Raw genomic sequence first — 115,343 nt, 5'->3', positions numbered from 1 at the left:
GTAACAACTTTGGAAGCGCGCGTAATTGGTCTAGAAAAATTAGGGAAACATGACGTTGAACTAGTAGGTGGGAAAAACTCATCTCTCGGTGAAATGATCAGCCATCTATCAAATGCTGGTGTATCTGTCCCGGGTGGTTTTGCGACAACAGCACAAGCTTATCGTGAATTCCTTGAGCAAAGTGGCCTAAACGCTAAAATTAACGCAGAGCTCGCAGCACTCAATGTTGATGACGTGATTGCTCTCGCTGAAACAGGCGCTAAAATTCGCCAATGGATTGTTGACACTCCGCTTACAGCAGAGCTTGAAAAAGAAATCCGCACAGCATTCGAAGCACTTTCAAACGGCAACCCTGACATCGCGGTTGCCGTTCGTTCATCTGCAACTGCAGAAGACTTACCAGATGCGTCATTTGCTGGCCAACAAGAAACTTTCTTAAACATTCGCGGTATCGATAACATTCTGATCGCGATTAAAGAAGTTTTTGCTTCACTTTATAACGACCGCGCAATTTCTTACCGCGTACACCAAAACTTTGCACACGATGTTGTTGCATTGTCTGCTGGTATCCAGCGTATGGTTCGCTCTGAAACTGGTGCTGCTGGTGTAATGTTTACACTAGATACAGAGTCAGGCTTCCGTGATGCAGTATTCATTACAGCATCTTATGGCTTGGGTGAAATGGTTGTACAAGGCGCAGTTAACCCTGACGAATTCTACGTATCAAAACCGCTTCTAAATGCAGGTAAACACGCGATTCTTCGTCGTAACCTTGGCTCTAAACACCAAAAAATGATTTACGGTGAAGAAGGCGCTGCAGGTAAATCTGTTGTTGTTGTTGATGTAGACAAAGCTGAACGTCAACAATTCGCCTTGAACGATCACGAATTACAAGAACTTGCTAAACAAGCCTTGATCATTGAAAACCACTATGGTTCTCCAATGGACATCGAATGGGCTAAAGATGGCGATGACGGTTTAATTTATATCGTTCAAGCACGTCCAGAAACTGTAAAAAGCCGTGAAAATGTCGGTACTATGGAACGTTACCTTTTAAAACAAAAAGGTACTGTAGTATGTGAAGGTCGTTCAATTGGTCAACGTATCGGTTCTGGTAAAGTTCGTATCGTGACTTCAATTAAAGAAATGGACAAAGTTCAAGACGGCGACGTACTTGTATCAGACATGACTGACCCAGATTGGGAACCAGTAATGAAACGTGCTGCTGCAATCGTAACAAACCGTGGTGGCCGTACTTGCCACGCTGCAATCATTGCACGTGAATTAGGTGTTCCAGCAATTGTTGGTTGTGGTAATGCAACTGAAGTACTTGTAGACGGTCAAGAAGTGACTGTTTCATGTGCTGAAGGTGACACTGGCTTCATCTACGAAGGTTCTTTAGATTTTGAAGTTCAGCGTAACTCTATCGAATCTATGCCTGCTCTTCCGTTCAAAGTAATGATGAACGTAGGTAACCCAGACCGCGCATTTGACTTCGCTCAAATTCCAAACGAAGGTATTGGTCTTGCACGTTTAGAGTTCATCATCAACCGTATGATTGGTGTTCACCCTAAAGCATTGCTTAATATTGACAGCCTTCCACGTGAAACGCGTGCTGCAGTTATGGCGCGTACTGCTGGTTATGCATCTCCGATCGAATTCTATGTTGAAAAACTCGTTGAAGGTATTTCTACACTTGCAGCTGCTTTCGCTGACAAACCAGTGATCGTGCGTATGTCTGACTTTAAGTCAAACGAATACGCAAACTTGATCGGTGGTAAGTTATACGAACCTGAAGAAGAAAACCCAATGTTGGGCTTCCGTGGTGCAAGCCGTTATGTATCTGACAACTTCCGTGACTGCTTCGAATTAGAATGCCGTGCATTGAAGAAAGTTCGTGACGAAATGGGCTTAACAAACATTCAAATCATGATTCCATTCGTTCGTACTGTAAACGAAGCGAAACGTGTAATTGAATTACTTGCTCTAAATGGTCTTAAGCGCGGTGAAAACGGCCTTAAAGTGATCATGATGTGTGAATTGCCAACCAACGCATTGTTAGCAGACCAATTCCTTGAACACTTCGATGGTTTCTCTATCGGTTCAAACGACTTAACTCAGCTTACACTTGGTTTAGACCGTGACTCAGGTATTGTTTCTCATTTATTTGACGAACGTGATGCAGCTGTAAAAGTTTTACTTTCTATGGCAATCCAAGCATGTCGTAAAGCTGGCAAATACGTAGGTATTTGTGGTCAAGGTCCTTCGGATCACCCAGACCTTGCTTTATGGTTAATGGAACAAGGTATTGAATCTGTTTCATTGAACCCAGACTCAGTATTAGACACTTGGTTCTTCTTATCAGAAGAAAAAGCTCAACAAGCTTAAAAATCTGTGTTAAAAAAAGACCCACATTTGGGTCTTTTTTTTCACCTATACTTTTTATATACGTTTTGAGATTGTATTTTTATGCAGATTTACTTGGCACGAAATAATCAACAAGCTGGACCATACACTTTAGAGCAACTTAATCAAATGCTCTCAAGCCAACAAGTTTTACTGACAGATTTGGCTTGGCACCAAGGTATGACCGAATGGAAGGCTTTAGGTGAACTCACTCAAGGACAACTTACATACCAACCTGCAGGTTACACCCCCCCAACACCCGCACCTACACCATTCCAACAACCTGTTGCCACGGCACAAAAAAGCACAAATGTTGCATCGCAAACACTTGCCTCTATTCCAAGTCGCGCATTAGCAAAAATTATTGACCTATTGCTTTGGCTACCTGCAACCTACATTTTGACATCTTTCTTTAGCGCTCAAGAAACTGAAGCATTCAACAAACTGAATGAGCAATTTATTACCGCTGTTATGGATGCAAGTACAAATCCAACGGTCATTCAAAATTTGCAAAATCAAATTTTTGATATGTTTTCACAACAAGCATGGATGGCAATGACAGCATATCTTGTCATCATGCTTATGGTTCAAGCTTACTTTATTACCAAGTCAGGGCAAAGCATTGGTAAAAAAATCACCAAAATTCAAATCGTAGATGCCGAATCAGGTGAACAAGTTTCAACCTTACGTGCATTTACCCTGCGCAGCATCGTATTTATTTTAATCAACTTTATGTTCTTAATGGTGGCTATTGTTGATTATTTATTCGCTTTTGGCGCGAAACGTCAAACTTTACATGATAAATTAGCGAAAACTAAGGTGATTAAGCAGCAAAAATAACATAAATTAAGGGATGAGTTTTCATCCCTTTTTTATTCATTCCTTTGAAATTAAAATAAAATTATTAACAGCATTTATGAATTCCGACTGACAAAATAGGTTTTTAATACAGTCATTTAAACCCGCTTTATGTATAGCTTAGTTTCCAGATATGAGGCATAATGCCCAACAACGTAGCGGTGTCTCATGATTGGGAAGGATTTTCTATGTCTAATAAGAATATTCTCAATCATGCTACACTATAATCGCTATCCCATAATTTAATTAGGGAATGGGACTCTTCACCGAGGTTGTAAAATGAGACAAACAATTTTAGCTGTATTGTCTTTATCTGCGATCGTCGCACTGTTAACAGGTTGCGGTGGTGATATGGTACTTCTAAACTCGAAAGGTCCAGTTGCTCAAGGTCAATCTGACTTGATGATGACTGCGATCTATTTAATGCTTTTAGTGGTGATTCCATCAGCACTTATGGCGTTATGGTTTGGTTGGAAATATCGCGCGTCAAATAAAGATGCAGACTATAAACCAACATGGGCACATTCAACTGCAATTGAAGTTGTAGTATGGGGTGTTCCTATCATTATTATTGGTATTCTTGCGTACTTAACATGGTGGGGTTCCCACAAATATGACCCGTACCGTCCGCTAGAATCAGATAAAGCTCCTTTAACTGTTCAAGTTATCGCTGAACAATTTAAATGGATTTTCATCTATCCAGAGCAAAACATTGCGACTGTTAACGAACTACGCTTCCCAGAGAAAACTCCAGTAAGCCTTCGTTTGACTTCTAACTTCACAATGAACTCATTCTTCATTCCTGCATTGTCTGGTCAGATCTATGCAATGGCAGGTATGCAAACTCACCTGAACTTATTGGCAGACGAAACTAGCCCAGCTGAAGGCTTCCGCGGTTTCTCTTCTAACTACTCAGGTTACGGCTTCTCACAAATGCGCTTCCGTGCTCATTCTGTGACAGATGCTCAGTTTGCTGAATGGGTTGCGGCTGTGAAAGCAGGCAATGGTACTTCAGTAAATCCTGAAGCAGTTCAAAAAACTGTTTTAGACCAAGCTGAATTTGCAACCTTACGTGACGGCAACCGTTCTAAGCATCAAATTGAAATGATGGTTGCACACGCTGAAACTGAAAAGCAAAAAGAAGCAGCAGCTCTAGCTGAAGCAGAAGGTCCTTATCCTACTAAGCCACACCCTGTGACTTATTACTCTTCAGTAGAACCTAAATTGTTCGAATCTGTAATTAACAAATACATGAGCAACTACCACGGTGCTGATCACTCAGCTGCTGGTCATGAAGCAGTAGCTTCTGAAGCTCATGCAAATGCAGATCATGCGACTGCTTCTGTAGGGGAATAAGACATGAGCTTATTAGGTAAGTTAGGCCCGGATTCAATCCCACACGATCCAATCGTGTTGGTGACTGTGGCTATGATGATCCTAGGCGGTATCGCAGTTGTTGCGGGTATCACCTACTTCAAAAAATGGAACTACTTGTGGACTGAATGGTTCACATCTGTAGACCATAAAAAAATTGGTATCATGTATATCTTCGTATCGATTATCATGCTTGTGCGTGGTTTTGCCGATGCGATCATGATGCGTCTTCAGTTGTTCCTTGCAAAAGGTGGCGGCGAAGGTTACTTACACCCAGAACACTATGACCAGATCTTCACTGCCCACGGCGTGATCATGATCTTCTTCGTAGCGATGGGTCTTGTTGTTGGCTTAATGAACGTTTCTGTACCACTTCAAATTGGTGCACGTGACGTAGCCTTCCCATTATTAAACTCTTTAAGCTTCTGGTTATTCGCAGGCGCTGCTGGTTTGATGATGGCATCTCTTGCGATTGGTGAATTCGCTGCAACTGGTTGGATGGCTTACCCTCCACTATCAGGCATTGAATACTCTCCAGGCGTAGGTGTGGACTACTACATCTGGGCACTTCAGATTTCAGGTCTTGGTACTCTTTTAACTGGTGTTAACTTCTTTGTTACCATCATTAAAATGCGTGCTCCTGGCATGAAACTTATGGACATGCCTATTTTCACTTGGACTGCGCTTTGTACTGCGGTACTAATTATCGCTGCATTCCCTGTGTTAACAGCTACAATTGCAATGCTTTCCCTTGACCGTTACTTCGGTTTCCATTTCTTCACAAATGACATGGGCGGTAGTCCAATGTTGTACGTGAACTTGATTTGGACTTGGGGTCACCCAGAAGTTTATATTCTTGTATTACCTGCTTTTGGTATTTACTCAGAAGTTACTTCAACGTTCTCTCGCAAAACACTATTTGGCTACAAATCAATGGTTTATGCGACTATTGCCATTACCGTTCTTTCATTCGTTGTGTGGGTTCACCACTTCTTTACAATGGGTGCAGGTGCGAACGTAAACGCGTTCTTCGGTATCATGACAATGATCATTGCGATCCCTACTGGTGTGAAAATCTTCTCTTGGTTATTCACCATGTACAAGGGCCGCATCACGTTTACAACTCCAATGTACTGGACACTTGGCTTCCTTGTGACTTTCGGTATCGGCGGTTTAACTGGCGTATTAATGGCAGTTCCACCAGCTGACTTCCTTGTACATAACTCATTGTTCTTGATTGCTCACTTCCATAACGTAATTATCGGTGGTGTAGTATTCGCAATGTTCGCCGGCATCATTTTCTACTGGCCAAAAATGTTTGGTTGGAAATTAAATGAAGCTTGGGGTAAAGCTGCATTCTGGTTCTGGTTCTTCGGTTTCTACTTTGCATTCATGCCACTTTATATCCTTGGTTTCATGGGTATGACTCGTCGTTTGAATACATATGACAACCCTGAATGGGATCCGTACTTAGCGATTGCTTTCTTCGGTTCTGTACTTGTTGCAATCGGTATCTTCTGTTTTGTTATGCAAATTGTTGTTGGTTTCCTTCAACGCAAAGACAATATGGACGTTACTGGTGACCCATGGGATGGCCGCGTTCTTGAATGGGCAACTTCATCTCCTGCTCCGTTCTATAACTTTGCTCACCTTCCAAAGATCAATGGTATTGATACTTTCTGGACTGACAAAGAAAACGGCATCGCGTACGCTAAACCTACTAAATATGAAGACATCCACATGCCGACTAACCGTGCGGCAGGTTTCGTAATTGCAATGTTTATTACAGTTATGGGCTTTGGTTTGATCTGGCACATTTGGTGGTTAGTTGTTGTTACGTTCATTGCTTCAATCATCAGCTTCATTGTTTCTTCATTCACGAAGAAAGTGGACTACTATGTTCCTGCAGCTGAAGTTGAGCGTATTGAAAACGAACGTTACGCAATTCTTGAAAAACACTTGAAGAAGGACTAAGACAATGGCTGAAGTACTTCATCACGATAACCACGGACACGATGAACATCATCACCACGATGATACAGACATCACAGTCTTTGGTTTCTGGTCTTACTTGATGAGTGACTTGATCCTATTCGGTACACTCTTCATTGCGTTTGCTGTTTTAAGCAGTCACGTTCCTGTGGGCACTCCAAGTGCAAAAGAATTGTTTGGCGATACTTTAGGTTTCGTTCTAACAGAAACTTTTGCTCTCTTAATCTCTTCTGTAACGTTTGGTTTTGCTGTACTTGCTGCATACAAAAAAGACGTTTCAAAAGTTTTAACTTGGTTAGCAATTACTTGGGTATTTGGTGCTGCCTTCATCGGCATGGAACTTTATGAGTTCAATCACCTTGTACACGCTGGTCATGGTCCAAGCACAAGTGCGTTCTTATCTGCGTTCTTTACTCTAGTTGGTACGCACGGTATTCACGTAACTTCTGGTTTGGTATGGATGCTTGTGTTGATGTTCCAAATCAAGAAATATGGTTTGACACTTCCAAACACTCGTCGTCTTGCTTGCCTAAGCTTGTTCTGGCACTTCCTTGACATCGTTTGGATCTGTGTATTCAGCGTAGTTTACTTAATGGGAGTTCTATAATGAGTCACGACCATAACTCAGCTGGTGCTGCACACGGCAATACTAAGCAATATACAATTGGCTTCATCCTGTCTGTTGCTTTAACAATCATTCCTTTTGGTATGGTTATGATGGGCGGTTTTAGCCGTGGTTTAGTTGTTGCGACAATTGCAATCACTGCAGTTGCTCAGATTCTTGTACAGTTAGTTTACTTCCTGCACATGAACTCTTCTTCAGAGCAACGCTGGAATGTTATTGCGTTCATCTATACAATTCTTACAGTTGCAATCTTATTGGTTGGTTCTGTATGGATCATGAACTACTTACACTACAACATGATGATCTAAACTGTTCGTCATGCTGAAAAAGTATTTATTCCTGACTAAGCCAGGAATTCTCTTTGGTAACTTCGTTACCACTCTGGGCGGCTTCTTTTTAGCCGCTCAGGGGTCTGTAGATTTCCTCCTCCTTCTTATCACCCTACTTGGTACAACCCTAGTTGTAGCCTCTGGCTGTGTCGTCAATAACGTCATTGATCAAGATATTGATCAAAAGATGGAACGGACGATGAACCGAGCACTCGTTAAAAAAACCATTAGTCCAGCTGTCGCATTGACTTTCTCTGCTGTACTTGGACTTTTAGGCTTTGCCCTACTTTGGTTTTTTGTGAATGCTTATGCTTTTGGCTTTGCTGTACTTGGTTTTGTGGTTTATGTAGTTTTTTATAGTCTTTGGAGCAAACGTACTTCAATTCACCAAACGGTGATTGGCAGTATTTCTGGCGCAAGCCCTCCAGTCATTGGCTATACCGCTGTTTCAAATGAATTTGATGTTGCAGCATTGCTAATCTTTTTAGCTTATGCAATCTGGCAAATGCCACATTCATGGGGAATTGCAGTTTATCGTTTTGATGACTATAAAAATGCAGGCATTCCTATTTTACCTGTCGCTCGCTCAATTTTTCGTACTAAGGTCGAAAGCCTGATTTACGTAATTTTGTTTGCTTTGGTACTCAATGGTTTGTATTGCTTTGGCTATACCAATATATTCTTTTTAATCACTTTTAATGCACTTTGTGCATACTGGGTGTATTTATCAATTATTGGATTTAAAGCCGAAAATGATCAGGTTTGGGCAAAACGCTATTTCTTATATTCAGTGATTTTAATTACTGCTTTAAGCTTTAGTTTTAGTTTTAGCTATTCCTCACCTGCACCGCATTTACCGCTGTTTTAAAAAAGATAGAGTTTTACTCTATCTTTTTTCTTTATACCCCTAAAAAAATTCTTGAGTCTTATTTTCTAATTGATACCATAGCGAGCACAATAATAACCTACCGCTCAATAATGAAATTAATCCCTACAGCTTTTAAAACTTCACTTTTTATTTCTACATTTCCTTTTGCTCTAATGTACAGCACACATGCTTTTTCTGGTGTAGACATCTATTGCGAGACTTCAGCTCAGATTCAAAATAATGAATATACCGCGTGCAATGCCCTCCCTGCACTAACACCAGCCAATGACAACCAAGTCAACATGCTCTTGTTACTTAGCGACTTAGGCTTAGCCAAATTAAAATTTGCTACCGATACTGAAACCTTATGGTACACATCATCAAGCACTGTTCCATTCGAAACCAAAGCACTCACAGCATCCGCCGTCAATTTGGCCAAAAATGCGCGACAACCCAACAAAGCACTAGATGGTTCAAATTCAGAATACTGCAACACCATTCTGAACAGCCATCAAGATTTTATTCAGCAGGTTAAAGCAGATAAAAAACTGTCCAGTACAGAGCGTGATTTTCTGATCAAAGCGCGTAGCCAGCTCAAAACTTGCGACGACCACATCAGTTTGATTACCGTAGATCCTCATTGGTCTGTGACTGCACGCCAATTTGCTTCATATCTAAATGGCAGTATCGCCTTCTACAATACTAACTTTTCCATAGCTTCTAAGATTTATTCAGCTTTAACTTCCGCAGATCAACCATGGATTAAAGAAACTGCGCAATACATGCTAATTCGTAGCAATCTCAACGCAACCTATCAAACCGGCTTAGGTGAATATGGAGATTTGGATCAGTCCAAAATTAATCAGCAATTACTCAAAAATACTTATGACAGCATTAGCCAGTATTTAAAACTGTATCCATCGGGCAGATATGCAGCCAGCGCGCGTGGTCTACTGCGTCGCTGTTACTGGATTGGTGGGCAACAGCAGTTATTGGTAAATGAAATCACTTGGCAAATTAACAATCCCAAATCGCCATTTTATAATCTAGAAATGAGTAATTTGGCCTATGAAATTGACCGTCACGTTTTCCAATCCCCATTGTTCAAAGCGCAGTATTTAAAAGATCCTTTCTTGTTAGCCATATATGATTTAATGCGAATGCGCAAACCTGAGTCGGCGGAAGACCGCGTAATAAATTGGAATGAATTAAACAGCCAAAAAACTGTATTTAAAACACAACCAGAACTATTCCAATATTTACAAGCTACGCATTTATTTTATGTGCAAAACAAACCCAATGAAGCCTTGAATTATTTGTCTAACCCTCAGGTTGGCAATTCAAACAGTTACCTAGCTCTGAGTCAAATATTGCTCAAAGGTAGGGTTATGGAAAAAGCCGGACAATCTGCAAATACGCAGCAATACTGGGAAAACTTACAAACCAAAGCAAAAACACCAGAGCAACGCGGACTGTTTGAGCTTATGCTGTATTCATATTATGCCAAGCAACAAAATGCCAGCTTTTTTGCCGGCGAAAACTCAAAAATTAAAGCGCGTTTTCTACAACGTAACTTCATTACCGAACAAGCCAACGAAAACAGCTTAATGCATATTGTGCAGGACAAATCTGCCAGCGAAGATCAAAAAAATCTAGCGCTAAATACGGTGCTAGAAAAATCCTTGATTCATCAAAACTACAGCTTGTTTAATCAAGCCTACACACTACTGCCAAAAAATGCTGCGCAATATGTTTTTAGTGACACCGACTACATATCTTATAAAAAACAGCCTCCACTGGGTAATTTTGTCTGGAAAGGTTCAACCATAAACTCCAAGCTTAGCTGCCCAGATCTTTATAGTCTTACGCAAAAACTGCAAGTTGCACCAAAAGATTTGAGCTTAAAGCTCTGTCTAGGTGAATATATTCGTTCAGATAAAGCTTACCGTTTAAGCAGTATCACAGAAGATGAAAAACAGCGCAGTACCTTGCAAGGGCCAATCTTCGCACGCGGTCAAGTCTATAAGGATATAATCAAATCAACGTCCAATGCCGATTTAAAAGCCTACGCACTGTACCGTGCAATCATGTGTTACTCACCAGGTGGGCTTAATGACTGTCAGGATGCTGACGTGGCTAAATCCGTACGCAAACAATGGTTTGACCAAATTAAGCGTGATTATCCAGAGACCAGCTGGGCTAAATCGCTGAAATACTATTGGTAATTAAAAATGAAAACTTGGCTAACAGCAGTTTGCATTATTTTATGCTACATATTTACGCTGACGGCATGTAAGCCAAGTCAATCTGCTCAGGCAAGTGATTATATCAATGCCAACAGCTACGATTCATTCTGGATTTGGGGCAATATCAAATCTGCCCCCTACCTCAGTCAAGCCAAAGAACTCTATATACTGCAGGGCAATATTTATCTCGAGCAACATACCCAGCAGTCAGTACTTAGCGTACAAGGTATTGCTCCAATGAGCATGCCACATCAAAAAATATGGCTGGTCTACCGCAATCACCATTTAAATTGGAACAACAATGAACTCAATAGCATATTAAAGCGTGTAAAACGCTGGGAAAATATGGGAAGCAATATTGAAGGCATTCAAATTGATTTTGATGCTAAAACCAAGAATCTACACGATTATGCTTTATTTCTGACACTGCTTAGATCTCAGTTGCCTCAAAAATACAAGTTAAGTATTACTGGACTGATGGACTGGAGTAATCTTCAAAACACAAAAACGCTCCAGTTACTCCAAAGCAGTATTGATGAAATTGCAATTCAAACTTATCAAGGCTCCACAACTATTCCGCATTATCGCGCATATTTAAGTAAAATTGCAGCGCTAAACTTGCCCTTTAAAATTGGCTTGGTACAGCATGGCCAATGGGATAAAAGCATTGATTTTAAAAACAATCCTAATTTCAAAGGCTATATTGTTTTTTTGTTGCGTGAAGCGCCTCACTAAAAATATCCAGTCAGATCTGCTCATACATGCATGTCGCATTTCAACACATCTGTACAAACAACAACCCCACTTATGCTAAAACCATAAAAAATACAGGCTTTTTAGCTAAACACCTTGTATTCCAATAGCAAACCCTCTAAAATCTGTGCCTCGCAGACACTGCGACATAACTATTTTATAGTAGTTATGCCTCCTTGCTTCTAACAATTACGTTAGGGGCTGTCTAAACCGTAAGGAGCTGACAATGCGTCATTACGAAATCGTACTTTTAGTACACCCAGATCAAAGCGATCAAGTTGTGGGTATGGTTGAACGCTATATCTCACAAATCAAAGAAGCTGAAGGTCAAATCCACCGTCTTGAAGACTGGGGCCGTCGTCAATTGGCTTACCCAATCAACAAGATCCACAAAGCTCACTACATTCTTATGAATGTTGAGTGTGGTCAAGCTACTCTTGATGAGCTTGAAGAATTGTTCCGTTACAACGATGCAATTATTCGTAGCCTTATCATCCGTCGTGAAAACGCTATCACTGAAGAGTCACTATTGGCTAAGAGTGCTGAAGAAAAACGTGCGCGTAAAGCTCAACGTGAAGAAGCACAACAAGCTCAAGACTCTGCTGAAGCATAAGGAGAACACTAAATGGCACGTTTTTACCGTCGTCGCAAGTTCTGCCGCTTTACAGCTGAGAACGTTACGTACATCGACTACAAAGATATCGACACTTTAAAACAGTACATCACTGAAAACGGCAAGATTGTTCCTAGCCGTATTACAGGTACTAAAGCTCGTTACCAACGTCAATTAGCGTTAGCTATTAAACAAGCGCGTTACTTGTCTTTGATCCCTTACACTGACAATCATAAGTGAGGTTGAGCTGTGGATATTATCTTACTACAACGCATTAAAAACCTAGGTAAACTAGGTGACAAAGTTTCAGTTAAAGCTGGTTACGGCCGTAACTTCCTTATCCCACAAGGTAAGGCTGTTGCTGCAACAGAAGCTAACACTGCTGCTTTTGAAGCTCGTCGTGCAGAACTTGAGAAAGAAGAAGCTGAAATTTTAGCTGCTGCTCAAGCTCGTGCTGACCAATTGAACGAAGTTAACATCGTTATCACTGCTAAAGCTGGTGACGAAGGTAAACTATTCGGTTCAATCGGTACTCGTGACATCGCTGACGCGTTAACTAACGCTGGTCTAGTGGTAGATCGTTCAGAAGTACGTTTGCCAAATGGCGCGCTTCGCCACACTGGTGAATTCAACATCGCAATCCAATTGCACCATGATGTTGTTGCAGAAGTTCTTGTTACTATCGTAGCAGAGTAATTTCGCACCAAAAAAAAAGAGCATGCATTTGCATGCTCTTTTTTTATCTGTACATTTTGTTATAGTCTTAACAAAACTATTCACACAAATATTCATATACAGATACACCTCAATATAAGATGAACCCTCAGTATAGATGATCGTATTTCTATGGTAGAAAGCGTATGATCTACTGCTATATACCCTATTTATCTGCTATAAATATTTAAGCCCAAGTATTGACTGTTAAACGGAATATCTATGTCTCAGGCCAATGCCGATACGAAACAAAAATCAGCTCCTACACCTACATCAGAGTCAGGACAACTTAAAGAATTTCGTACGCCTCCACATAATCTTGCCATTGAACAAGCTGTGCTTGCAGCCCTCATGACTGTGGCTGAATCATTTGAACAAGTGGGTGATACGCTCGTTGAAAATGACTTCTATGCAACACGTCATAAATATATTTTTCGCGCCATTGATCAGCTTTCCAAAGACAGTTCACCTTATGATGCCGTTTTAGTGCATGACTGGCTGACTAAGCAAAACCTATTGGATGCAGTGGGTGGCGAGGAATATTTAATGCAATTGATGGCTGACTCACCATCAAGTTTCTACAACTTAGAAACCTATGCATCTAAAATTAAAGAATTTTCAACTTTAAGAAATATGATTAAAGTGAGTTCTGAAATTTTACAAAATGCCTATGACACCAAAGGTCGTACAGTCAGTGAAATTTTAGATCTTGCAGAAACCAATATTTTCTCGATTGCAGAACAGCACAATAACAACGCGAAAGCTCAAGGCCCTAAAGCAATTAATACTGTCGTTGCAGACGTTTTTGACAAATTAAATGAATTGTCACAAATGGAAGGAAACATTACAGGCTTAACAACAGGATTCTTAGAGCTCGACAATAAAACCTCTGGTATGCAAGCCGGCGATCTAATTATTGTCGCGGCCCGCCCTTCTATGGGTAAAACCACTTTTGCCATGAATTTGGTTGAAAGTGTGCTCTTTAATAATGACTTGCCAGCTTTGGTTTATTCAATGGAGATGCCTGCCGACTCTATCGCAATGCGTTTAATTTCGTCTTACGGTAAGGTACATCAAGGGCATTTACGTTCGGGTAAATTAGATGGTGATGAATGGTCTAAAGTGACTGGTACCATCTTACAGTTACAAGAAAAGAAACTGTATATTGATGACTCATCTGCACTTCCTCCAACAGAGGTACGTGCACGTGCGCGTCGTATTGCCAAACAGCATGGTGGTAAGCTCGGCTGTATTATGGTCGATTACTTACAGCTGATGAAAGTTCCAGGCATGGGTGATAACCGTGTGGGTGAGATTTCGGAAATCTCTCGAAGCTTAAAAGCTTTGGCAAAAGAAATGATGTGCCCTGTAATTGCCCTTTCACAGCTCAACCGCTCACTGGAAAACCGCCCAAATAAACGACCTGTGATGTCAGATTTGCGTGAATCTGGTGCGATCGAGCAGGATGCCGACTTAATCATGTTTATTTATCGTGATGAGGTTTATAACAAAGAATCTAAAGAAGCTGGTACGGCGGAAATTATCATCGGTAAACAGCGTAATGGTCCAATTGGTACTGTTCGTCTTGCCTTTGAAGGTCAATATACGCGTTTTAGTAATTTATCGCCTGAGTTCTATGCACAATATGACGATGAAGAATAATCAATAGAAGCAGGCTTAGGCCTGCTTTTTTATATGTATATTTTTTAACTTTTTGTTCAAATAATTACTTTAAAAAAACCAATTTAAATACTTGATCTGCACAGTATTTCCAATCAAATTTACTCGCATCATTTTGCTTAAAATTCACTAAAATAGTGCATCAAGAACGTCTTTGGCCTGCGCTTTAAACTAAATTAGCGTAAACTTACAGGCCAAATATATTTTATGGCTTCACTCGCTTAGCATAATCAATCTATAGCGAGCAAACCAATCCTAAGGAGTTATTAGGGTGCGCCAAGCAACTGTCTATATTGATCAATCTGCACTTCAATATAATTTAAACCGCGTCAAACAACTTGCCCCAACTGCGAAAATTGTCAGCATGGTGAAAGCCAATGCTTACGGACACGGTGTAAAAGACTGCTTAGCAGCCTTAACAGAAACCGATGCCTTCGGTGTTGCCTGCCTAGAAGAAGCTTTAGAAATTCGTGAATTCGGTTATCTACAACCGATTACGTTGATTGAAGGTATTTTCAGCGCGGATGAAATGACTGCCGTGTTAGCGCACAATATCGAAGTTGTTGTGCACCATCAACCACAGTTGGAATGGCTACTGGCAAACAAAGATGCATACATTGCAAAAAACCTAAAAGTTTGGGTCAAACTCAACAGTGGGATGAATCGTTTAGGCTTTAAAGTGCCTGAAATCATTGAGGTCATTAACTCACTCAAAGCTGAAGGTTTTACTTGCGTACTTGCTATGCATTTTGCCAATGCAGATGCAGACAATCATCCATTAAATGAGCAACAGCGTGACCAATTCCTGCACGTAAAACAAGCTTGTGCGCCTATTTTAGGCTCTTGCTGTAACTCAGCTGCTATTTTTAAATGGCCTGAATTAAACTTTGATTTTGTCCGCCCTGGCATCATGCTTTATGGTGCAACACCTTTTGCCGACAAAACAGTTCATGAGCTTGACCTTAAACCGGTCATGACGTTTACAGCGGATATTATCGCTTTAAATACTATTCAAGCCGGTGAATCAGTAGGCTATGGTTCAACTTTTGTGGCTGAACAAACCATGCAGTTAGCTATTGTCTCTATTGGTTATGGTGATGGTTATCCACGCGCCTTCCCAAAACAAAACTACGTCCATGTTAATGGTCAAGCAAGCCGTGTGATTGGCCGTGTTGCAATGGATATGATTGCGATTGATGTGACTGGCTTAAATGCACCAATTGGCACGACCGTAGAGCTTTGGGGCAAAGACCGTCTAGTAGATGATGTCGCAGAAGCCAATGGTACGATTGGCTATGAATTACTTTGCCGTATGAGTGCGCGCCCAATCCGTAAAACGGTTTAAAAAGATAGAAAATCTATTTTTAGATCATTTCCACAAAAAGCCCAAGTCAATCTTGGGCTTTTTGATTTAAGCAGCTTCATCAGGCTGTGCATCATACAAATGCACCAAAAAGGCTTCCACTTGATCAGCATTCAAAGCAAATGGCCTAAATTTTTCCTGCCCTTGTTCATTCAAATACTGTAGCGCATGACTATTCCTACTCACATACTTCATCGACCAGTCTGCAAAATGTGCTTGATCAATGCTCTTAAATCCATAGATCATAATCTCACGATGTCGAGAATCTTTGCTTAGCTTTTCTACCAGCAGTTCAAGTATTAGCTCGTTACCTTCCAAACACTGAAAAAAGTGGCCATCTGCATAATACAGCACACCTGTAATTGCATGACGATGGTTAAAATCTCGCGCTTCACTCAGTATGTTTCTTAAATCTTCCAGCAATGTCACTGGAGAAGATGTTGAACAGCTGGCATAGCAAAGTTGCTTCATCATCGAACTGCCCTCATCTTTTTTAGCCCCTAAAAAATAAAAACTGCATTGGAATCTTATCGTTCCAATACAGTTTTAACATAGCATTCTTCAACGGATCAATTAATTAAAATAATCTTCTGTGGGCTTTGCTAGGCCAACTAAACCATTGCGTAATACATCAGACCAACCTTTACTAATCATTGTAAAATATGGGTCTTCTTCATAAATTCGCTTTCCATTAGGAATGACAAGACTATCTTTTTTATAAATAAGTGCATCCAATGGCAAACCCACAGACACATTAGAACGAATGGTCGAATCAAATGAAATTAGGCTACAACGCATCGCTTCATCTAAAGGCATGTCATAACGTAATGCACGGTCTAAAATAGGCTTACCATACTTACTTTCACCAATTTGGAAATATGGTGTATCCGAAGTTGCACTGATAAAATTTCCCTGCGGATAAATATTATACAATTGCATATCAGCACGACCAATTTGCCCACCGACCAACAAACTACAAAAGTAATTACTTTGCTCAACTGTATCTGAAGTGACATCTGCAATGACTTTTCTTAAGGTATGCCCAACCAATTCAGCAACCTCAAACATCGTATTTAAGCTATACAAATTAGGCTCTATTTTCAGCTCCAACTGATTTTGTAGATGACCAATCACGGCTTGCGTTGTGGCTAAATTGCCTGAGGTTTGTATCACAATGAAGCGCTCATTGCTTACACCAAAGGTATATAATTTGCGAAATACAGAAATATGATCTACGCCCGCATTAGTACGCGTATCACTAATAAACACCATGCCATCCTGTAAGCGCATCGCACAACAATAAGTCATTTTTAATCCTTCTTTTTTTCAACAGCGAAGTACTTGCACAATCGAACTCATTGATTCAATACCGCCTTTTTCCCGTACCCCCCGCACGGGAGCAACATCCCAATAATCACGGCCAATTGCGACATAAATATGCGCATTTGGTTTAAACAATTGATTACTAATATCAAAACAATACCATGCATTGTCTATAAATGCTTCAGCCCATGCATGACTGGCCAGATGTGCTGTTTGTGGTACATATAAATACCCCGATACATAACGTGCTGGGATACCCAAATACTTACACATTGCAATAAACACATGACTATGGTCCTGACAAACGCCTTCACCATGCAAAAAAGCTTCTAATGCTGTGGTATGTACTGAGGTTCTTGCAGGTGTGTACGGAATACACTGTAAAATTGCCTCAGCCAAAGCCACTAAGTTTTGATGTGTCGGAGTTGGAACATACTGATGTGCGAAACACTGCATTTCCGTATTGCACAAGGTACGATCTGTCGGCTGTAAAAACATAGCAGGTGAGATATGTGCCAAATCTACACCCAAACTATTATTTACATTCAACTCCACAATTCCCTGCGCCATAATCGTCAATTGGCTATAAGGTTCGTATTGTGAGCTGGTCAACCAAATATTTTCAAATGCATCGTGTTTCGCAATAGACTGACCAGGCACACTCACCGCCCAATGATGTACCTTTTGATGGACATTACTGGGTGGTGTCATACGAATATATTGAATGCTCCGATTTACATCCGCAGAATAACTATAATGCGTTTGATGATTCACCATGAATTTCATGTATCAGCCTCAAATATCCGTTGAATCGAGTCATAAAAATGAAAAAAATGCGTGTTATTAGGAACTTGCTGCAATTGTGCCCATGTTTGTTCTAAATCAGACCAACCTAAGTGCTCCAATGAGCTCACAATATGACCAACCTTCGCTAAAGTCGTTGTTTCATCTTGTTGTAAACGTAACTGTCGATCGAGTTCCTCTATACCTTGCCCCAAACTAAAAAATAGAAAAATAGTTTCAGATTCAGTTTCTAAAATATCTTGGCATTCAGATGCCACATCACAAATATAGCCTCGATTTTCATTGGCATTTTTTATCAACAAACTTAATTCTGCATAATTCACTGCACTTAGCACTGCGCGTAAATCTTGAATATTGTTTTTTGCACATTCAAACTGATAAGAAAATGAGGCCACCTGTGTTGGATCTAACAATAGCTCATTTAACTCAATTGCATCCTCAGCATTTAAAGCAAATGCATGTGCATACTGCGCTGCTTCTTCGTCTACTTGAAAAGGAAATTGAGCACATAAGTACTGTATACGTGTTAAATATCGCCCCAACCAAAAAATATTTTGTACATTACTTTTTAACAAAATCATCTCATTTTCCTTTTATTGGTATAAGGCATCACACATGTAGGTTATCCACCACCCAAGTATCCTTAATCCCTCCACCCTGAGATGAATTGACCACCAATGAACCCGCTTGCATGGCTACACGCGTCAAACCACCAGGCACAATTTCTGTGCGATAAGGTGAACTCAGCACAAAAGGACGTAAATCAATGTGTCTTTCTGCAGCCCCATGCGCAGTCAGCGTTGGGCACACAGATAAATCCAAAGTAGGCTGTGCAATATATAAATGTGGCGTAAGGCTTATTTTCTTTCTAAATTCATGAATTTGCTGTTCAGACGCTTGGGGCCCAATTAACATGCCGTATCCACCAGAACCTTGTGCTTCTTTTACCACCAATTGTTCTAAATGACTCAACACATAATCTAAATCTGCTGCTTCACGGCATTGGTAAGTGGGCACATTTTTTAAAATGGCTTGCTCACCTAGATAGAACTGAATCATTTTATCTACATACGGATAAATTGATTTATCATCTGCCACACCAGTACCCGGTGCATTGGCAATCACAACATTATGTTGATGATAAGCCGACATTAAACCTGCAACACCCAAGGTACTGTCTGGTCTAAACGTTAATGGATCCAAAAACGCATCATCTAAACGACGATAGATCACATCTACCCGTTGACGACCTTTAATGGTTTTGACATAGACCACGTCATTTTCTACAAATAAATCCGCAGAAGTTACTAACGGTACATCCATTTCACGTGCCAAGAAAGCATGTTCATAATAGGCACTGTTATAGCGACCTGGCGTTAAAATCACGATAAATGGATGATCACAATAAGCATTTTCTTCAAGTATTTGTCTGAGCAAGCTTGGATATTGCTCTATGCCCAAAATATTGCTCTTTGCACATAAATCGGGCATGAGTTTTTGGCTTATTTTGCGTGACTCCAACATATATGACACACCTGATGGTGTACGTAAGTTATCTTCAAGCACATAAAACTCACCATGACGATCACGGATAATATCAACACCACTAATCTGGCTATAGACCTGACCTTTTAAATGGTGCTGTACCATTTGAGGCAAATATGCCTCATGCGACAACACTTGTAACTCAGGAACAATACCCGCCTTTAAAATTTCTTGTTGATGATAGATATCATGTAAAAATAAATTGAGTGCACGAACACGTTGAGCACAACCAGTGGCTACGGTATTCCATTGTTTCTTCGCAATCACACGTGGAATTAAGTCATAAGGGATTGTACGTTCGGTCCCCTCAGCCTCACCATAAACATTAAAGGTAATACCTTCATATAAAAAATGTTCTTTTGCACGTTGGTTTAATGCTTTTAATTCATCTAAATTATGCTGCGATAGCCAATGTTCTATGTTTTGGCATGCTTCACCCGAGATCAATCGATCATCACGCATTTCATTAAAAAAATTTGACTTCAAATGTTCAAACAACGCATAGGACTGTGCTGTCGCTGTATTTCTACTCATGGTAGATACAGATGATGCATACGCCTCTAAGGATGTACTGGAAGCTGTATCGTGTATATTTTCTTTCAACATACCAACCTCTTCTCTTTGTAATCTATTGTAAGCAAATCAAAGCAATAAGCATGCCAGCTGTATAAATTACCACCTTGTCTTACATTTATTGATCATTTCCAACATGTACACAAGACTAAAATTGCGCCATCTTGTTTCAAATTGTGCTGTTTTTTTTAAGTCAAAGACTTGCGAAATAAATCCAGTTTTTTTATTGTGTATTTTGGCGTTGCCCATCTCACTACTAGATTAGTTATTGTCTACATTATGTCCTCACAAGAAAAAGAAACATCCAACAGTCTCTATCGCCAATGGCAAATTTTGTCGCGATTACCCACAGGAAAGTGGATTGGGACACGTGAATTGCAAGAAAGCTTGGTACGCGAAGGTATCGATATTAGTTTGCGCACCATTCAGCGTGATTTAAACCAAATTGCCCAGCGCTTTCCAATTGAAAGTAGCAAAACATCGCCTCAGGGCTGGCGTTGGCGGGCTGATGCACCTATTCAAAGCTTGCCACACATGACCAGTTCTCAGGCTGTAACTTTTATGATGGTTGAGGAACATCTTAAACATTTACTGCCGCCTAGCCTCATAGAGGAAATGAATCCTTGGTTTGATTTGGCTCGCCGAAGTCTTTCCACCCAAAACAGTGTGCGCCAATGGATCAACCGTGTTCGTATTGTGCCGGCCAATCAGCCTCTTATACCGCCAACTGTAGATAAAACATCACAACAAACGATTTATGAAGGCTTACTCCAAGACAAGCAATTAGAATGTGTATATCAAGGCCGTGGTTTACAAAGTGAGGAAAAGACCTACATCTTAAATCCACTGGCATTGGTTCAAAAAGGTGCAATCATTTATTTAGTGTGCACCCGACATGACAAAACCGACATCCAAACATTCGCTTTGCACCGCTTTAAATCTGCGCAAGTGCTTAATTCACGTGCATTGCATCCAGTCAATTTTGATATAGATGCTTATATAGAATCTGGTGCATTGGGCTTTAGGGTTGATTTTAATCAACCTACTGAGAATATCGAGCTTCGCCTCACTGTTACAGAACAAGATGCAGGCTACTTTGAAGAATCTCAGCTCAGTAGAGACCAAACCATACAAAAACTAGATAATGGACAGATTTTAATTACTGCAACTGTACCCTATACCTCGCAATTGGTTTGGTGGTTACGTAGCTTTGGAAAACGTATTCAAAATATTGAACCCGAATATGTTTTACATGCAGTACAACAAATCAATGAACCTTAAAACGCTAAAAAAATCCAAATACTGTATTCAAGCTAAGCTTTGAATGAGGCGGTATGGCCAAGCTTATCTAGCCATTTTACAAGCATAAGGCTGCATAGAAAAAAGTCCCAAAACTGGGACTGATAATTTCTTAAAATGTTATTGTCATTCTTAGCGTTGATTGGCTGATTGAAATACCGTATTCAGTTGCTTTCCCCACTGCATACGGTATTGGTAAGTTAAAGTCAGTTTAGAGATCTTGATTAGCATAAGCATGCTAGATCTGCATTGTTAAAACGGATCGATTTTTTAGTCATCTTTATTGCTCCTTTTGCTGGGGTAAAATCAATTTATCTAAAAAATCTTAGTGGGTGAAATCATAAGAATTGCTTTGTATAGCAGATCAAAACCTAAACAATTTTTCAGAAAAACTTAGTCCACTCTTTGCAAATAACCATGCGTATAGCTCATGAATTTCGCATATTAATTTGCACAGAACTACATTCAATCAACAAACTAAAACTTGAGAATTGCTAACAAAATCGGCACATTAAAAGCTTAATGCAGTCTATGGATAAATTTTTATATGCCAAGCCCAACACAATCTATACGACATAAACTGCTCAATACATTTTTTTCACGCCATTCTATTTGGTTCTTGTGTATTTTTATTTGTTTGCTGGTCACGTCATTCCATATTGGCTATGAGCCTCGCTATATTTATTATTTTGTTCCCAAAACCTTGCTCAATAGTGTTTGGGTTATCACGGCAATCTTAAGTTTGATTGGTTTGTATGACGTGCTTCAAAATAAACACTCCATCTTAAAAAATTACCCAATCATGGGGCATTTTCGTTTTTTATTTGAAGAGTTCCGTCCTGAAATTCGCCAATATTTTATTGAAGCTGATCAAGATGCCCTTCCTTTCTCTCGCATGCAACGTAGCTTGGTTTACCAACGTGCAAAAAATGAAAATGCAGATAAACCCTTTGGTTCTATTTTAGATGTTTATCAGGATAATTATCGCTTCATTACCCATTCACTCAGCCCATGTAAACCTGCAAATCCTGCAGACTTTAGAATCAGCATTGGTGGGCCACAATGTACTCAACCTTATAGTGCATCAATTTTAAACATTTCAGCCATGAGCTTCGGAAGTTTAAGTGCTAATGCCATTCGTGCACTCAACAAAGGTGCACAGATGGGACAGTTTTACCATGACACTGGTGAAGGTAGCATTAGCCCATATCATTTAGAACATGGAGGCGATATTGTTTGGGAACTAGGAAGTGGCTATTTTGGTTGTCGCACACTAGATGGTCAATTTGACCCTGTTCGTTTTGCAGAACAAGCCAAACTTCCTCAAGTCAAAATGATTGAAATTAAGCTGTCTCAGGGCGCTAAACCTGGTCACGGTGGCATTTTGCCTAAAGATAAAATTTCTGCTGAAATTGCTCAAATCCGTGGTGTTAGTCGCGATCATGATTGCGTATCGCCGTCAAGCCATCCTGCTTTTAGTACCCCCCTCGAATTGATGCATTTTATTCAACAATTACGAGAGCTTTCCAATGGTAAACCTGTAGGCTTTAAACTTTGCCTCGGCCAACCTTGGCAATTCATGGGTATTGTTAAAGCCATGCTTCAAACCCAAATTTTGCCAGATTTTATTGTGGTCGATGGCTCTGAAGGTGGCACTGGCGCAGCCCCTGTCGAGCTAATTAACTATATGGGTACACCGCTACGAGAAGGTCTACTCTTTGTACACAACAGCTTAGTGGGTGCTGGTTTACGCGATAAAATTAAAATTGGCGCCAGCGGTAAAATCATTAGCGCTTTTGATATTTCCAGCACAATGGCGATTGGCGCTGATTGGGTCAATTCTGCTCGTGGCTTTATGTTTGCCGTTGGTTGTATACAAGCGCAAAGTTGCCACACCAACCAATGCCCTGTAGGCGTTGCCACGCAAGACCCAGACCGCCAAAAAGCGATTCATGTACCCACCAAAGCAGAACGGGTCTATAACTTTCATAAAAACACCCTGCATGGCTTGTCTGAAATGTTAGCCTCAGCCGGCTTAAGCCACCCTGCGGATTTAAAGGCACATCATTTAGCGCAGCGCATTAACGATCGTGAAATTAAAAACTATGCCCAGCTCCATTTTTGGCTAAAAGAGGGTGAACTTCTACACTGTGAGAATAAAGATCAAGAAAATTTTTATTATCGCATGTGGAATATGGCAAGCGCCGAGCGTTTTTAAACAACTGAATGAACATAAAAAAAGTAGCATATTGCTACTTTTTTTATGTTTTTGATCAACAAAAACTCAAGGCTAAACCTGCAACTTAGTAATAACTTTTACTGCTATTTGCATTTAAAAAAGCAGGAATTAAACCTGTTAGCGCAGCGCGAATATCTGCACGCTCGTTAATTAACTGATGAGAGCCTTCTTCTAACATGAGTAGCGTTTGTAAACGGAACTTTCGGCGAATAAACTCAATATTGTAACGCCAGTCAACCGTCTGATCCTGCGCACCTTGTGCTAACCACACTGGAATGCGACATGCTGGACGATCTTCCATTTCCTGCATCCACTTCGACATTGCTAAAATCCAATCCATACCCATCATACGTGGCTGTAGTGGATCTTTTAGGCGTACAAAGCGTAAAAACTCAGGATTATGGTTATTGCGGCGAAAATGACGAGGCACTTCACGCTTAATACGGCGAATAATGCCCAAACCAACCGAATTGTGCCACCAAGCAGTTTTGGCTGGACGAATTAGTGGCGATAACAACAATACGCGATCTACATACGGGTTTTCACGACGCTCAGCAAAGGCAAGCAAGTGATGCAACCAAATTGCGCCACCCGTGCTTTGACCAATGCCTAACCATGGCTGAGGCAATTGCGAAGCATGTTTTACATAACGGTATACGGCGTCTAATACGGCTTGGTAATGATCAAAATTTTGAATACTCGCAGGTGAGCCATTGCTTAAACCATGCCCAGGTAAGTCATAGGTCAAAATACTGTAGCCTTGCTCAAGTATTTCTCGAATTATCGGTTGATAAATACCGCTATGCTCTAAATAGCCATGCAATAAAAATACCGTCCCCTTACTCTGTTGACCTTGTTCTAATTTGGGTTGAAAGACCTGTACATGTAGCTTAAACAAAGGCATTTCAATTGCACCTTGCCAATGCTCACAATTCAAAGCATCTAAACCATACAAACGACGATAAGCTTGAATTTCCAAAGTCGGCGTATAAGGCCGATTTAAATTTAATTGTTCTAATAACAGAGGCGTAGTTTCACGGCTCGGTATAGGCAACTCTAATTGCTTTAAAATTGCAGGATTTAAAAAAGGTATATCAGACATTAAGGTACCTCCCTGCATTCTGTACCTACCCACATGTCGCGCATTGTCGCCAACATTTCATAATTGGCACGGCGACTATGGTCATAATTTTTTTCACTTGGGCGCCATCGGGTTAAATGCGTTGGCATTGGCGCTTCTATAGCGATTGTTTCAATGCCATTGAGTGCAAATAAACGTCGAGTTCTTGGCATGTGATAACGATCTGTAATGAGCATTACTGTAGGTGCACCACCTTTTTTCTGCAAGAGCAAAGAGCTAAAACGTGTGTTTTCACAGGTATTCATACTACGGTCTTCAAGCAATTTGGCTTCTACACCACGCTCAGCCAACCAACGTTGCATATAAGGTGCTTCTACACCACTCAGTACAATTGGCAATTTATACCGCTGTTCTACTGTGAGCGTTTTTTCTAAACGTAAGCGTGTATAGTCATTTACAACAATATCTTTACCATTTTTATCGAGTGTTAAACCACCACCTAACACCACAATTGCATAAGGTTCAGATAAGTGCGTTGGCTTTGCTTGTGTGGCTTTTTTCTCATTTTCATTTTGGTTCTGAATCAGGGCAATATCTTTAAATATTTCATCATCTACAGGCTCTGAAGCCGCCATTTCAACAGGATGTGTTTTTAAAAACTTAATATAATATTGCATCTGTTCATCATCAAGTTTTGCATTGAAATCAAAAACATTTGCCACTGTCGCTTCAGATGCACTACTTGCCTCTGCTTGATCATCCACAGGCACCAATAATGGCACTTGAGGCCGATTTTTCTCTTCAGCTTCTTTTTGAATGTCTTCTTCGATATTTTTTTGCAGTGCTTTATAACGTGCCTGTACCAACATCAAATCTTGTGCATTTTTAGTTTGGATCGCTTCTTCCATCACTTTTAAATACGCTTGACGTGCAATCCACATATCTGAACCTGGCTCATAGCTTTCGTGGTCACTTAAAGAAGCCATTTTTTGACTTTTGGCAGCCACCTCATTCACTTCTACAGGTACAAAATAATTCAGCGCACGTACGATCAAGCTAGAATAAAAAGGCGTATAAATAAAAACGATCAGACAGCCGAAAAGCGCAAATAGTAAAGCGACTATTTGCACCAAACGGACTATCCATGGCGTTTTTTTCATTTTTTAGTCCTGATGTGAACGGATTAAACCTTGCTGACTAAACAACACAGGTTCAGGTTCTAAGTCAATTCCAAACTGATGATATACATCATTTTGTACAGCTTGATAGGTACGGCGTACATCGTGCAAAGTTGCATCAGCATAATTTACCAGCACCAAAGCTTGCTTATGAAACATTCCTACAACACCTAACTTTTTGCCTTTCCAACCCGCTTGATCAATTAGCCAGCCTGCTGCAATTTTGAACTGCCCATTCGTTTGAGGATAATGCGGTAAGTTAGGATGTTTTATTGCAATTGCTTCATAATCCTGCTGAGAAATGACTGGGTTTTTAAAAAAACTACCCACATTTGGAAATTCTTTAGGATCTGGTAATTTAGCTTGTCGAATATGAATCACCTGACGTTGTAAGTTTTCTGCGGTAAGCTCATCACCTACTGCTGCTTTTAAATCACCATACTGTAATTTCAGTTCTGGTGCTTTCAACAGCTTAAATTGAACCGCACAGATAATGTAACGATTTGGATCGTCTTTAAATACACTATGACGGTATGCAAAATCACAGTCTGCCGATGCAATACATGTAAATTTTTTCTGATTACGATCATAGACTTCAACCGTATCAATAAATTCACCTGCTTCAACACCATAAGCACCAATATTTTGTACAGGTGCCGCGCCTACAAGCCCAGGAATCAAAGCCAAATTTTGTAAACCATACAACTGCTGTGTCGTCGTCCATAACACAAAGTCATGCCATACCTGACCAGCACCCACACACACCGTGCGGGTATGCTCATCTTCTACGAGAGTTTCAATCCCCATTATGTGCATGTGCAATACCAAAGCATTGATGTGCTCTGGCAGGAGCATATTACTGCCCCCTGAAAGTATAAATACATTCAGTTGCTCTGCCTCTGCAAAAGCCAATGCTTCTAACAGGTCTTGTTTTGAAGACACTTGAACATAATGAGAAGCAATCGAATTTAAATTGAGCGTATTAAAAGGCTTAAGTTGTACTTGAGTCTGGATATGCATATCGAATCTTAAACCTTAATATTTTAATTTTTTCTGAAGAACCTGAATCCAGGCACGACTGCTGGATTCACACTGGTCAAGTACCAACTCAAAACCATTTGCACCACCATAATACGGATCTGGAACAGCTTGTTCAAAAAAGTCAGGATCATGCTGACTCATGAGTGCAATATCAGCACGTAAGGCATTTGCACCAAATTCTTGCTGTGCTTGGATCTTTAAAGCTTGAATATTCGCTAAGTTTTCATAATCCATGGCAAGAATCAAATCGAATTCTACAAAATCTTGAGTTTTAAGCTGACGTGCACGTAAGGCAGACAAATCATAGCCACGCTTTTTAGCATGTTGCTGGCTTCTAGAATCTGGTGCCTTACCAGGATGGTAATTGCTGGTACCTGCAGAATCAATTGCAACATTCAAGTTCGCTTCATCACATAAGTGCCTGAACACAGCTTCAGCCGTAGGAGAGCGGCAAATATTACCTAGACAAACACATAACACCTGATAGGGCGTTTGGGATGACATAAGAACCTCAATGTTACTTTTATTTCAAGCATCTTATGTTAAGTTATTTAAAGGATGAATCCTATATCAACCCTCAACAATAATGCGCATTTAGATATAAAAATTAAGGATAAAGTCATGAGCCAATTTCAGTTTCAAACGGTGAGTAATATTATTTCGGGGTTGGGTTCAATTCTTGAGCTTAAAAACCTGCTCCATGACTTTAACCCGAAGCGCGTATTAATTGTGACTGATCCAGGTATGTTGCTTCATCAGTTGCATTTACCCATTGTCGAAATATTGGAAACGCTTAAACAAGACTATGTAATTTATGCCAATGTACAAGCAGACCCTCCTGAGCATTTGGTCCTCGATGCAGTACAATTTGCGCAAAATGAAAAAATTGATCTCGTACTTGGCTTTGGCGGCGGTAGTTCTTTAGATGTGGCTAAAGTGATTGCGATCTTAGCGCACCCTCAACAGCATCAAACTATTCAAGACCTATACGGTGTAGGCAATGCCAAGCGACCACGCCTGCCTCTGATCTTAGTTCCAACCACGGCAGGAACCGGTTCAGAAGTTACTCCTATTTCTATCGTCACCACAGGTGAAACCACCAAAACTGGCATTGTTTCACCTGTGTTATATGCAGATGTCGCTATTTTGGATGCCCACTTTACGCAAAATTTACCTGCTTCAATTACAGCTGCCACAGGTATAGATGCTATGGTGCATGCCATCGAAGCTTACACTTCTAAAATAAAGAAAAATCCTTATGCAGATATGTTAGCCAAGCAAGCGCTTCGCTTATTAAATAAAAATCTTCCGTTGGTACTCAACGATGGAAATCATCTTGAAGCACGACAAAACATGCTGGTTGGCTCAATGCTCGCTGGACAAGCATTTGCGAATGCACCCGTAGGTGCAGTACATGCTTTAGCCTATCCGCTTGGTGGGCATTTTCACATTTCACACGGACATAGCAATGCTTTAGTACTGACTGAAGTTCTTAAATTTAACGCACCAGAAGCCAAAGGCCATTACGCAGAGCTTATGCAATGGCTTGACCCTTATAGCACAGGATGTACAGCAGGCTTATGTGATTTATTTATTGATCACATGCAAAACCATCTAGATCAGAGTGGTCTAACGCTTAAATTGCAACAGCTCGATATTCCACATACCAAATTAACTGAGTTGGCTACTGATGCCATGTTGCAAACTAGGCTCCTACAAAACAACCCACGCCCCTTACAACAACAGGATGCTCTACAGATTTACAACGCAATTTACGCTTAAATAATAATTTATGACTGTCTAGCTGTGATGAATTCGACATTCCTACACTTTTACTGTTTATTAAATCAGTGAAATGGTGATTTATTTATACATTCGAATTCAACACATTAGATGTTGATTAAAAATCAATCACCAAAAACCATATTGTTTTTAAACACTTTTTATTACTTTTATATTTTAAAAAAGCTTCATTTACATTGTAAATTTTCTTATTTATTAAGCTTTTTCATGTATTAACTGCATACACTTATATCTAAAACCACTTCAGGATTTGAATTGGTATGACGCAATACAGACTAAGGAAAAGCAAATGAATCATATTAAAAAATCAGCATTATTGGTCGCACTATGTGGTGCAATGCCTTTGGTTCATGCCTCTACATCTGATGGAAAAACATGGGCTGTTTCAGCAGGTTGGTTGCACATCATGCCTCAAAGTAGCGCGCAAGGTGTTTCAGGAAGTACAACAGATAAAACACCTATTTTAGGCGCTCAACAGGCCTCCTCTCCAAATGCTGGCTTTGAAGTACAAAATGCGGATACTGCTGGCTTAATGCTTGATTACTTTGTTAATGACAATGTTTCTCTCGAACTAGTTTTAGGTGCACCGCCAAAAATGGAGTTATCTGGTAAAGGTGAAATTAGCCTCCCAGTTGTTGGATCAGTCGCAAACTTAGAGCAATTTAATAAAATTGCAACAACAGATGCATATACCCCAACCTTCACTGCACGCTATCACTTTGGCTCAATTAACAACCGTATTCGGCCTTATGTGGGCGCAGGTGTAATGTACGCGCATTTCAGCAATGTAAAAGCAGATCCTGCCATCAATACAGAACTACAGACACATAATCCACTCGTAGGTGGTTTACTTAAACCCGAATTAGGCAAAATTAAAGTCGATGATGCTTTTGCACCTGTTGCTACGGTAGGTGTTGATGTGAATTTGACCAAAAATTGGTTTGGTACGGCGTCAGTCAGCTATTCTCATCTCTCGACCAATGCAAAACTTAATGTCATTGGTAATAGCAACACAGGTGACCGTGACACGGTGTTACTTGGATCAAGTAAAATTGAAATTAATCCCGTTGTCACCTACTTAGGCCTTGGCTATCGTTTCTAACTCAAAAATACAGAAAAAATTATTGTTTTAATTTTTAAGCTTTCATTTTGCCATAGCCATTCAAATTGCTTGAATGGCTTTTTTTTACTTGAATAAACTGGCGTAGCAAAGTAAAAACACATAATGCTTGATAACAATACCGACCCAAATGAAACCAACGATCAGACAACGCAATCAATATCGCTTTATATTTCCTATTCAAACCCGCTGGGCAGATAACGACTTGTATGGGCATGTCAATAACGTCACCTATTACAGTTACTTTGACACAGCAGCCAATGCCTTATTAATTCAAAAAGCAGGCTTTAATATTCACCACTCTCCCATCATAGGTCTAGTGGTGAGCTCTTCTTGCAACTTTATGCAAGAACTCAGTTACCCAGAGATTATTGAAGTCGGTGTTGCCATTCAAAAAATTGGAAACTCCTCTTTAAGCTATGACTTGGCAATTTTTAAACAAGGACAAAATCACGCCGCTGCACAAGGTAGTTTTGTACATGTTTTTGTTGAACGTGAACATAAAAAAAGCACCCCGATTCCATCAGAAATGCGAGATGCCTTAAAGCATTATCTTATTAATTTAAGTAATGATGAATAATCTATTCCACCTGATTATTTCAGTTGAATATTATGTAGTTCACCATTAAATGCTTGGATTAAAGATTTCACGGTAGGCTCACTATGCAATAACTCTGAGGCGCGAACATACGCTTGCTCTTTACGTGCATTTAACAACACATAAGGCGTACGCTCACTCACATCGCCATACACCACATTAAAGCGTGTTGCTGGCCAAGCACTGTGTAATGCTTGCTCCAACAGATGTTGCATTTGAGTCAGCAACTGTTCATATTTTTTAGGAATATGGAAATTGCTCTCACCATCAATCGTACCAATCATCACCCCGTGTTGTGCTAACTCCTGTACAGCAGGTGACAAATCACTATGACGGAACCAGTATTCCCACTTATCGACTGTCCATTCACCTTGTAGGTCTTGTACAGGCAGTTTCAAAATATCCTGTGGCATAAGATGGCTAACAGATGCAGATGATACCGTGACTGAACTTTGAGGTTGCTGTGATATTTCTTCCTGTACAAAACTTTCTACTACAGCTGCAACTGTCATGTCTTGTGCAAATAAACCAGCCTCTGCGCCGTCTTGATCTGGCTCAGCTTGCGCTTCAGTTACAGGGCTATTTTTAATAATCGTTTCTAAGGGAGCAATAGATTCAAAGGCATAATCAGGTGTTAGATCTACAACTTGATCCCCCCCTGCCAAAGCATCTAAACCAAATAATGTTTCACCATTCGATGGGTCAAAAATAATTTGATTTTGATCAGGTGACTGTATCTGATCTATTGGAGATGAATCGACATTTTGCGTATGTGCTTCAGAGCTTATTTGAACATCGACTAGAACCTCAGACTCTAGCTGATGTTTCGTACCTTCAGGCTCTGGAGACAGCTCAAATTCAGCTTCATCCAAAAAATCATCTGATGAAGGCTCATTCACAGTTGCTTGCGATCTAAAGTCATCTTGCTCATCATCATATTCATCAGAGAAGAAACCATCAGAATTTAGCGCTTCGTTTGTTTCATCCTGCGTTGAAGGTATATCTGTTGCTAATGGTGATGCATGTGCTTCTGTTTGATCGCTTTGAGGTGTTAGCGCTTCGCTTACAGGTGCAGGTTCAACATGTGCAACTGGTTGAGCTGTTTGTACTGGTGCTGATGCAGATATTTCACTCGGTTGCATTGGGCGGAAAGCAAGCAAACGTAGCACGGTCATTTCAAAACCTTGCTCTTGTGTCACTGCTAGCTGTAGATCAGCTCGACCTTTACAAGCAATTTGATAATATAATTGCAAATCTTGTGCTGTGACTTGCGCTGATAAACGCATAATTTTTTGGTTAATTTCAGCACTGTATTTTAAAGCTAAATCTGGCAAATACTGTAGTAATGCCAATTCATGCAGTGTCGAAATCAATTGATCCAGCACCATAGAAACATCAAGTGCTTGCTGGCGGAATTGCATTAACAACTGGCTAATCCGCGCTTGCTGATTTTGATGTATCGCTAAAATCAAATCATAAATAATCGTACGATCAATTAGACCCAACATGTCTTTGACATCTTGGTGATGAATAGCACCCTGCCCATAAGCAATTGCTTGGTCTGTCAATGACATCGCATCACGAAGTGAGCCTTGCGCAGACTCTGCAATTTGCCAAATCGCATCCTGCTCTGCTTCGATGCTTTCTTTGTGTAACACATCGGTTAAATGCGTTGTAATTTCATCAACAGCCAGCGGACGTAAGGTAAATTGCAAGCAACGCGAAATGACGGTAATTGGCAATTTTTGTGGATCTGTCGTCGCAAACAGGAATTTTACATGCTCAGGCGGTTCTTCCAGCGTTTTCAAAAGTGCGTTAAATGAATGCGTAGACAGCATGTGCACTTCGTCAATCAGATAAACCTTAAAGCGTCCTTGCGTAGGCGCATAAGGAACATTATCTAAAAGTTCACGTGTATCTTCTACTTTTGTACGCGATGCTGCATCAATTTCAATCAGGTCTATAAAACGCCCTTCATTGACAGACTTACAGGTCGCACAAACTTCACATGGCGTAGAAGTAATCCCTGTTTCACAGTTCAAGCATTTCGCTAAAATACGCGCAATTGTGGTTTTACCTACACCGCGAGTCCCTGTAAACAAATAGGCATGATGTAGGCGACCACGGTCTAAAGCGCTGGTTAATGCGCGTGAGACATGGTTTTGGCCAACCAGTTCATTAAAATTGCGTGGACGGTATTTTCGCGCAAGTACTTGATACATGTATGCTCCTTTTCACATGCATAAGGATACTGTTTTTTTGACGAAGAGTGAATGCGCTTCTTGACTCACTGTGGCTATATCACTCAATTTATTTCAATTGCGGCCGATTGGCGGTTTTCCTGTTTTATCATTCTGGTTTAAGCGGTAAAAATAACAGGCTCAATAACTTAAAAGATACTTGATGATTTTCCAATTCAGCCACAGCCCACCATGGGATTTGGTAAGTCTGAGGATTATTTTGCAATATCTGATGTAAAGTATCCGTCAGCTGATGTAGCTAACTGATTCAATCGATATTCAGCTTAAAATCATTTTTTAATCAGTGCTTACTTTGGCTCAATATGTAGATTTAGGCACGTTCAAGTAAAAAGTTATCTTGCGCATCATAAGGTTGCGCGGTGTCATTCTTCAAAATTTCTAACTGTTTATTTGCTAAATTAACATACAGCAAATTACGACTTTCTACATTCACCAGCTCTAATTTAGTCTTTTCTGGATTATGAAATTTCATCGCGCCATGTAGTAAAGCTGGCTGGTCATTTCCACTCATGCTTTGACGATCTAAGGTATAGGTCATATCAGCATTTAAAGTCAGTTTAACCGCCATTCCCTCACAATCTTCACACAATGCGCTACAACTCATGCATGGCGTATGCCCGCTATAACTACCAACCCAAGCTGGGACGATGTGTTTCACTTGCACAGCCTCTGTTTGCTTTACAGTCGTCTCGGAGGCACGCTCACAACCCACCAAACCAGTCACAGTCAAACTAGAAAGAGAAACTAAGGGAATTAAGATCGACTTATTCATGTGTTGCCTGCCTGTCATACATTCGGCGGGAAAAATAGCACAAACAAACCGATACGTCGTCTATTAATGTACAGCATGTGCAATTAAAGCCAGCCTTTCCGCCCTTTTAGCACACGGTCTGCACAGCGGAGTGTTTCCTGCGTCAACGCCCATAAACGGTAATCCCCCGTCAGTGAGCCTGTTGGAAAGTTATGTGTATATGCAAAGCTTAAATCACGCTCTGGGTCACACCATGCACCTGAGCCATTAAAACCAATATGACCAAAACCATTGGATGATTTTCCTAAACTCAGTACTCGGTGATAGCCCAGTCGCCAATGCATCGGCAAAGGCATAATTCGGTCACGCTTTTTACTCTGGATTGTACTTAGTACTCGATACACTTCTGGTTTAATCAACTTTTGACCATTCCACACACCATTATTTGCCAGCATAGCGTACATTTTAGCTAAACTTCCTGCAGTAAAAGCACCATTGGCTGCCGGTATGACGGCCTGCATGCCTTCATCACTAAAGAAACTAAAATGCTTCATGCCTTTAGGAATCATCGCATCCTGAAAATCTTGCGGATTCTGGCCACTCAGCTCAATCAACTTATCCATCGGTGATGTCTTACGCTGTTTCGAGTGATCTGAAGATTTTTGTGGCTGCGCTACATTTGAACGTGGCGCTTTGGGCAATGGACGAGCTACGCGCTCAAACTGATCCTGCGGTACACCAAAATACGCGCCGTCCAAAGCCAAAGGTCCGACCAAATACTGTTGCATTAACTCAGATAAACTTCGCTTGGTCGCTTTTTCCAGTACACCACCCACCAGCCAGCCAAAGGTTAGAGGCTGATATGCCATGTCTTCACCCAAACCAAAACGTGGCGTCATATTTTCCATTACTTGGAGCATGTGTTGCCAATCTGCCATTTCAACGGCCTGATCAATATTATTACGCATGTCATATAAACCACTTTGATGACTCAAGATATGTCTAAGCGTTATACGAGCTTTACCATGTTGTGCAAATTCAGTCCAATAATTAGCAATTGGTACGTCATAGTCAATAAAGCCTTCACTGACCAAAATATGCGCCAAGGTAGCGAGCACACCTTTACCCGTGGAATAGCAGATTGAAAGTGTATCAGGCTGCCATTTTTCATCTGCCGATTTTTGACCTGTAAAAATATCCAGTACTTTACGCCCCTTAAAATAGACACATAGCGCAGCGCCACCTTGCGTGCTACGCGCATCCTGTAAGCGACTAAACAGCTTTGCTACATCTTGAAAAGATGCATCAGCTTCACCTGAATAATGATCAGTACTTGCAAATAAAACTTCTTTGAGCTGGTTCATATCCTTTGAACTCCAAATACTATAAGGCATAAATGATATGACATATTTTCGGACAGAAAAAAAGCCTGATGCAATGAAGACATCAGGCTTTTCAGGCTTATAGCGCTGTGACTGTACCCGTCACATGCGGTTTTTTATTTTTTGTACTACGAATCATAAAGTCTGTTTCAGATGAATTCACCGCAGTTAAAAATTCAACTTTTGACGGCAAATACATTGGTAGTTTAAACCAAACATCTGCATCATAAGCATCTGGCAGGCTTAAATTCGCCAGTGCTTTCGCTTTGCTCCACATACCATGTGCAATGGCTTGTTTAAAGCCAAATGCTTTTGCTGTAACTGCATGAATATGAATCAGGTTGAAATCACCAGAGGTCATTGCATAACGGCGGCCTGTATTCTCAGAAACATCCCACTCCGCAGCCAGCTGATAGTTTGGTGTTTTGCTCTCAGCCGTTTTTGCTGCAGCTTTTGCATCGGTTTTTTGACGCGCTAAATAAGTAGTCAGCGACTCTACAACAACATCATTACCTACTTTTGCAGTGGTAATAAAGTCAAACTGTACGCCTTTATCATGTGGCTTTAATTCACCAAATTTGCAAGACAGGCTTAACTGCTCATTTACACCGACTTTACGGGTTTGCTTCACTTGGTTGCGGATATGCACTAAGCCTAAAATTGCAAATGGAAATGCTTCAGTTGTCATCATGTGCATTTGCAGGCTTTGCGACAGTACAGCCAAGTAAATTGCAGGAATATAGCCGTTGTTTTTAAAACCGCAAACTTCGTTATACGCTTTTAAGTGTTTTGCATCGACTTGAAATGAATCCACCACATATTCAACTTGCGGCAGCACTTTTTCACCTTTCGGCTTTTTGAAAATCAAGCCTTGGATGACTTTTGGATAAGCCAAATAAGGTTTTGGAAGTTGACTAAAATGGCGAGTATTCATACTGAACCTTTGAGAAGTTTTTATTTCAATGTTTTAAAAGCCCCTTCTCCCTCTGAGAGAAGGCTGGGATGAGGGTAGACTCATATCCCTTTATAGTAAACTTTTTACCTCTCCCTAGCCCTCTCCTTTAAGGAGAGGGAATTTCAAGAGGGTTACATTAAGCCCCTAACAAGCTTTGACCGCAAACACGTACTACGTTGCCATTTAGACCTGTTGATGCAGTTGAAGCAAACAATGCAATTGTTTCAGCAACATCGACTGGCAAACCGCCTTGGCTCATCGAGTTCATACGGCGACCCGCTTCACGGATTGCAAATGGAATAGCAGCGGTCATTTGCGTTTCAATGAAACCTGGCGCAACGGCATTAATGGTCACACCATTAGTTAGTGTAGGTGCTGTAAATTTAACCACACCAATTACACCTGCTTTAGAAGCAGCATAGTTAGTTTGACCCAAATTACCTGCGATGCCTGAAATAGAAGATACACAAACAATACGGCCATTCGCATTAAAACCGTCATTCGCTAACAAGTAGTCGTTCACACGTTCAATAGCAGACAAATTGATGTTAATTACCAAGTCCCAAAGCTCAGGCTTCATATTTGCCAAAGTTTTGTCGCGAGTAATACCTGCGTTATGCACAATAATATCTAAACCGCCTTGCGCAGCTACCGCAGCTTTAATTTTTTCGCCTGCATCGCCTGCTGTAATATCAATCGCAAGCGTTGAACCGCCAATTGCACCAGCTACACGGTCAAGGTCAGCTTGCTGCTGCGGAACGTCTAAACAAATCACATGCGCGCCATCACGTGAAAGTACATGCGCAATCGCTTCACCAATACCACGGCTCGCACCTGTCACAACAGCTGTTTTACCTGCAAGTGGCTTAGTCCAATCAATATCTACTGTGTCCGCTTTCGACACACGGATCACTTGACCTGAAACATAAGCTGAACGCGGTGAAATCGCGAAACGAAGCGCAGATTCTAGGTTTGCTTCAGCACCTGCATCTACATAGACCAAATTAGCTGCAATGCCTTTTTTGAATTCTTTACCTACAGATTTTACAAAACCTTCAAGCGCACGCTGTGCAATCGCCTGTTTTGCAGTTTTTGCAGTTTCAGGTGTAAGACCTACAACCACCACACGGCCAGAGGCTTGAACTTGGCGTGCAATTGGGTTGAAAAATGCATATAGCTCATGAAGCTGTTCTGAGTTTTCAATGCCCGATGCATCAAATACAACCACTTTAAATTTTGATTCTTTGTCGCCTTCATTAAATGCGCTTAGGTTCAAACCTGCTTTTGCCGCTGCCTGTTGCAATTCTGCATTATTGCCTGCATAACCATTTGCATGCACATTTGCCAAAACTTGAGCAATAGAACCAGCCAAAGTGCTGTTTGGCGCAGCGCCGACTAAAATAGCGCCTTTCACCACAGGAGAAGCAGATTCAAAACGCTCTAGGAAAGTCGGTGCTGGCAATCCTAAATTTTTAATGACAAATTTACCAATTGGAGATTTTGAAAATGCTTGGTATTGGTCAGTCATGTTTGTATCTCTCGAATAAATTAATTTTTTGATGGCTTTGAAGATATCCTTTAAACTTCAATATGATGTTATTGGCCTTATATTTCAATAGATCCACCAGTTTCCATTGAATCATACTTGAGTTAATGTAGATATGACTTGACCTGAATGCATTCTGCAATGTCATTCCAGTCAATTCAGCACTGCTGAGTTTATGATAATGTAGCCTTCAGAAACACTTTTACATGCTTGGAAAAGCCTTATGAGCAAGACTACTCAAGAAAATCCAGCAGTCGAAACTTCTGCTGAACAAGATGTGTCAAAACCATCAAAAACCGCATCTAGCCGCACCGCTCGAAAAACCAGTACAACGGCCAAATCAGCAGCAAGCGCTAAACCTGCCAGCACACGCTCAGCAGCGCCGCGTAGCAGCAGTAAAAGTACAGCGTCTAAAACTACAGCTTCAAAACAAACAACTCAAACTTCTGTTCAACAGGAAAAACACATGAGCCAAAATTCAGTTCGCCGCGTAGCAATCATTGGCGGTAACCGCATTCCATTTGCACGTTCAAATGGCGCTTTTTTCACAGCTTCTAACACTGACATGTTTACAGCTGCTTTAAATGGCTTGGTTGAACGTTTCAACCTGCAAGGTCAACGCTTAGGCGAAGTTGTTGCAGGCGCAGTTTTAAAACACAGCCGTGACTTTAACATGACACGTGAATGCGTATTAAATACTGAACTTGCTCCAGAAACACCTGCTTACGATATTCAACAAGCATGCGGTACTGGCTTGCAAGCTGCATTCCTTGTAGCAAACAAAATTGCTTTAGGTCAAATTGACGTAGGCGTTGCTGGCGGTGTAGATACGACATCTGATGCGCCAATCGCATTTGGTGATGGCTTACGTAAAGCATTGCTTGAATTAAACATTGCAAAAACGGGTAAAGACCGCCTGAAAGCATTAACGAAAATTAATGTCAAAGATTTGATGGATGCACCTAAGAATGGTGAACCACGTACTGGCCTTTCTATGGGTGACCACCAAGCGATTACAGCGCTTGAATGGGGTATTCCACGCGAAGCGCAAGATGAACTTGCTGCGACGTCTCATCAAAAAATGGCGAAAGCATACGAAGAAGGTTTCTTCGATGACCTGATCACGCCATTCCTTGGTTTAGACCGTGACAACAACTTGCGTCCAGATTCATCTGTAGAAAAACTTGCGAAACTTAAGCCAGTATTTGGTAAAGGTGACGGCCGTACAATGACTGCGGGTAACTCTACGCCACTTACTGACGGCGCATCTTGTGTGCTTTTAGCTTCTGAAGAATGGGCGAAAGCAAATGGTCACGAAGTATTAGCTTACTTAACTTTCCAAGAAACTGCTGCTGTAGATTTTGTTGGCAAGAAAGAAGGCCTATTGATGGCGCCTGCTTATGCAGTACCGCGTATGCTTGAGCGTGCTGGCATTAGCCTTCAAGATTTCGACTACTATGAAATTCATGAAGCTTTTGCATCTCAAGTATTGTCTACACTTAAAGCTTGGGAAGATCCTAAATTCTGTAAAGAACGTTTAGGCCTAGATGCGCCATTAGGTTCAATTGACCGCGCTAAATTAAACGTTAAAGGTTCTTCACTTGCTGCAGGCCATCCATTTGCTGCAACTGGCGGACGTATTTTAGCTACTGCTGCGAAGCTACTGAATGAAAAAGGTTCAGGCCGTGTATTAATCTCGATCTGTGCTGCTGGCGGTCAAGGCGTCACAGCAATTGTAGAAAAATAATCTGCAAAATAGATTTAAAAAAAGCACCTCAATTGAGGTGCTTTTTTTATTGCAGCGATATTTCTTCATGTACAGACTATTTTTCGCTGTTCATTATGAAGTTCTATGCGCTGGCTGATAACCGAGCTGAGCTTCAATATAGTCATAACACCATTGAAAAATAAAGGTATAAACTAAAATACACATCGTCAAAGATAAATCAGTAATGAAAGCCTGCCCTAAAGACATATTCAGCGCATAGGCCACCATGGGGATAGTCGCGAGCATTAAGCCGCCTTCAAAACCAATCGCATGCAAAATACGGACGCCGACTGTTCTTTTCAATTGACGTTTTGCTTCAAATTTTTCAAAAAAATGGTTAAAAATCATATTCCAAATTACAGAGGTTACAGCCATAGCAATGCCCAAAGTGCCTGTAACTTCCATTGGCATTTTAAAAATAAAACTCAGCGCAATTGCAATGATCACCAATAGGATAATTTCATAGCTCAGCGCATGAACAATCCTTCTCTTGGAAATCAACATTTTCAACTACTCAACTTGTTTGTTTAAGATGAGCCTATTTTATTTGTATATTTTTGATTGATCGAGTTAGCTTCTTTCAATTTATTTGATAGATTAACGTAAATTTAGCTTCACAAGAGATTCCTATGAATCTGAACCAAGAACAATTGATTATTTTTAAAAAAGTCATGGAAACAGGTTCTTTTTCTGCCGCTGCGCGGGCTTTAGGAAAAGTACCTTCTGCTGTCAGCATGTCCATTGCCAACTTAGAAATTGATTTAAATCTGCAGCTGTTTGAACGTATTGGCCGTGAGCCAGTCCCTACTTCACATGCAAAAATATTATATGAAAAAGCTGAACAGCTACTCATCGAAATGAATCAATGGAAACAGCTTGCACGGTCGCTCAGCACGGGACTTGAATCTGAATTGAATATTGTTGTCGTATCTGAGCTACTGCATACCCGCTGGACGGATTATATTGCTGCACTGGAAGCCCAATTTCCCACACTGCAAATTAATATCTTTACAGCCCCCCAAGAAGATGCACAAAAAATGCTGATCAATGGCACGGCACAATTTGCATTGATGTTTGAACGTGAACAGCTTGAAAGCAATGAGCAGTTCATTGAACTTAAACAACAAGCTTTGATTCCTGTGGCAGCGAAGAACTACGCCCTTGCACAATTTACACAGCAAAGTTTTGAACAAATTTTACAAAGTAGACAAATTGTCGTTGCCAGTCGTGACCGCAATATTCGGCCTGAACTCTTATTTTCAAAAAATTACTGGCGTACAGACAACCATCACTCAGCCTGTGCCATGATTTTACAAAACCTTGGCTGGGGAGTTTTACCTGTCGAAATGCTGGATGAAAATCCATTTCTGAAAAAACAACTTAAAGTTTTAAACTTTTCAGATTTCACCCCAAAGTTTGATTATTTTGTAGATTTGGTATGGAATCGAGAAAGCCTTCAGGGCACGGCTGCGCGTTTTTTAATAGATTATGTAAAAAAACTGCGTAAAAACACCGTTTAAATGTCTTAAAAATAGCCACAGGCACTTTTGCTGTACAGTCTTTATGATATAACTAAATCAAGGGCAATAACTTTAAGAACTAGATTTAAATGACACATACAGCTTTAACTCAATTAAAAAATTTAACAACGATCGTTGCAGACAGCAGTGACTTAACTGCGATTGAAAAATTCCGTCCACTGGATGCAACAACTAATCCTTCTTTAATTACTGCGGCCGCAAACCAACCTGAAAATATGGCTTTAATTGAGGCCGCTTATCTGCAGGCACAGCAAGAAGGTTTACAGCATGATGCTTTGATTGAGCGTACTATTGATATTTTAACGGTAAAATTTGGCGCGGAAATTTTAAAGCTGGTCGAAGGTCGCGTATCAACAGAAGTTGATGCAGCGCTGTCTTATGACACTGAAGCTACAATTTCAAAAGCTAAAGAGTTGTTGGCACTTTATGCACAGTACGGTGTAGACCAAAACCGTATTTTGATTAAAATTGCATCTACATGGGAAGGCATACAAGCAGCCAAAGTATTAGAGGCTGAAGGTATTCACTGCAACCTGACGCTGTTATTCGGCTTACACCAAGCTCAAGCCTGTGCAGATGCAAAGGTTACGCTCATTTCGCCTTTTGTAGGTCGTATTTTAGACTGGTACAAAAAAGCAGAAAATGTGGACAGCTATCCGATTGAAAAAGATCCTGGCGTATTGTCTGTAAAACAAATCTACCACTACTATAAACAGCATGGCATCCGCACTGAAATTATGGGGGCAAGCTTCCGTAGCGTCGATCAAGTGCTAGGCTTAGCTGGATGTGATTTACTGACCGTCTCTCCGAACCTATTAGATGCATTAGCGCAAGATCAACGTACGGTAGAAGCGCAACTTTCTGCAGATCATACACATCCACACACTGAACACCCAATCAGTCCGCTCACAGAAACTGGATTTAAAGCACAGCTGGAAAAAGACTTAATGTCATTCCAATTACTGCAAGGTGGTATTGATGGATTTATTAAAGCACGCGAACAGCTGAGTCAGTTGTTACGCCAAGCTTTTGGTGAATCACAAGAAATTAAAGCTTAATTCTCTGCTTTACGCATAGAAGCTTTTATAAATCAGGTGAATTTTCTAATTTATCTACATATCTTGTCCACTCTAAAACTGATGTTGTTATACTGACGGCATCAGTTTTTTATTGGCAAAATCACGTGTTTGGCATTACAGACTTAACGACCTTTATTATTGGCACAACATTGATTGTGTTACTTCCGGGTCCAAATTCCATCTATGTAATGACCATCGCTTCACGCTACGGTATTCGCGCTGGCTATAAAGGTGCTTTTGGTGTTTATAGTGGCGATTTAATTCTGATTATTTTAACGGCTTTAGGTGCAGCATCTTTACTGCATGCATTTCCTTGGCTGTTTATTTTATTAAAAATTGTGGGCGCTGCATATCTAAGCTACTTAGGCATTAAGCTTTTAAAGGCTGCCTATGACACTTGGCGCACTTCCGATGCACCTCAAGCTGTACAGCAAAAAGAAGATCTTTCGTCATTAAAGCCCTTCCAAACTGCGCTTACCATCAGCGTTTTAAATCCCAAAGCAATTTTGTTTTATCTGTCTTTTTTCGTACAGTTTGCAGATCCCAATTACCCGTACCCTGCTTTAACATTCACCATGTTAGCTATCGTGCTGCAAATCATTGGCATGAGCTATTTAACTATTTTAATTTTTTCAGGCGCAAAATTGGCGTCTTACTTTACTGCACGTAAACGCTTAACTGCCAGCTGTGTTGCCAGTGTCGGCATTTTATTTTGCGGTTTTGGGCTGAAATTGGCATTTTCATCACTCTAAACACTAAAACCATACTTAAGATGAATTAGGGATCTTTTAACGACAATAATTATTTGTCCCTAACTGAAATTATGGCGCATTGCGGTAAGTACGGCGCATCATCTCCAACTCTAAACGCTGTGTTTCATCTGGATCATCTACCCCTGTAAACATAGTCAGCCAAAGACCGTCAGCCGCACAGCGTAAAAGTTGCAACTCAATGCCACTGTCTGTCTCTGCATGTAAAACCAAACGCCCATTTAACCATTCAATCCACTGTGCATTAAACGCCTGATCCGTCAGCATGACCATAGAAATCGCTGTCCATAAACTGCCAATTTCTTGCGCATCACGCTGTAAGGTAAAATGAATAAAAGCACGGGTAAAGCGGCCATAAGGCTCAGGGTCTCGCGCCATATATTCCTCAAAAGCCTGATCGAATCTTTGCAACACAGTACTAACAACCCCATGAATTAAAGCGGGTTTATTCGGAAAATGGTGGAGTAAACCACCTTTCGTTACACCGGATAAATCAGCAACAGCCTGCAAAGACACACCAGATAAACCTTTATCTGCGGTCAACTGAATCGCCACATCTAAAATACGTTGTCGGACTCGCTCAGGTTCTTTTTTCCGCTTGTAAGGATTATCCATTAATGCCCCGTTGAATTTGAAAATAAGTTAATCACCAATACGCCTGAAACAATCAGTGCGATACCCAGCATTGCAGGCAAGTCCAAATTTTGTTTAAAAATAAAATAGCCCACTGCTGCAGTTAAAATAATACCCACACCCGCCCAAATGGCATAAGCAATGCCCAATGGAATAACCTTAATTACTTGTGACAGTAAATAAAATGCAATACAAAACAGCACAACAACAGCTATCGATGGCCAAAATTTTGTAAAGCCTTCAGATTTTACCAAAAAAGTAGAACCTGTGACCTCAGTAATAATGGCTAAGGCCAGCATGGCATAAGCCATATAAATCGGATTCATTGTATTTACACTCACCAAAACATACCGCATGGTCGGTATGTTATAGTTTTATAAAAAGAATGCAAGCCCATACGTGTATCTGTGAATCACTACTTTGTGTATCGATGCTACTTGAATGCAGTTTTTATATGATCTTAGGGCGCATATTGCGCTAAAAATTCAAAGGTTTTTTGCAAAGTTTGTTGGCTTGCTTTTTTACCCATCATAAATTGATATTCATGAACCAATAATTCTTTGCTCTCTGGGTAAAAAACTTCAGTTACGGGAACATTAACCTGTTTTAAACTTTGCACAAATGGCATGGATTGGCTTTGGGTTAAAAAGTCCTTATTTCCCCCGCTGATAAAGACAGGCGGATACGCTGCGCTCAAATGCTGACGTGGTGAAATACTGGCTAAGAAATCAACATCCTGCATTCGATCCCCTGTATAAGATTGTACTAAATTGACAATCCCCCATTCTAATAATTTAATTTCTTCTGGGGCTGTTTGTACAAATGCACTTAAATCATAAATGCCACAATGCAAAATCAGACCTTTTAAATCTGCTTGTTCTAAAACGGGTTGAAAGTTTTGCGATTGTGCATATCCAGGATTACTCACAAAACTGGCATAGTGGCTGGCCATATTAGCCCCAGCCGAGTCTCCAGCTAAAAAGATCTGTTGTGCATTTAAATGGTATTGAGTCGCATGCTTTTGAATATAAGCAATCGCTTGGTTTATTTGATGTAACTGTGTGGGATAAATTGCTTCAGGTGCAAATTGATATTGTACAGACACCACGTTATAACCAGCATCTGCAAGACGTTTAAAATAGCCACGGGCATGTTCTTTATCGCCAGAAATCCAACCACCACCATGTATCCACACAATGACGGGGCGTGGTGCTAATTGCGCTACATGAGCAGACTGATATAAATCAAGCCCAAGCTCTGGTGTTTGCATATAAGGAATATTGTTATATACCTTGATATGTTGAGGTGCGTGTCGATCAATGAATTTTTTTTGAATTTGAGTCGATGCATTAAATACACCTGCAATTACACGGCTATTGGACTTTGTAGATTGACATGCAGACAACTGTAACATCAACAAAATACTTAAAATTATCATCCCTGTTTTATGCATGATTCCGCTCACAGCAAATAATACCAAACACAAATTATACCTTTAATTAGAGAATAATTAATTTGAATGACTAACCAAAACAATCTAGTCAAAAGCTGAGCTTTTTACTGTGAATTATTTGCCAATCAATTGGCATTTAAAAAACTTAATTATATGAATTCAAATATTATTTTCTATTTAAAATTGAACCTTCACACACAATATGCTATGTATAAATAATACACTGGCAAAGATAAATATTGGAGTTTTTCTCATGGCTTATCAACAAATTTTAGTCCCTGTAGATGGTTCACAAATTTCACTTTCTGCAGTTAAAAAAGCAGCTCAACTCGCTGCTGCTTTTAATAGCAAATTAACACTGATTAGCTTAGTTACAGAAGATCCATTTACTGATGCAGACTTCTATTACTCTGCTGCCATCATGCGTGATTACTTTGTTCAAGCCTATGAAAATGCCGAAAAAGCATTGCTAGAAGCAGCGCAAATTGCAAAAGATCTTGGTGTAGATGCATCAACAGAAGTGGTAAAAGGTCTTGTTTCTGCCGAAGGCGTAGTGGCAACTGCCGAACAATACAAAGCCGATCTGATTGTAATGGGTTCACATGGCCGTAAAGGCTTCCAAAAAATCCTGCTCGGTAGTTTCGCACAAGATGTATTAAGTAATACTGAATTACCTGTACTGATTGTAAAATCTTAAAACTCACTACGATCCCAATGAGTCACCGTTTTAAGCGATTTACAACAACACAAAAATCACACGTTTTTTTATGAATGCATCACCATAATAATGTGATGACTTAAGGAGTCTAACATGAGCGCATATTCACACATTCTTGTTGCTTTAGATGAATCCCCTATGGCTTATGCTGCTGTAGAACAAGCCTTAAGCTTGGCACAAGACTTAAAAAGTCAAGTTACTATCATGAGCGTGATTGCAATTGATCCCTTTGTTGGTGTCGATTTTTATAAAGTTGCCCCTGCAATTACGGACTACTTTATGCAAGCAGAAAAGAATGCCAAAGAGCGCCTAGAAGATGTAAAACAATCTTTTGTTCGTGATGGCCTCAGTGTGAATATCAAACTTATTCATGGGGTATCTCCTTCACAAGGTATTATTCAAGTGGCTGATGAAGTCAATGCAGACTTAATTATTATGGGGTCTCATGGTCGCAGAGGTATTCAAAAAGTTATGCTCGGCAGTGTGGCTCAAAATGTTCTGACCCAATCACCAATTCCTGTACTAATTGTCAAAGTCTAAATTCAAGCAAAAAATATAATTAAAAAAAGCCCAATCCTTTTCGATTGGGCTTTTTACATCTCAATAACAGCATAAAATTTAAAGCTTTACTCGTGCCAATGTAGAAAATGCTTTTTTAGAATCTAGTGACTTACAATAATCCTATCCCGCAGATTAATTTATTGCGATTCATTTCAATCAAAGTTTTATTCATTTTTTGACCAAACTACAATTTATTCATTGCTTTTAATAACAACGGTATTGGCCATTTTGTCATGCCAACCTTGTTTCTTTTGATCAAATGCAACCCAAATTAAACCCAACCCAAATACCAAGGATGAAGGGAAATAGCCCAAATAACGTATCAACGATTGTAAGGGTTTTATTTTGTCACCTGTGGTGGCATCTACAATTTTAAGCCCCAAAAGAATTTTCCCAGGCGATGCCGACCAAATGTGCCAGACCAATAAAGTTAAAATAAAAGGTAAAATATAATTAATCGTGACATCAAACCATAATACGGATAATTGCTCAGAACGTCCCGTATCTAAAATTAAATCCCAATCCCCTTGGTAAAACCAAAAAAGAAGAAACAACATGATAATCAATAAAATAAAGGAATCGATAATACACGCGCCTGTACGGATCCAAAATCCTGCATATTGAGAAGGTTCCTGAAGCATGTGAATTATCCTTGTTTTTTGTTTTATTCACTTACTATAAAGCAGTCTATTTACAGACTAAATTGTAATTTTGTATAAAAAAATCCTTCTATTGAAGGATTTTTAATATCACTTGAAATTTGAATTAACTCATAGCTTTATGCAAATGTTGCAAAAATACTTCTGCCTCTAAGCCAGTATCAAAATGCTTTTCGAATACTGCATTTTTTTGCACGCTGTTTGGGGTGTACTCTGTTGCAACGGTAAAACCGCCACTTTGACTCTTAGAAATTCGCACTGCAATAATATGTTGGGTATTTAAATAAAAGCCATCTTCAACTTTAACTAACATAACAGCCTCAAAATTTCGCTCACACTAACTGAGTCTCATCAACTCTTTCACTTGATACATTTATTACAGTCAGACACTATAAAATGTAATGTATTTAAATAATTGTACTCCTAAAACGTGAAATACATAACACTTTTCACATAAATTTAATAATTTAGCATTATTAAAACAATGAATTATTCAATATACCTCATTTAAAAAAACATCATTTTTACAGGATGTTTTTTTATTTCATAAGTTTAAATTTATTTTTAAATTAACTTTATATACACAATAGACATAAAAAAACCGGATGCGAACATCCGGCTTTAAGCCAACCCTTTCGCACTATACGCTTAACATACTGTTCAGAGTTTCTGATACGTTTTTAGATTTTACTTGAGGTTTTAAAGCCTCCAATTCCGCTTTTACCACCGAGCGCTGTGGTTCTGCCAAAGTGTACCAACGTGACAACGCTTGCAATAAACGTGAACCGACAATTGGGTTTTTCTCATCAAGGTACTTCGCAAGCCCAATAAAATGCTGCACGCCAAAGCTCCATGTATTTACAGGATTGGCATTCAAGCCGCCAGATACTGCGCGGATACGGTTCGGCACTTTCAAATCATAATCCGGATGCTGCGTTAATGCCTGAATAGATTCAGCTGTCGCTTTCGGATGCGCTGCCTGCACCATGAACCATTGATCCATCGACAGCGCTTCACCTTTAAAGCGTGCATAGAAATCCGCCAATGCTTCTTTGGCTTGCGGCGCATCATTCCAAACCAGCACTTTTAAAGCGCCTAAACGTTCAGACATATTTTGCGTGGTTTTAAACTGTTCAAAGGCTAAATCAAATACTGACTCATCTCCCTGACGCGCCATCATATTCAAAGCGATATTTTTCAGCGCGCGCACACCCATTGCCTGACTGAACTCTGCAGGCGCTTCTAATGTTTGATAAATATTTTTCCAAAAACCAGTAAATGACAGCGCAACAGCGGTAAGTAAAGCATTGCGCTTTTCTTGGATCATGGCTGGATTGTAGTTCTCATCAATACGGCTGCCCAAATAGCCCTCAGCCGGAACATCCAACAAGCGTGAAGCCAATAACGGATCTTTGCAGACCAATTGAGGCAGCAGCTTAGGCGAACTGATCGCATCTAAATAAATTTGCGCATCATGATCTTTCAGTAGAATGTTTTCGACCAGGCTCTGCGCCGCCTGCCATTGGTTAAAGCCATTGGTTTCATACTGCAGAAGGAATGCAAGCTCTTCATCTGAATAGTTGAATTCCAGATTTACCGGCGCGGAGAAACTACGTAGCAATGAAACAACAGGTTGTGCTTTTACGCCTGTAAATTCGATCACAGCTTCATCTTGATCAAATAAATACACACCATCTTTTACGGCGTTTTCAAACAATGCATCAGAATTTAACACCAATTGCTCGCCAGACGCTTTATTAAAGAGTGCAAGCGCCACAGGAATCGGCACTGCTTTTAAATTTGGATATTTAGGATGTGCTTTTAGGCTTTGCTTTAAGCTTAAACGGTAAGTTTGTGCAGTTGCATCGTATTCACCCTGCGCTTCTAATTTTGGTGTACCTGGTTGGTTATACCAGATCAGGAAGCTTGATAAATCTACACCCGAACCTGCAGTTAAAGCAGCTACCCAATCTTCGACAGTTACTGCTTGGCCATCATGGCGCTTGAAGTATTCATCTGTACCGGCACGGAATTTTTCTTTGCCGAGCAAAGTCGCCATCATGCGGTTAATTTCAGCGCCTTTTTCATAGACTGTTGCCGTATAGAAGTTATTAATTTCAACAAAATGGTCAGGGCGTGGCGGATGCGACAACGGGCCTGAATCTTCTGGGAATTGATGCGCTTTAAGTACAGCAACATCATCAATACGCTGTACCGCAGCTGATTGTAGGTCTTCAGAGAAAGACTGGTCACGGAACACCGTTAAGCCTTCTTTTAGGCACAATTGAAACCAGTCACGGCAAGTAATTCGATTACCTGTCCAGTTGTGGAAGTACTCATGCGCAATTACTGACTGCACACGCATAATGGCAGCATCCGTTGTATATTCTTCATCTGCCAATACACATGAAGTATTAAAAATATTCAGGCCTTTATTTTCCATTGCGCCCATATTGAAAGCGCTGGTTGCGACAATCATATAGTTATCTAAGTCATAAGGACGACCGTAGTGTTCTTCATCCCAACGCATAGAGTGCTTTAAGGCTTCCATCGCAATATGACATTTCGCGATATCTTTTTCTTCTGCATAAATTTCTAAGGCAACATTACGCCCTTCAGAAGTGACGTATGAGTCTTTTAATACAGCTAAATCACCAATGACACAGGCAAATAAATAAGCAGGTTTTTTAGTTGGGTCTTGCCATACCGTATAGTGACGACCTTCACCCGCCTCACCGGCTTCAATCAAGTTACCATTGGCTAAAAGCACAGGGAATTTTTTATCTGCCTCTACGCGTGTGGTAAATACCGACAACACATCTGGACGGTCTGGGTAAAAAGTAATTTTACGGAAACCTTCTGGCTCATTTTGCGTAACGAATAAATCACCGCCCGCCAAATATAAACCTTCAAGTTGTGTATTCGATTCTGGATGAATAATGACATGCGTTTCAATTACAGCATGTTCAGGTGCATTCGCAATTGACAGTTGTTCTGTGTCAAGTTGATATTCATTTTCTGCTAAAACTTGACCATTCACTTTGATGGATTGTAGTTGCAAGTCTCGGCCTAAAAGAACAAGATCGCCTACCGTTTGGCGTTGCATATCGAGTTTGGCGTAAACATGCGTTTTGTCATCAAAGACTTGAATATCTAGCTGAATAGAATCTACAAGGAAAGACGGCTTTTGATAATCTTTTAAATAAACAGTTTGGTCTGCTTCAACTACTGGATGTGCTGCAATATTCATATAGAGTCCTAATCCTTTATTTAAACGTCTAGACAGCTGACGATTCTTAAAATGGGCAATGCATTAGATCATACGATAAGTTTTTCTAGCTGTCTGTGCATTTCATTTGTAATGTATATGGGAATAAAGCGCACTCATTTCAATTGCTTTCGCTGAATATTTATGATGCCCGCTGTATATTTGCGCAGATTAAAAACCAAGCTCACAATACAATTGTAAGCGCAACAGCTCTTAAGCACGCTAATTAAGTTTTATCAGCGAACATACACCTAAATAACAAATTCACTAAAACTTTAGGAAAATACACACGTTATCCAGGTCAAATTTCATGCAAATCTAGTATCTAATTTTAGGCAAAATTTACTCTGATTGAAGCAAGCTCATGGCAACACCGTACATGCACCAAGCCACATCATTTTATTCTTTTCATGGTGCATCTAGATAACAAAGCTACTGAGGTTCAGCCAGCATTTAAACTCAATCCTATAAATTCCAAAGCTTTAAAATGTTGAATTTTAAAGTATCAGCCAATAAATAGTTTTTATTTTTAAACAACTTAGCAACATAATTAAAATTAATTCACGCTAAATTGCCCAATTCGTACATTTTGTGCACAGTTATTGCTTTTATCTAGCTGAACAAAGTTCACAATAAAATTTACTGAAAACAAAAAAGAGGTGCACCATGTATTTAAAAGATCACATTGTACGCGTAGAAAACGTAAAAGCACTACAAGCACTGGATGCAGCAAATATTGATCACAAAGTGATTGCTATGTTTATGAGCTGCGAAGGTATTCCCCTACAAACCTATGAGGTTAGCGCAATATTAAATAGCTATGAGCATTTAGGAGGCAAAAAAATCCCTACAAAGAAAGTCCAAGCATTGATTGATGCAAAACAACTCGGTGAGGAAGATGAATCATTACCATGCCCTGCAGCTTACTAAAAACAGTTACAGCAGTTTCTACTAACTGACCAGGAGATAAAGGATTGCCAAGATATGAAAAGTGCTAAAGGACATCCAATGCTATGACCTTAGTACGCTTAAACCACGCATACCCTGTGTAAAGCTGACTTTATACGACGCTTTATACAGGATTCATCCTTTATAGGCGCTTAAATTTAACCCTTAGCACCGAATGACAACGGTGTATAATCAATTCACTTTCTCTTTGATTTGATGACTTAGGTTATGACTTTAAACGTTCTACAAAAACAGCTGGATGCGAGCACAACGTGCCCACTTTGCCATGCTGCAATGTTTTGGACGGAAGCCGAACAATACGATCAAGAAATCAATTATTTTGAATGTAGTCACTGTCAGCACCAAATATTTCCAGAGCAACAACGCACATGCCACTGTGAAAAATGCTTAGCACAGCGTAAAAAGCTGATGGCGGAATCCCGATTACAGGAGCAACGTAAGCTACGTCAAAAAGATCAGCATGAATATGAACTCAGTCAATTGAGCTTTATGCAAAGGCTGTTTTTATTAGCGCTTTTAGATGACCTTGTGCAAGAACATACAACACATCACGAGTTTATCGATTGGGATCAAATAAAATATTACCCAATAACGCCAAATTATCTCTTTCAGAACTCAATTATTAAATATCTAGTAAAAGAGCAAGTATTAATCTGCAAAGACTTTACTGCCCAAGCACAGCAGTATTACCTGAATATTCGCTTAGATGGCTACTCAGAACCAAGCCTATTTAGCATTACGCACCAATTACGGTTGTGGTTTTATGAAAACCTCTCTATGGGTGTGCCATTTAAAAATGCCGAAGAAGTGAAAGATGCTCTTTACACGGTTTTGTATCAAGAAATTATTCAATTTATGCAGTTTTATTGTCGCTCGTGGGGAATCCAAATTGCGGGCAATAAAACCTTCCGTGCATTTTGTTATCAATTAATGGATGGGCTAGCAATTGGACAAATTTATTACCTAATCCAAACGGCCTTAGAATACTTGTATCAAAAAAATGCACTGCAAGCGCGTAACGAAAACTTTATTAATACCAACTTATTAAAAAAAACCTTACAGCAATATCGAGAGCGTAGCCTGACAGAAAAATGGGAAACCAGCACCCTGCCACGCCCACCCCAAATGCCATTGAGCAAAATGAGCCAAATTTTGTTTTACCGCTTTTTGGGCTATGACGAACGGATTTTTTTCCAGCCAGTATGGCGTTCTTGGAAAAAAATTGAAGCGCGTTTGAGTTTCCATTCCAACAAACGTTGCATCCACTGTGGCTCTGAAGAACTCTCTGTCGATTACGATGCCTCTGATTATGTCACGCTTTTCTGTCGCAATTGTAAACATCAAGATCACTATTTCACGCGTTAGGGACAATCAGCCCATGAACCAACTCGAAACCTTGCTTCCCTTAAACACGACTGAACATTTAAGCGACCTCAGCGCTCCCTTAATGGAGCAAGTCTGTGAAGCATGGACACAATTACAAACCCAACAGCCTTTGGTACATATTATTACCAATGGGGTTGCCAATAATTATGTTGCAAATGTGCTTTTGGCTGCAGGCGCATCGCCAGCTATGATTGATAACCCTTTCGAGGCAGAAAGTTTTGTACGAATTGCGGGTGCTTTAAATATAAATTTAGGCATGCCCACTTCTGAGCAGATGCAAGCCATGCAAATTGCGACACAAACGGCACAACACATGGCAAAGCCTTGGGTACTTGACCCAGTTGGTTATGGACCTGCTCTGCCTTGGCGCTCAGAAATGACCAATCAGCTGATTCAATATGCACCAACTGTGATTCGTGGCAATGCTTCTGAAATTAGTGCACTTGCAGGTAATCAAGTCGAATCCAAAGGTGTAGACAGTACCTTAGACAGCGCTGAAGCTTATTTACAAGCGACATCATTACTCGAATATGCAAGTTGCATCGCCATTTCAGGTGAGTCAGATTATATTTTATCTAAAGAACTGAATGCAGTTATTCAAGTTAAAGGCGGTTCTTTCCTACAACCGAAAATTACAGCATCAGGCTGCGCATTAGGTGCATTAACAGCTGCCTATTGTGCAGTCAGTAACGCTACGGTAGGCACTGTGGCCGCACATATACATTTTGCAATTGCAGGTAAAAAAGCCTATGAACGTGCCAATACGGTTGGAAGTTTTAATGTTGCATTTTTAGATGAACTACATTGCTTAGATGCAGATAGCCTGCATCAATATCAAGACCTATACATAACAGCCTTATAAGTGAGGCTTAATACCCAAGCAATATGTATCAACGACTTGGTTTTTAATCGTGCATAAGCATACCCAGCCAGTATGCTTAACGCACCTTACGCCCAATCGCTAGGTTAAACGTCGTTTCCACAATGGTTTTTAAATCTAACTGACATACACACATCATGCCCATCCCATCAAAATAATCAGGCACATGTTGCATAAAAAATTGATGATGCGTGTCCTGTTTATTACGCAGTCGAATCAATTGCTCAGGCGTAATTTTTGGAATATCACAATAATGTGTAAATACCTCATCATCACGTTTCTCAACTTGTGATTTACGCGACATCACCATTTTTAGTACTCTCAAATGATCTGAACTCATTTTTCGTCCATTACGCGGATAAAAGTTTACCGAGCGCGAAGCAAATAGAGAATAGACTTTAGGTTGCATAAGCGTAGTGACAAACCATAATGGAACACTGGGATGACGTAAGCGATGATGAAATGCAACTCGAATTGCAGAACGTAAAGATAAATTGCGACGACGATACTGAGCTAAAAATCCAGCACGTGACATCACCACAAAAATAGGCTGGTGATCTAATTTTAATTTTAAAATGGCAATAATATTTTGCCCAACCAAAATGTTTTTGTGAAAATACTGAACCACTTGAACTGAAACGGCATCTAAGTCATATACAAATTGATATAAGTTTTCAATTTCAGTGTGTGGAAAAATTTGCTGATCAAATGCCCAAATTTGTTGAAAAAACAAATGCTTTTGCTCTACAGAGAGCTGCACAAAATCAGTCACTCGTTCTGTGATTTTCATAAGATGCACTCACTGCATTTAACTTTATAATAAAAAATATTTTTTTAATTTAAAATATATATGACTCTAATGAGTCTATTTGTCTTAAGCATAATAACTTTCACGCATAAAACAATGACCTAATATCCAGAACTTTTGGGCTATTTATACAATAGACAATCTACCCTGTACATATTGAACAAAAAACTAAATCATACCTAAGCGTATAACAAAAATCTTCATTCAAGCCCTATAAAAAAAGCTGGTAGATAACTACCAGCTTTTTAAATAAGTATGTGAAGCGTGTTTAATGACGTATTAGAACCGTTTTAATGCGATTTTCATCCATCTCAGTGACTTCAAATACAACGCCCTGATATTCAAGCTGTGTGCCAATATCGACCACACCCTGCATCTTGTCTAGAATTAAACCAGACACACTAATGTAGCCTGCATCTTCTTCAACCAAGTCCAACATGCCCAATTCAAGTTCTAACTGATAAACATCTAGCAAGCCCGAAGCACGCCATGTGTGTTCATCTAATTTAACTAAATCAAGTTGCTCGTCTGCATCAGGGAATTCCCCTGCGATTGCTTCAAAGACGTCCAGTGGAGAAACTAAACCTTGCACATTACCAAACTCATCACTCACCATCACCAAAGAACCTTTTGAAGTTCTCAAGGTATTAATCGCATCAATCACTTTCATTTTTTCGAAAATATAAATTGGGCGGTGGCGTTTAATTAAAGCTTTGAGTTCCGTTTCGTCATCGAGTACATCCAATAAATCCTTGGCGCGCACCACACTAATGACTTTATCTAAACTACCTCGACACACAGGAAATAAACTATGTGGTACCGATAAAACCTTTTCACGAATTTGCTCTGCTGTGTCATCAAGATCGACCCACGAAATTTGGCTACGCGGTGTCATAATTGATGCAACTGAACGTTCTGCTAGGGTTAAAACCCCACCAATCATATAACGCTCTTCATCAGCAAATGCTTCTTGTGCTTGTAAGACAACACGATCATCCGTAGTTTCAACACGACCACCCATTAATTTTAAAATGGAGTCTGCAGTCCGATGACGCAAAGGAATTTTAGATGCATGTTTGGCAACATTACGTTGACCAAATTGGTTAAAAGCTTCAATCGCAATGGCTACGCCAATACCCGAATAGATATAACCTTTAGGAATATGGAAACCAAATCCTTCTGCAATTAAGCTGATACCAATTAATAGTAAGAAGCTCAAACACAAAATCACCACCGTTTGATGACGGTTCACAAATGCAGTTAAAGGTTTAGATGCCAATAACATGACTGCCATAGCGACAATCATTGCTGCCATCATAATGCGGATATCATCCACCATACCAATAGCAGTAATTACAGAGTCTAAAGAGAACACTGCATCTAACACGACAATTTGCGCGACAACTGCAGCAAAGCTCGCATAGACTACATTATTCGACACTTTGACTTCTGGCTTACCTTCAATTTTTTCGTGTAATTCAGAAACCGCTTTATACACAAGGAATAAACCACCACCCAACAGGATAAGGTCTCGCCCAGAAAAAGGATGATCAAATATATTAATGAGAGGTTCAGTCAGGGTGACTAACCAAGAAATAGCAAACAACAAGCCTAAACGCATGAACAATGCGAGCGTTAAACCAAGTACACGTGCTTTATCACGTTGTGAAGGAGGAAGTTTTTCTGCCAAAATGGCAATAAAGACTAGGTTATCAATACCTAATACAATTTCTAAAATGATTAATGTAATTAAACCAACCCATAACCCAGGATCCATAAAAAATTCCATTAGTTATTTACTCCGCAGTATTGAGTTTGGTAGGTACTAAGCAGATCTGCGCACGGCGACGGATCCATATTTGAAGCCTTTGTTACTATAGATAAATTTATTATGCACAAACTTAAGATTTTGTAATGATTTTTTTGTAATTTTTTTGAGTTAAAGCTCAAATTTCACGCAGAGTAAAAACTTACTTTATATGTGTTCAGTTACTGTAGTGTAAACAACTAAATTAAGTATGCTGGGCTAAACTGGACTTTAAATTGAAAAATTTAATACCTTAATAATTTATTACAAGCTCAATAAAACATTTAATTTATTCATATTTATTTATATCAACCGTTATAAAAATCCAATTTTATATATGTAAAATATTTTTCAAATAAATACTTAAATTAAATCATCCAAACACATATATACACATACTACAAAACTTTGTATTCAACCAATAAAACAAAGATTAATACTAATATTTAAAATATACAGTTACTTAGAAACCAACTATCACTCTGACACTATTCATGACCTATATATTATAAAATCAATATTTGTTATAGATGACGGACAGTAAAAAACTGATTTAACAGTTAAACTTAAAGCCATTTATCCGAATATTCTGGTGCATCTATCATTTGAAAAATCATTTAACTATAATCAAATGATTAAATTTCTTTTACTTGTTGTGAATTCTAAAAATATCTATTGATATTGAACACACTTTTTACTTAGAATAACGACAGATTAAATAAAATTACAAAAAATTTGACTTGGGGCATTTCATGACGAAAAAGTATTCTAAATTTTTACCAACGACTGACGACTTCAACTTAGAAAATTTCCCATATTATTGGGTAACTCAGGTTCATGCACAATATGTTCTTAATGTAGATCATGCACTTAAGAAGTATGGTGTTGATAACTCACGTCGACGTATTCTCCTTGCATTGAAGTCTAAGCCACATGCAAGCGTATCGGATTTATCTGAAATGGTGGTGTCTAAAATGTCCACCACAACCAAGATTGTCTATCGCTTAAAAGATGAAGGATTAGTAGACACTTATTCATGTGAAGATGATGCACGTATTACGCGCGTTGTACTCACTGAAAAAGGCAATCTAATGACGCAAAAGATTAATGATTTAACCAATATTGTATTGGAGCAATCATTCGAAGGCCTTACTCCCCTTCAAATTGAAAAAACCATGGAAAGCCTACGTCATATATTTAAGAACTTGTCTCGTTAAATATATCTCACTACATTCTCAAATATCAGTCGAAAAAATTTAGTTGGGGACTAATTTTTTCGACTTTTATTTTGGGTACGTGTGAACATTCAAATTCTTCTACTGGAAAGCCTTCCACAAAACTCTGGATATTCGGCGATTTCCAGTTTAACCACTCTTCTAAACGTGCATGCGGTATAACTATAACTGAACGCTTTACATCACCAGGCTCATGAAAGTCCTTCATCATAGGATGGTCTATGGCATTCATTGTGATCATTGTACTTGACCGTATAACTTCAGAACCTTGCTGACAAATATCATAGAGCGCAGCAATATAAAATGCCTGCCCGTCTTTACGACGCACACCCCAACGCTGGGGTTTATTATCGATATATTTTGATTCATAAAACTCTGCAACGGGTATAACACCAAACTTGCATTTAGAAATTGCATTGATAAAACTGGCTTTTTGTAGCAAAGTTTCATTACGTGCATTATAGGTTTTTAATGCAATTGATTTATCTTCTGCCCATTTAGGTACCATACCAAAACCCACTTTACGCCACTCTAAACCTTGTTGAGCATTAAATAAGAGTGGTAAATCGTAATTTGGATATACTTCCGCCACATACTCAAATGGAATTTCAGGTAAGTGCAATCTGTGTAATTGCTCCAACGTCAGCGGTTTAAAATTAGCACACATAGTTTCTAGACTAAAAAAACTTATTAATATAATAATAGATTCACATAAGCTTGTGCATTCTGACTAAAATCCATCAAGCTACTATTTCTTTACATTGCGATGTGTATGCATCATTTTTTATTAATTTTCTAAAGGTTCTTGAATTTTCAACATAGCACGATAGATCCGCCAATACACGACGCACGAAAAAATAGGATCAATTGCCACATCTTTGTATTCATTAATTTTTTCTAATTCTGGCTCACTCCATCCTTCAGAATAATTTGTCCAAATCAATTCAATCAAAATCACAGCAACTACAAAAATGACTAAAGTTTTGAGCACAATCGGCAAATATAATGCAAAAAAGCGATTTAAAAATTGTTGCCCTTGTTCCCCACCATTGGCCTTAAATATCGCATTGGTCCAACTAATCAATAGCCCCAGATTCACCACAAAGGTTGCTAAATTTAATCGTACAGGTTGCTCAGGCGTAATGGCCACAAAAAAGAATGAAACTAATATTAAAATACTGCTCGCGATATAATAGTTTTTAAATTGACTTTGCTTAACCTGATGAGTTTTTAAATCGTGTATGAGCTGTTTTACATTCCAAAAATACATATAAAATAAGTTCCTCTATTTATTTCTATTTATACATGAAAAAAGCCTCCGAAGAGGCTTTTTTAGTCAAACAGTCTGACGATTAGTCACCTGTATAACCTTTTAACTTCAAGCGGTAAGCATGAAGTAGTGGTTCTGTATAACCTGATGGTTGCTCTGCGCCTTTGAATACCAAGTCATAAGCAGCTTGGTAAGCAAAACCGTCAAAACCTGGTGCCATTGCAGTGTACGCAGGGTCATTCGCATTTTGTTCGTCTACGATTTTCGCCATACGTTGCATAACTTCTTCAACTTGCGCTTTCGTTACGATACCGTGACGTAACCAGTTCGCTACGTGTTGAGAAGAAATACGTAAAGTTGCACGGTCTTCCATTAAACCAACGTTGTTGATGTCTGGAACTTTAGAACAACCTACACCGAGGTCTACCCAACGCACTACATAACCCAAGATACCTTGAAGATTGTTTTCAAGTTCTTTGATCTTGTCTTCCTCAGACCAGCTTGTATCTGTCGCTAAAGGCGGTGTTAACAAGTCATCTAAAGAAAGCGCTTCAGTTTTGAGAAGCTCTTGCTGACGGTTTGAAACATTGCATTGGTGGTAATGGATCGCGTGAATTACAGCGCCAGATGGTGACGGAACCCATGCACAGCTTGCGCCAGCTTCTGGATGCTCAATCTTAGTTTTGTACATATCAAGCAGCATATCTGGTTTTGGCCACATGCCTTTACCAATTTGCGCTTTACCGCGTAGACCTGCTTGAAGGCCGATCATTACGTTACGGTTTTCGTAAGCTGGGAACCAAATTTGCGACTTCACTTCGCCTTTACGAACGAATGGGCCTGCTTCCATAAATGTATGGATTTCATCGCCAGTACGGTCCATGAAGCCTGTGTTAATGAAGATCGTACGATCTTTTGCTTGCGCGATACAGTTCTTCAAGTTTACAGATGTACGACGTTCTTCATCCATAATACCGATTTTTAAAGTCTTCGCTGGAAGGCCTAGCGCTTGCTCTGAACGTTCAAATAGTTCAACTGCAAATGCAACTTCTTCTGGACCATGCATTTTTGGCTTCACGATGTACATAGAACCTTTACGAGAGTTCTTGTTTTCGTTTTCGCCTTTAATATCTGCAAACGTCAATAACGGTGTAATTAACGCATCCATAATGCCTTCGTAGATTTCAGCGCCATCTACAAGGATCGCAGGGTTTGTCATTAAATGACCAACGTTACGAAGAAGCATTAATGAACGGCCATGAAGTTTAGTTTCACCGCCAATTAAGTTTTTATGCGTACGGTCTTTATTAAGTGTACGTGTAATCGTTTTACCGTTCTTCTCAATAGACTCTGAAAGTGTGCCTTTCATTAAGCCTAACCAGTTACGGTAGCCTTCAACTTTCTCTTCAGCATCTACTGCTGCGATAGAGTCTTCCAAGTCTTGAATCGTTGTTACAGCAGCTTCAAGAACAAGGTCTTTTACGCCAGCAGGGTCTGCTTGACCAATTGGGCTTGTCGCATCAACTTCAACGATCACATGTAGACCATTGTTAAGCAAAACGATTTCAGTTGGCGCCGCTTCGTCACCATTAAAACCAACGAATTGTGCTTCTTTTGCTAAAGTCGTTGTAGAACCATCTTTTAAGGTTACAACTAATTTTTTAGCTTCAACTGCGTATTTTGTTACATCTGCATGTGAGCCAGTTGCAAGTGGGAAAGTTTCATTTAAGAAATTCTTAGCAAATGCAATTACTTTTTCGCCACGTACAGGGTTATAGCCCTTGCCTTTTTCTGCGCCGCCATCTTCAGAGATCACGTCGAAGCCGTAAAGTGCGTCGTATAAAGAACCCCAGCGAGCGTTCGCTGCGTTCAAGCAGTAACGAGCATTACGTACAGGTACAACCAATTGCGCACCAGCCAATAATGCGATTTCTTCGTCTACATTTTCTGTGCTGATGTTGAAATCTTCTACTTCTGGTAATAAGTAGCCAATTTCAGTTAAGAAAGCTTTGTAAGCTCCAAGTTCAAATTTGTTGTTGCGGTGCCATTCATCAATTTTAGCTTGAAGGTCGTCACGCTTAGCCAGTAGTGCTTTGTTCTTTGGGCTAAGATCGACAACGACTTGTTCGAAGTTTTTCCAATATGTATCGCTGTCTAAACCAGAACCTGGAAGCGCTTCATTTTCGATGAAATCGTAAAGTTCTTTAGCAATCGCTAACTTGCCTTTTTGAATACGTGCAGTCATTGTCTTTCCTGATATTGCTACTTTTTATAACAAGAGATTCCAGTATACCCATTTATACTTAGCTGAATAGCACTATCACATTACTAAATAGTGATCATTTTTTAGCAAGTAAATACCCTCATTTTCTTGCTTAAACATCTGATCGGCAATGCAACATCATCAGCTTGAATGCTCTTTTACAGTGTATAAAGTTTTTGTTATGCCGAAATTAGACTTAAGTGCAGACTTTTGATTTAAAAATATACAAATAGCACTAATTTAGTCATATTCAATGCTGATTAAGCCATGAAAAAGCCGAAATGTCGATAAAACACACAGTCACTTTTGAATAAAAAAAGCGCCATAAATGGCGCTTCTTCATCTTTGTTCGATCCGTGGCTTTTACACAAATAATGAACATATTCCAGCTATTTTGCTGTAAAAATACACCCTATATCTATTTCAAGTTCACCATTTTAAGTACTGACTTTTCACTAAACTGCTCACTATAATTCCATACCTGCTGGTGCACTAATTTGGCGATGTGCTGCGTTTAGATAATCATCTGACTGCATTTCTAATAAACGCGAACGTGTACGCTCGATTTCAAATGCCAGTTTCTCACCTTGATAGATATCAATAATCGAGTCTTCAGAGGTTAATAATAATTTAACACCACGGTCGTAAAACTCGTCGACCAAGTAAATAAAACGACGTGTACCTTCCGATAAATAGTCCGTCATGTGTGGCACATTACTGACCAATACGGTGTTATAGACATTGGCGATTTCAATAAAGTCAGCTGGACTACGAGGTTTTAAGCACAGTTCTGAATATTCACACCAAAGCACATCTTCTGTATGACCAATAGTTTCCACAATTCGCTTATTAATAATAATCGGCTCTTGTGACTGAGTCTGACCTTGCGTCAAAGCACTAAAACGCTTTGCCATCCAAAGTTTATTTTCATGCGTAAGTGGGGTTTTAAACAATTGTGCTTGCTTTAATACGCGCAGGCGATAATCCACACCTGCATCCACATTTAAAATCACACAATTCTTTTTAACCAGTTCAATGGTTGGAATAAAACGGTCACGGTGAATACCATTTTTATATAAACCATCTGGCGCAATATTTGATGTTGCAACCAGTGTAATACCACGTGCAAAGAGTTTTTGGAACAAATCGCTTAAGATCATGGCATCTGTCACGTTTGAAACAAAAAACTCGTCAAAACAAATGACAACGGCCTCTTTATAAATTTGGTCTGCCACTAAGTCGAGCGGGTTACGTTGCCCTGAAAGCTTATTGAGTTCACGATGTACGTGCTGCATAAAGTGGTGAAAATGCATTCGTGTTTTACGGCGAAATGGAATCGACTCATAAAATTGGTCCATGAGCCATGTTTTACCACGTCCGACACCACCCCACATATATACACCTTGTGGTGCAGTTTGGCGACGGAAACGACGAAATGCCTTTTTAGATGCTTTAAAGCGTTGAATCAGTTCTTGCCATACGCGATCTAATTCATGCACAGCTTGCGCCTGTGCTTCATCCGGTAGGAATTGGCCTGATGCCAAAACTTCAGCATATCGCTCTGCCGGTGAAATTGGGGTAAATGCTTTACTGTGCTGTGCTTGAATGTCTGACATAACTCTAAATACTATTTTGGGCTATTTTAAATTATAGCGAAGATTAAACTTGAATATATAACACTTTGGGATATACATGCTTAGGCTATTTTAAATATTGCCTTGGGCTTTGACCAAACCACCGTTTAAATGCATGATTAAACGCCGCTGGTTCTGAGTATCCCAAAAGTTCCGCAATCATTTCTATTGAATATTCATTGTATTCAATTAAGCGTAAGGCTTTATCTTTAATAATATCTTCACGGATTTGTTTATAACTACTCCCGAGTTGTTGCAACTGATGTCTTAACGTTCGCTCTGGTAAATTTAGTGCTTGTGCTGTTTCAGCCATGCTTGGCATTACACCTGTTTGAAGCTCTAAATAATCCTGCACTCGTTGTATCAGTGAAGGTACTGTTTCATCCGCATTGAGTCGGTTGAGTTCAGCAATGCACTTGGCTTCATATAAATTAAAGGTCATTGCATCAGCAGAAGGAATTTTGACATCCAACACTGACTGCTCAAACCAAAAAGACGCAAATGGCGCACCAAAGCTAACCTGCTGACCATAATAATCATGATAAACCTGTAATTGCTGTGCCTCACTAGGCAAGTCAAAGGGTAATTCAATTTGAATTTGTGGCGAAGCCAGACCCATCATTTTGTACAAATCACGAATAAATTTGTAAGTTCCTGATATTTCAGATTGTGCCAACAACAAACCTAAAGGACTATTGATATTTTGTGGCCGATAACATAAAGCTGCTTGGTGCTCACGAAAATCTAAGCCCAATTGACCCGTTAAATGTGTTAATTGCTGAAAGCGCATGCCCTGCTCAAGTACAGTTCGAATATTCGGACTAGTCACCAATAGCATTAACAAGGGGCCATAACCTGCTAAAGCATAATGCTGACCAATGAACATTCCTTGCTCTGGCGGCACATCATGCCCAATCACCTTTAACACATCCCACTCAAGGCTTGGGTGAATCACCGAAGTTGCATCGAGTGCATCAATACGCAAGCCAATGGTTTGAAGTTTCTGATCCACATCTATGCCTGCCTTACGCATGCCTTGAATTAAGTACATAAGGCTGAGAACAGATCGCTTCATAGACACCCAATAATAAACAGAGAAAGATTTAATTCATGTTTGTTTTACTATAATTTTTAAGCTTTGCAAATTGCCGTTTTGATCAATTTTCCTGTCATGACAATCATTTCTTCTATTGGAACGAATGCGGTACTCTAATACCATAAGCAAAAAAAGAGCAAAACAATATGCAATCGAGCGATATCCAAAATACGCAAAATAACCGCACGAAAGTCGCTATCATTGGCGGAGGCTTTGGTGGTATAGCTATGGCTATTCGACTTTTACAAAACAATATCAACGACTTTGTAATTTTAGAAAAAGCCACAGATTTTGGTGGGACTTGGCGTGAAAACCAATATCCTGGTGCTGCTTGTGATGTGCAATCACACATGTACTCGCTTTCATTTGCTCCTAAAAAGGATTGGTCTAAGCGCTACGCCGAAGCCCCAGAGATTTTTGCCTACATTCAAAGTTTAATTCAAGAGTTTCAACTCAAGAAGTACACTGAACTAGACTGCGAGGTACTCGGTGCACAGTACAATGAAGAACGCTGTGAGTGGCAATTAACTTTAAACAAAGAACGCCAATTGACGGCGCAATATTTGATTTTTGCCTCAGGCCCTTTACATGTACCACAAATCCCACATATCTCAGGCATAGAAAAATTTAAGGGCAAAGTCTTCCATTCTTCTCAATGGGATCACCAATACGACTTACATGGAAAAAATGTTGCCTCTATTGGTACAGGTGGTAGCGCAATACAATATATTCCTGAAATTGCCCCACAAACCAAACAACTCTATGTATTCCAACGTACCGCTGCTTGGGTCATTCCACGTGACGAACGCGAATACAACCAACTTGATCAAACTCTATTTAACAAATACGAGTGGTTTAGAAAACTACATCGCGCACGCTTATATTGGAGTAATGAGTCCCGCGTGATGCCAATTGTTAAACCTAAAATAATGAAATATGGCCAAAAACTTGCTGAAGCTTTTATTCGTTATCAAGTTAAAGACAAAACCACTGCTAGGCAATTAACGCCGAATTTTGTGATGGGCTGTAAGCGTATTTTAATTTCTAATAAATATTTCCCTACATTTAATCGACAAAATGTAGAACTCATAACAACCGCTATTCAGGAAATTACCGAAGACAGTATTATTACCAAAGATGGCCAAAAACGCCCTATTGACTGTTTAATTTATGGAACAGGCTTTATTACCGATCCACGCGTTTATATGAAATCATTTCAGTGCATTGGCCAAAATGGCTTAGCGCTCAGTGAAGCTTGGAAAGATGGTGCTGAAAGTTACTTAGGTGTGTGCACCAAAGGCTTTCCAAATTTATTTCAGTTACTCGGCCCGAACACGGTACTGGGTCATAATTCGGTTATTTTTATGATTGAAGCTCAGGTCAATTATATTTTACAAATGATCAATTTAGTGTCTAAAACCCAAAACCAAGCCATTGTGATTAAAGACCATATTCAAGACAAATTTAATGATGATGTTCAAGAGCAACTTAAAGGTACCGTTTGGCAATCTGGCTGCGTGAGCTGGTATCAACAAGATGGTGGCAAAAATTTTGCGTTGTGGCCAACCTATACATGGAAGTATTGGCTTCAAACCAAAACTCTCAATCCTGCGGACTACCTATTATTACAACAACAAAATCAAGCAGCTTAAATCTTAAGCTGTCATACTAAGCAGGTGTCCCATCACCTGCTGTTTTTGTTATGCAATCTCTTTGGTTGATTTTCCAACTGCTGTTCTGCCTATTTCTAGGCTTTGTTCTGGCACGTCGCTTACCACAAAATATTGAAAAAATTGGCTTTAAAATTCTTCCCTATTTTACCTATATTTTACTCATTGCTATTGCGATAGAATTTTCACAAACCTTACATCAGATAAGTAATCCACAGCTTATTATTAGCAGTGCCGTGAGTATTGCCTTTGCAACATCGCTTGGTGCATTTGTTTGTTGCTATATACTATTTAAAGTAATTGGCTATCAACCTACCCAAGGTAAAGTATCTACTGAACTTTTATTAAGTTCATTACTCAATATTAGCTATGCTTTTTTTGCACTTGCACTAGGTTATGCAGTTGCAGAACTATTTAATTATATAAATATTCCTCTGCACATAAGTACGTGGCATTTACTGCTCGTCTTTATGTTTTTAATTGGCTTAGATTTAGCCTATTCACCACTCGATCGCTCTTGGCTTAATTGGAAAATACTGCTTGTGCCATTAGCCTGCATTATTGGCTCAGTTATTGGTGCGGTGGCTATTTCATACTTCCTGACCGAGCTACATCTTAAAGACCTCATTATGCTTTCACAAGGTTATGGTTTTTATTCAATGTCTGGCATTGTGATTACTGAATTAAGAAATGCGCAACTTGGAAGCATTGCACTGATCAATGATTTATTTAGAGAAATATTTGCGATTCTCTTTATGTATTTGATTGGATGGCGCTATCCACGCTCTGCTATTTCATCTGCTGGGGCAACCGCCATGGATGTGACCTTACCCATGGTGAAACAAGCTTGCGGTAATGATTTTATTCCACATGCAATGGTCAGTGGTTTTGTACTTTCTGTTTTAGCACCCATTGCTGTTAGCGTACTGGCTGCGCTTTAATTGACTTAGCAATTTAAATGATAAGCCCTTATTTTCCAATAGGGCTTATCCAAACATTACAGTAAACGAGCTAATGAACAAATCAATTAGATGTTCAAATCAATACCACTAATCAAATCACCAACAATATCCACTGCTCCCTTTGCGATTTCAATAACATCAATACTTGAAGTCCAATCAGCAGAATCAGATTGCTTCTGTTCTTGCTCTAATTGCTCATTGTCCTGAACTTCAATATTTTGCAACCCGTCTAATGCGGGCTTATTTTTAGGGATTGTCATATCGCCAATTCACTATTTTAAGAATGAAAAGACCAATGTATAAAAAAAGCCCTTCTTATGAAAGGCCTTTTAGCATTCTAGATCAAATAACATAATTACCAAGTGAGGTAATTATCGAATGCAAAAATTATAGTGTTGCTAAAATATCTTTTAATGTTTGACGTGGATTTTCAGATTTTGTAATCGGACGACCAATCACCAAATGCGTAGAACCATCTAACATTGCTTGTTTAGGTGTCACAATACGTTTTTGATCATCTGCATTCGAACCTTCAGGACGGATACCTGGCGTTACCAATGCAAAGTCAGCACCCAAGGTTTCACGTAACATTTTTGCTTCTTGAGCCGAACATACAACACCATCTAAACCACTGTCTTTAGTCAATTTAGCCAAGCGTTTAACATGCTCAAATGGTTCAACATCCAACCCTAAATCGGCAAGGTCCTCACAGCCCATAGAGGTTAATACAGTCACAGCAATTAATTGTGTATTGTAATTACCCGCTTTTAAGCGCTTTACACAGGTCTCCATCATCTTACGGCCACCAGATGCATGAACGTTTACCATCCATACACCCATATCTGCTGCCGCACAAACAGCCTGCGCAGTGGTATTTGGAATATCGTGAAATTTTAAATCTAGAAATACTTCAAAGCCTTTATCATGCAAAGCTTTAACAACACTTGGACCCTCGTGGGTAAATAACTCTTTACCAACTTTTACTCGACACAGCGCTGGATCTAATTGTTCAGCAATTGTTAATGCGTCATATTGGCTTTTAGCATCTAAGGCAACAATGATACTCAAGAGACTACCCTTTTTTTGATTAAGACAAAAGAAAGCACATTATAGAGGCAATCTAATTCTGCAACCAAGCTTAAAACTTAGATTATCCAACTTTATCTCGTGCTGGCTTGATATTTTTATCAAGCACTGCATTTATCAACATAAAAAAAGCGCCCTAATGGATACTTAGAGCGCTCTAAAAATTTTATTAAGTCTGTTTCTTTAATCCGATTGGCTAAACAACTGTTTTAACTCAACCAGCGAGATTATAACGGGCTTGACGGTCGATCATCTGGATGAATATCCATCACAGTTTTTTCATGCCGTGTCACTGATGCAGCTTCCGCCGCAGCCAATTGTGCCGTTTGAATCTGTTCTTTACGTAGGCGATCTATGTCTTTACGTAGGCGTTTAATTTCCCAACTGTTTTGGAATACCCGGAAGATTTGAACTCCAAGTAATAATCCAAGAACAATACCCAATGCTAAAGTCAACAATAAGAGTAGACCTAAACGCATTGCTGGAACTTGTGTAAACAGAAGATCTACACTTAGTTCTGTACTATTCTGTAGTACCAGGAATAAAGAATATCCGAACAGCAGAATTAATAAAATAGCCAAGACATAACGCATAAACATCCCCGGATAGAATTATTTGTTTGCGGATTCGTTTACCGCATCACGTAAAGCCTTACCAGGTTTGAAGTGCGGAACAGCTTTTGCTGCAACCTCAACCGATCTACCCGTTTTTGGGTTACGACCTACACGTGGTTCACGATGATGCAATGCAAAACTGCCAAAGCCACGAATTTCAATACGATTGTCAGTTGATAAAGCTTCAATCATCTGATCAATCATAATTTTAACGGCCTCTTCAACCAGCGGTTCTGCTAAGTGCGGGTTTTTAAGAGAAATACGCTCTATTAAGTCAGACTTATTAAGTGCTTCCGTAGTCATCTGCGACCTCTTTAATTATCAAGCTACTTGGGAATCTATAGGATGATAATAACCTGTTTAAATACAAAACGGTAGCGCAATAATTGATTACTACGCTACCGTTTACAGTAATTGTATAAAAAGTATGAGTTAATTTACATCAACTATACAATTCAAGCACTTACTTAGTTGCCCATTTGAGCTTTGATCAAATCACCAATAGTCTTAGGACCATTGTCTTGACCGTTAGCAGCTGTTTTCAAGTTAGCAACTGCTTCTTTTTCTTCAGCTTCGTCTTTCGCTTTGATAGACAAGTTGATAGAACGAGATTTACGATCTACGTTGATGATTTTAGCTTCAACTTCTTGACCAACTTCAAGGAACTTAGTTGCATCTTCAACGCGGTCACGGTTGATTTCAGATGCTTTAAGAGTCGCTTCAACTTCGTCAGCTAACTTAACAGTTGCGCCACGAGCGTCAACAGCAGTTACAGTACCTTTAACAAGCGCACCGCGTTCGTTAGCAGCTAAGAAATCGTTGAATGGATCGCTGTTCATTTGTTTGATGCCAAGGCTGATACGGTTGCCTTCAGCGTCTACTGAAAGGATAACCGCTTCAACTGTGTCACCTTTCTTGTAACGACGGATAGCTTCTTCGCCTTGTTCGTTCCAAGAAATGTCAGACAAGTGAACTAGACCATCGATACCGCCTGGTAAACCGATGAAGATACCGAAGTCAGTGATTGACTTGATAGTACCAGATACTTTTTCGCCTTTGTCGTGGTTTTTAGCAAACTCTTCCCATGGGTTAGCACGAGTTTGTTTGATACCAAGAGAAATACGACGACGTTCTTCGTCAACTTCAAGAACCATAACGTCAACTTCGTCACCAATCTGAACAACTTTAGATGGGTGGATGTTTTTGTTAGTGTGGTCCATTTCAGAAACGTGTACTAGACCTTCAACGCCTTCAGCGATTTCTGCGAAACAGCCGTAGTCAGTAAGGTTAGTTACGCGTGCTTTAACGATTGAACCTTTAGGGTAACGGCTCATGATCGCTAACCATGGATCTTCGCCTAATTGTTTAAGGCCTAAAGATACGCGGTTACGTTCGCGGTCGAATTTAAGTACTTTAACAGTAACTTCTTGACCAACTTCAACAACTTCTGAAGGGTGCTTGATGCGTTTCCAAGCCATATCAGTGATGTGAAGAAGACCGTCGATACCGCCAAGGTCAACGAATGCGCCGTAGTCAGTAAGGTTCTTGATAGTACCAGTAACTGTTTGACCTTCTTCAAGCTGAGCAAGAAGAGCTTCACGGTCAGCTGAAGATTCAGCTTCCATAACAGCACGACGAGAAACAACAACGTTGTTACGTTTAGCGTCAAGTTTGATTACTTTGAATTCTAACTCTTTGCCTTCCAAGTGAGTAGTATCACGGATAGGACGAGTGTCAACTAAAGAACCAGGAAGGAACGCACGAACTGGACCGATGTCAACAGTGAAACCGCCTTTAACCTTACCAGAAATAACACCAGTAACGATTTCGCCGTCTTCAAAGATTTTTTCAAGTTTAGTCCAAGTTTCAGCGCGTTTAGCTTTTTCGCGTGAAAGAACTGTTTGACCCATACCGTTGTCAAGCGCTTCAACAACAACATCAACAGTGTCGCCAACTTGAACTTCAAGTTCGCGTTGTTCATTTAAGAACTCAGCACGGTCAACAACGCCTTCAGATTTAAGGCCAGTGTCAACTGTTACCCAGTCAGAGTCGATGCTTACTACAACGCCTTGGATGACAGCACCCTTTTCAACGTTGAGGTTTAATTCGCTTTCTTCAAAGAGGGCTGCAAAAGATTCGGTCATGATATTTCCGATAAGTCAGCGGTCTTGGATCAGACAAGGCCGGTTTAATTAAGCGTCTACATAGTCCATATTGAACTGATCAAGCTATGCTTCTGCTGAAAAATTCTTTAATTTGTTAATTGTTGATCGACATAATTTGTCATCAACTTGAATACATCATCAATGCTTAAATTAGAGCTATCGATAATATACGCATCCGAAGCAGGCTTGAGTGGCGCGACTGTGCGCTCCATATCTCGTTTATCGCGAGCTTCGATATTAACTAAAATGTCGTTTATTTTAGCATCCAGCCCCATCCCCTGCAACTGCTTTACACGACGCTGTGCACGAGATTCAGCCGATGCCGTCAAATATATCTTGGCTTGCGCCTCTGGAAAAATTGAAGTGGCCATATCACGACCATCAGCAACCAAACCAGGCGCTTGAGCAAATGCATGTTGACGTGCCAATAAAGCAGCTCTAAGTGCAGGAATTGCTGCAACTTTTGAAGCATACTCTCCCACGCGTTCAGTACGAATCTGTTGTGTTACATCAACTGATTCTAGTAATACCGTCATGCCAGTTTGAGTTGTAACAAACTGTATGTCTAAATTTGTTGCAATTTGGGTACAGGCTTCAAGTTCTGTATCTAACTTTTCAAGCAAGCCTTTATTAAACAATGACAGCCCCAGCAATCGATACAGCGCACCTGAATCCAATAAATGATATTGGTAATGCGACGCCAGTTTTGCCGCTAATGTGCCTTTACCCGAACCACTTGGCCCATCAATCGTAATAATATTTACTGTCATTGCCTTTTCCGCCATTCCCTATACAGTTTTTGCGAGTTTAGAAAAACCAAGTTTAATCGCTGATTTAAGCTGTGCAAGGATTAATTTACTGACAAAAGGTGCACGTGCTTGTAATTCAATCGTATAAGTCACTAAAGTTTTCTCACCATCAACGCGCTGAAATTGAATCACGCCCAAATGATGCTTCACCAATGGGTTTTTAATAATTTTATATTCAATGCGTGAATTCGGCTCAAGCAGTGTAATTTGCTCTTGGAGTGGCTTAACTGGGCCAAACCCCATACGACGCACAGACCCAACTCCATCCGGACGCTCAGGATCTGCTGAATCTTTCACACGCACAACCTGCACTGGCGCAAAAGCCACGTTATAAGTTGCATGTTTAGACAATAGTTCAAATACCTGTTCTACTGGCGCATTAAATTCTTTTTGTATGGTAATAGAGTTCATAGTAGATCCTAAAAGTTATTGTGCTGTTTTATGAAATAGAAATAGCAAATATCATACGCTTTAGCCTTGATCATTTAAGGCCTTTTCTTGTAATTTTTGCTGTCTTTTCTGCTCACGACGCATTTTAAAAAACAGGCTGAGTTGCTCTGAACATTCGCTATGCAAAACACTCTGCTCAAATGCAAAGACATGATTGTAGTAACCCGTTTCAAAGAGTTTACGCGCACTAACCAATGAACCTGCTTTCGGCTCTGTCGCACCATACACCACACGTTGCACACGGGCATGAACTAAAGCACCCACACACATCGTACAAGGCTCAAGTGTGACGTATAGCGTCGCGTCATCTGGTAAACGGTAATTTTTAATCTGTTCACACGCTTGGCGAATTGCTTGTATTTCAGCATGTGCTGTCGGATCGTTTAAACCAATAGGTGCATTAAAGCCAAAACCAATCACTTGGTTTTGGCTCACAATAATCGCACCGACTGGAATCTCACCTTGTTTTGCAGCAGATGCAGCCTGATCAATCGCCAACTGCATCCAATATTCATCACTATAAAGTTCAAACTCAGTCATGCGAAATTAAATAACACCATAGTGTTTTAATAAAGCATTCCAGCTTTCATTTGATGTCACTGGAGGTTGATCTGCCAAAATCCCCTTTAATGACATATCTGCACCTTGCTTCCACTCAGGAGAAAGGTCTTTATCTACCAAGCGTGCACGCACACCCTCAACAAAGTCTGGGTGATTAATCTTCCAGTTTGAAATTTCAGTTTCAAGTTCAAACACTTCATTCCACGAATGAATTTGCTTACCCCATTGCCATAGCAACCAGCTCAATGCTGCTGTTGTTGGTGAACCTTTTTGCAAGTTTTCGCTGGCTTGACGCAACCAGTCACTTCGCGCATCACTCAAACCAACAATAGCTTCATAGTCATGCTCAAAATTCACACCACGACATACACTCTGAATCACATCAAGCGAGTTTTGAAGTGGACCTGGGCCGACTGGACGGTGCATGCTATTCAAAGTGTCATCAATTGCACGGAAATCGCCAGCTGGATAATGGCCCCAATCAATATTAATGACTTTATCAAGTACATTATCACGTTGTGCATCACAGATATGTGTTGCCCAACCAATACCATACGCACCTGCAGCAGTCATAATTGAACCAGTTAAACCTGTAAATAGGCCTATAGCACCACGGTCTGCTAAGAAGCGAGTTGCCCCCACATCTGGATATAAACCGATATTGATTTCAGGCATCGCCAAACGAGAATATGGTGTCACCAAGCGGAAAGGTGCCGCCATGAACAAGCCCAAGCCCCCACCCATGACATAACCTTCACCCCATACCAAAACGGGTTTAGCATAGTTATGCAATAACAAATCTAAAGCATATTCTTGTTCAAAAAACTTATTCGCAGTTGCTACTTCATCATTAATGACCAATTGACGTAGTTTGCGTACATCGCCACCTGCACAAAACGCTTTTGGTGTGGTTGAATCAAACCAAATCGCTTTCACACTACTATCACCATGGAAGTCTTCAAAAACTTCAAGCAAAGCAGTCACAATGGATTCATCTAATGCATGTAAAGATTTCGGACGGTTCAGGCGAACAATGCGCCAACCGTTTTTCGCTTCTTCTACAATTAAATCCGGATGGTAGTTTTTTGAAACGGGAGAATATGTCATGCGTCCAGCTGCCAATCAATAGGCTCAATGCCATGTTGTTTAAGATAATTATTAGATTTTGAGAACACTTTACAACCAAAAAAACCACCGCGGTTTGCAGCCAATGGTGATGGATGCGCGGCTTTTAACACCAAATGTTTATTTTGATCGATACGTTGTCCTTTTCGTTGTGCATACGCTCCCCAAAGAATAAAGACAACATGTTCACGCTGTTCATTCAATACATCAATTACATGATCTGTGAAATCCTCCCAGCCACGTTTTTGATGTGATGTTGGTTGACCAGCTTCTACAGTTAACACACTATTCAGCAATAACACACCTTGTTCTGCCCAACGTGTCAGGTCCCCGTGCTTAGGTACTGTAATTCCTAAGTCACTTTGCAACTCATGGTAAATATTGCGCAAAGACGGCGGTAAAGGTACGCCTTTTTGCACAGAAAAACTTAAACCATGTGCTTGATTTGGACCGTGATATGGATCTTGCCCTAAAATAACCACTTTGACATTTGCCAAAGGTGTCGTATTTAGCGCATTAAAGATCAATGCATTTGGCGGATAAACCACTTTATCTGCTTTAATTTCTTGCACAAGAAAGTCTTTTAGCTCATCCATTTTTGGGCTAAGCAAAAACTCACTCAGTCCATATTTCCAGCCCGCATCAAGCTGAACTTTGTTTAGTTTCGCTTGTTGCTCTTCTGTAAAAGACATACTTGCTACCCAATCCTTTTTACTTTATATCATTGCTGTGTTGCATTAGAGTTTAACTTGTAACTCTACCTGCGGGTTTTGAAATTTCAGACCTTTTTTCAGTTGTTCAAACATCTGGGGATTTGACCATTCTGCTTGAATTTGCTCAGAAAATACAATTTGCTCTAAATCCAAAACACCCATTTGTTCATTTTGAATATCTTCTAAAAAGCTTTGTGCATAGCCAGTATCTGTTTCATGCACAATGACAGAGTAAACTTCAACATCACCTTCACCATTTTGTGTTTCTGTCGATGCTAAAACTTGTTGTGCCAAATAAAAGAAAATACGCGAAAACTGTTCAGCTGACGGTGATACTGGTAATGATACCCAACGCGCACTAAATGTTTCACATGCTTGAATATATTCTTGACTGTCTTGATTCCAATAGCAAATCGCATGATCAAAACTATCATACAAGTCTTTGATCACACCTTTGAGCAAACCAAAATCGTAGACCATTTGCCCATGATCAAGTTTCGATGCTTTCAAAAGCAACTCTACTTTATAACTATGCCCATGAATGGAACGTTTACAACGATCTGATGTGCAATTACGCACAATATGCGCATTTTCAAACTTAAATAACTTACGAATTATCATGTGCCGTAATGCAATTAAAAATCTCTAGATGACCTATAATTATAAAGCAAAAGTAAATGTTTGAGCATTAATTTTACTGTTCACTATGATTGACAAAATGCATCAGCCACACAAAGATTTTTTGACTAAAATGGCGCCATGCTCCGATAAGCCACATAGACATCTTTATCTTTTCTGATCATTTGCGAGCTAAACTGGCGTTTTCTCCCACCTAGTTCAACCTGAATTTTGGCTTTAAAACATTCAGACTGAACACCAAGCAAGGTATTCACTGCAGATTGTTTTTCTTCTGATACCTCTGAAAATGGTGCTAAAGCCCATAAATCCGAAACACTTTCAAAATGTTTTAAATTGGCTTGCTGTTGCTCGATAGCCTGCTTTACCGCATTCACATCAAGCTTTTCATCCAAACTCGCCAATAAAAATGCAGACGCAGTATTAATATTCACTTTACTGTCGTGACTTGGAATGGCTGTTACATAAGGTGCGATTAATTGATCTTTGCCTGCATCAAAACCACGAATTTGTTTTAATTCTGCCACATCATGAAATTTAGCATTGGGTGGCAATGAAGCATTTGCCATGCCTTGATAATAACTCGCTTCTGCACCCATTGAACCTAGAGGTTGATCATCCGAATCTTGCCAGTCAATAACCGCCTCACTCAATTGAGCAGGAAGACCCACACGCACCAAAATCCGCTCAAACCAAGCTTTGGCATTTTCATTGACCTGACCTTCGTTATTCACCAAGCTATTGAGGTTAAACTTACCTGATTCATCTTCTAAAACACCAGCCACTGAACCATCTTCAACGGGAAAAGCAGGCATAGGTTTAGCCCAGTTTTCTTGTAAGTGATCGACTTGTCCTGCATTTTCAGCATCGTCTTTTAAAAGTTCGGCAAAAAATGCTTCTGCACTTTTTGCATACAATAAAGACTGATTTTGACGCATCAAATAAGACGTGCTTTCTGCTGTATTGGCCTGTTGCTTGGCAATTCCTGCTGCTAAAATTGTCGCCAAGGCCACCATCACCAAAATGGTCAACAAGGCAACACCTTTTTGAGTTCCAACCTTAATGTGCATTAAGATGACACTCCTTGGTTACCATCTGGCGTGCTAACAGTTTTTTTCTCTTCTAAAAAGTCCGTATTGAGTAAACTAAAAATCCACTCATAACTTACACCATTTACTGTTAAGTTCAACTTAAGCCCGCGCGGTAAGCGTTGCTTTTCCGCATCACTACTTAAGTTGCCCACTGAATCTGGCCAAGTGGTGAGCTCATTGGGGTTTAATACTGTGATTTGATATTGCTCTACGCCATTGAGCAAAACACTACTGTCTGGCTGATCACGCCCAGATTGATTAATATTTGGATATTTTAAACGGTATAATTTCTGCTCATCTTGACGATAGACATATTCTACCCGCTCATCCGCAGCAACACCTTGATTAAGTGGGTCGGTTACCCCAGTTTTACTAAAAGCCAATTTATTATTTTGCAAAGTCAACGCTGCTTGCACCTGTCCAGCAATATTTGCAGTCAATGGCACAGCTTGCACTGTATCTCTTAATATTTGTTGGTAACTTTCTTGTAATTGTCCCAATTTGCTTTCATGCATTGCATTTTGAGTTTTTACTTTTGCAATATAATCAAACACTTTCCAACCCAGCGCAGACAATACCGCAAAAATTGCGATTGCAACCAACAACTCTACTAAGGTAAAACCCCATGCTTTTTTTAGTTTCATGAGCTTTTAATCCGATGATTAAAGAAAAGTAAGTTGGTAACACCTGATTCTACTTGCCCAGTTTCTGGATTTACTAAGCTCACATGCACATCAACACGTTGTACATTCGGGCTAATAGTCGATTGAGCACTTTTATCGATTTGCCATGTTTCACCCTGCTGCGTCACTTGTTTAGACGCTGTGCCACTCATCCACTCTTGATTGATTTCCATCATGGCAATTTCATTCAGCGCAGTGAATTGTGCTTTGGTTCTTAAAACAGCATTTGATGTGGCTTGCGTGTATTGTCGTGCAACATTAGTCAAAGCAATCGCAGCAACTGAAAATATTGCCAACGCCACCATCACCTCTAGCAAAGTGAATCCTTTAGCTTTCATCAACTATTTTACCTAAATGGTCTATTTCTATTTCTGAACCAATCGGTTGGTCATTTAAATAAAATTGCACTCTTACAGGTTTAGCCTCGCCATTACCTAACCAAATCAACTTAGGTGCGCTTTGCTTTAATAATTCAGAATTATTTGCATTACGATAGGCATAATCTAAAGCTTGAATACTTAATGACACGTGATCTGGCAAAACACGTGGCTCAAACTCCGAATAGGCTTTCCATAGATTATTTTTATTGTAAGACCCACTCGCTTGCTGAGTCGGTAAATATTCGACAATATTATACTGAAAATTAGCCACATCTGTTGCAGATTGCGGGTTTAAAGCCAATATACGTGACTGATCATTGGCAACTCTTAACATCTTCTGCATATCCATGAGAAAGACCTCTCTGGCTTGCATGGCTTTACGCTGATCTGTACCACCAATATTCATCAATATCATGGAGGCTAAGATACCCATCACCACAATGACGACCATCACCTCAACTAAAGTAAAACCCTTGATGGATGATCGTCTTGGTATGTTCATAGCATGCCTTTACGCAAATTGTGGAACAGCATGCGTCAGCTTAGGCAGGGCTAAAGCTTGATCAATGTAAGCAACCCTTAACGTATCTCTTGAACCTAGATAACGCTGATAGAAACTTGAGTTCAAAATTGCAGCAGCACCATGCGTAAGCGACCAAATTGAAGCCAAATAATCACGTACAACCATTTTACTTTCAATTAATGCTAAATAGCTTTCTGTCATTCGAATAATTAAGCGTAGACGTTGCTTACGAACTTGATAAAGCTCATTAAACAAATGCTGGATACCCACACCAGTTGTAGATAAACGCTCTTCAATTTGATGAAACAGCACAGTTCTTTCAGGATGATGTAAATGATGTAGCATAAAGAAAGCTAAATGCTCAGGGAATTGTTTATCTGTATCCTTGATCATTTCAAGCAACATGCGCTCATTACGAATAATGAGCAACATATATAATTCATCTTTACTTTGAAAGTGTTTATATAGAGTGCCTTTTGCTAAATCCAGCTCTGCCGCCAATGCATCTAGCGTCATCCCTGCTTCACCATTTTCAAGCAGCAATTGCTCTGCAACTTGAAAAATTAACGCTTCTCTTGCTCTGAATTGAGCTTGACGATCCATCTTCACCCTATTAACTCTCTTATACGCTATATCATTCAATTTTTTACTTTTGCTTGAGGAGATTCTCAAAATTTTGCATCGTTATACGCGCAATCTCTTCAACGGGTTTATCATATACTTCACTTAATGCTTTGGCTACATAAGGCACATACTTTGGTTCATTAGACTTTCCTCTATAGGGCATAGGCGCCAAATAAGGACTGTCTGTTTCAATCAACACGCGATTGAGTGGAACTTGCTTAGCGACATCACGCAGATCTTGCGCATTTTTAAATGAAACGATGCCTGAAAACGATACATAATAACCGCAATCCAATACTGCTTTTGCAGTTTCCCAGTCTTCTGTGAAGCAATGCAAAATACCATGTGTCGATTTTTCAGCACGAATGATATCCACAGTATCGTGTTTAGCTGCACGAGTATGCACAACCACAGGCTTGTTCACTGCTTGCGAAGCATGAATATGGCGAGCAAAACATTCTTTTTGCTCTGTAACGAAGTCCGTACTGTGATAATAGTCAAGACCAGTTTCACCCAAAGCCCAAACTTTTTCGGGTTGTGCAAGTTCAATTAAATACTCTGTCGTCGCACGCGCCATGGTTTGAGCATCTTCGCATGGATGCACACCTACGGTATAACCCACATCTGCATGTCGGGCTGCAATTTTAGCCAGCTCAATGTGATCGTCCAAATCAACTGATATACTCATAAATTTTGAAACACCCGCTTCGCGGGCTTGCGCCAATGCCAAATCCAAATCCCCACCATAAGGGCTTAAATCCAACATAATCAAATGGCAATGAGTATCTACAAACACAATGAAACCTATTCGCTAAAATTCAAATTCTACATAGTGTAACTTCTACGCCCTTCAGTTTTAAGCCCTGTAAGTAATCGTTCTGTTTCAGAACGGAAGTAAACGCCTTTTTCACCGCTCAATTGAATCCCAAAACCTTGAGGTTTCACCCCATTTTGTTTATGGGAAATCCAGATCACCTTACCTGTTAAGGGTACTTTTTGTGTTTGCTCAGGCAATGTCGCCAAAATAAAAACTTCCTCACCCATTTTAACTGGCTGATTTGACGGCACAAATAAACCACCACCAGAAACATAAGGCATATAACATGCAAAAAGTGTATCTACATCTGGGATATTCGCCTGAATAATTCCGCCCATACGTGGCTGCATCCTTTTCCCCTTTTTATATATTCATTAATTTGATGCACAGCTGATCGAGCACAAGATTGGTTTGTACATTTTGCTCAATAAACCGCTTAGATTGCTGAAAATCAGCATAAATACCAAACAACGCTTCTAAAGAATACTGCGCTGGTAAATCACTATAATTCAAATCAATATTTTTAATTGATTGATTTAGCTTGACACAAATTATATCGGACAACAAGTATTCAAACATTTGACTAAAATCACTAAAACTTAGTGCTTTGTTCCATTTGGTCGCAATTGCCATCGGCATATTTTTCTGTTTGATCAGTTTTTGCCAATCATCAACAAAGTCTTGTCTTAATGTTAACCATTCACACTCTGCTAGATTCACAGCGCGCAATGGCATTTGATCGGACAAATTCATCAACAACTCATGACTAAACTGCTCCGTAGCAATATTTTCTTGTAAAAACTGCTCCGACTGTGCTGGGCTTATTCGATCAAGCGCAAAGTGCTGTAAACGACTACGAATCGTTGCTGGCAATTTTAAGTAATGATCTGCCAACAGAATAATGACAATACCCTCACCAGGCTCTTCTAAGGTCTTGAGTAAAGCATTAGAAGAAGCAGTATTTAATGCTTCTGCTGGTTCAATAACAATGACACGCCAACCGTCTACCGTTTGTTGCACAAAAGGTAAAAGATCTCGAATTTTTTCAATTTTAATCTTGGCGTTTTGTTTTTTATTGTCTTCATCTGTACTAATGTGCACATAATTTGGATGTGTATCAGACTTTAGCCACTGACAACTACCACACTCACCACATGCATAGCGATGGCTATCACGATTTTGACAAAGCACCCAAGCGACAAATGACTGTGCAAATGTTTCTTTTCCACAGCCATTTTTGCCATAAAACAATAAACCGTGCCCAATTTGTGGAAAACGACTGGTTAAGGTGTGCCAGACATTTTCCTGCCAAGGATATACAGGTGCTTTTACATCATTTTGCATGGATAATTATCCTTATTCAAAATGTGCTACATCCATTTGGTTTAAGCGATCCAAATCTTCTTGAGTATCGACACCCGGTGGCAAATTCGCTTCTGCTACAGCTATCGCAATACGATGACCATTTTCAAGAACACGTAATTGTTCTAAGCTTTCCAGCTTTTCTAACACGCCCATATCCCAGCTCACGTACTCTTGTAAAAGTTTAACGCGATATGCATATAGTCCTAGATGACGATAGGCTTGATCATGTAATTTTTGCTCTGCAAGCTTCGCACCATCTCGATCATAAGGAATGGTTGCACGGCTAAAATATAAGGCTTGGTGATGTTTTGACATAACCACTTTCACAATACTGTCACGCTTAAATTCATCTAAATGATGAATAGGCTCACACAGTGTAGACATTGAGCAGGCAGGCTGTTGCTCTAATAATTGAGCAACTTGTTTAACCAATAGTGCGGGAAGCAATGGTTCATCGCCTTGCACATTGACAATAATATCGTTTTCATCCCAGCCTTTTAAACGCGCAACTTCGCTCAAACGATCTGTACCTGAAGGATGATCTGCCAAGGTCAACACAACATCAATACCTTCTGCACGACATACTGCTGCAATACGCTCATCATCTGTTGCTACACATAAGTCATCAAAGCCTTCTACTTTTTTAGCCTGATCTACAACGCGTAAAATCATAGGACGACCATGAATTTCCAACAACGGCTTACCAGGTAAACGAGAACTCGAAAAACGCGCTGGGATGACGATATGTTTCATAAAATACTGCCTTCAGGAAGAGTAATGCCCAATTGACTCAATTGCTGATGCAAGGTGCGATAGCATTCTGCTGAAAGTACAGCATCTACAGGAACAACCCAAATCTCACGTTGTATATTTGGGTGTTGTTTGAGTAAGGGTAAAATTTTAACTGCATCTTTTTCAGTGGTGATAATTGGATAATTATCTTCAAACTGTAAATCTGCAAGTTCGTATTCATAATGATCTGGAAATTCATGGCATTGGAACTGATGAATGCCCATATTTTCCAATGTTGTATAAAAACGTTGTGGAAAACCAATACCAACTACAGCATAAAATGCTTGATGCGGATTAAACACTTGTTCAGTCGTGCTATTAAGCAGATAAGGCTCAGACGCCTCTAAGTGCATATTGAGTGGACTAATGGCATGAGATGCATGCTCAATCACCGTACCCGTATTTAAGCGACTTTTGGGTTCGCGCAAATAGCCTTCAGGAAGAATTTTTTCATTCCCCAAGCCACGGTTATTATCCAGCACAATCCATTCTAACTGTCGATTGAGTGCCAAATGTTGCAAGCCATCATCGCAAATAATTAAATCTAGAGGATGCTTGCTCAGCAATAGCTCAATGCTTTTTTGACGATTGGCACCCACGGCCATCGGCACCCCCGTAGACTGAACAATCAAAGCAGGTTCATCACCCACTTGCTCGGCTTCTGCATTCAGATCGACATAGGCTGGAAATGGGCCTTTACCGCCATAACCACGACTAATGACACCTACACTTAGGCCTAAGCTTTGTAAGTAATTAACCAAGTGAATTAGCAATGGCGTCTTACCGCTTCCACCCACGGTAATATTACCAATCACCATAACAGGCACTGGCGCGGTATAACTTTTTTTAAGACCCGTGGCATACATTTTCTTATTCAGTAAAAATCCGCCACGATAGAGCCACGACAACGGTCGGAACACAATTAGCCACTTCGCTTGTTTATGCCAAGCATCTTGTATTAACTGTGCGACCGACATACTTAGTGCTCCTCAAAATTACGCTGATGTAATTGGAAATATGCACCTTGTTTTGCAAGCAACTCTGCATGCGTGCCTTGCTCTACAATCAGGCCTTTATCCATCACCACAATACGATCCGCATTTTCAATCGTCGACAATCGGTGAGCAATCACAATTGTAGTACGATCTTTCATTGCAGTATCAAAGGCTTGCTGAATAAAGTACTCCGATTCATTATCTAAAGCACTGGTTGCTTCATCCAAAATCAATATTGGCGCATTTTTTAATATTGCACGAGCAATAGCAATACGTTGACGCTGACCACCAGACAAGTTTAAGCCTTGCGCGCCTAATGGCGTATCATAACCTTGTGGTAAGTTCATGATAAAGTCGTGTGCATACGCTGCTTTAGCAGCTGCAATCACTTCCTCATCACTAGCAGATCCCAACTGACCATAAGCAATATTTTCACGTACCGTACGATTGAAAAGCACCACTTGCTGATTCACCATTGAAATTTGTGACCGCAATGCATTCAGCTCAATATCATGAATATCCATTTGATCGAGCTTTAACTGACCCGAACTAATCTCTTGATAGCGCAGAAGTAAGTTAACCAATGAGGTCTTACCTGCACCAGACCGCCCAACCAAAGCGACCGTTTCACCCGCATTCACTTTTAAGCTAAAGTCATGAATTGCATGATAACCATCTGAGTAGGTCAAGTTCACATTATTAAATTCAATTTCACCTGTTAAGGCAGGTGTTAATGTGCCTTTATTTTCTTCTTCAGGTAGATCCAATAATTCAAAAACCGAATATGCAGCCGCCATACCACGTTGAATTTTTTCGTTAATATCCGTTAAAGAACGAATTGGCTTCGCCAACATGCCCGCTGCAGTAATGTAGGCAACAAACTCACCCGCAGACGTTTCACGCAAAATCTCAGGTCTTAGGGCAATAAACATAATAATGGCCAAAGAAATAGACATGATCAACTGTACGACTGGACTATTCAGCTGTTGTACCACCACCATTTTCAAGCCACGGCGTAAGTTTTCCATTGAGCTTTCATGAAAACGTTGTTGTTCATAACTTTGCCCAGCAAAACCTTTGACCACCATATTGCCGTTTACAGTTTCTTGCACCACATGGTTTACATCACCCATCGTATCTTGTACTTGATTCGATAGTTTACGCATCCGTTTCGATGCCTTACGAATCAACAAGCCAATCAAAGGGCCAAATACCAAAATAATTAAGGTCAAACGCCAATTGGTATAAATTAAATAGCCCATTAAGGCCAGTGTAATTAAACCTTGTTGTAATAACGTTTTTAATGATTCGGTCGATGCAGCGGTTAATTGCTCGACGTTATACATAATTTTGGCAGTAATATGGCCGCTCGAATTATCTAAATAATACTGCGATGGCAATCGCATAAGCTTAGCAAATACTTCTTGGCGGATATTAAAGATTAAATTACGGGAAATCACTGCCGTGAAATACCCACCCATAAATAAACCCAAACCGCGGAAGAACATCAGCACCACAACTAGCAGTGGAAACAGTGTTGTAAAGCTTTGGTCTTTATTCTGAATCGCATTAATGATTTTCTCTAGCAATTTTGCCACAGAAACTTCTGTTGCAGCATTGATCGCAAAACCAAGTACAACCAATAATGCTACGCCCCAAAATTGCTTTAAATAGCTTAACAGGCGCAGATAGACCTTAACATCTTGCTTCACTAATAACCTCGAGTTGGTACTTTGGTACTAATATTAACGTTCACGAAACCTAACTGACCAGCAACATCCATTACACGAATAACATCTTGGTGTGCAGCCTTGGCATCCGCAGCAATAATAAACATTAAATCACGGCGATCATGAGAAATCTGTTTAATTGCCATATTTAAATCTACAGTATCCTTCCCCTCTAAGGACTGCCCATTCACAGCATAGTGTCCAGTAGCGTCTACCGTCACTTCAATTTTTTGATCATAGTGCTTAGGTGGCACACCCTGCGCATCTGGCAAGGTTAAATTCATTCGACTCATTTGGTTAAATGACGTCGACAACAGCAAAAACACCAAGATAAACAATAAACAGTCAATCATTGGTGTTAGGTTGATATGAATATCTTCAACTTGACGGCGTCTGAACTTCATTTTAGACCTCAGCTTGCTTTTGGCATGTCTTGATCTTGTCGTTCAGCTACAGGTGTTACTTTATAAAATAATGCAGCATGAAATAAGGTCGATTGTTGTTCAAGTTCGGCTGTAAATTCTTGCACCAAACGCTGAAAATAACGATGTGCGAATAATGCTGGAATTGCAATTAACATACCCGCCGCTGTCGTAATCAAAGCCTTTGAAATACCCGGCATCATCAGTACTGGATCACTATTCGTACCTACATCAATCATTAAAAATGATTCAATAATACCCAGCACTGTACCTAACAAACCTAGTAATGGCGCCACTGCACTTAGTGTGCCCAAGAAATTTACATTTTTTTCTAAAAACCCAATTTCTTGAGAAGCCACAGCTTCCATTTGAGCACTGGCATATTGCTGTGCTTGGTCTTTGCTTTCATAGCCAGCTAAAAAAATACGGCCAAGCGTACTGTCTTGTAGCGCTTGGCTTTGGCGCATAACCTTTACAACTTGATCTGCACTTTGATTTTTTTTCATTAACAATGCAGTGGGTAATACTGTCGATTTTTTCAAGCGAATAAATCGCTCAATCGTAATAGCTACGGTAAAAATCGAACAAAGTACCAAGGGTAGCATCAGCCACCCACCTGCTTTGACTAATTCCCACATTTGATTTTCCCCAATAAATCGAAATACAAAATTAATCTGCGAAGCAAATATTTAAAATACCATCCAACTCTTCGAGTGAATGATAATTAATCACCAACTTGCCTTTGCCTTGTTTGTTATGGTCGATTTTAACATCGGCACCAAAACGATCAGATAAACGTTGTGTTAATTGCTGAATATCTGAAGATGCTGCTTGTTTTTCTTTGACTTGTTTTGGCGCATTCATGTCTCGCACCAATTGTTCGGTTTGACGCACAGACAAGCTCTTTTCAATCACATGTTCAGCCACTTTAAGCTGATCTCTGGCTTTTAGCGTCAAAATTGCACGTGCATGACCCATGTCTAAAAGGCTTTGTTGCATAAAGTCTTTTACAGGCTCAGCCAAAGTTAATAAGCGTAGTAAATTACTTACTGTCGTACGTGCTTTACCCACTGTATCGGCAATTTCTTGATGGCTTAAACCAAACTCATCATGGAATCGTTGTAATGCCATCGCCTGATCAATTGGATTTAAGTCTTGACGTTGAATGTTTTCAATTAAAGCCAAAGCAATTGCAACTTGGTCCGTTAAATCGCGAACAATTGCAGGCACTTCCGTTAAACCGGCCAACTGTGCGGCACGCCAACGACGCTCACCTGCAATAATTTCATACAGGTACTTTTCATCTTCAATTGGACGAATCACAATTGGCTGCATCACACCGTGCTTTTCGATTGATGCCGCTAATTCTTGTAAGTCTTGCTCATTAATATAACGACGTGGCTGATATTCGCCACGTTTGAGTAAATGAACATCAATTTGTTTGAGCTGACCATGGTCCAAAGATTGTGCTTCGAGTTGCAACTTTTCTTTTTGAATGGAACCAAGCAACGCGTCTAGACCACGACCTTTCGCTAATCCGCGTTTTTTTACTGTCATGCTTTAATTCCTTTTTTTACTTTGCTTTTCTTTAACATTTCAGCAGCAAGGTTTAAATATGCCACTGCACCCTTCGAGCTTTTCTCAAAATAAATGACTGGCAAACCATGCGCAGGTGCTTCTGCTAAACGAATATTACGTGGAATAACCGTCTCATATAGCTTCTTGCCAAAATATTGTTCTAGTTCTGCTGAAACATCACGTGTCAAAGCATTTCGCGCATCATACATGGTGCGTAAAACACCTACAATTTGTAAGTCTGGGTTTAATGCTTGCTGAATACGATCAATCGTTTGCGTTAAATCAGCCAAACCTTCCAAAGCGTAGTATTCACATTGCATTGGAATAATCACGCCATCCACTGCAGCCAAAGCATTCACCGTAATCAAGCTTAAACTTGGCGCGCAATCGACGATAATATAATCAAATTTATCTTCAACCTCTTTTAAGGCTTCACGTAAGATAAATTCACGGCCAGGTTGCTCCGCAATTGCAAGCTCAACACCCGCTAAATCACGGTTTGCACCCAATACCTTATAACCAACTTCAGCTTTACTAATTGCTGTTTCAATCGGCATTTCGCCCAGCAATACATCAGTTACCGAATACAGCAGATCATTTTTTTGAATGCCAGAACCCATCGTCGCATTGCCTTGTGAATCCATATCCACAAGTAATACGCGTTTTTTAAGTACGGCCAATGATGCAGCCAAATTTACTGCGGTTGTAGTTTTACCGACACCACCTTTCTGGTTCGCAATCGCAATAATCTGTGCCATGGTAACCCCAAATCCTTTGAAAAAATTAAATACGTTTTAACAGCAACAAGTGACGCTGTTCATCCAAACGTGGAACTTTTAACTCAATAATTTTACAGCTAAATTTATCTTTAAAAGCTTCGACTTCTTCGCTTGGAATTAGCCCTTTCATAGAAGCAATAATGCTGCTGTCATGCATAAATGGAAGTGATGCATGAATAAAATCTGTTAATGAGGCAAAAGCACGGCTGGTAATGACATCAAATTTACCAAGCTCTTGAATGCTGTCTTCATTTTCGACACGTGTTTGTACTGCGACTACATTACTCAATTTTAAATCTGCAATAAATTGCTTTAAGAAGCGAATTTTCTTGCCATTTGAGTCAAGTAATACACATTGGCGTTCAGGCTGACACAAGGCAATAATCATACCCGGCATACCCCCACCTGTACCAATATCTAAAAGACGACCTGCAGGTAAATCTTTTAAAATACTAAGGCTATCTAGTAAATGCTTAACCAACATTTCTTTTGGATCACGAATCGCAGTCAAGTTATATGCTTTATTCCATAACACCAAAGCATCTTGGTATTTGAGTAATAAATTTAAAGCTTCATCGCTTAAGCTTAAACCTAAAGCCTGACTACCTTGCTTGAGTTCTTGAAAAAAAGTATGCATAACCAATTTACGTCTCGAAAATTTAGATGGAAGTATAACGATTTATCCTGCCTGTCACAGCAGGATGTGTCTAGCGAATATGCACTTAAACGTACATCCCTTCACGAATCTGGAGATCTAGTGCACTTAAACGCTCAGGAGTGCCTACATCTACCCAAACCGCCTGCATTTTTTCTGCAGCAATTTTTCCGTCGTGCATGGCCTGTTTTAATAGTGGCGCCAATGGACGTTTACCCGCCTCTAGGCCATCGAACATCTTAGGATCAATCACAGCAACTCCACTATAAGTGAGTGCCTCTCCCGCATGTGCCTGCTCAAAGGTGTAAGCACGGCCAGCATCCAAGGTAAAATCACCCTTTGGATGTTGCTCAGGATTTTCTACAAACACTAAATGTGCTAAATCATCATTTAGTTGCACATCTAAGAGTGATGCAAAATCAAATGTCGTCCACACATCGCCATTGACCAAAATAAATGGCTCTGTCCCTAGAAGTGCTAAGGCATTAATAATACCGCCCGCTGTTTCTAAACCTTCCAATTCACGTGTCCAACGTAGATCGACACCAAATTGTGAACCATCGCCGAGAGCGCCTATCAATACATCCGCCAACCATGCCGAGTTAATTACAATTTCAGTCACACCAATAGATTTAAGTTTCTCGATATGCCAAACAATTAAAGGCTTACCCCCCACTTCCAACAATGGTTTCGGTTTATATAGCGTTAAAGGTCGCATGCGGTTGCCCAACCCAGCAGCTAAAATCATGGCTTTCATTATGCTTCAACCTCGTATTTGCCATATTTCTCTTCAAATTTTGGCAACACTTTAGCCTGAATAAACTGCATAAATGGTTGTAATTCTGCATACGGCTTACTTTCTTCGAGCAAATACCACATCACACGCGGTAAATCTTTTAAATAACCAGACTTACCATCACGCTCAAACAAGCGAACAAAAATACCCAAAATTTTAATATGGCGCTGAATTGCCATTAAATCTGCGTCTTTTTTAAATTGCTCAAAGTCACGACCTTCTTTTGCAGACACAGGAAGTAGATCATAAAATACTTTAAACCACGTATAGACACGCTCAGGATTCCATTGCACATAAGCATCTCGTGTAATCGAAATCAGATCGTAAGTATCTGCACCAATTACGGCATCTTGAAAATCAATGACACCTTGCTCTGACTCACCTTCCAATAACATCAGATTACGACTATGAAAATCACGATGCACAATAACTTGAGGCTGTGCTAAAGCAGCATTGGCTAAAATAGCAAAAGTTCGCTTAATTAAAGCACTTTCAGCTTCAGTTGGTTGGATCTTAAGTGAAGGAAGTAGCCAATCTGTAAGTAATTCCATTTCTGAAATGAGTTTTTCGTAAGCATACTCAGGGAAATGACCTTGACCCGCAATCGATTGTAATTGAATTAACTGTTTGAAACTTTGTGCATAATGCGCATCTACAGTTTTGTCATTTAATTTTGTAGACAGCAATACATCACCAAAATCTTCCAACAATAAAAGACCTAAATCAAAGTCTTTCGCCACAATATGTGGTACACGTACACCATGTGCATCGAAAAATTCATCAATCGTCACAAAAGGCACACAATCTTCTTTTTCTGGAGGTGCATCCATGAGCATAAATGTTTTATTATTCAATTTGATTCGTGCATAACGACGAAAGCTAGCATCGCCTGCTAAAAAATGAGTTTCAAATTGATCTGAACCGAGTACAGATGTCATCCATGATTGTATCAATTGTTCACGTTGTGTATTCATTTGCGATTATTTCTAAAACAGGCTGAGTTTTTAAAGTGCTAAGTGTAGCCACTTATCAACTTTTTCTCTATGATGCGACAATAATTAATTGCAATTAAGCATACTTGGTTAATGAGACAAATGAAGCATCAGTTTAAATTTAATCCTTTAGCGACTGCGATCTTAACTCTACTTTGCGGTAGTTCCATCACGGGCTATGCCGCTGACCAGACTGCTTCGACTGTCACTAATGCAGAGCTTAAAAAAAGCATTACTGAAACCTACCCTGGCCAAAAGTTTTTTGAACAATACTATATAGATAAATCTGCGCCTGAAGCACAGCAACGCCAAGGCCATCAACTGAGTTCAGCTTATTGCCAAGGTGCTTGGGTAACTCCAATTGCTTCAGACACAAAAGCAGCTTCTCCTGAAACTGCAACGTCTACAATTACTGCAGATTATGGTCATTTTGATCCAAACGGCGACTCAATTCTTGAAGGCAATGTCGTTATTGATCAAGAAGGCCGTCAAATTCGTGCTGATCAAATCAAAATTGATAAAACTAAAACCTATGCAAATGCGTCAGGCAATGTGCAAATGGCCCAATCTGGGCTACTGTCACAAAGTGACAATGTCGATTACAACCTCAAAACCCAACAAGGCGATTTAAATAACAGCCTTTATATTGCTGAGCAGCAACATGCTCACGGCCGTGCAGATAAAATTTCACGTACATCAACATCTACACTGGAATTGGATAACGCAACCTACACCACATGTCCACCAGATGAAAAGCCCACTTGGAAAATTCAAGCAGACCATATTAAGCTGAATCAAGAAACGGGTCGTGGTGAAACCAAAGGCACTAAACTTTATGTAAAAGACGTGCCAGTGATGGCCGTTCCATATTTCAACTTCCCAATTGATGAGCGTCGTACCACGGGTATTTTGACTCCAAGCTTTGGTTTTACCAATGATGGTGGTTTAGAGCTTGGTGTACCTGTTTATTTAAATTTAGCACCCAATTACGATGCCACTATTACACCTCGTTTCTTGGCAGACCGCGGTGCAATGCTTGAAGCTGAATTCCGTTACCTTACCCAAAACTTTGGACAAGGCTTAATTTCTGGGGGTGCATTACCATCAGATAGTGGCTACAACGATAAAGATCGAAAATTCTTACACGCTGAACACAATTGGCAAATTAACGACCAATTTAGTACGAACCTCGATTATAACTACGCCTCTGATAAAGACTATTTTGCAGATTTAAATAACAACCCAAACTCTAGAACCGACCTAAACTTACGTCGTGCTTGGGAACTGAACTACAAACACGGTATTCCTGGTTTAAAGGCTCAGCTTAAAGTCGAAGACTTCCAAACATTAGATAAAACCGTAAAAGACGAAGATCGCCCTTACGCGCGTTTACCGCAATTCTTGGTTAACTATAAAACGGGTAATCCACTCGGTTTACAATATGAGTTTAACCACGACACGGCTTACTTCAAAAAAGACATTAATGACTACAGCATTTATAACAATAATTTAAATTCGTTTGAGCCAAGCGGTACGCGTATTTATAACGACTTCTCTGTTCGTTACAACTATCGCACCCCTTTTGCATTTGTGATTCCTGAAGCAACTGTACGTAACGTCAACACCTTCTTTGATAAGAACACGATTGACTACTTACAAAGCAATGGTAACAACGCTGTACAAACCAACTCTTCAAATGAAACCAAATCTATTACCGTACCACAATTTACTTTAGATGCTGGCTTAATCTTTGAAAAGCAAGGTAAGTTCTTACAGACTTTAACACCGCGTGTGTTCTACGCATATTCACCATATCGCAATCAGGACTCACACCCAAACTTTGACTCTGCTACAGCCTCTGTAAGCTATGACCAATTATTTAGCCCATACCGCTTCTATGGTCATGACCGCTTAGAAGACAACAACTTCACATCATTAGGCTTAAGTTATAGCTTGTTTGATGATGTTGGCTTAGAACGCTTAAAAGCAAGTGTTGGTCAAAGCTTCTACTTTGAAGATCGTCGTGTCACACTCAACAACACCAGCGATGATTTTGATCGTGAACGACACACTGGCCCTGTTGTTAGCTTAACTAGCCAATTATCAGAGCGCTTTACCATCAATGCCAATAGTGCATGGATGGCAAACGGTGATAATGCCGAACGTGATATTCAAGCCTATTACACAAGTGATAAGGGTAGCCTATACAACCTAGGCTATTTTAACCGTCGTGCTATTCCAAACCGCCAAGATCACTACGATCAAGTAGTAGCGTCATTTATTCAACCTGTACACAATAACTGGCGTATTATTGGTCATGCACAATATGACTTAGACAACAGTGTTGCCCGTGAATATCTGCTTGGCGTGAACTATGAATCATGCTGTTGGGGTGTTTCTGTCTATGGTCGTTCATACTACAACGACTTAGATAACGTGAAAGATGACGGTGTTAACCCAAAACGTGCCATTATGGCTGAGTTCACCTTAAAAGACTTAGGTGGCTTTAATAACAAACTTTCATCATTGCTTGAAAACCGTATTTTAGGTTTTAACAATATCAATCAAAATTGGACTGAACGTTAATGAAGACAACACAATTAAAACGCATTTTTAAAGCAACAACGCTCGCACTTTGTTTGAGTGCTGCAGTACCTGTTTTTGCTGCTGGCCAACCTAAAGATGAAGTTGTTGCTGTTGTCGATAATAGTGTGATTTTACGCAGTGACTTAGAGCAAAGCATTTCAGAACTCACACACCAATTACAGGCACAGAAAAAAACTGTTCCACCAGAACAATATTTACAACAACAAGCACTTGAACAGCTGATTGCGCGCCAAGCACAATTAGAACAGGTAAAGCGCTATAACATTAAACCAGATGAAAAAAGCCTTAATGAAGCTGTATTAAAGGTTGCTAAAGATTCAGGTTCTACTAGTCTTGAAGCTTTCCAACAAAAATTAGATGCCCTATCACCGAATACTTATGCAGGTCTACGCAATCGTATTGCAGAAGATTTAGCGATTAATCGCTTACGCCAACAAATTGTGACTTCACGTATTCACATTTCTGATTCGGACGTAAAAAACTTCTTAAACTCACCGCAAGGCCAAGCTGCCATTGGCAGTCAAGCGCATGTGTTACATGTTCGTATTTCTGGAACAGACCAAGCCGCTGTAGAAAAAACAGCAAATCTAGTGAAAGCCGAACTCAATAACTCCAATGATGTTAAAGCCATTAATCAAAAATTTAGTACCAATGGTGTTAAAGTTGAAGGCGCAGATATGGGTTTCCGTAGCTTATCAGACATCCCTGCTGAATTAGCTGCACGTGTGAGTACACTCCAAGAAGGCCAAACCACAGAACTGATTCCTGTACGTGATGGTACTCATGTCTTAAAGCTTATTGAACGCAAAGGCGCAGACCAAAAAGCGATTGTTTCACAATTTCAAACTCGCCACATTCTGATCCAACCTTCTGAAGTGGTTAGCCCTGAAGATGCTAAACAGCAAATTGATAGTATTTATACACGTTTAAAAAATGGGGAAGACTTTGCAGTTTTGGCAGGAACTTTCTCCAATGACCCTGGTTCTGCACGTGATGGCGGTAGCTTGGGCTGGGTAACGCCTGGTATGATGGTTCCAGAATTTGATGCAAAAATGCAATCTACGCCAAAAGGCCAAATTACTGAACCTTTCCAAACTCAATTTGGTTGGCATATTCTGCAAGTGACAGACACTCGCCAACAAGACATGACGAAAGAATACCAAGAACGCATGGCCCGCCAGATTCTTGGAGAACGTCAATTTGATGCTGAATTAGACAGCTGGTTACGTGAAACGCGTAACAATGCTTTTGTAGACATCAAAGATCCTTCTTTAGATCGTAAAAATAATCGCTCTTAATATTAGAGCAAAAAAAACCAGCACTCGATGCTGGTTTTTTTTCTTAATTTTTAAAATTAAGTCATAAAAAAGCCTCTCAATTGAGAGGCTTTTTTATGAAGTATCAATTAACGATTATTTTCGTCTTCTTGAGAATCTTCAAATTTTGACTCGCCATCAAAGCCAGCAGATTGACCACCGAAGCCACCTTGGCCACCGAAGCCACCTTGACCGCCGAAGCCACCTTGACCGCCGAAGCCACCTTGACCACCGAAGCCACCTTGACCACCGAAGCCACCTTGACCACCGAAGCCACCTTGACCACCGAAGCCACCTTGTTGACCGCCACCGAAACCGCCTTGTTGACCGCCACCGAAGCCACCTTGTTGACCGCCAAAGCCAGCCGCGCCTTGAGCACCAGCAGGAGCACCAGCAGGACGTGGATTACGTGCAGGAACTACTGTAGAAATCGCATGTTTGTAAACCATTTGGCTTACAGTATTTTTTAATAAAACTACATATTGGTCAAAAGATTCAATATGACCTTGTAACTTAATACCGTTCACAAGGAAAATAGAAACAGGAATACGTTCCTTACGGAGAGAATTCAAGAACGGATCTTGTAAAGTTTGACCTTTAGACATGTTATAACTCCAAAAAATTTAAAAATCAGCGCAAAAACTACCTTTGATTTTTCAATTAAAAATTATAAAAAAGGTAGTACCCAAATTTTGCTTTATCCGTAACAGTTTCGCAAGTCTTCTTGAGCCTGCTTAATCGTTAAATATGTTGTAAATTTATGCGTTTCTTGCAAAGATCTTAACCATGTGTATTGACGTTTTGCAAGTTGTCGTGTTGCAAATAGAGCTCTATCCTCCATTTCTTTACGATTTACGATACTTTTATCACTATTTTTTAAAAATTCCATGGCTTGTCGATACCCGACTGAGCGCATCGAAGGTAAATCCTCGTTTAAATCGTATTTTTTCATGAGTTCTTCAACCTCATTTAAAAATCCGATATCCCACATAATCTCGAGACGTTTTTCTATTCTTTTATGCAACTCTATACGATCAGGTAGCAAAGCGTAATTATGAAAAGTGTATCGATATGGTAAGTTCTTCGGTTGTTCAGCTTGAAGCTGTGTAATTGGTTTACCTGTCAGCTTAAATACTTCGAGTGCGCGAATAATGCGTTGCTTATCACTCACCTTAAATTTCTGACCTGCCAATGGGTCAACCTGACACAAATGCGCATATACAGCATCCCAGCCATCTCGTTCACCCATCGCTTCAATTTCTGCGCGTACTGCATAATCTGCACTTGGCAAGTTACTCGATAAACCTTCAAGCAATGCTTTGAAATACAACATGGTTCCACCCACTAATATTGGGGTTTTTCCACGTGTGTGCATATCATCAATCAGTGCAGATGCATCTTCAACAAAGCTTGCCGCTGAATACACTTCAAGTGGTGAAATAATATCAATCAAATGATGCGGGAATTGAGCCAATTCATCTTTTGTCGGCTTTGCCGTACCAATATCCATATCTTGGTAAACCAGCGCAGAATCGACGGAAATCAACTCAAAATCACCTTGCTCGTATAATTCGCATGCCAAAGCAGTTTTCCCGCTTGCAGTTGGTCCCATTAAATTGATGACCGGCAATTGATTTGACATGTAAAACTACTCTCCTCGAGCAAAAAGTTTATCAAGTTGAGCCAATGGAAAGGCACGCCATGTAGGACGGCCATGATTACATTGGCTGGCAAATTCGGTTTGCTCCATTTGACGAAGCAAAGCATTCATTTCAGAAAGGCTGAGTATTCGATGTGCGCGTACTGCCCCATGACAAGCCATACCCGCTAAAATTTCATCGCGACGTTGTAATAAACCTTGCACTTGATCAGTCGGATCTAAATCATTTAGCAATTCAGGTACTAAGGCTTCCAGATTTGCTTTATGTAAAATCGCAGGCACACCACGTACAATCACTTGCTCATCACCATATTGATCGATTTCCAAGCCAAAACGAGCCAATTGATCTCTTAGATCATCAACTCGCATCGCTTGCATGCGACTAATAGGAACCACTTTAGGAATTAATAGCTGCTGTGACATCCAAAATTCAGGCTTATCCCAAGCAGCTTTCATTTGTTGCAACACAATACGCTCATGCGCGGCATGCATATCAACAATAATCAAACCTTCAGTATTTTGCGCCAAAATATAAATACCATGTAGCTGCGCAATCGCAATACCCAATGGATGCTCATCTACTTTAGACGCAATATGTGCCTCTAAACTCATCTCTTGCGCTGTAGCACTCGATGCATCTTCAGTTGCTCGAAGTGGTGCCAAATAACTTTGCAAAGCGTTATTTAGCCGTGCTGAGCCACCTAATTGTGCATTGTACTGATAAGCAGTCGCTGTCGCTTGTGTAGCATCACGGCGCATTTCTGGTACAGTCTGAGCAAACTGAAAGTTTTCATCATGCTGCGGCATTGTCGGCGTCAAAGTCTGAGCTTGCGTAGTGGCCTGCTTATGCAAGTCAAACTGCTCTTGATAACGTGGTTGAGGCGCATGCTGTACAATTGGCTGTTCAATATCTTGCTTCATTGCAGAGGATAATTCTGCTGAAGCCGTTTGAAATTGAGCCAAGGTTTTTTTTGCAGAATGTCGCACAAACTCATGCACTTCGCGTTGGTTTAAAAAACGAATTTCATGTTTGGTTGGATGAACATTGACATCAATATTTTCAGGGTCAACTTCTAAAAAGAGCAAATAGGCCGCATGTTGATGCCCATGCAAAATTCCCTCATAAGCCATACGCAAAGCATGAGAAATTGTCTTATCTTTCACAATACGGCCATTCACATATACATATTGTAAATCTGCCTGCGCTCGCGCATCAGATGGATGGCCTAACCAACCGCTCAAACGCATACTGATGCTATCTGCATCCATCCAATATGCATTTTCAGTAAACTGACGCCCTAAGAGCTGCTGTACCCGCTGAAACCGTAGTTCACCACTATCAGCTATAGGTAAATTCAGCTTAATACTGTTGTTATGTTCAAGTACAAAACGAATATCAAAATGGGTCAGCGCTAGACGACGCACGATTTCTTCAATATGACCAAACTCAGTACCGGGTTTCTTTAAAAATTTACGTCGTGCAGGGACATTAAAAAATAAATCTTGCACCCGAATGTGTGTGCCCCGTGGCGCTGCTACTGCTTGAATTTGTTGATGATCAAATGCCGTACCATTTACCTCTACCTGATAACCTACGCCTTCATCCGTCTGACTACTGGTTAAGGTTAAGCGAGATACAGCTGCAATCGAAGCTAAGGCTTCGCCACGAAAGCCAAGACTGACAATTGCATGCAAATCTTCAGCTGACTGAATTTTACTGGTTGCATGACGCATCACAGCTAAAGGTAAATCTTCAGGGTGAATGCCACGGCCATTATCTATAATTTCAATGAGTGTACTGCCACCCTGCTCAACCCGAACAATCAGTTCTGTGGTTCCTGCATCAATGGCATTTTCCAGTAATTCTTTGACCACAGATGAAGGGCGTTCAATCACTTCACCTGCTGCAATTTGGTTAGCTAATGCAGGCTCAAGTGTGCGAATACGGCGTACACTCAATTCACTCATGAAAAACGGTTCTCTAAAGCTGTTTTTAAACTGTCTGAAGCAAAGCTTAAAGTCGCATAGCGCGTTAGCTCATCTTCAGACTTTTCAATATTAATCAACAATTCTGGCGCAGGAATTTCATCACCACCTTTCGATGGCCATTCAAACAAAAATAACGCATTTGGGGTTTCGAGATAATCGCGAATACCCATCAGTTCTAATTCATAAGGATCATTTAAACGATACAAGTCAAAATGAAAAATATCTTGCCCTTGGATATTATAGGGTTCAACCAAGGTATAAGTTGGGCTTTTTACCGCACCTTGATGTCCCAAAGCTTGCATAAAATAACGTGTTAAGGTTGTTTTTCCTGCACCGAGGTCACCAATTAAATGTATAACACCTGAGTTAAAATGCTGTGCCAAAACTTGTGCTAAGTTCTGTGTATCTTCTTCATTGTTTAAAACCAAATTAAATGAATACTGCATAATACTCACGACACCAATATAAAGATTGATTATGATAGCATTGCATGGCTTTAAAAGCCTATTTTCGCCTATCAGTTTGTGTATTTTTTCACGGCTTAACGCTCTCATCATCTCCTATTGAATATGCCCATGCTTCTTTCTAATTTCATACCACCTATGATTAATGGCGTAAGTGCCAGTAAAGTGTTTTTAAAAGCTTTACAGCCACAACCTCAGAGCGTTTACCAATACTTATGCCTTGAATTTCCACATATTGAGGCGCAAGAATGGTTACAACGTTTTCAAGATGGGCTGATCTTTGATGCGCAAGGGCAAAAACTCAATGCAAATAGTCCCTTTCAGCCAAATAGCCACGTGTTTTACTATCGGTTTTTAACACATGAAATTCATGTGCCTTTTGAACACCATATTATTTTTGAAAATGAACACTTTATTGCCGTAGACAAACCCCACTTTCTCACTATTAGTCCCACAGGACAATATGTACAAGAAACGCTTTTGGTTCGCTTAAAGAAACAAACTAGCATTGAGCATCTCACGCCAATTCATCGTCTTGACCGTGAAACTGCAGGGATTGTTTTATTTTCAAAGTGCATTGAAAGTCGCGGTATCTATCAGCAGTTATTTGCCGATCGTAAAGTGCAAAAAACCTATCATGCGATTGCACCCTATCTACCCACTTTAAAACTGCCACTTACGCTTCGTTTAAGAATGGAAAAAGGTGAGCCGTTTTATACCATGCGTCAAATAGAAGGCGTAGCCAATAGTGAAACAGAAATTCAACTCTTAGAGCATAATCAGCAGTGGGCAAAATACTTACTCAACCCCCATACTGGTAAACAACACCAACTCCGTTTACACCTTAGCCACTTGGGTATTCCGATTCAAAATGACCCATTTTATCCGCAAGTCAAGCACAAAGATGATCATGACTTTAGTGCACCACTACAATTACTGGCCAAGCATATCGAGTTTATAGACCCTGTATCTAAACAGCAGATCTCTTTAAGCTCCACATTTGACCTCACACTGTCATCTTAATGTCATTACAAATAATTCATATTTTTATGAGTTGAAGGATTGAATTTGGCGTGTAATAGATTAAAATAAATGCGAAAAGTTAAGTATTTAAAAGCTTTCTAAAATTATGAGAAAAACTGAAGTCTACCAAATCCGCTTGGATTCCCAAGAAAAGAAACAAGCATTTGCGGTATTTAAACAACTGGGGATTACACCAGCTCAAGCTGTGCGCCTGTTTTTCAAGCAAGTTGTACTTACAAAATCTATCCCCTTTTCGATTGAAAATCAAAACATCAATCTCGAACAATTAATTCGTTTACGCAAACTGAAGCAACAAGATGCGAAATCATCTGCAGCAACAACAGATGCAGACAATATGATGACTTCGAACGACATAGATTTAGATGATGAGCATTTAGATATCTTTGAGGAACTCAATGCCATTTTGGGCGAAGGTGACAAAACTTAACACTGTCGTATTTTTAAACAATTTAAAAATCACAGTTTTTTAAATATTCGTTATGCTTCATGCAACCCTCTAATTTTAAGCATGGAGTAAAGCATGATTGTAAGACGCGCTGTAGAATCAGATTTAAAGCAACTTGCAATATTATTTGATGAATATCGCCAGTTTTATGGTGCTTCTTCCAATTTAGACCTTTCTTTTCAGTTTTTAAAACAACGCTTTGCTAATCAAGAAAGTGTGATTTTCATTCATATTAAAGATGATCTATTTACGGGCTTTGTCTTACTGTATTTAGGTTTTTCTTCTGTTGCTTGTTCTCGTTATTATCTCTTAGATGATGTTTATGTCCGACCTGCCTTTAGACGTCAAGGCTCTGCCAAACAACTGATTGATACTGCAATCTTATTTGCACGCCATGAAAATGCGCAGCGTATTAGCTTAGAAACACAAAAGAATAATTTTCAATCGCATGCATTATATGAGTCTATGGGTTTTGTAAAAGATGAAGAATTTCAAACCTACCATTGTTTTTTAAAATAAGCCCCAAATAGTTATCTTTGTAAATTCAGCGATCTTTGTATTTAAACAAAATCATGCAACAACAGCATCTATCAATCGCATGCGTAGTTCCAATCCACGCATGCACAACATATCAGTCAATTTAACTTTAAAAAGCTATTCAGCGCGTTGCTTTGCTAATTCAATTTGCGCCTCAGTTAAATAAACCCACTCACCTTCTGCTAAGTGATTTAACTGTTCCAAGCCCAATTGCCCAATCTGCGCCCTATGTAATTGCTCTACCTTATTCCCTACAGCCGCAACCATGCGTTTCACTTGATGATACACACCTTGATGCACAGTAAAACGTAGTTGCTTCTCTGCTAAGCGCATAGCTTCTGTAGCAGCAAATATACCGTTTTCATTGCGTAGCTCTACACCCAGCTCAAGCTGTTGTAGCTGCGCGTCTGTTACATCATCGGCCGTATACATTTCATAAACTTTTGGCACATGCTTTTTAGGATGCGTTAAAGCCTGCAAAAACTGACCGTCGTCCGTTAACAACAACAAGCCTGTTGTGTCTTGATCTAAGCGGCCCACACACTGTAAACCTCGATTCATTAGCGCATCATCAAAAAACTCAAACACACTAAAATGATGGGTAGCCTGATGTGAACATTCATAGCCTTTAGGCTTATGTAGGGCGATATAAACTTTTTCTCGATAAACATAGTTTTGACCATAAACTTGAAACGCTAACTGATCCAAATTTACTTTATATTTGAGATTATCAATCAACTCACCATGAATATGAACAGCACCGCTTTTAATTAACTGTTGGCAATATTTACGTGAACCAAAGCCCTGTGACTGCAACATTTTTTCCAACAACATAAAAGCACATCTCAAATAAATCGCCTGATATTCTAAAGGATCATGATCTGAAACCCAACTCAAAACAATGCAGCGGAAAATCGACCTGAGCCACGATCAGTAAAAATATGCTTTATACTCTACTTGTCAATGCAAATCCTATATCTCCCGTGATGACCCTTTCCAACCTTGATTTAAACCTTATTGTCCTAATTGTTTTATTGGCGTGTGGTGTCTTTAGTCATAACACTGCTGTAACCATTGCAGCAGCTGTGCTCATTGTGTTTCGTATTACGCCTTTAAGTGAATATTTTCCTTTGCTGCAACAGCATGGTTTAAATATTGGCATCATCATCCTGACCATTGGTGTACTCACACCAATCGCAAGTGGCAAAATCCCTGGCGATGAAATTTTGAAATCCTTTTTAAATTGGAAATCCTTATTTGCCATCGCTATTGGTGTGTTTGTGGCTTGGTTAGGTGGTCGTGGCGTACAACTGATGAGTAATCAGCCTAATATTGTTGCTGGATTACTGATTGGTACAGTCGCTGGGGTTGCTTTATTAAGAGGTGTACCTGTAGGACCATTAATTGCTGCAGGTATTTTGTCACTCATTATTGGGCTTGGCCAATAACACAGCTTGATCAGCTTCGCCCTAAAAAGATCAAATGGCAAAAAAGTTATTCTTCTATAATTAAAAGTTGTATGTACTTTCACACATCTTAGTTATAGCAAAAGCCAACAGAGTTAATGTGTTGGCTTTGAATGCCTCCCAACCAAAGCTCCCCCCAAAAACTTAAGCAGAAGTTTTGGGCTGAATTGCAAATAAGTGCTGTGTAAGCACAATACCCAGAATAGACAGAACACTCATGAGCACACCGACCCACAACCAAGTTCCAGTGCTAGACACTAAGAATGCGATACTTGGCGGTAATAAAAATTGAGACAGTGCAGAACATTGTAAAATCATCCCCACAGTCGTGCTAATCGCCATAGGACTTGGGGCAAAATGTAGGGCTTGTGCAAAGATACTTCCCGCTACCAAGCCACCAAATAATGAAAAGCCAAAAACCATTACGTATTGCAGCATAAAAGGCAAACTGTCTTTTGCTGTATAAAAAAGTAATGCACAAGCAATTAATACAACAAATCCCAAAATGACCAGCAGCTTCGCCTGCAAGCCTCGTTGTAACAGTAACCCACAGATAAAAGTACCTACGGCATTTGCGATAGATACACTTGCCGTAAGCAATCCCGCCAAAGTAGGTGCAATATGATTTTGCTCATAAATCGTCGGTAAAAAGCCCACCAAAGCAAACCATTGCCCTGCATAAGTTCCAAATATCAACGCGAGTAACCATGCTGGCTGATGCTGCAATGTAAGTTTAATTAAAGATTTTAGCTGTACAACTTGTGAAGAAGGCGTTGTATTTGGAATAAACCATGCAATACCAATTAAAAAGCTCAATGTAATGAGTGCATAACTAAACCAAACCACAGACCATGACCAACTTTGAATCAACATAGGTGCAGTAATTAAAGCAATGCCTACTCCTCCGCCCATATAAGCCGCCCATAAGCCCATTTTAGCCGGTAAACTCTGTATAGGTGCCAACTCGCGAATAAGCGCTGGCCCACTCAAGGTAACCAGTAAAAAGCCAAAACCTTCTATAATTCGCATGCTAAATAAAGACAGCACCGACTGCGTGAGTCCGGCACAGATACTGGCTAAAGTGAGTAAACTGAGCCCCAACAACACACAACGCTTTAAACCTAACTTTGATACATAACTACCAATCAGTAGCGCAAAGCACATCCCTGCGCATTGTATACAGGACAATAGTAAACCCGACTGCACCAAACTTAAGCCTAGCTCAGCCTGTAAAATAGGGATAGCAGCGGGTAATTTACCAATATGCATCGCAGCGGCAAAACCAGCACCAATGATGAGTAAATCCTTTGCAAACCATTGTACTTTTGCTGACATTTAATAAAATCTTTTACTTGAATAAGGCAGTAACATAACAAATATAAGATTTAATTAATATCGTCAAAAAATATAAATTAATATCTATTTACGATAATTTAAGCCAAAAAAATTAGATTTTAGTAAATAATTTATTAATTACTCTCATTTTGTATCATTCAAACTTATTCAATTAGATCAAAGCATACACCTGACTTTGCATCACTTTTCCATCTTCTAAATATACGGTCACAGCTTGGCGATGATATTCCACGCCTTCAAACTCATCCAAATATTCCCAGTGATCCTCTAAATGCTCAGATATAAATACATAGCCCTGAACAGGATTTCCGTCATCTTTCAAACGAATTCCAGGACTACCTAAAGCCGCACCCCAACCGCTATTTTCTAAGTTCCCCAATATATAACCTTTAAACCATGTGCCACCAATTCGCTCCATCACATGTGCATTCGGCTCACCGAGGCGTAAAGTGCCGTATACAAATAAACTTTGCATATTGTGTATTTCCAATTTCATTATCTCTGTACTTTAACGTTCAAATTTAAAAGCCACTTATTTCAACCCAAAGCGTTGGAAATAAATGGCTTTATTTATGAATCAAAATATTAATTCAATCTGTATTTAGATTAACTATTCAACAAATAACAAAGCCAAACGCACTTGGTCATAACCCATACGCGGGCTGGTCTGTTCCACAATCGGACGTAATTTAATGCTACCGTCATCATTAAAATGTTCGGCATCTTTACGCTTCATCAAACGTTTATAAATTTTACGGACTTGTTCCACTGTTTCTTCACCCGGATGAGCAACAGAAATATCGAGCGCCTGTTCTTTTTGCAAGCGAGCCAAGTGATTAATAATTGTCGCTGGAGTTAAACCACGCTCTTGTGCAATATCTGCTATATCATAGCCATCTTCAAACAATGCTCGTGTTTCATCCAAAGTAGCTGAACCATAACTTTGTTTCGCACCATTTTTGGCGATTTTCTTTTCATTACGCTCAATTTCATATTCATTTAATGTGCCACCACAGTGACGAATAAATGCTTTATGTTGTGGGGTTAAATCAATATCTGCAAATTGATTTTCTGCTTCTGCAGAAAGCTCTTGAAAACGACGATCTGCTTTAATAGCCAAACTATCTAACTCAAGTGCTTGCTCATTAAAACCTAATAATCTTAAGCCTTGTAAGGTTTTTAAACGCGACAAGGCAACATAGCCTTGGCCTTTTTCAAAAGTATGACTGAGATTAATCTCAGCAGCTTCTAAAGTCATACCTTGTGATTTATGAATGGTAATTGCCCATGCCAAACGTAAGGGAATTTGCTGAAAACTGGCAATAGTTTTACCTTCGTCATTGTCGACTGACCATGTTTCAGGCTCCACAATTAAAGTCGTACCATCCGTAAGTTTAACTTTAGGCAATACACCGTATTCATCGTCTTCTTCAAAACCAATCACTTCACCCAAACTGCCATTGATATAGCCCACATCAAAGTTGTTTTTTACAAACATCACTTTGGCATTTTTCTTTAAATTGAGTGTTTCTGGCGCACGCACAGATGATTTCAGGGTTTCGATGAGCTTTTCATTACCATCACACTGCGCATCAAATTGCTTCGCTTCCTGCTCAATTTCATTCAAATGTTTGAAGTTAATACTGTCCACATCCATATTGTGGGTATATAAACGTGTAAAGGTATCGCCAATATCTTGTGTGCGTGTTTGTTTTAATGCTTCTAAGTGTGCAGGACCAATCGTTTGCGCACGAATTGCATTTAAAATATCATTTAAATAGTCATTGCCTTGACGGTGTTGCTCAGTCAAATAACACACGCGGAATTTGGCTTCGACCCAAGCCTCAGACATAAAGCAAAACTTATCGCGATTGCGTTCTTCGTTACGACCCACAGGTGGTAACTGGAAAAAGTCACCGGCAGCAATCACTTGAATCCCACCAAAGGCTTCATCACTTTCTTTAAAAAATTTCAGGACTTTATTTACCAAGTTGAGTTGCTTGGCATGTAACATCGAGATTTCATCAATAATCAATACTTGGGCATTTTCTAAATGCTCTTTTAAATATTTACGTTCTTTTAAGCGTTTGAGTTCATCTTCAGAAATCGCATCTTTAATGCCTATGCCCGCCCAAGTATGAATCGTCATGCCATTCATGTGTGTGGCTGCAATACCTGTAGATGCTGTAATCGCAACCGTCACCTTGCGCGCTTTTAGATAATTAATATATTGATTTAAGGTATATGTTTTACCCGCACCTGCCGAGCCTGTTAAAAATACGTTTTCACCAGCTTTTAATAACTTGAGTGCGGTTTCCTGATTCATAAGACCTATACCATTAAAGAACCGCTATAGCCTACCGACTTTTACCTCAAAAGTTAAGCTTCATCCGCCAGAGTCTGTCGCGTATTGAATCCTACTTTGCTTGAATCAAATGGATTGTTGATTTCGTAGATTCAGAAACTCAATAAAACGACAGGCAATCATTGTTGCTGTTACTTGAGCTTTTTTATTATGAGCATGTTCCAACTGATCAAAAATCAAGACTTCATTTTGTAATACGCAACCTAAAGTCATCGGTGCGAGCGTTGAATCGAGTGGCATCACATGAAAAGCCACATATTCACCTTCTATAATCCGATGTGCATAACTGGCGGCCAAACAATGCCGAAATACTTTAGACTCTTGAATAATGCGGTCTATAGATGTCAACTCTTCAATCAACCATTGTTCAAACTGTATTTGCGGCGAATGACTCCACGCACTCCATGATGCTTTTAAGCAGTCTTTTTTGAGCTTGGTCATAATTTCTTCTTTTTGAATTTCATCATGCCAAATAATCGCCTGCTGATATAAGCCAAACCATGTCACATTCTTGGCAATGACTTTATTTTCTGCAAAATATGCTGTGAGATAATCACGGACATAAGCATCAAATAACGACTCCCGTGATTGCTCATAAACTAAATAGAAACGCTGACGAAAATCATCCAATTGAATACGGTGACGTCTTAAGGTACTGTGAAAATCTCTATTTTGCTGAGTTTCTGGACGTATAAACGCAATCAACTCGGTTGCCAAAGGCTGGGTAATCTTGGCCAAATGCTGTAAATACGCCTGCATCACTCGACTGAGTGAGGCATAAACTCGTTTTTCAAGTGTTTGGTCTTCACGTGCAATACAACGAACCAAGGCCATCCACTCATCTAAATACAAAATAGAATGGCTTATTGCAATACGATGATCATCCATCGCTTGTTGCGTCCCTTGTAAAACGGCATGGGTATTGTTCGGATGCTCAAACCACTGTTCCTGATTTGCAAACTCATAACACCGACTAATAAACATGCGAGCAGCAGCATATTGAAAATACTGCAACGTCGCTAAAATAATTTGAGGATGTTGCTGACTACAATCAATAAAGCTCATGGCTGTCATGGCTACACGTACACTGCTATGCTGAATATTTTCACTGACCCAATCGATCACTTCACTCGATTGACGGTACAACCAATTGACAGTGCGCATACCATCGAAGAGCGGTAGCTTCGCCGCTTTTTTTTGCCAAATTCGTGTATTAGTCTGTACAAAATGTTGCTTAGATAAAATATCTGGCTGTTGCCATACTTCACGGTGCATCAGGCGTAAAAAACCCAACATTTTAGGTTGCTCAAGCGCATGCCGATATAGCAGTTCAATATCCGCTCGATGTTCCTGTAAATCATTTAAATTAAAGCGTTCTACGAAGTTTAGAGACATAATTCGATACACAGGTGCATCTAAAAACTGCGTCGCGGTATAGCCAAACTCATCAAAGCTTTCCATCAAATTCTGCACAGGCAAGAATTCTGTCTCCATTAATAGATCAAAGCGAAACATCGTTTTAAATTGTTCGATCACTGCTTCTGGAATAGCGACACCTTTACGGCGAAAATTTTGCAAAATCGGTGTTTTGTAATACTTGGCTTTTATCATTAAATGATCAGTGATTTCAGCTTGTACTTGCGTAATTTGCTGTAAAAAAGCTTCTGCCCGCTGTTCAACCTCGCAGCACTGATAAATATATTCAAGTAGTAACTGTTTAAGTTTTTGCGCCTTGCTTCTGAGCAAAAGCGAATGCTGTGGCTTACGATCACCCGTTAAAAAGTAAATTTCATGTAAAAAGAACTCCTCCAACGCTTCGGCATGTGGTTGCCCAGCAACAAAATGCATGTCAAATAAAGTTGGTGAGCTTAGACAGCCCAAGCTTGTATAACGTTCTGGCGTATGAAAATGAATGGAAAATAATTGATTCGCCAAAACAATACGTTGCTTTGCAGGTTCAATTTTGAACATGTTTTGCGAAGTAATGTTACCTGCCAATTCAATTTGATCAAGATACAGGCGATTTAAACCCTGTGAAATACGTAGCAACTGTTTCGCAATCGCCACCAAAGAAGTGGTAACGTCTTTTTGATCCATCCCCCACTCCTTATTGATTCATACATTTTATTTATTTCTTCAATATAGGAAATATTCGCTATTTGCTCCAGTCTTTTCTATAGCCTGAGCGAATTTATGGCTTATGTGAAATACACTTTAGCACTACGCTACCTTTATGCAGCATAGTCAAACTCAAGCGTTTTTACAGTATAATTTAATGCGCAAAAAGATCGTGTTGTTGCTCACGATATTGTTTTAAATCAGATATTCCCTGATAAATCTGTTGCTGTATGTGCTCACGAAATGCTTTCAACTCCTCCACATCTTGAATCTGCATCAGACTTTGACGGGGCATAAATTGAAAATAAAATGGTAATCGCTTTGGAATTAAACTTTTAGGTAAAGATGGAATGACCTCTCCATGCCTTAACAATTTCGCTAATCTTGGGACTTTGAGCAAGGTTTGAAAAAGTTTGGTATTCACTACTGTTGAAGCATCTACACCAATTTCATAAGCTTCATCACCACCTAAGGCAGCAAAAGGTACAATATCATAACCAAACTCTTGCGCCAGTTTTAGAAAGCCGTAACGCTCTTTCCAAATCAGCTGATAAGCTTCGCCTTTACGTTTCAGCACCTCACGCCCACCACCTGGGAAAACTAAGATGGAATAGCCTTGTTGCATCACGCTACGGACGTATTCTTGTACACCGTCCACCGCACCAAACTTTTTGACAATCTCACGCCAAACAGGCAAATAAAAATGGCTATGGTCAGCAATACTAACCACAGCCACTTTATGTTCATTGTACAGGTAGTCGATAATCATCGGTGCATCAAGCACACCATACATCGTATGATTACCCACATACATTGCAGGTATAGATGCATCAATATATTCTGCGCCTAAAAAAGTTGGCTGAAAATATTGCTTGGAGATCGAACTAATTCGCCCAATCCATTTTGCATCATGTTGTACCTGCACCTATGTACCTTTTACATATTTACTGTTCAGTCTATAAAGACCTAAAATCAGGATTTATGCAACGTGTTTTTGTACGAGGATTGAACCTACTGAATAACCCGCACCAAACGAACACAATACGCCATATTCACCGTCATCCACTTGGTCTGCAGTACGGTGTAAAGCAATAATGACACCTGCTGATGACGTATTTGCAAACTCATCCAAAATAATTGGTACTAAATCTGCTTTTGCATTTTCTTTACCTACCACCAATTTCAGAATTAATTCATTCATACTGGCATTGGCTTGATGTAACCAAAAACGCTTCACATTTGCGGGTTCAATTTCATTTTTCTCTAATTGCTTTGAAATCATTTTCGCAACTAAAGGACAAACTTCTTTAAACACTTTACGTCCGTCTTGGCGGAAACGCTTATCATCAGTATCCGTCGTTTCACTTGGATTTAAGAAACCAAAGTTATTGCGAATATTGTTTGAGAACTGGGTAAACAAATTAATGTCGAGCACTTCAAAACCAGTTTTGCTTGTTGTTTCTTCAATAATTGATGCAGTTGCAACATCACCAAAGATAAAGTGACAATCACGCGAACGGAAATCTGTATGACCCGACGTAATTTCAACGTTAACCAACAATACGCGACGAGCACCAGCTTTAATCGCATCATAAGCTTGCTTAATACCGAAAGTCGCTGCTGAGCAAGCCACATTCATGTCGTATGCATAGCCTTGAATACCCAGCGCAGTTTGAATTTCAATCGCTACTGCTGGATATGCACGTTGCAAATTAGAGCAAGATAAAATCACCACATCGATGTCTTCTGCAGTAACACCTGCATTTTCCATCGCTTGTTTAGCAGCAGTCACGCCCCATTCTGCTTGAATAGATAATTCATCATTTGAACGTTCACGCAACAATGGACGTAAACGCTTTGGATCTAAAATACCTGTTTTCTCTGCAACATAACGACGCTTTACGCCTGACGCTTTTTCAATAAATTCTGCGCTCGAACCACGACGAGCCTCTAGCTCACCTGCTACAATTTTTTCAGCATTGTCTTGGTTATACTGTTCCACATAAGCATTGAGACCTTCTACCAGCTCTTCATTGGTAATAATGTCTTCTGGATGATATAAACCCGTACCTGTAATGCGGATGCCCATGTAAAACTCCTTTTTGAAATTGCCACTATCTTAACTGATTCCAAGTTTTTCCCATAGTTTTTGCAACCGGGTTGGAGAAATTGGCATCTTTGTTTTCATTGGTTGTGAAAATAAAGAAATGCGTAATTCCTCGACCATGAAATACAATTCTTTTAGTCGAGCATCGTTTTTAAACTTAAATAATTTTTCCATCCATGGGTCAACTTGATCAATGGCAGAATTGTCCCTTTGCAGATTATTTGCTAAGCGATCTAAACGCAACACCAAGGCCTTTAAATAACGCGGAAATTCTTGCCAAACATCGGTTGGTTTCACATAAACAAAATCTGATAAATTCATCAAATCTAGCTGATCTTCAATATCATCAATATTTTTTCCAAAGATAGAATCATCTAAAACCAGCAGTTTGCGACGGATATCCTGCCATTGAATAAAAATTTCACTTAATGTGGCCAAGACCTGCTGACCATGAGTTAAGAAAGATTTCTTTACATTTAAAACCAAGTTTTGATACTCCTGCTCATTGACAGGAAGCTCATTTATTGCAACTTGTAGTGTGGCATAAACTAACATTTGCTCTAATTTTGCTTTATCACCCAATGGCGAATATGCCAAAGCTAAAGGTTTTGAAATCTGTTTTTTTAACTGACGAACTACATCACCCAATTGCATATACACCAAACGAATCACACCTTCACGATGCTTTCGCACAGCTTCTGCTTGGTCATTAAAGGTTTGTATCACGACACCCGATTCATCTTTTTGCTCTAGGCTCGCAAAAGGTTTTACAGAAACCAAGGCCTGATATTGCTTAACCACCACCCCTGTCACTTTTTGTGAAGCTTCAAATACAAAAGACTCTGGGAAGCTTTTGAATTCACCTTTTAATTGTTTGACTGGGCTATGGGTTTCTGTACGGCAACGTGCTTTTAACTCACTTAAATCACGACCTTGTTCAACCATTCGGCCTTTTTCATCAATGACTTTAATCAGTGGTTGTAAATATTGCTCAATACGATCAAATGAAAAATCTTTTTCTGTGATTTGATCCCCACGCAGTTGATAAGCCAAAAAGCTAAAAATATGCTGATTCAAATGTACAGTATCAAGTCTTGCCATCAACTTTTTCGCAGTGTCTGGGATGGGTACCAAGCCACGGCGTTTATCTTTAGGTAAAGACTTTAATAACGCTTCGATCAGGTCCTCACGCCAACCTGGAATTCCCCAAGACCAAATTCCCTCGTCTACTTGTGGCAAGGCCTGTAGTGGAATTTTAACCGTTGCACCATCTTCATCGTGACTTGGGTCAAAATGATAGGTAGCCGCCAATCTCAGCTCACCATTACGCAAATAATCTGGGAATTGTTGCGTTGTTGGGCGGTCATTCAGCCAAAGTGCATCATCTTCAATAAATAAATAACGCGGTTGCTGTTGTTCAACAGTAGCACGCCAATCCTCAAAACTACGTCGGCTTGCAACTTCAGCTGACACTTTAGATGCATAAAATTGATAAATCGTTTCTTCATCCACCACCAAATCACGACGACGCAATTTATCTTCTACACGCTCTACTTCTTCAAGTTTAAGTAAATTGTGCTTTAAGAATGGTGGGATTACACCTAAATTCCCTGTGGTTAACGCATCACGCAGGAAGATTTCATGTGCGGCAGGTTGATCGACTTTTTCATAATTAATTTGTCGCTTCGGCTCAATAATCAAACCAAATAACGAAATTTGATCATAAGCATTCACTACACCGGCTTTTTTCGACCAGTATGGTTCAAAATAATGATGCTTTAACAAATCACGCGCAGCCAACAAAATCCACTCGGGTTCAATTTTGGCCAAAGTACGCAAATACACCTGAGAGGTTTCAACCATTTCAAAAGCCATCACCCAAGGTGTATTGGTTTTATGTAAGGTAGAGGCTGGAAATACACGCGCTTTTTGCTGACGTACCGCCATGAATACATTTCGTTCATCTGTTTTGTTGGCAATAAACGACAGTAAACCCGTTAATAAAGCACGATGTAAATTTTCATAGCTGGCTTTCTTTTCGTTAAATGACAGCTTTAAACCTTTAGCTAAGTCAACCAACTGCTCATGCGTCTTTTTCCATTCACGTAAACGCAACCAACTTAAAAAGTGAGTACGGGCAAATGAGCGTCGTTTATTTTCACTCATGCTTTCGCGGTTATCGTTTAGCGTGTCCCATAATTTGGTATAAAACAAAAAGTCGGAATCGGCCTCGCGGAACAAAGCATGTTTTTGGTCTGCTTGCATTTGCTTATCGGCAGGACGTTCACGTGGATCTTGCACAGCTAAAGCAGCCACAATCACCAACACTTCATTTAACACACCAAAATGAGCACCACCTAAAATCATACGTGCCAAACGTGGGTCTATCGGCATTTTTGCCATTTGCTGACCAATTTTGGTTAATGAGTCACCTTTGGCATGAGCATGCTTGCCTTGCTGAGCATTAGACTTATCTGCCATTGCGCCAAGCTCAATTAAAAGCTTACGACCATCATTGACTAAACGGTGATCTGGCGGCTCAATAAAATCAAAATCTTCTAATGAACCCAAGCCTAAACTTTGCATTTGCAAAATGACAGAAGCCAAATTTGTACGTTTAATTTCAGGTTCTGTAAATTCTGGACGGCTCTGAAAATCTTCTTCCGAATACAAACGAATACACACACCCGGTGCAATACGACCACAGCGACCTTTACGCTGATTAGCCGCTGCTTGTGATACCGCTTCAATTGGTAGACGTTGAATGCGTGAGCGATAGTTATAACGTGAAATACGAGCAAAACCACTGTCAATCACATAACGAATATTCGGAACAGTTAACGCTGTTTCTGCAACGTTGGTGGCAATAATAATGCGTCGACCACCCCCAGTAGGGTTAAAGATTTTTTGTTGCTCGGCTAAAGCTAAACGTGCATACAGTGGTAAAACCTCCGTATGACGTGGGCCATGTTTGATTAATGTTTCTTGTAATTCACGAATTTCTTGCTCAGTGCTGGCAAAAATCAAAATATCAGCATGCTCTGGATGGCCTTTCGTTTGCGCATCCTGAAAACATTCTTCTACTGCTGACACCACAGCACGGGGCAGATTTTCTTCAAAATCATCAAATTCGTCGTCATCACTGCCCACAATACTCAGTTCTGAAATAGGGCGATAGCGCAGTTCTACAGGAAAACTACGGCCTTCGACTTCAAAAATAGGCGCATTGTTAAAATACTGACTAAAGCGGTTCACATCTAATGTTGCAGACGTAATAATCACTTTTAAGTCTTTACGACGTGGCAATAATTGCTTGAGATAACCCATGATGAAGTCAATATTGAGCGAACGCTCATGTGCTTCATCAATGATAATCGTATCGTATTTGGTGAGAAAGCGGTCATTGGCCAACTCTGCCAATAAAATACCATCCGTCATTAAGCGTACAAGAGAATCTTGCGAACCTTGTTCATTAAAACGAACTTTAAAAGAAATTGCCTCACCCAGTTTTTGCCCAACTTCTTCTGCAATACGTTGTGAGACACTACGTGCAGCCAATCGGCGTGGTTGCGTATGGCTAATCATCCCCGTCAAACCACGGCCTGCAAGCATTGCAATTTGAGGTAACTGTGTGGTTTTACCCGAACCTGTTTCACCAGCAACAATAATCACTTGATTGCTTTGAATTGCATCAATCAATTTGTCTGCATATTGAGTTACAGGCAAATCTTGATTCAACTTGATGTTTGGAATGCTTTCCACACGCTCAAGTACTTTGAGATGTGATTTCTCAAATAATTCTTGATATTGCTTTTCATTGGCGTCTTTGCCTTTGCGCAATCGATTTAAACGGTGAAGATCACGTGCCATCACCATATTTTCTACATTTAAACCTTTTGCAACCAAGTGAACGCCCTACAACTATCTGAAAACGCCCTATTCTACTCGTTTTCAAATAGATTCCCAATCTCCTGATGTCCCGTTTCAAACATTCAAATAGACTTTAGCGTCAAACATCACAATTCAAACCGTTCTATACCGCTCAGCTCTACTTTTTAGTGCATACGATTTAAAAATTTGCTTGTGCCTGCTTTAACAAAATGTCATGCCCAAATTTGAGTCCAATAAAAAATAAAAATGACTTTTTTAAAATCTACCCTTGAATTTTTAACTCACTGGCATCATGTTCTTAAGCGAGTATTTGGGTCGATCATTTTGTCATTTAGACATCATATTTTTCATGCTAAATGAACAGAATCATCTGACTTTAAGTCTGTGGATATTTTTCTAATTCGGTTTTTCCGATATTTGTAATGTAAAAATACTATTTCAGCAATGACTTAAAGTTCGATACTCTATTGGAAATCAAATACAAACCTCAATCATGGAGACAATGATGAGCTTAATTAATACTGAAGTTAAACCATTCAAAACTACTGCATTCCAAAACGGTCAGTTCATCGAAGTAACTGAAGCTGATCTTAAAGGCAAATGGTCTGTAGTATTCTTCTACCCAGCTGACTTCACTTTCGTTTGCCCAACTGAACTTGGTGACCTTGCTGACAACTACGAAGAATTCAAAAAATTAGGCGTTGAAATCTACTCAGTTTCTACTGACACTCACTTCACTCACAAAGCTTGGCACGATTCTTCAGAAGAAATCAAAAAAATCCAATACGTAATGGTTGGTGATGCGAACTGGACTCTTGCTAAAAACTTTGACGTATTAATCGAAGCTGACGGCCTTGCTGACCGTGGTACTTTCGTTATTGATCCTGAAGGCAAAATCCAAATCGTTGAAATCAACGCTGGTGGTATTGGCCGTGATGCTTCTGAACTTCTTCGTAAAGTTAAAGCAGCTCAATACGTACACGCTCACCCAGGCGAAGTTTGCCCAGCTAAATGGAAAGAAGGCGACGCAACTCTTGCTCCTTCAATCGACCTAGTTGGTAAAATCTAATTTCTAATTAGATTAAACTGATTAAAAAACCGCGCTTTTAGCGCGGTTTTTTTATTTTACGAAAGATAATCTAAAAGATTAAATCTGGTACATTCATAACCATTTTAGGGATTTACACCTAAAAAGCTAAAAGGGGCTGTCTCTACAAATTTAGCCGTAGCATCACCTGCGTATGCAATTGCCTGATCTTTGCCTAAATTCAACTTACGTGTTTGAGACTGCTTGAAGTTAATTTGTTTTAGTCCACCCAAAATACATTCGGTGACACAGCAGACTCAAAGTAATATTTCAAGTTTTTATGGTCCGCCACACTACGCCAGCGCGTAGAAGAAATATTTGGTTCTTCTTCTGTATTTAAACCAAAAGGCACAGGCACATTGCGAATCACACTAAATACACTGGCTAAGCTAAACTGAGTCTCTGCATTTTTAGGAATGGCATGAATATAAAACGAAGCACGTGCAAATCGATCAGCGGCGCGATTGGTGCCCGGTAAAAAAAGTCGTTCCACCAATTTGCTTCCAATATTGGTTTAACGCCAATTGCTGATCAAATATTGGGGAGTTGGTCATCACTTGATAACTTGCATCATGATGAATCACTTGCTTTCCAGCAAGATATTCAATAATCGCGCTATCCCCAGTCGCATCCGATAACGATAAATGCAAAGTTGCTAAGCATTGTTCGCCGGGGACTTAATCAGAAATCACAGCAAAGGGATCTTTTTGTAAAAATTGAACAGCTTCTGCCACAGTGGCAAAATTATCCAACATGTATTGCGCCCAAAGTGAAATACTCAGTGTTGGCTTTTTAGTTTGCTCCAGTTGTGGGTATTCAGCTTCTACCAACCAGAGTAAATTGGCATTCAAACCCTTTTCATTTAAACCATCTGTGGTCGCAATATCATAGCCTGTAGCAATCACATTGCCATATTTTGAGGTCCATTGTGTCGAGTTCTTGCCTGCATTACCACTTCGTTTCACCCCTTAAGGTAATATCCAAAGGTTAGTACCCACATCACTTTTCCAATCCATGTAGCGGACCGTCATTACATTTTACCGCTCCCCTTGAAATACCACACGAGTACATGCATCTGCCCAAGAACTTAATAGCAGGCCTGATATGACCATCATACTACATACCGTTTTTTTCATACGCTTACCCTCTAGATGAATCTTTTAATCGCAATATTTTTTTTAAATTGTAATGTGCTGAGTAAATCTACTTTGCATCTCCACACGTGAACCTACAAACAGTATGCGGAACTTTCACGGCTTATGCTTTGTTCTGATATATAATTCTTATCACAGACAATGCACTTTTGACCATACACTCCTCATTATCATAAATTTCAAATATTTATTATTTTAACCGCGCAAATCGCTATGGTGAGCATATTCACATCATATTGCTCATGACCTTGGCTTGAAAACTGATTATTTTTTGTTACAAATCTATGCTATTAGCATCTCTTAATTTAACTTAAGTTCAAGAGACAGAAGAAGTTCTGTAATGAAAAAGATTGATTCAGATTAAATCAACGAAGGGAGTAGCTTATGGGAACACCGATTGCTGTAACGTCCTGGAAATATAGTGCATCATCACGCTATTTAACAATTTTTTATAATAATGGCTCAGGTGATCTTTACCACCCTGTCCCCGCTTTTGTATACGACAATTTAATGCGATGTAATGATAAAACCGCTTTTGTGCATAAATATTTAGAATACGATTTGCACTTTACTCGGCTCAGCATTCAGTGAATTTCTCTAGCTTTCATGCCATCAATCTTGATGGCATTGTTATTTTATGATGCAGGGCTACATTGTTCAGCCCTGCCACATCTACCTTAAACTGCCTGAATAAACTTAAAGCGTGGCAATACGTCCCCGTTGTATTCAACTGTTTCTAAAAACATGCTTAATGGACGAACCCACATCGAATACTCACCGTACAAGCATTGGTATACCACCAATTTTTCTGCCGTTTCACTATGTGTAGCGACTGAAAATACTTGATAAAGTGGTCCTTTATAATGCTGATAAATCCCGCGTTGCAATTCCATATTCTCGTCTCCGCGCTAAATAATCGCATCATAACGAATTTTTAATTCGTAAATGCAACTTTCACTTGAAATCCAGAGAATCAACCTTATCTATTAAGTTGAAATTTCAAATGAAATTAACCAATTATTTATAAAACCGATTGTTTTTATAAAAACAAACTGTTTTATCTATTTTTATATTTATCTTATTCTTATCCCATCAAATATACATTTACTCCTTTGGAGACGTTAGCAATGTTAGATCAAAATACTTCAGCTCAATTAAAAACTCTTCTTGAACGCCTTGAAGGTCCAATTGAAATCGTTGCCACTTTAAATGGCTCTGACAAATCAGACAAAATCAAAGAATTGGTTGAAGAAGTTGCTGCATTATCAAACTTAGTGACTGCTCGTTTCGATGGCACAAACAAACGTGCGCCTAGCTTCGGTATTGCAAAAGCAGGTGAAGAGCCGCGTGTATTCTTTGCGGGCCTTCCTATGGGCCATGAGTTCACATCACTGATCTTGGCATTGCTACAAACTTCAGGTTATGCACCAAAAGTATCTGATGAAGTATTGGCTTCAATCAAAGGCTTAGGTATTAAATCAGATTTCGATGTATTCGTATCTTTAAGCTGCCATAACTGCCCAGACGTGGTTCAAGCACTTAACTTGATCGCAATCTACAACCCAGGCACAACTGCAACCATGATTGATGGTGCATTCTTCCAAGA

Annotated in this window: 109 protein-coding genes and 2 pseudogenes; 40 read left to right on the top strand and 71 right to left on the bottom strand. The window is 39.8% G+C overall.

All coding sequences use genetic code 11. The features are described 5' to 3' along the window. Positions 1-9 precede the first annotated feature (9 nt). The 14 genes from ppsA (at position 10) to alr (ending at position 15,803) form a co-directional block, all read left to right on the top strand. Positions 10-2,388 carry a phosphoenolpyruvate synthase gene (gene ppsA, locus DYI81_RS11690; RefSeq protein ID WP_106984882.1) on the top strand — a complete coding sequence of 793 codons (2,379 nt, stop codon included), beginning with the start codon at positions 10-12 and terminating at the stop codon, positions 2,386-2,388. 81 nt (positions 2,389-2,469) lie between these two features. After that, the gene (locus DYI81_RS11685) at positions 2,470-3,246 is read left to right on the top strand and encodes an RDD family protein (RefSeq protein ID WP_106984883.1); all 777 of its coding nucleotides are present in this window, start codon (positions 2,470-2,472) and stop codon (positions 3,244-3,246) included. A gap of 297 nt (positions 3,247-3,543) precedes the next feature. After that, positions 3,544-4,620 (top strand): ubiquinol oxidase subunit II, encoded by a 1,077-nt coding sequence (gene cyoA, locus DYI81_RS11680; RefSeq protein WP_117007603.1) that lies wholly within the window; start codon positions 3,544-3,546, stop codon positions 4,618-4,620. A 3-nt stretch (positions 4,621-4,623) separates the two neighbouring features. Further along, positions 4,624-6,612, top strand: a complete 1,989-nt coding sequence (cyoB, locus tag DYI81_RS11675; protein WP_106984885.1) for a cytochrome o ubiquinol oxidase subunit I — start codon at positions 4,624-4,626, stop codon at positions 6,610-6,612. Between the two features lie 4 nt (positions 6,613-6,616). Beyond that, positions 6,617-7,237, top strand: a complete 621-nt coding sequence (gene cyoC, locus DYI81_RS11670) for a cytochrome o ubiquinol oxidase subunit III (RefSeq protein ID WP_117007602.1) — start codon at positions 6,617-6,619, stop codon at positions 7,235-7,237. Then, a complete protein-coding gene (locus DYI81_RS11665) occupies positions 7,234-7,563 on the top strand; it encodes a cytochrome o ubiquinol oxidase subunit IV (protein WP_171356355.1) in 330 nt (109 codons plus the stop codon). Before cyoC ends, DYI81_RS11665 begins: the two co-directional genes overlap by 4 nt. Before the next feature lie 10 nt (positions 7,564-7,573). Beyond that, positions 7,574-8,452: a heme o synthase gene (cyoE, locus tag DYI81_RS11660; protein ID WP_117007601.1), complete on the top strand. Its 879-nt coding sequence runs from the start codon at positions 7,574-7,576 to the stop codon at positions 8,450-8,452. A 110-nt stretch (positions 8,453-8,562) separates the two neighbouring features. After that, positions 8,563-10,677, top strand: a complete 2,115-nt coding sequence (locus tag DYI81_RS11655) for a hypothetical protein (RefSeq protein WP_171356353.1) — start codon at positions 8,563-8,565, stop codon at positions 10,675-10,677. A gap of 6 nt (positions 10,678-10,683) precedes the next feature. After that, positions 10,684-11,433 carry a DUF3142 domain-containing protein gene (locus DYI81_RS11650; RefSeq protein ID WP_106984890.1) on the top strand — a complete coding sequence of 250 codons (750 nt, stop codon included), beginning with the start codon at positions 10,684-10,686 and terminating at the stop codon, positions 11,431-11,433. Between the two features lie 244 nt (positions 11,434-11,677). Beyond that, a complete protein-coding gene (rpsF, locus tag DYI81_RS11645) occupies positions 11,678-12,064 on the top strand; it encodes a 30S ribosomal protein S6 (RefSeq protein ID WP_106984891.1) in 387 nt (128 codons plus the stop codon). 12 nt (positions 12,065-12,076) lie between these two features. Then, positions 12,077-12,304: a 30S ribosomal protein S18 gene (gene rpsR / locus DYI81_RS11640; protein ID WP_004278792.1), complete on the top strand. Its 228-nt coding sequence runs from the start codon at positions 12,077-12,079 to the stop codon at positions 12,302-12,304. A 9-nt stretch (positions 12,305-12,313) separates the two neighbouring features. Then, positions 12,314-12,760 carry a 50S ribosomal protein L9 gene (gene rplI, locus DYI81_RS11635; protein ID WP_106984892.1) on the top strand — a complete coding sequence of 149 codons (447 nt, stop codon included), beginning with the start codon at positions 12,314-12,316 and terminating at the stop codon, positions 12,758-12,760. Positions 12,761-13,000: 240 nt separating this feature from the next. Then, positions 13,001-14,440, top strand: a complete 1,440-nt coding sequence (gene dnaB, locus DYI81_RS11630) for a replicative DNA helicase (RefSeq protein ID WP_106984893.1) — start codon at positions 13,001-13,003, stop codon at positions 14,438-14,440. Between the two features lie 289 nt (positions 14,441-14,729). Continuing rightward, positions 14,730-15,803, top strand: coding sequence for an alanine racemase (gene alr, locus DYI81_RS11625; protein ID WP_106984894.1), 1,074 nt, complete (start codon positions 14,730-14,732; stop codon positions 15,801-15,803). 66 nt (positions 15,804-15,869) lie between these two features. Here alr and DYI81_RS11620 read toward each other — a convergent pair whose 3' ends face one another. The 5 genes from DYI81_RS11620 to DYI81_RS11600 form a co-directional block, all read right to left on the bottom strand. After that, the gene (locus DYI81_RS11620) at positions 15,870-16,295 is read right to left on the bottom strand and encodes a BLUF domain-containing protein (RefSeq protein WP_227865893.1); all 426 of its coding nucleotides are present in this window, start codon (positions 16,293-16,295) and stop codon (positions 15,870-15,872) included. 99 nt (positions 16,296-16,394) lie between these two features. Further along, positions 16,395-17,129: a proteasome-type protease gene (locus DYI81_RS11615; RefSeq protein WP_106984895.1), complete on the bottom strand. Its 735-nt coding sequence runs from the start codon at positions 17,127-17,129 to the stop codon at positions 16,395-16,397. A gap of 18 nt (positions 17,130-17,147) precedes the next feature. Then, positions 17,148-17,930, bottom strand: a complete 783-nt coding sequence (locus tag DYI81_RS11610) for a transglutaminase family protein (protein WP_106984896.1) — start codon at positions 17,928-17,930, stop codon at positions 17,148-17,150. Beyond that, a complete protein-coding gene (locus DYI81_RS11605) occupies positions 17,927-18,529 on the bottom strand; it encodes a hypothetical protein (protein ID WP_106984897.1) in 603 nt (200 codons plus the stop codon). Before DYI81_RS11605 ends, DYI81_RS11610 begins: the two co-directional genes overlap by 4 nt. 28 nt (positions 18,530-18,557) lie before the next feature. Beyond that, positions 18,558-20,099, bottom strand: a complete 1,542-nt coding sequence (locus DYI81_RS11600) for a circularly permuted type 2 ATP-grasp protein (RefSeq protein WP_106984898.1) — start codon at positions 20,097-20,099, stop codon at positions 18,558-18,560. Positions 20,100-20,345: 246 nt separating this feature from the next. On the opposite strand from DYI81_RS11600, the gene DYI81_RS11595 reads away from it, so the two are divergent. Together DYI81_RS11595 and DYI81_RS11590 are read left to right on the top strand one after the other, a co-directional pair. After that, a complete protein-coding gene (locus DYI81_RS11595; RefSeq protein ID WP_106984899.1) occupies positions 20,346-21,347 on the top strand; it encodes a WYL domain-containing protein in 1,002 nt (333 codons plus the stop codon). Positions 21,348-21,912: 565 nt separating this feature from the next. Next, on the top strand, positions 21,913-23,583 hold the full coding sequence (locus DYI81_RS11590; RefSeq protein ID WP_106984900.1) for an FMN-binding glutamate synthase family protein: 1,671 nt from the start codon (positions 21,913-21,915) through the stop codon (positions 23,581-23,583). 85 nt (positions 23,584-23,668) lie between these two features. Here DYI81_RS11590 and DYI81_RS11585 read toward each other — a convergent pair whose 3' ends face one another. From DYI81_RS11585 to DYI81_RS11570, 4 genes are read right to left on the bottom strand one after another with little or no spacing between them, the layout of a single operon-like run. Beyond that, positions 23,669-24,706, bottom strand: coding sequence for an alpha/beta hydrolase (locus DYI81_RS11585; RefSeq protein ID WP_106984901.1), 1,038 nt, complete (start codon positions 24,704-24,706; stop codon positions 23,669-23,671). Then, positions 24,706-25,845 (bottom strand): YdcF family protein, encoded by a 1,140-nt coding sequence (locus tag DYI81_RS11580; protein WP_117007600.1) that lies wholly within the window; start codon positions 25,843-25,845, stop codon positions 24,706-24,708. Before DYI81_RS11580 ends, DYI81_RS11585 begins: the two co-directional genes overlap by 1 nt. Before the next feature lie 3 nt (positions 25,846-25,848). Next, a complete protein-coding gene (murB, locus tag DYI81_RS11575; RefSeq protein WP_117007599.1) occupies positions 25,849-26,883 on the bottom strand; it encodes a UDP-N-acetylmuramate dehydrogenase in 1,035 nt (344 codons plus the stop codon). Between the two features lie 15 nt (positions 26,884-26,898). After that, a complete protein-coding gene (locus tag DYI81_RS11570) occupies positions 26,899-27,408 on the bottom strand; it encodes a low molecular weight protein-tyrosine-phosphatase (RefSeq protein WP_106984904.1) in 510 nt (169 codons plus the stop codon). A gap of 117 nt (positions 27,409-27,525) precedes the next feature. Here DYI81_RS11570 and DYI81_RS11565 point away from each other — a divergent pair, with 117 nt between their 5' ends. From DYI81_RS11565 to DYI81_RS11555, 3 genes are all read left to right on the top strand, one after another. Then, positions 27,526-28,686, top strand: a complete 1,161-nt coding sequence (locus DYI81_RS11565) for an iron-containing alcohol dehydrogenase (protein WP_117007598.1) — start codon at positions 27,526-27,528, stop codon at positions 28,684-28,686. A gap of 310 nt (positions 28,687-28,996) precedes the next feature. Further along, positions 28,997-29,809, top strand: coding sequence for an OmpW family outer membrane protein (locus DYI81_RS11560; protein ID WP_117007597.1), 813 nt, complete (start codon positions 28,997-28,999; stop codon positions 29,807-29,809). Between the two features lie 148 nt (positions 29,810-29,957). Further along, the gene (locus DYI81_RS11555) at positions 29,958-30,407 is read left to right on the top strand and encodes a thioesterase family protein (protein WP_117007596.1); all 450 of its coding nucleotides are present in this window, start codon (positions 29,958-29,960) and stop codon (positions 30,405-30,407) included. Between the two features lie 14 nt (positions 30,408-30,421). Here the strand turns inward: DYI81_RS11555 and dnaX are convergent, their stop codons facing one another. The 5 genes from dnaX to DYI81_RS11530 all read right to left on the bottom strand — a co-directional run bounded on the left by dnaX (position 30,422) and on the right by DYI81_RS11530 (position 37,302). Beyond that, positions 30,422-32,647, bottom strand: coding sequence for a DNA polymerase III subunit gamma/tau (gene dnaX, locus DYI81_RS11550; protein WP_117007595.1), 2,226 nt, complete (start codon positions 32,645-32,647; stop codon positions 30,422-30,424). 349 nt (positions 32,648-32,996) lie between these two features. Beyond that, complete coding sequence (locus DYI81_RS11545; RefSeq protein ID WP_117007594.1) at positions 32,997-33,458, bottom strand: copper resistance protein NlpE N-terminal domain-containing protein; 462 nt, start codon at positions 33,456-33,458, stop codon at positions 32,997-32,999. 83 nt (positions 33,459-33,541) lie between these two features. Beyond that, positions 33,542-34,801 (bottom strand): serine hydrolase domain-containing protein, encoded by a 1,260-nt coding sequence (locus DYI81_RS11540; protein WP_117007593.1) that lies wholly within the window; start codon positions 34,799-34,801, stop codon positions 33,542-33,544. 97 nt (positions 34,802-34,898) lie between these two features. Continuing rightward, entirely contained in the window at positions 34,899-35,753 is an 855-nt protein-coding gene (locus DYI81_RS11535) for a MaoC/PaaZ C-terminal domain-containing protein (protein ID WP_117007592.1), read from the bottom strand. Between the two features lie 157 nt (positions 35,754-35,910). Next, positions 35,911-37,302 (bottom strand): 3-oxoacyl-ACP reductase, encoded by a 1,392-nt coding sequence (locus tag DYI81_RS11530; RefSeq protein WP_117007591.1) that lies wholly within the window; start codon positions 37,300-37,302, stop codon positions 35,911-35,913. A gap of 241 nt (positions 37,303-37,543) precedes the next feature. Here DYI81_RS11530 and DYI81_RS11525 point away from each other — a divergent pair, with 241 nt between their 5' ends. Beyond that, positions 37,544-39,067 carry an acetyl-CoA C-acetyltransferase gene (locus DYI81_RS11525; protein ID WP_117007590.1) on the top strand — a complete coding sequence of 508 codons (1,524 nt, stop codon included), beginning with the start codon at positions 37,544-37,546 and terminating at the stop codon, positions 39,065-39,067. 93 nt (positions 39,068-39,160) lie between these two features. On the opposite strand, the gene aceI is transcribed toward DYI81_RS11525, so the two are convergent. After that, positions 39,161-39,592 carry a chlorhexidine efflux PACE transporter AceI gene (aceI, locus tag DYI81_RS11520; protein ID WP_117007589.1) on the bottom strand — a complete coding sequence of 144 codons (432 nt, stop codon included), beginning with the start codon at positions 39,590-39,592 and terminating at the stop codon, positions 39,161-39,163. A 125-nt stretch (positions 39,593-39,717) separates the two neighbouring features. On the opposite strand from aceI, the gene DYI81_RS11515 reads away from it, so the two are divergent. From DYI81_RS11515 to leuE, 3 genes are all read left to right on the top strand, one after another. Further along, positions 39,718-40,608, top strand: coding sequence for a LysR family transcriptional regulator (locus DYI81_RS11515; protein WP_117007588.1), 891 nt, complete (start codon positions 39,718-39,720; stop codon positions 40,606-40,608). Between the two features lie 89 nt (positions 40,609-40,697). Next, entirely contained in the window at positions 40,698-41,687 is a 990-nt protein-coding gene (gene tal, locus DYI81_RS11510) for a transaldolase (protein ID WP_117007587.1), read from the top strand. 125 nt (positions 41,688-41,812) lie between these two features. Further along, complete coding sequence (leuE, locus tag DYI81_RS11505; protein WP_117007586.1) at positions 41,813-42,460, top strand: leucine efflux protein LeuE; 648 nt, start codon at positions 41,813-41,815, stop codon at positions 42,458-42,460. A 69-nt stretch (positions 42,461-42,529) separates the two neighbouring features. Here leuE and DYI81_RS11500 read toward each other — a convergent pair whose 3' ends face one another. The 3 genes from DYI81_RS11500 to DYI81_RS11490 form a co-directional block, all read right to left on the bottom strand. Continuing rightward, entirely contained in the window at positions 42,530-43,093 is a 564-nt protein-coding gene (locus DYI81_RS11500; protein WP_117007585.1) for a TetR/AcrR family transcriptional regulator, read from the bottom strand. Beyond that, complete coding sequence (locus tag DYI81_RS11495; RefSeq protein ID WP_117007584.1) at positions 43,093-43,437, bottom strand: SMR family transporter; 345 nt, start codon at positions 43,435-43,437, stop codon at positions 43,093-43,095. The genes DYI81_RS11500 and DYI81_RS11495 overlap by 1 nt, the downstream gene beginning before the upstream one ends. 134 nt (positions 43,438-43,571) lie before the next feature. Further along, positions 43,572-44,549, bottom strand: coding sequence for an alpha/beta hydrolase (locus tag DYI81_RS11490; protein WP_117007610.1), 978 nt, complete (start codon positions 44,547-44,549; stop codon positions 43,572-43,574). 268 nt (positions 44,550-44,817) lie between these two features. Between DYI81_RS11490 and DYI81_RS11485 the strand changes: the two genes are divergently transcribed. Together DYI81_RS11485 and DYI81_RS11480 are read left to right on the top strand one after the other, a co-directional pair. Next, positions 44,818-45,261, top strand: coding sequence for a universal stress protein (locus DYI81_RS11485; RefSeq protein WP_117007583.1), 444 nt, complete (start codon positions 44,818-44,820; stop codon positions 45,259-45,261). 114 nt (positions 45,262-45,375) lie between these two features. Beyond that, positions 45,376-45,822, top strand: a complete 447-nt coding sequence (locus DYI81_RS11480; protein ID WP_106984922.1) for a universal stress protein — start codon at positions 45,376-45,378, stop codon at positions 45,820-45,822. A gap of 212 nt (positions 45,823-46,034) precedes the next feature. On the opposite strand, the gene DYI81_RS11475 is transcribed toward DYI81_RS11480, so the two are convergent. From DYI81_RS11475 to pepN, 3 genes are all read right to left on the bottom strand, one after another. Further along, positions 46,035-46,484, bottom strand: a complete 450-nt coding sequence (locus DYI81_RS11475; protein ID WP_106984923.1) for an RDD family protein — start codon at positions 46,482-46,484, stop codon at positions 46,035-46,037. A gap of 124 nt (positions 46,485-46,608) precedes the next feature. Then, a complete protein-coding gene (locus DYI81_RS11470; protein ID WP_106984924.1) occupies positions 46,609-46,815 on the bottom strand; it encodes a hypothetical protein in 207 nt (68 codons plus the stop codon). A gap of 327 nt (positions 46,816-47,142) precedes the next feature. After that, positions 47,143-49,752 carry an aminopeptidase N gene (gene pepN, locus DYI81_RS11465; protein WP_117007582.1) on the bottom strand — a complete coding sequence of 870 codons (2,610 nt, stop codon included), beginning with the start codon at positions 49,750-49,752 and terminating at the stop codon, positions 47,143-47,145. A gap of 684 nt (positions 49,753-50,436) precedes the next feature. Between pepN and DYI81_RS11460 the strand changes: the two genes are divergently transcribed. From DYI81_RS11460 to thiM, 3 genes are all read left to right on the top strand, one after another. Continuing rightward, entirely contained in the window at positions 50,437-50,700 is a 264-nt protein-coding gene (locus DYI81_RS11460) for a hypothetical protein (RefSeq protein ID WP_106984926.1), read from the top strand. 246 nt (positions 50,701-50,946) lie between these two features. Then, entirely contained in the window at positions 50,947-52,104 is a 1,158-nt protein-coding gene (locus DYI81_RS11455; RefSeq protein ID WP_117007581.1) for a hypothetical protein, read from the top strand. A gap of 13 nt (positions 52,105-52,117) precedes the next feature. After that, complete coding sequence (gene thiM / locus DYI81_RS11450) at positions 52,118-52,987, top strand: hydroxyethylthiazole kinase (protein ID WP_117007580.1); 870 nt, start codon at positions 52,118-52,120, stop codon at positions 52,985-52,987. Positions 52,988-53,063: 76 nt separating this feature from the next. Here the strand turns inward: thiM and DYI81_RS11445 are convergent, their stop codons facing one another. Together DYI81_RS11445 and DYI81_RS11440 are read right to left on the bottom strand one after the other, a co-directional pair. Then, on the bottom strand, positions 53,064-53,795 hold the full coding sequence (locus DYI81_RS11445) for a hypothetical protein (RefSeq protein WP_117007579.1): 732 nt from the start codon (positions 53,793-53,795) through the stop codon (positions 53,064-53,066). A 286-nt stretch (positions 53,796-54,081) separates the two neighbouring features. Further along, positions 54,082-55,602, bottom strand: coding sequence for a TerC family protein (locus DYI81_RS11440; RefSeq protein ID WP_106986763.1), 1,521 nt, complete (start codon positions 55,600-55,602; stop codon positions 54,082-54,084). Positions 55,603-56,372: 770 nt separating this feature from the next. Between DYI81_RS11440 and DYI81_RS11435 the strand changes: the two genes are divergently transcribed. Continuing rightward, positions 56,373-56,837: a MarR family winged helix-turn-helix transcriptional regulator gene (locus DYI81_RS11435; RefSeq protein WP_106985782.1), complete on the top strand. Its 465-nt coding sequence runs from the start codon at positions 56,373-56,375 to the stop codon at positions 56,835-56,837. A 25-nt stretch (positions 56,838-56,862) separates the two neighbouring features. Here the strand turns inward: DYI81_RS11435 and DYI81_RS11430 are convergent, their stop codons facing one another. The 5 genes from DYI81_RS11430 to DYI81_RS11410 all read right to left on the bottom strand — a co-directional run bounded on the left by DYI81_RS11430 (position 56,863) and on the right by DYI81_RS11410 (position 63,097). Continuing rightward, on the bottom strand, positions 56,863-57,522 hold the full coding sequence (locus DYI81_RS11430) for an SOS response-associated peptidase family protein (protein ID WP_117007578.1): 660 nt from the start codon (positions 57,520-57,522) through the stop codon (positions 56,863-56,865). A gap of 120 nt (positions 57,523-57,642) precedes the next feature. Continuing rightward, on the bottom strand, positions 57,643-58,125 hold the full coding sequence (locus DYI81_RS11425; protein WP_106985784.1) for a hypothetical protein: 483 nt from the start codon (positions 58,123-58,125) through the stop codon (positions 57,643-57,645). A gap of 82 nt (positions 58,126-58,207) precedes the next feature. Continuing rightward, positions 58,208-60,370, bottom strand: coding sequence for a malate synthase G (locus DYI81_RS11420; RefSeq protein ID WP_117007577.1), 2,163 nt, complete (start codon positions 60,368-60,370; stop codon positions 58,208-58,210). 485 nt (positions 60,371-60,855) lie between these two features. After that, on the bottom strand, positions 60,856-62,004 hold the full coding sequence (gene zapE / locus DYI81_RS11415; RefSeq protein ID WP_117007576.1) for a cell division protein ZapE: 1,149 nt from the start codon (positions 62,002-62,004) through the stop codon (positions 60,856-60,858). Between the two features lie 85 nt (positions 62,005-62,089). After that, a complete protein-coding gene (locus tag DYI81_RS11410) occupies positions 62,090-63,097 on the bottom strand; it encodes an AraC family transcriptional regulator (protein ID WP_106985787.1) in 1,008 nt (335 codons plus the stop codon). 167 nt (positions 63,098-63,264) lie between these two features. Here DYI81_RS11410 and DYI81_RS11405 point away from each other — a divergent pair, with 167 nt between their 5' ends. Both DYI81_RS11405 and DYI81_RS11400 read left to right on the top strand, forming a co-directional pair. Then, entirely contained in the window at positions 63,265-64,770 is a 1,506-nt protein-coding gene (locus tag DYI81_RS11405; RefSeq protein WP_106985788.1) for an NAD(P)/FAD-dependent oxidoreductase, read from the top strand. Between the two features lie 50 nt (positions 64,771-64,820). Further along, positions 64,821-65,729 (top strand): lysine exporter LysO family protein, encoded by a 909-nt coding sequence (locus DYI81_RS11400; RefSeq protein ID WP_117007575.1) that lies wholly within the window; start codon positions 64,821-64,823, stop codon positions 65,727-65,729. An 86-nt stretch (positions 65,730-65,815) separates the two neighbouring features. Here DYI81_RS11400 and DYI81_RS11395 read toward each other — a convergent pair whose 3' ends face one another. From DYI81_RS11395 to DYI81_RS11255, 29 genes are all read right to left on the bottom strand, one after another. Next, positions 65,816-66,010, bottom strand: coding sequence for a hypothetical protein (locus DYI81_RS11395; protein ID WP_106985790.1), 195 nt, complete (start codon positions 66,008-66,010; stop codon positions 65,816-65,818). Between the two features lie 127 nt (positions 66,011-66,137). After that, entirely contained in the window at positions 66,138-66,818 is a 681-nt protein-coding gene (gene pyrF / locus DYI81_RS11390; RefSeq protein ID WP_117007574.1) for an orotidine-5'-phosphate decarboxylase, read from the bottom strand. A gap of 245 nt (positions 66,819-67,063) precedes the next feature. Then, positions 67,064-67,429 (bottom strand): lipopolysaccharide assembly protein LapA domain-containing protein, encoded by a 366-nt coding sequence (locus DYI81_RS11385; protein ID WP_106985792.1) that lies wholly within the window; start codon positions 67,427-67,429, stop codon positions 67,064-67,066. Positions 67,430-67,447: 18 nt separating this feature from the next. Further along, the gene (locus DYI81_RS11380; RefSeq protein WP_106985793.1) at positions 67,448-67,753 is read right to left on the bottom strand and encodes an integration host factor subunit beta; all 306 of its coding nucleotides are present in this window, start codon (positions 67,751-67,753) and stop codon (positions 67,448-67,450) included. Between the two features lie 164 nt (positions 67,754-67,917). Further along, on the bottom strand, positions 67,918-69,594 hold the full coding sequence (gene rpsA / locus DYI81_RS11375) for a 30S ribosomal protein S1 (RefSeq protein WP_106985794.1): 1,677 nt from the start codon (positions 69,592-69,594) through the stop codon (positions 67,918-67,920). 107 nt (positions 69,595-69,701) lie between these two features. Next, the gene (gene cmk / locus DYI81_RS11370) at positions 69,702-70,385 is read right to left on the bottom strand and encodes a (d)CMP kinase (RefSeq protein ID WP_117007573.1); all 684 of its coding nucleotides are present in this window, start codon (positions 70,383-70,385) and stop codon (positions 69,702-69,704) included. Positions 70,386-70,403: 18 nt separating this feature from the next. Next, positions 70,404-70,835, bottom strand: a complete 432-nt coding sequence (locus DYI81_RS11365) for an SRPBCC family protein (RefSeq protein ID WP_106985795.1) — start codon at positions 70,833-70,835, stop codon at positions 70,404-70,406. Between the two features lie 60 nt (positions 70,836-70,895). Then, positions 70,896-71,414, bottom strand: a complete 519-nt coding sequence (gene tadA, locus DYI81_RS11360; protein ID WP_106985796.1) for a tRNA adenosine(34) deaminase TadA — start codon at positions 71,412-71,414, stop codon at positions 70,896-70,898. 6 nt (positions 71,415-71,420) lie between these two features. Continuing rightward, the gene (locus DYI81_RS11355) at positions 71,421-72,542 is read right to left on the bottom strand and encodes an enoyl-CoA hydratase/isomerase family protein (protein WP_106985797.1); all 1,122 of its coding nucleotides are present in this window, start codon (positions 72,540-72,542) and stop codon (positions 71,421-71,423) included. Continuing rightward, entirely contained in the window at positions 72,539-73,252 is a 714-nt protein-coding gene (gene ung / locus DYI81_RS11350; RefSeq protein ID WP_106985798.1) for a uracil-DNA glycosylase, read from the bottom strand. Before ung ends, DYI81_RS11355 begins: the two co-directional genes overlap by 4 nt. A gap of 45 nt (positions 73,253-73,297) precedes the next feature. Further along, the gene (locus DYI81_RS11345; protein WP_106985799.1) at positions 73,298-73,894 is read right to left on the bottom strand and encodes a 6-carboxytetrahydropterin synthase; all 597 of its coding nucleotides are present in this window, start codon (positions 73,892-73,894) and stop codon (positions 73,298-73,300) included. 125 nt (positions 73,895-74,019) lie between these two features. Then, positions 74,020-74,979 (bottom strand): type II secretion system minor pseudopilin GspK, encoded by a 960-nt coding sequence (gene gspK, locus DYI81_RS11340; protein ID WP_117007572.1) that lies wholly within the window; start codon positions 74,977-74,979, stop codon positions 74,020-74,022. Then, complete coding sequence (locus DYI81_RS11335; RefSeq protein WP_117007571.1) at positions 74,979-75,644, bottom strand: type II secretion system protein GspJ; 666 nt, start codon at positions 75,642-75,644, stop codon at positions 74,979-74,981. Before DYI81_RS11335 ends, gspK begins: the two co-directional genes overlap by 1 nt. Beyond that, a complete protein-coding gene (gene gspI / locus DYI81_RS11330; protein WP_117007570.1) occupies positions 75,641-76,021 on the bottom strand; it encodes a type II secretion system minor pseudopilin GspI in 381 nt (126 codons plus the stop codon). Before gspI ends, DYI81_RS11335 begins: the two co-directional genes overlap by 4 nt. Beyond that, a complete protein-coding gene (locus tag DYI81_RS11325; RefSeq protein WP_117007569.1) occupies positions 76,011-76,565 on the bottom strand; it encodes a prepilin-type N-terminal cleavage/methylation domain-containing protein in 555 nt (184 codons plus the stop codon). The genes gspI and DYI81_RS11325 overlap by 11 nt, the downstream gene beginning before the upstream one ends. A 9-nt stretch (positions 76,566-76,574) precedes the next feature. Then, positions 76,575-77,189, bottom strand: coding sequence for a TetR/AcrR family transcriptional regulator (locus tag DYI81_RS11320; protein WP_106985804.1), 615 nt, complete (start codon positions 77,187-77,189; stop codon positions 76,575-76,577). Between the two features lie 43 nt (positions 77,190-77,232). Further along, positions 77,233-78,006, bottom strand: coding sequence for a TatD family hydrolase (locus tag DYI81_RS11315; protein WP_106985805.1), 774 nt, complete (start codon positions 78,004-78,006; stop codon positions 77,233-77,235). Between the two features lie 29 nt (positions 78,007-78,035). Further along, entirely contained in the window at positions 78,036-78,377 is a 342-nt protein-coding gene (locus DYI81_RS11310; protein ID WP_106985806.1) for a PilZ domain-containing protein, read from the bottom strand. 13 nt (positions 78,378-78,390) lie between these two features. After that, positions 78,391-79,371 (bottom strand): DNA polymerase III subunit delta', encoded by a 981-nt coding sequence (locus DYI81_RS11305; protein ID WP_117007568.1) that lies wholly within the window; start codon positions 79,369-79,371, stop codon positions 78,391-78,393. Between the two features lie 12 nt (positions 79,372-79,383). Beyond that, positions 79,384-80,145, bottom strand: coding sequence for a 3-deoxy-manno-octulosonate cytidylyltransferase (kdsB, locus tag DYI81_RS11300; protein WP_117007567.1), 762 nt, complete (start codon positions 80,143-80,145; stop codon positions 79,384-79,386). Next, complete coding sequence (gene lpxK, locus DYI81_RS11295; protein ID WP_117007566.1) at positions 80,142-81,161, bottom strand: tetraacyldisaccharide 4'-kinase; 1,020 nt, start codon at positions 81,159-81,161, stop codon at positions 80,142-80,144. The genes kdsB and lpxK overlap by 4 nt, the downstream gene beginning before the upstream one ends. Positions 81,162-81,163: 2 nt before the next feature. Then, positions 81,164-82,891: a lipid A export permease/ATP-binding protein MsbA gene (gene msbA, locus DYI81_RS11290; protein WP_117007565.1), complete on the bottom strand. Its 1,728-nt coding sequence runs from the start codon at positions 82,889-82,891 to the stop codon at positions 81,164-81,166. Beyond that, positions 82,891-83,313, bottom strand: a complete 423-nt coding sequence (locus tag DYI81_RS11285) for a biopolymer transporter ExbD (RefSeq protein WP_117007564.1) — start codon at positions 83,311-83,313, stop codon at positions 82,891-82,893. The genes msbA and DYI81_RS11285 overlap by 1 nt, the downstream gene beginning before the upstream one ends. 8 nt (positions 83,314-83,321) lie before the next feature. Continuing rightward, a complete protein-coding gene (locus DYI81_RS11280; protein ID WP_117007563.1) occupies positions 83,322-83,969 on the bottom strand; it encodes a MotA/TolQ/ExbB proton channel family protein in 648 nt (215 codons plus the stop codon). 31 nt (positions 83,970-84,000) lie between these two features. After that, positions 84,001-84,888, bottom strand: coding sequence for a ParB/RepB/Spo0J family partition protein (locus tag DYI81_RS11275; protein WP_117007562.1), 888 nt, complete (start codon positions 84,886-84,888; stop codon positions 84,001-84,003). Continuing rightward, the gene (locus DYI81_RS11270) at positions 84,885-85,667 is read right to left on the bottom strand and encodes a ParA family protein (RefSeq protein WP_106985814.1); all 783 of its coding nucleotides are present in this window, start codon (positions 85,665-85,667) and stop codon (positions 84,885-84,887) included. The genes DYI81_RS11275 and DYI81_RS11270 overlap by 4 nt, the downstream gene beginning before the upstream one ends. Before the next feature lie 25 nt (positions 85,668-85,692). Beyond that, the gene (rsmG, locus tag DYI81_RS11265) at positions 85,693-86,325 is read right to left on the bottom strand and encodes a 16S rRNA (guanine(527)-N(7))-methyltransferase RsmG (RefSeq protein WP_117007561.1); all 633 of its coding nucleotides are present in this window, start codon (positions 86,323-86,325) and stop codon (positions 85,693-85,695) included. An 85-nt stretch (positions 86,326-86,410) separates the two neighbouring features. Next, entirely contained in the window at positions 86,411-87,100 is a 690-nt protein-coding gene (gene murU / locus DYI81_RS11260) for an N-acetylmuramate alpha-1-phosphate uridylyltransferase MurU (protein ID WP_117007560.1), read from the bottom strand. Then, complete coding sequence (locus DYI81_RS11255) at positions 87,100-88,113, bottom strand: phosphotransferase (RefSeq protein WP_117007559.1); 1,014 nt, start codon at positions 88,111-88,113, stop codon at positions 87,100-87,102. Before DYI81_RS11255 ends, murU begins: the two co-directional genes overlap by 1 nt. Before the next feature lie 120 nt (positions 88,114-88,233). Here DYI81_RS11255 and lptD point away from each other — a divergent pair, with 120 nt between their 5' ends. After that, on the top strand, positions 88,234-90,717 hold the full coding sequence (gene lptD / locus DYI81_RS11250) for an LPS assembly protein LptD (RefSeq protein WP_117007558.1): 2,484 nt from the start codon (positions 88,234-88,236) through the stop codon (positions 90,715-90,717). Continuing rightward, positions 90,717-92,036, top strand: coding sequence for a peptidylprolyl isomerase (locus DYI81_RS11245; protein ID WP_117007557.1), 1,320 nt, complete (start codon positions 90,717-90,719; stop codon positions 92,034-92,036). The genes lptD and DYI81_RS11245 overlap by 1 nt, the downstream gene beginning before the upstream one ends. Positions 92,037-92,143: 107 nt before the next feature. Here the strand turns inward: DYI81_RS11245 and hfq are convergent, their stop codons facing one another. The 4 genes from hfq to tsaE form a co-directional block, all read right to left on the bottom strand. After that, positions 92,144-92,659: an RNA chaperone Hfq gene (gene hfq, locus DYI81_RS11240; RefSeq protein ID WP_117007556.1), complete on the bottom strand. Its 516-nt coding sequence runs from the start codon at positions 92,657-92,659 to the stop codon at positions 92,144-92,146. Positions 92,660-92,751: 92 nt separating this feature from the next. Then, the gene (gene miaA, locus DYI81_RS11235; RefSeq protein ID WP_117007555.1) at positions 92,752-93,696 is read right to left on the bottom strand and encodes a tRNA (adenosine(37)-N6)-dimethylallyltransferase MiaA; all 945 of its coding nucleotides are present in this window, start codon (positions 93,694-93,696) and stop codon (positions 92,752-92,754) included. Between the two features lie 6 nt (positions 93,697-93,702). After that, positions 93,703-95,682 (bottom strand): DNA mismatch repair endonuclease MutL, encoded by a 1,980-nt coding sequence (gene mutL, locus DYI81_RS11230; protein ID WP_117007554.1) that lies wholly within the window; start codon positions 95,680-95,682, stop codon positions 93,703-93,705. After that, on the bottom strand, positions 95,679-96,149 hold the full coding sequence (gene tsaE / locus DYI81_RS11225; RefSeq protein WP_106985822.1) for a tRNA (adenosine(37)-N6)-threonylcarbamoyltransferase complex ATPase subunit type 1 TsaE: 471 nt from the start codon (positions 96,147-96,149) through the stop codon (positions 95,679-95,681). The genes mutL and tsaE overlap by 4 nt, the downstream gene beginning before the upstream one ends. Positions 96,150-96,278: 129 nt before the next feature. Between tsaE and DYI81_RS11220 the strand changes: the two genes are divergently transcribed. The 3 genes from DYI81_RS11220 to DYI81_RS11210 all read left to right on the top strand — a co-directional run bounded on the left by DYI81_RS11220 (position 96,279) and on the right by DYI81_RS11210 (position 98,175). Beyond that, positions 96,279-97,190 (top strand): pseudouridine synthase, encoded by a 912-nt coding sequence (locus DYI81_RS11220; protein ID WP_240627401.1) that lies wholly within the window; start codon positions 96,279-96,281, stop codon positions 97,188-97,190. Between the two features lie 106 nt (positions 97,191-97,296). Beyond that, positions 97,297-97,638: a type II toxin-antitoxin system RelB/DinJ family antitoxin gene (locus DYI81_RS11215; RefSeq protein ID WP_117007552.1), complete on the top strand. Its 342-nt coding sequence runs from the start codon at positions 97,297-97,299 to the stop codon at positions 97,636-97,638. Positions 97,639-97,731: 93 nt separating this feature from the next. Beyond that, positions 97,732-98,175 (top strand): GNAT family N-acetyltransferase, encoded by a 444-nt coding sequence (locus DYI81_RS11210; RefSeq protein ID WP_106985825.1) that lies wholly within the window; start codon positions 97,732-97,734, stop codon positions 98,173-98,175. 135 nt (positions 98,176-98,310) lie between these two features. Here the strand turns inward: DYI81_RS11210 and DYI81_RS11205 are convergent, their stop codons facing one another. Continuing rightward, positions 98,311-99,027: a pseudouridine synthase gene (locus DYI81_RS11205; RefSeq protein ID WP_117007551.1), complete on the bottom strand. Its 717-nt coding sequence runs from the start codon at positions 99,025-99,027 to the stop codon at positions 98,311-98,313. Between the two features lie 152 nt (positions 99,028-99,179). Between DYI81_RS11205 and DYI81_RS11200 the strand changes: the two genes are divergently transcribed. Beyond that, positions 99,180-99,641 (top strand): DUF441 domain-containing protein, encoded by a 462-nt coding sequence (locus DYI81_RS11200; RefSeq protein ID WP_117007550.1) that lies wholly within the window; start codon positions 99,180-99,182, stop codon positions 99,639-99,641. A 162-nt stretch (positions 99,642-99,803) separates the two neighbouring features. Here the strand turns inward: DYI81_RS11200 and DYI81_RS11195 are convergent, their stop codons facing one another. The 7 genes from DYI81_RS11195 to hrpA all read right to left on the bottom strand — a co-directional run bounded on the left by DYI81_RS11195 (position 99,804) and on the right by hrpA (position 111,481). Continuing rightward, on the bottom strand, positions 99,804-100,994 hold the full coding sequence (locus DYI81_RS11195; protein WP_117007549.1) for an MFS transporter: 1,191 nt from the start codon (positions 100,992-100,994) through the stop codon (positions 99,804-99,806). A gap of 172 nt (positions 100,995-101,166) precedes the next feature. After that, positions 101,167-101,490, bottom strand: a complete 324-nt coding sequence (locus DYI81_RS11190; protein WP_106985829.1) for a gamma-glutamylcyclotransferase family protein — start codon at positions 101,488-101,490, stop codon at positions 101,167-101,169. Positions 101,491-101,625: 135 nt separating this feature from the next. Beyond that, complete coding sequence (locus tag DYI81_RS11185) at positions 101,626-103,341, bottom strand: AAA family ATPase (protein ID WP_117007548.1); 1,716 nt, start codon at positions 103,339-103,341, stop codon at positions 101,626-101,628. A gap of 105 nt (positions 103,342-103,446) precedes the next feature. Continuing rightward, positions 103,447-105,477, bottom strand: a complete 2,031-nt coding sequence (locus DYI81_RS11180) for a hypothetical protein (RefSeq protein ID WP_117007547.1) — start codon at positions 105,475-105,477, stop codon at positions 103,447-103,449. 175 nt (positions 105,478-105,652) lie between these two features. Continuing rightward, a complete protein-coding gene (locus tag DYI81_RS11175; RefSeq protein WP_117007546.1) occupies positions 105,653-106,423 on the bottom strand; it encodes a lysophospholipid acyltransferase family protein in 771 nt (256 codons plus the stop codon). Positions 106,424-106,477: 54 nt separating this feature from the next. Beyond that, the gene (locus tag DYI81_RS11170; protein WP_117007545.1) at positions 106,478-107,587 is read right to left on the bottom strand and encodes a beta-ketoacyl-ACP synthase III; all 1,110 of its coding nucleotides are present in this window, start codon (positions 107,585-107,587) and stop codon (positions 106,478-106,480) included. 30 nt (positions 107,588-107,617) lie between these two features. Next, positions 107,618-111,481 carry an ATP-dependent RNA helicase HrpA gene (gene hrpA / locus DYI81_RS11165; protein ID WP_117007609.1) on the bottom strand — a complete coding sequence of 1,288 codons (3,864 nt, stop codon included), beginning with the start codon at positions 111,479-111,481 and terminating at the stop codon, positions 107,618-107,620. A 520-nt stretch (positions 111,482-112,001) separates the two neighbouring features. Between hrpA and ahpC the strand changes: the two genes are divergently transcribed. Beyond that, positions 112,002-112,565, top strand: coding sequence for an alkyl hydroperoxide reductase subunit C (ahpC, locus tag DYI81_RS11160; RefSeq protein ID WP_067767636.1), 564 nt, complete (start codon positions 112,002-112,004; stop codon positions 112,563-112,565). 104 nt (positions 112,566-112,669) lie between these two features. Here the strand turns inward: ahpC and DYI81_RS11155 are convergent. Next, positions 112,670-113,719: pseudogene (locus DYI81_RS11155) on the bottom strand (linear amide C-N hydrolase). 402 nt (positions 113,720-114,121) lie between these two features. Here DYI81_RS11155 and DYI81_RS11150 point away from each other — a divergent pair. Then, positions 114,122-114,328 carry a KTSC domain-containing protein gene (locus tag DYI81_RS11150; protein WP_106985834.1) on the top strand — a complete coding sequence of 69 codons (207 nt, stop codon included), beginning with the start codon at positions 114,122-114,124 and terminating at the stop codon, positions 114,326-114,328. Between the two features lie 86 nt (positions 114,329-114,414). Here the strand turns inward: DYI81_RS11150 and DYI81_RS11145 are convergent, their stop codons facing one another. Next, positions 114,415-114,630 carry a DUF1653 domain-containing protein gene (locus DYI81_RS11145; RefSeq protein WP_106985835.1) on the bottom strand — a complete coding sequence of 72 codons (216 nt, stop codon included), beginning with the start codon at positions 114,628-114,630 and terminating at the stop codon, positions 114,415-114,417. Between the two features lie 234 nt (positions 114,631-114,864). Between DYI81_RS11145 and DYI81_RS11140 the strand changes: the two are divergent. After that, positions 114,865-115,343, top strand: a pseudogene (locus tag DYI81_RS11140) (alkyl hydroperoxide reductase subunit F); the annotation flags it as partial.

The sequence above is a fragment of the Acinetobacter sp. SWAC5 genome (assembly GCF_003419885.1).
Taxonomy (GTDB): domain Bacteria; phylum Pseudomonadota; class Gammaproteobacteria; order Pseudomonadales; family Moraxellaceae; genus Acinetobacter; species Acinetobacter cumulans.
This window is presented reverse-complemented; position numbering and strand designations above follow the sequence as displayed.

Coding starts and splice junctions, on each gene's coding strand:
- DYI81_RS11180 (WP_117007547.1), bottom strand. CDS start 105,477: ATGGATCAAAAAGACGTTACCACTTCTTTGGTGGCGATTGCGAAACAG.
- lptD (WP_117007558.1), top strand. CDS start 88,234: ATGAAGCATCAGTTTAAATTTAATCCTTTAGCGACTGCGATCTTAACT.
- DYI81_RS11620 (WP_227865893.1), bottom strand. CDS start 16,295: ATGATGAAGCAACTTTGCTATGCCAGCTGTTCAACATCTTCTCCAGTG.
- murU (WP_117007560.1), bottom strand. CDS start 87,100: ATGAAAGCCATGATTTTAGCTGCTGGGTTGGGCAACCGCATGCGACCT.
- DYI81_RS11400 (WP_117007575.1), top strand. CDS start 64,821: ATGCAATCTCTTTGGTTGATTTTCCAACTGCTGTTCTGCCTATTTCTA.
- DYI81_RS11580 (WP_117007600.1), bottom strand. CDS start 25,845: ATGAAAAAAACGCCATGGATAGTCCGTTTGGTGCAAATAGTCGCTTTA.
- DYI81_RS11610 (WP_106984896.1), bottom strand. CDS start 17,930: ATGAAATTCATGGTGAATCATCAAACGCATTATAGTTATTCTGCGGAT.
- DYI81_RS11185 (WP_117007548.1), bottom strand. CDS start 103,341: ATGAATCAGGAAACCGCACTCAAGTTATTAAAAGCTGGTGAAAACGTA.
- cyoE (WP_117007601.1), top strand. CDS start 7,574: ATGCTGAAAAAGTATTTATTCCTGACTAAGCCAGGAATTCTCTTTGGT.
- DYI81_RS11615 (WP_106984895.1), bottom strand. CDS start 17,129: ATGACTTATTGTTGTGCGATGCGCTTACAGGATGGCATGGTGTTTATT.
- DYI81_RS11495 (WP_117007584.1), bottom strand. CDS start 43,437: ATGAATCCGATTTATATGGCTTATGCCATGCTGGCCTTAGCCATTATT.
- DYI81_RS11525 (WP_117007590.1), top strand. CDS start 37,544: ATGAGCAAGACTACTCAAGAAAATCCAGCAGTCGAAACTTCTGCTGAA.
- DYI81_RS11600 (WP_106984898.1), bottom strand. CDS start 20,099: ATGTTGAAAGAAAATATACACGATACAGCTTCCAGTACATCCTTAGAG.
- DYI81_RS11535 (WP_117007592.1), bottom strand. CDS start 35,753: ATGAATACTCGCCATTTTAGTCAACTTCCAAAACCTTATTTGGCTTAT.
- miaA (WP_117007555.1), bottom strand. CDS start 93,696: ATGTCAAATCAATTGCCGGTCATCAATTTAATGGGACCAACTGCAAGC.
- DYI81_RS11245 (WP_117007557.1), top strand. CDS start 90,717: ATGAAGACAACACAATTAAAACGCATTTTTAAAGCAACAACGCTCGCA.
- gspK (WP_117007572.1), bottom strand. CDS start 74,979: ATGCACATTAAGGTTGGAACTCAAAAAGGTGTTGCCTTGTTGACCATT.
- cyoC (WP_117007602.1), top strand. CDS start 6,617: ATGGCTGAAGTACTTCATCACGATAACCACGGACACGATGAACATCAT.
- DYI81_RS11335 (WP_117007571.1), bottom strand. CDS start 75,644: ATGAAACTAAAAAAAGCATGGGGTTTTACCTTAGTAGAGTTGTTGGTT.
- DYI81_RS11420 (WP_117007577.1), bottom strand. CDS start 60,370: ATGACTGCACGTATTCAAAAAGGCAAGTTAGCGATTGCTAAAGAACTT.
- DYI81_RS11200 (WP_117007550.1), top strand. CDS start 99,180: ATGACCCTTTCCAACCTTGATTTAAACCTTATTGTCCTAATTGTTTTA.
- hfq (WP_117007556.1), bottom strand. CDS start 92,659: ATGTCTAAAGGTCAAACTTTACAAGATCCGTTCTTGAATTCTCTCCGT.
- murB (WP_117007599.1), bottom strand. CDS start 26,883: ATGCATATCCAGACTCAAGTACAACTTAAGCCTTTTAATACGCTCAAT.
- DYI81_RS11460 (WP_106984926.1), top strand. CDS start 50,437: ATGTATTTAAAAGATCACATTGTACGCGTAGAAAACGTAAAAGCACTA.
- tsaE (WP_106985822.1), bottom strand. CDS start 96,149: ATGCAGTATTCATTTAATTTGGTTTTAAACAATGAAGAAGATACACAG.
- ahpC (WP_067767636.1), top strand. CDS start 112,002: ATGAGCTTAATTAATACTGAAGTTAAACCATTCAAAACTACTGCATTC.
- DYI81_RS11145 (WP_106985835.1), bottom strand. CDS start 114,630: ATGGAATTGCAACGCGGGATTTATCAGCATTATAAAGGACCACTTTAT.
- DYI81_RS11475 (WP_106984923.1), bottom strand. CDS start 46,484: ATGCTTCAGGAACCTTCTCAATATGCAGGATTTTGGATCCGTACAGGC.
- DYI81_RS11215 (WP_117007552.1), top strand. CDS start 97,297: ATGAGAAAAACTGAAGTCTACCAAATCCGCTTGGATTCCCAAGAAAAG.
- tadA (WP_106985796.1), bottom strand. CDS start 71,414: ATGACTGAGTTTGAACTTTATAGTGATGAATATTGGATGCAGTTGGCG.
- DYI81_RS11540 (WP_117007593.1), bottom strand. CDS start 34,801: ATGAACCAGCTCAAAGAAGTTTTATTTGCAAGTACTGATCATTATTCA.
- DYI81_RS11255 (WP_117007559.1), bottom strand. CDS start 88,113: ATGAATACACAACGTGAACAATTGATACAATCATGGATGACATCTGTA.
- DYI81_RS11530 (WP_117007591.1), bottom strand. CDS start 37,302: ATGACTGACCAATACCAAGCATTTTCAAAATCTCCAATTGGTAAATTT.
- DYI81_RS11490 (WP_117007610.1), bottom strand. CDS start 44,549: ATGATAATTTTAAGTATTTTGTTGATGTTACAGTTGTCTGCATGTCAA.
- thiM (WP_117007580.1), top strand. CDS start 52,118: ATGAACCAACTCGAAACCTTGCTTCCCTTAAACACGACTGAACATTTA.
- DYI81_RS11570 (WP_106984904.1), bottom strand. CDS start 27,408: ATGTCATCCCAAACGCCCTATCAGGTGTTATGTGTTTGTCTAGGTAAT.
- DYI81_RS11650 (WP_106984890.1), top strand. CDS start 10,684: ATGAAAACTTGGCTAACAGCAGTTTGCATTATTTTATGCTACATATTT.
- DYI81_RS11435 (WP_106985782.1), top strand. CDS start 56,373: ATGACGAAAAAGTATTCTAAATTTTTACCAACGACTGACGACTTCAAC.
- DYI81_RS11445 (WP_117007579.1), bottom strand. CDS start 53,795: ATGAAAATCACAGAACGAGTGACTGATTTTGTGCAGCTCTCTGTAGAG.
- tal (WP_117007587.1), top strand. CDS start 40,698: ATGACACATACAGCTTTAACTCAATTAAAAAATTTAACAACGATCGTT.
- DYI81_RS11170 (WP_117007545.1), bottom strand. CDS start 107,587: ATGGGCATCCGCATTACAGGTACGGGTTTATATCATCCAGAAGACATT.
- DYI81_RS11395 (WP_106985790.1), bottom strand. CDS start 66,010: ATGACAATCCCTAAAAATAAGCCCGCATTAGACGGGTTGCAAAATATT.
- hrpA (WP_117007609.1), bottom strand. CDS start 111,481: ATGGTGATGGCACGTGATCTTCACCGTTTAAATCGATTGCGCAAAGGC.
- DYI81_RS11320 (WP_106985804.1), bottom strand. CDS start 77,189: ATGGATCGTCAAGCTCAATTCAGAGCAAGAGAAGCGTTAATTTTTCAA.
- DYI81_RS11455 (WP_117007581.1), top strand. CDS start 50,947: ATGACTTTAAACGTTCTACAAAAACAGCTGGATGCGAGCACAACGTGC.
- cyoB (WP_106984885.1), top strand. CDS start 4,624: ATGAGCTTATTAGGTAAGTTAGGCCCGGATTCAATCCCACACGATCCA.
- DYI81_RS11280 (WP_117007563.1), bottom strand. CDS start 83,969: ATGTGGGAATTAGTCAAAGCAGGTGGGTGGCTGATGCTACCCTTGGTA.
- DYI81_RS11485 (WP_117007583.1), top strand. CDS start 44,818: ATGGCTTATCAACAAATTTTAGTCCCTGTAGATGGTTCACAAATTTCA.
- DYI81_RS11560 (WP_117007597.1), top strand. CDS start 28,997: ATGAATCATATTAAAAAATCAGCATTATTGGTCGCACTATGTGGTGCA.
- DYI81_RS11410 (WP_106985787.1), bottom strand. CDS start 63,097: ATGAAGCGATCTGTTCTCAGCCTTATGTACTTAATTCAAGGCATGCGT.
- DYI81_RS11585 (WP_106984901.1), bottom strand. CDS start 24,706: ATGTCTGATATACCTTTTTTAAATCCTGCAATTTTAAAGCAATTAGAG.
- DYI81_RS11470 (WP_106984924.1), bottom strand. CDS start 46,815: ATGTTAGTTAAAGTTGAAGATGGCTTTTATTTAAATACCCAACATATT.
- kdsB (WP_117007567.1), bottom strand. CDS start 80,145: ATGAAACATATCGTCATCCCAGCGCGTTTTTCGAGTTCTCGTTTACCT.
- DYI81_RS11150 (WP_106985834.1), top strand. CDS start 114,122: ATGGGAACACCGATTGCTGTAACGTCCTGGAAATATAGTGCATCATCA.
- lpxK (WP_117007566.1), bottom strand. CDS start 81,161: ATGTCGGTCGCACAGTTAATACAAGATGCTTGGCATAAACAAGCGAAG.
- DYI81_RS11195 (WP_117007549.1), bottom strand. CDS start 100,994: ATGTCAGCAAAAGTACAATGGTTTGCAAAGGATTTACTCATCATTGGT.
- mutL (WP_117007554.1), bottom strand. CDS start 95,682: ATGAGTGAATTGAGTGTACGCCGTATTCGCACACTTGAGCCTGCATTA.
- dnaX (WP_117007595.1), bottom strand. CDS start 32,647: ATGTATCAAGTACTTGCGCGAAAATACCGTCCACGCAATTTTAATGAA.
- pepN (WP_117007582.1), bottom strand. CDS start 49,752: ATGAATATTGCAGCACATCCAGTAGTTGAAGCAGACCAAACTGTTTAT.
- DYI81_RS11565 (WP_117007598.1), top strand. CDS start 27,526: ATGAGCCAATTTCAGTTTCAAACGGTGAGTAATATTATTTCGGGGTTG.
- DYI81_RS11270 (WP_106985814.1), bottom strand. CDS start 85,667: ATGGCACAGATTATTGCGATTGCGAACCAGAAAGGTGGTGTCGGTAAA.
- rpsA (WP_106985794.1), bottom strand. CDS start 69,594: ATGACCGAATCTTTTGCAGCCCTCTTTGAAGAAAGCGAATTAAACCTC.
- rpsR (WP_004278792.1), top strand. CDS start 12,077: ATGGCACGTTTTTACCGTCGTCGCAAGTTCTGCCGCTTTACAGCTGAG.
- DYI81_RS11605 (WP_106984897.1), bottom strand. CDS start 18,529: ATGATTTTGTTAAAAAGTAATGTACAAAATATTTTTTGGTTGGGGCGA.
- DYI81_RS11515 (WP_117007588.1), top strand. CDS start 39,718: ATGAATCTGAACCAAGAACAATTGATTATTTTTAAAAAAGTCATGGAA.
- DYI81_RS11480 (WP_106984922.1), top strand. CDS start 45,376: ATGAGCGCATATTCACACATTCTTGTTGCTTTAGATGAATCCCCTATG.
- DYI81_RS11380 (WP_106985793.1), bottom strand. CDS start 67,753: ATGACTACGGAAGCACTTAATAAGTCTGACTTAATAGAGCGTATTTCT.
- cyoA (WP_117007603.1), top strand. CDS start 3,544: ATGAGACAAACAATTTTAGCTGTATTGTCTTTATCTGCGATCGTCGCA.
- DYI81_RS11355 (WP_106985797.1), bottom strand. CDS start 72,542: ATGACATATTCTCCCGTTTCAAAAAACTACCATCCGGATTTAATTGTA.
- aceI (WP_117007589.1), bottom strand. CDS start 39,592: ATGTTGATTTCCAAGAGAAGGATTGTTCATGCGCTGAGCTATGAAATT.
- DYI81_RS11305 (WP_117007568.1), bottom strand. CDS start 79,371: ATGCAAAATGATGTAAAAGCACCTGTATATCCTTGGCAGGAAAATGTC.
- ung (WP_106985798.1), bottom strand. CDS start 73,252: ATGTCTTTTACAGAAGAGCAACAAGCGAAACTAAACAAAGTTCAGCTT.
- zapE (WP_117007576.1), bottom strand. CDS start 62,004: ATGTCAGACATTCAAGCACAGCACAGTAAAGCATTTACCCCAATTTCA.
- DYI81_RS11430 (WP_117007578.1), bottom strand. CDS start 57,522: ATGTGTGCTAATTTTAAACCGCTGACGTTGGAGCAATTACACAGATTG.
- gspI (WP_117007570.1), bottom strand. CDS start 76,021: ATGAAAGCTAAAGGATTCACTTTGCTAGAGGTGATGGTGGCGTTGGCA.
- DYI81_RS11555 (WP_117007596.1), top strand. CDS start 29,958: ATGAAACCAACGATCAGACAACGCAATCAATATCGCTTTATATTTCCT.
- DYI81_RS11595 (WP_106984899.1), top strand. CDS start 20,346: ATGTCCTCACAAGAAAAAGAAACATCCAACAGTCTCTATCGCCAATGG.
- DYI81_RS11285 (WP_117007564.1), bottom strand. CDS start 83,313: ATGAAGTTCAGACGCCGTCAAGTTGAAGATATTCATATCAACCTAACA.
- DYI81_RS11590 (WP_106984900.1), top strand. CDS start 21,913: ATGCCAAGCCCAACACAATCTATACGACATAAACTGCTCAATACATTT.
- DYI81_RS11275 (WP_117007562.1), bottom strand. CDS start 84,888: ATGACAGTAAAAAAACGCGGATTAGCGAAAGGTCGTGGTCTAGACGCG.
- DYI81_RS11310 (WP_106985806.1), bottom strand. CDS start 78,377: ATGCAGCCACGTATGGGCGGAATTATTCAGGCGAATATCCCAGATGTA.
- DYI81_RS11385 (WP_106985792.1), bottom strand. CDS start 67,429: ATGCGTTATGTCTTGGCTATTTTATTAATTCTGCTGTTCGGATATTCT.
- DYI81_RS11210 (WP_106985825.1), top strand. CDS start 97,732: ATGATTGTAAGACGCGCTGTAGAATCAGATTTAAAGCAACTTGCAATA.
- DYI81_RS11220 (WP_240627401.1), top strand. CDS start 96,279: ATGCTTCTTTCTAATTTCATACCACCTATGATTAATGGCGTAAGTGCC.
- DYI81_RS11685 (WP_106984883.1), top strand. CDS start 2,470: ATGCAGATTTACTTGGCACGAAATAATCAACAAGCTGGACCATACACT.
- DYI81_RS11655 (WP_171356353.1), top strand. CDS start 8,563: ATGAAATTAATCCCTACAGCTTTTAAAACTTCACTTTTTATTTCTACA.
- DYI81_RS11425 (WP_106985784.1), bottom strand. CDS start 58,125: ATGTATTTTTGGAATGTAAAACAGCTCATACACGATTTAAAAACTCAT.
- DYI81_RS11365 (WP_106985795.1), bottom strand. CDS start 70,835: ATGAACTCTATTACCATACAAAAAGAATTTAATGCGCCAGTAGAACAG.
- DYI81_RS11205 (WP_117007551.1), bottom strand. CDS start 99,027: ATGTTGTTGGAAAAAATGTTGCAGTCACAGGGCTTTGGTTCACGTAAA.
- cmk (WP_117007573.1), bottom strand. CDS start 70,385: ATGACAGTAAATATTATTACGATTGATGGGCCAAGTGGTTCGGGTAAA.
- DYI81_RS11405 (WP_106985788.1), top strand. CDS start 63,265: ATGCAATCGAGCGATATCCAAAATACGCAAAATAACCGCACGAAAGTC.
- dnaB (WP_106984893.1), top strand. CDS start 13,001: ATGTCTCAGGCCAATGCCGATACGAAACAAAAATCAGCTCCTACACCT.
- DYI81_RS11345 (WP_106985799.1), bottom strand. CDS start 73,894: ATGATAATTCGTAAGTTATTTAAGTTTGAAAATGCGCATATTGTGCGT.
- DYI81_RS11190 (WP_106985829.1), bottom strand. CDS start 101,490: ATGCAAAGTTTATTTGTATACGGCACTTTACGCCTCGGTGAGCCGAAT.
- DYI81_RS11500 (WP_117007585.1), bottom strand. CDS start 43,093: ATGGATAATCCTTACAAGCGGAAAAAAGAACCTGAGCGAGTCCGACAA.
- rsmG (WP_117007561.1), bottom strand. CDS start 86,325: ATGCATACTTTTTTTCAAGAACTCAAGCAAGGTAGTCAGGCTTTAGGT.
- DYI81_RS11440 (WP_106986763.1), bottom strand. CDS start 55,602: ATGGAATTTTTTATGGATCCTGGGTTATGGGTTGGTTTAATTACATTA.
- DYI81_RS11325 (WP_117007569.1), bottom strand. CDS start 76,565: ATGAACATACCAAGACGATCATCCATCAAGGGTTTTACTTTAGTTGAG.
- DYI81_RS11545 (WP_117007594.1), bottom strand. CDS start 33,458: ATGAATAAGTCGATCTTAATTCCCTTAGTTTCTCTTTCTAGTTTGACT.
- rpsF (WP_106984891.1), top strand. CDS start 11,678: ATGCGTCATTACGAAATCGTACTTTTAGTACACCCAGATCAAAGCGAT.